At 42.3% G+C, this 115,343-nt stretch carries 98 protein-coding genes and 2 tRNA genes (2 of these 100 only partly in view); 62 read left to right on the top strand and 38 right to left on the bottom strand.

The window, feature by feature from the left end:
- Nucleotides 1–270, top strand: the end of a protein-coding gene (adhE, locus tag E2K93_RS02065; RefSeq protein ID WP_135437491.1) for a bifunctional acetaldehyde-CoA/alcohol dehydrogenase. 2,403 nt of this gene lie to the left of the window's left edge; 270 of the gene's 2,673 nt are visible here — the last part of the coding sequence; the start codon falls outside the window, past its left edge; the stop codon is at nt 268–270.
- Between the two features lie 139 nt (nt 271–409).
- Here the strand turns inward: adhE and ychF are convergent, their stop codons facing one another.
- From ychF to lolB, 6 genes are all read right to left on the bottom strand, one after another.
- Entirely contained in the window at nt 410–1,501 is a 1,092-nt protein-coding gene (gene ychF / locus E2K93_RS02060) for a redox-regulated ATPase YchF (protein ID WP_135437490.1), read from the bottom strand.
- Between the two features lie 19 nt (nt 1,502–1,520).
- Nucleotides 1,521–2,111, bottom strand: coding sequence for an aminoacyl-tRNA hydrolase (gene pth, locus E2K93_RS02055; protein ID WP_135437489.1), 591 nt, complete (start codon nt 2,109–2,111; stop codon nt 1,521–1,523).
- A 14-nt stretch (nt 2,112–2,125) separates the two neighbouring features.
- Complete coding sequence (locus E2K93_RS02050; protein ID WP_135437488.1) at nt 2,126–2,764, bottom strand: 50S ribosomal protein L25/general stress protein Ctc; 639 nt, start codon at nt 2,762–2,764, stop codon at nt 2,126–2,128.
- 223 nt (nt 2,765–2,987) lie between these two features.
- Nucleotides 2,988–3,935, bottom strand: a complete 948-nt coding sequence (locus E2K93_RS02045) for a ribose-phosphate pyrophosphokinase (protein ID WP_135437487.1) — start codon at nt 3,933–3,935, stop codon at nt 2,988–2,990.
- Between the two features lie 149 nt (nt 3,936–4,084).
- Complete coding sequence (gene ispE / locus E2K93_RS02040; protein ID WP_135437486.1) at nt 4,085–4,933, bottom strand: 4-(cytidine 5'-diphospho)-2-C-methyl-D-erythritol kinase; 849 nt, start codon at nt 4,931–4,933, stop codon at nt 4,085–4,087.
- The gene (gene lolB / locus E2K93_RS02035) at nt 4,933–5,598 is read right to left on the bottom strand and encodes a lipoprotein insertase outer membrane protein LolB (protein WP_135437485.1); all 666 of its coding nucleotides are present in this window, start codon (nt 5,596–5,598) and stop codon (nt 4,933–4,935) included. The genes ispE and lolB overlap by 1 nt, the downstream gene beginning before the upstream one ends.
- Nucleotides 5,599–5,778: 180 nt before the next feature.
- Between lolB and hemA the strand changes: the two genes are divergently transcribed.
- The 3 genes from hemA to prmC are packed head-to-tail and all read left to right on the top strand — an operon-like array spanning nt 5,779 to nt 9,102.
- Nucleotides 5,779–7,050, top strand: a complete 1,272-nt coding sequence (hemA, locus tag E2K93_RS02030; RefSeq protein WP_135437484.1) for a glutamyl-tRNA reductase — start codon at nt 5,779–5,781, stop codon at nt 7,048–7,050.
- Nucleotides 7,051–7,105: 55 nt separating this feature from the next.
- The gene (gene prfA / locus E2K93_RS02025) at nt 7,106–8,194 is read left to right on the top strand and encodes a peptide chain release factor 1 (RefSeq protein ID WP_135437483.1); all 1,089 of its coding nucleotides are present in this window, start codon (nt 7,106–7,108) and stop codon (nt 8,192–8,194) included.
- 20 nt (nt 8,195–8,214) lie between these two features.
- The gene (gene prmC / locus E2K93_RS02020; RefSeq protein ID WP_228445447.1) at nt 8,215–9,102 is read left to right on the top strand and encodes a peptide chain release factor N(5)-glutamine methyltransferase; all 888 of its coding nucleotides are present in this window, start codon (nt 8,215–8,217) and stop codon (nt 9,100–9,102) included.
- Nucleotides 9,103–9,129: 27 nt separating this feature from the next.
- On the opposite strand, the gene E2K93_RS02015 is transcribed toward prmC, so the two are convergent.
- Both E2K93_RS02015 and E2K93_RS02010 read right to left on the bottom strand, forming a co-directional pair.
- Nucleotides 9,130–9,948 (bottom strand): hypothetical protein, encoded by an 819-nt coding sequence (locus E2K93_RS02015; protein WP_135437482.1) that lies wholly within the window; start codon nt 9,946–9,948, stop codon nt 9,130–9,132.
- A 406-nt stretch (nt 9,949–10,354) separates the two neighbouring features.
- Entirely contained in the window at nt 10,355–11,095 is a 741-nt protein-coding gene (locus E2K93_RS02010) for a YciK family oxidoreductase (RefSeq protein ID WP_135437481.1), read from the bottom strand.
- A gap of 247 nt (nt 11,096–11,342) precedes the next feature.
- Between E2K93_RS02010 and E2K93_RS02005 the strand changes: the two genes are divergently transcribed.
- The 3 genes from E2K93_RS02005 to E2K93_RS01995 all read left to right on the top strand — a co-directional run bounded on the left by E2K93_RS02005 (nt 11,343) and on the right by E2K93_RS01995 (nt 15,504).
- Nucleotides 11,343–13,691: a VolA/Pla-1 family phospholipase gene (locus tag E2K93_RS02005; RefSeq protein ID WP_135437480.1), complete on the top strand. Its 2,349-nt coding sequence runs from the start codon at nt 11,343–11,345 to the stop codon at nt 13,689–13,691.
- Nucleotides 13,692–13,816: 125 nt separating this feature from the next.
- The gene (gene sohB / locus E2K93_RS02000; RefSeq protein WP_135437479.1) at nt 13,817–14,848 is read left to right on the top strand and encodes a protease SohB; all 1,032 of its coding nucleotides are present in this window, start codon (nt 13,817–13,819) and stop codon (nt 14,846–14,848) included.
- A 5-nt stretch (nt 14,849–14,853) separates the two neighbouring features.
- Nucleotides 14,854–15,504 carry a thiopurine S-methyltransferase gene (locus tag E2K93_RS01995; RefSeq protein ID WP_135437478.1) on the top strand — a complete coding sequence of 217 codons (651 nt, stop codon included), beginning with the start codon at nt 14,854–14,856 and terminating at the stop codon, nt 15,502–15,504.
- Between the two features lie 234 nt (nt 15,505–15,738).
- On the opposite strand, the gene E2K93_RS01990 is transcribed toward E2K93_RS01995, so the two are convergent.
- A complete protein-coding gene (locus E2K93_RS01990) occupies nt 15,739–17,076 on the bottom strand; it encodes a dicarboxylate/amino acid:cation symporter (RefSeq protein WP_135437477.1) in 1,338 nt (445 codons plus the stop codon).
- A 231-nt stretch (nt 17,077–17,307) separates the two neighbouring features.
- Between E2K93_RS01990 and E2K93_RS01985 the strand changes: the two genes are divergently transcribed.
- The 3 genes from E2K93_RS01985 to cysB all read left to right on the top strand — a co-directional run bounded on the left by E2K93_RS01985 (nt 17,308) and on the right by cysB (nt 24,331).
- Nucleotides 17,308–20,043, top strand: coding sequence for an Ig-like domain-containing protein (locus tag E2K93_RS01985; RefSeq protein ID WP_135437476.1), 2,736 nt, complete (start codon nt 17,308–17,310; stop codon nt 20,041–20,043).
- 394 nt (nt 20,044–20,437) lie between these two features.
- Nucleotides 20,438–23,101, top strand: a complete 2,664-nt coding sequence (topA, locus tag E2K93_RS01980; protein WP_135437475.1) for a type I DNA topoisomerase — start codon at nt 20,438–20,440, stop codon at nt 23,099–23,101.
- A gap of 255 nt (nt 23,102–23,356) precedes the next feature.
- Nucleotides 23,357–24,331: an HTH-type transcriptional regulator CysB gene (cysB, locus tag E2K93_RS01975; RefSeq protein WP_135437474.1), complete on the top strand. Its 975-nt coding sequence runs from the start codon at nt 23,357–23,359 to the stop codon at nt 24,329–24,331.
- 91 nt (nt 24,332–24,422) lie between these two features.
- On the opposite strand, the gene E2K93_RS01970 is transcribed toward cysB, so the two are convergent.
- Nucleotides 24,423–24,710 (bottom strand): hypothetical protein, encoded by a 288-nt coding sequence (locus tag E2K93_RS01970; protein WP_135437473.1) that lies wholly within the window; start codon nt 24,708–24,710, stop codon nt 24,423–24,425.
- A 218-nt stretch (nt 24,711–24,928) separates the two neighbouring features.
- On the opposite strand from E2K93_RS01970, the gene E2K93_RS01965 reads away from it, so the two are divergent.
- The 5 genes from E2K93_RS01965 to E2K93_RS17835 all read left to right on the top strand — a co-directional run bounded on the left by E2K93_RS01965 (nt 24,929) and on the right by E2K93_RS17835 (nt 33,667).
- Entirely contained in the window at nt 24,929–25,837 is a 909-nt protein-coding gene (locus E2K93_RS01965) for a transcriptional regulator GcvA (protein WP_135440382.1), read from the top strand.
- A gap of 4 nt (nt 25,838–25,841) precedes the next feature.
- Nucleotides 25,842–26,477, top strand: coding sequence for an alpha/beta family hydrolase (locus tag E2K93_RS01960; RefSeq protein WP_228445445.1), 636 nt, complete (start codon nt 25,842–25,844; stop codon nt 26,475–26,477).
- On the top strand, nt 26,474–26,839 hold the full coding sequence (locus tag E2K93_RS01955) for a DUF423 domain-containing protein (protein WP_135437472.1): 366 nt from the start codon (nt 26,474–26,476) through the stop codon (nt 26,837–26,839). Before E2K93_RS01960 ends, E2K93_RS01955 begins: the two co-directional genes overlap by 4 nt.
- Nucleotides 26,839–27,927 carry a 23S rRNA (cytidine(2498)-2'-O)-methyltransferase RlmM gene (rlmM, locus tag E2K93_RS01950; protein WP_135437471.1) on the top strand — a complete coding sequence of 363 codons (1,089 nt, stop codon included), beginning with the start codon at nt 26,839–26,841 and terminating at the stop codon, nt 27,925–27,927. Before E2K93_RS01955 ends, rlmM begins: the two co-directional genes overlap by 1 nt.
- 475 nt (nt 27,928–28,402) lie before the next feature.
- Nucleotides 28,403–33,667, top strand: coding sequence for a S8 family serine peptidase (locus E2K93_RS17835; protein ID WP_135437470.1), 5,265 nt, complete (start codon nt 28,403–28,405; stop codon nt 33,665–33,667).
- A 113-nt stretch (nt 33,668–33,780) separates the two neighbouring features.
- Here E2K93_RS17835 and E2K93_RS01940 read toward each other — a convergent pair whose 3' ends face one another.
- The 5 genes from E2K93_RS01940 to queF form a co-directional block, all read right to left on the bottom strand.
- On the bottom strand, nt 33,781–34,788 hold the full coding sequence (locus E2K93_RS01940) for an isocitrate dehydrogenase (RefSeq protein ID WP_135437469.1): 1,008 nt from the start codon (nt 34,786–34,788) through the stop codon (nt 33,781–33,783).
- Nucleotides 34,789–35,030: 242 nt separating this feature from the next.
- Entirely contained in the window at nt 35,031–35,435 is a 405-nt protein-coding gene (locus E2K93_RS01935; RefSeq protein ID WP_135437468.1) for a DUF3192 domain-containing protein, read from the bottom strand.
- Nucleotides 35,436–36,275 (bottom strand): flap endonuclease Xni, encoded by an 840-nt coding sequence (gene xni, locus E2K93_RS01930; protein WP_135437467.1) that lies wholly within the window; start codon nt 36,273–36,275, stop codon nt 35,436–35,438.
- A 21-nt stretch (nt 36,276–36,296) separates the two neighbouring features.
- Entirely contained in the window at nt 36,297–37,646 is a 1,350-nt protein-coding gene (ppnN, locus tag E2K93_RS01925; protein WP_135437466.1) for a nucleotide 5'-monophosphate nucleosidase PpnN, read from the bottom strand.
- Nucleotides 37,647–37,865: 219 nt separating this feature from the next.
- Nucleotides 37,866–38,711, bottom strand: a complete 846-nt coding sequence (gene queF, locus E2K93_RS01920) for an NADPH-dependent 7-cyano-7-deazaguanine reductase QueF (RefSeq protein WP_135437465.1) — start codon at nt 38,709–38,711, stop codon at nt 37,866–37,868.
- Between the two features lie 83 nt (nt 38,712–38,794).
- On the opposite strand from queF, the gene syd reads away from it, so the two are divergent.
- Nucleotides 38,795–39,358, top strand: coding sequence for a SecY-interacting protein (gene syd / locus E2K93_RS01915; RefSeq protein WP_135437464.1), 564 nt, complete (start codon nt 38,795–38,797; stop codon nt 39,356–39,358).
- Between the two features lie 107 nt (nt 39,359–39,465).
- Here syd and E2K93_RS01910 read toward each other — a convergent pair whose 3' ends face one another.
- Nucleotides 39,466–39,777: a hypothetical protein gene (locus E2K93_RS01910; RefSeq protein WP_135437463.1), complete on the bottom strand. Its 312-nt coding sequence runs from the start codon at nt 39,775–39,777 to the stop codon at nt 39,466–39,468.
- A 211-nt stretch (nt 39,778–39,988) separates the two neighbouring features.
- Here E2K93_RS01910 and E2K93_RS01905 point away from each other — a divergent pair, with 211 nt between their 5' ends.
- Nucleotides 39,989–40,360: a DUF3192 domain-containing protein gene (locus E2K93_RS01905; protein WP_135437462.1), complete on the top strand. Its 372-nt coding sequence runs from the start codon at nt 39,989–39,991 to the stop codon at nt 40,358–40,360.
- Between the two features lie 249 nt (nt 40,361–40,609).
- On the opposite strand, the gene E2K93_RS01900 is transcribed toward E2K93_RS01905, so the two are convergent.
- Nucleotides 40,610–40,840 carry a DUF2789 domain-containing protein gene (locus E2K93_RS01900; RefSeq protein ID WP_135437461.1) on the bottom strand — a complete coding sequence of 77 codons (231 nt, stop codon included), beginning with the start codon at nt 40,838–40,840 and terminating at the stop codon, nt 40,610–40,612.
- 236 nt (nt 40,841–41,076) lie between these two features.
- On the opposite strand from E2K93_RS01900, the gene E2K93_RS01895 reads away from it, so the two are divergent.
- Nucleotides 41,077–41,715, top strand: coding sequence for a GNAT family N-acetyltransferase (locus tag E2K93_RS01895; protein WP_135437460.1), 639 nt, complete (start codon nt 41,077–41,079; stop codon nt 41,713–41,715).
- Nucleotides 41,715–42,038: a DUF962 domain-containing protein gene (locus E2K93_RS01890; RefSeq protein ID WP_135437459.1), complete on the top strand. Its 324-nt coding sequence runs from the start codon at nt 41,715–41,717 to the stop codon at nt 42,036–42,038. Before E2K93_RS01895 ends, E2K93_RS01890 begins: the two co-directional genes overlap by 1 nt.
- A 51-nt stretch (nt 42,039–42,089) precedes the next feature.
- Here E2K93_RS01890 and E2K93_RS01885 read toward each other — a convergent pair whose 3' ends face one another.
- On the bottom strand, nt 42,090–43,580 hold the full coding sequence (locus E2K93_RS01885) for a sigma-54-dependent transcriptional regulator (RefSeq protein WP_135437458.1): 1,491 nt from the start codon (nt 43,578–43,580) through the stop codon (nt 42,090–42,092).
- Nucleotides 43,581–43,893: 313 nt separating this feature from the next.
- Here E2K93_RS01885 and E2K93_RS01880 point away from each other — a divergent pair, with 313 nt between their 5' ends.
- The 5 genes from E2K93_RS01880 (at nt 43,894) to E2K93_RS01860 (ending at nt 48,232) form a co-directional block, all read left to right on the top strand.
- Entirely contained in the window at nt 43,894–44,622 is a 729-nt protein-coding gene (locus tag E2K93_RS01880) for an outer membrane beta-barrel protein (protein WP_135437457.1), read from the top strand.
- Nucleotides 44,623–44,890: 268 nt separating this feature from the next.
- Nucleotides 44,891–45,352, top strand: coding sequence for a hypothetical protein (locus tag E2K93_RS01875; protein ID WP_135437456.1), 462 nt, complete (start codon nt 44,891–44,893; stop codon nt 45,350–45,352).
- A 2-nt stretch (nt 45,353–45,354) separates the two neighbouring features.
- Entirely contained in the window at nt 45,355–45,570 is a 216-nt protein-coding gene (locus tag E2K93_RS01870) for a helix-turn-helix transcriptional regulator (RefSeq protein WP_135437455.1), read from the top strand.
- Between the two features lie 734 nt (nt 45,571–46,304).
- Complete coding sequence (locus tag E2K93_RS01865; RefSeq protein ID WP_135437454.1) at nt 46,305–46,811, top strand: hypothetical protein; 507 nt, start codon at nt 46,305–46,307, stop codon at nt 46,809–46,811.
- A gap of 272 nt (nt 46,812–47,083) precedes the next feature.
- A complete protein-coding gene (locus E2K93_RS01860) occupies nt 47,084–48,232 on the top strand; it encodes a GGDEF domain-containing protein (RefSeq protein ID WP_135437453.1) in 1,149 nt (382 codons plus the stop codon).
- 205 nt (nt 48,233–48,437) lie between these two features.
- Here the strand turns inward: E2K93_RS01860 and E2K93_RS01855 are convergent, their stop codons facing one another.
- The 13 genes from E2K93_RS01855 to mutY form a co-directional block, all read right to left on the bottom strand.
- A complete protein-coding gene (locus E2K93_RS01855) occupies nt 48,438–49,352 on the bottom strand; it encodes a hypothetical protein (RefSeq protein ID WP_135437452.1) in 915 nt (304 codons plus the stop codon).
- A 216-nt stretch (nt 49,353–49,568) separates the two neighbouring features.
- Entirely contained in the window at nt 49,569–51,638 is a 2,070-nt protein-coding gene (locus E2K93_RS01850; protein WP_135437451.1) for a winged helix-turn-helix domain-containing protein, read from the bottom strand.
- A 357-nt stretch (nt 51,639–51,995) separates the two neighbouring features.
- Nucleotides 51,996–52,490, bottom strand: a complete 495-nt coding sequence (locus E2K93_RS01845; protein WP_135437450.1) for a nitrous oxide reductase accessory protein NosL — start codon at nt 52,488–52,490, stop codon at nt 51,996–51,998.
- Nucleotides 52,490–53,305, bottom strand: coding sequence for an ABC transporter permease (locus E2K93_RS01840; protein ID WP_135437449.1), 816 nt, complete (start codon nt 53,303–53,305; stop codon nt 52,490–52,492). The genes E2K93_RS01845 and E2K93_RS01840 overlap by 1 nt, the downstream gene beginning before the upstream one ends.
- A 1-nt stretch (nt 53,306) precedes the next feature.
- A complete protein-coding gene (locus tag E2K93_RS01835; RefSeq protein WP_135437448.1) occupies nt 53,307–54,266 on the bottom strand; it encodes an ABC transporter ATP-binding protein in 960 nt (319 codons plus the stop codon).
- 10 nt (nt 54,267–54,276) lie between these two features.
- Nucleotides 54,277–55,653, bottom strand: a complete 1,377-nt coding sequence (locus E2K93_RS01830) for a nitrous oxide reductase family maturation protein NosD (protein WP_416316100.1) — start codon at nt 55,651–55,653, stop codon at nt 54,277–54,279.
- Nucleotides 55,654–55,734: 81 nt separating this feature from the next.
- Nucleotides 55,735–57,624 carry a TAT-dependent nitrous-oxide reductase gene (nosZ, locus tag E2K93_RS01825; protein ID WP_135437447.1) on the bottom strand — a complete coding sequence of 630 codons (1,890 nt, stop codon included), beginning with the start codon at nt 57,622–57,624 and terminating at the stop codon, nt 55,735–55,737.
- 48 nt (nt 57,625–57,672) lie between these two features.
- Entirely contained in the window at nt 57,673–59,805 is a 2,133-nt protein-coding gene (nosR, locus tag E2K93_RS01820; protein WP_135437446.1) for a transcriptional regulator NosR, read from the bottom strand.
- Between the two features lie 376 nt (nt 59,806–60,181).
- The gene (locus E2K93_RS17735; RefSeq protein WP_228445443.1) at nt 60,182–60,514 is read right to left on the bottom strand and encodes a hypothetical protein; all 333 of its coding nucleotides are present in this window, start codon (nt 60,512–60,514) and stop codon (nt 60,182–60,184) included.
- A 220-nt stretch (nt 60,515–60,734) separates the two neighbouring features.
- A tRNA-Thr gene (locus E2K93_RS01810) sits at nt 60,735–60,810 on the bottom strand.
- 72 nt (nt 60,811–60,882) lie between these two features.
- Nucleotides 60,883–60,958: transfer RNA gene (locus E2K93_RS01805), tRNA-Phe, on the bottom strand.
- A 556-nt stretch (nt 60,959–61,514) separates the two neighbouring features.
- A complete protein-coding gene (locus E2K93_RS01800) occupies nt 61,515–61,787 on the bottom strand; it encodes an oxidative damage protection protein (protein ID WP_135437444.1) in 273 nt (90 codons plus the stop codon).
- Nucleotides 61,777–62,847, bottom strand: a complete 1,071-nt coding sequence (gene mutY / locus E2K93_RS01795) for an A/G-specific adenine glycosylase (protein WP_135437443.1) — start codon at nt 62,845–62,847, stop codon at nt 61,777–61,779. The genes E2K93_RS01800 and mutY overlap by 11 nt, the downstream gene beginning before the upstream one ends.
- Before the next feature lie 288 nt (nt 62,848–63,135).
- On the opposite strand from mutY, the gene E2K93_RS01790 reads away from it, so the two are divergent.
- Both E2K93_RS01790 and trmB read left to right on the top strand, forming a co-directional pair.
- Nucleotides 63,136–63,477 (top strand): YggL family protein, encoded by a 342-nt coding sequence (locus E2K93_RS01790; protein WP_135437442.1) that lies wholly within the window; start codon nt 63,136–63,138, stop codon nt 63,475–63,477.
- A 121-nt stretch (nt 63,478–63,598) separates the two neighbouring features.
- Nucleotides 63,599–64,327 (top strand): tRNA (guanosine(46)-N7)-methyltransferase TrmB, encoded by a 729-nt coding sequence (gene trmB / locus E2K93_RS01785; protein ID WP_135437441.1) that lies wholly within the window; start codon nt 63,599–63,601, stop codon nt 64,325–64,327.
- A 146-nt stretch (nt 64,328–64,473) separates the two neighbouring features.
- Here the strand turns inward: trmB and E2K93_RS01780 are convergent, their stop codons facing one another.
- Nucleotides 64,474–64,995 carry a gamma carbonic anhydrase family protein gene (locus E2K93_RS01780; protein ID WP_135437440.1) on the bottom strand — a complete coding sequence of 174 codons (522 nt, stop codon included), beginning with the start codon at nt 64,993–64,995 and terminating at the stop codon, nt 64,474–64,476.
- A gap of 223 nt (nt 64,996–65,218) precedes the next feature.
- On the opposite strand from E2K93_RS01780, the gene E2K93_RS01775 reads away from it, so the two are divergent.
- From E2K93_RS01775 to rsuA, 4 genes are all read left to right on the top strand, one after another.
- Nucleotides 65,219–65,521, top strand: coding sequence for a PilZ domain-containing protein (locus tag E2K93_RS01775; protein ID WP_135437439.1), 303 nt, complete (start codon nt 65,219–65,221; stop codon nt 65,519–65,521).
- A 62-nt stretch (nt 65,522–65,583) separates the two neighbouring features.
- The gene (locus E2K93_RS01770; protein WP_135437438.1) at nt 65,584–66,252 is read left to right on the top strand and encodes an AAA family ATPase; all 669 of its coding nucleotides are present in this window, start codon (nt 65,584–65,586) and stop codon (nt 66,250–66,252) included.
- Nucleotides 66,239–66,610: a ribbon-helix-helix domain-containing protein gene (locus E2K93_RS01765; RefSeq protein WP_135437437.1), complete on the top strand. Its 372-nt coding sequence runs from the start codon at nt 66,239–66,241 to the stop codon at nt 66,608–66,610. The genes E2K93_RS01770 and E2K93_RS01765 overlap by 14 nt, the downstream gene beginning before the upstream one ends.
- 116 nt (nt 66,611–66,726) lie before the next feature.
- A complete protein-coding gene (gene rsuA / locus E2K93_RS01760) occupies nt 66,727–67,416 on the top strand; it encodes a 16S rRNA pseudouridine(516) synthase RsuA (RefSeq protein ID WP_135437436.1) in 690 nt (229 codons plus the stop codon).
- A gap of 62 nt (nt 67,417–67,478) precedes the next feature.
- Here the strand turns inward: rsuA and E2K93_RS01755 are convergent, their stop codons facing one another.
- From E2K93_RS01755 to mfd, 4 genes are all read right to left on the bottom strand, one after another.
- Entirely contained in the window at nt 67,479–68,018 is a 540-nt protein-coding gene (locus tag E2K93_RS01755) for a hydrolase (protein ID WP_135437435.1), read from the bottom strand.
- An 85-nt stretch (nt 68,019–68,103) separates the two neighbouring features.
- Nucleotides 68,104–68,397, bottom strand: a complete 294-nt coding sequence (locus E2K93_RS01750) for a DUF1244 domain-containing protein (protein WP_135437434.1) — start codon at nt 68,395–68,397, stop codon at nt 68,104–68,106.
- A 107-nt stretch (nt 68,398–68,504) separates the two neighbouring features.
- Complete coding sequence (locus tag E2K93_RS01745) at nt 68,505–69,653, bottom strand: CsiV family protein (protein ID WP_189637832.1); 1,149 nt, start codon at nt 69,651–69,653, stop codon at nt 68,505–68,507.
- Nucleotides 69,654–69,898: 245 nt separating this feature from the next.
- Nucleotides 69,899–73,384 carry a transcription-repair coupling factor gene (gene mfd / locus E2K93_RS01740; protein WP_135437432.1) on the bottom strand — a complete coding sequence of 1,162 codons (3,486 nt, stop codon included), beginning with the start codon at nt 73,382–73,384 and terminating at the stop codon, nt 69,899–69,901.
- A gap of 228 nt (nt 73,385–73,612) precedes the next feature.
- On the opposite strand from mfd, the gene E2K93_RS01735 reads away from it, so the two are divergent.
- From E2K93_RS01735 to lolE, 3 genes are read left to right on the top strand one after another with little or no spacing between them, the layout of a single operon-like run.
- Nucleotides 73,613–74,848: a lipoprotein-releasing ABC transporter permease subunit gene (locus tag E2K93_RS01735; protein WP_135437431.1), complete on the top strand. Its 1,236-nt coding sequence runs from the start codon at nt 73,613–73,615 to the stop codon at nt 74,846–74,848.
- The gene (lolD, locus tag E2K93_RS01730; protein WP_135437430.1) at nt 74,841–75,545 is read left to right on the top strand and encodes a lipoprotein-releasing ABC transporter ATP-binding protein LolD; all 705 of its coding nucleotides are present in this window, start codon (nt 74,841–74,843) and stop codon (nt 75,543–75,545) included. The genes E2K93_RS01735 and lolD overlap by 8 nt, the downstream gene beginning before the upstream one ends.
- A 3-nt stretch (nt 75,546–75,548) precedes the next feature.
- Entirely contained in the window at nt 75,549–76,793 is a 1,245-nt protein-coding gene (lolE, locus tag E2K93_RS01725; protein ID WP_135437429.1) for a lipoprotein-releasing ABC transporter permease subunit LolE, read from the top strand.
- A 133-nt stretch (nt 76,794–76,926) separates the two neighbouring features.
- On the opposite strand, the gene E2K93_RS01720 is transcribed toward lolE, so the two are convergent.
- Both E2K93_RS01720 and E2K93_RS01715 read right to left on the bottom strand, forming a co-directional pair.
- Nucleotides 76,927–78,114, bottom strand: coding sequence for a collagen-like protein (locus tag E2K93_RS01720; protein ID WP_135437428.1), 1,188 nt, complete (start codon nt 78,112–78,114; stop codon nt 76,927–76,929).
- Between the two features lie 342 nt (nt 78,115–78,456).
- On the bottom strand, nt 78,457–78,969 hold the full coding sequence (locus tag E2K93_RS01715; protein WP_135437427.1) for a DUF2062 domain-containing protein: 513 nt from the start codon (nt 78,967–78,969) through the stop codon (nt 78,457–78,459).
- Between the two features lie 354 nt (nt 78,970–79,323).
- Here E2K93_RS01715 and E2K93_RS01710 point away from each other — a divergent pair, with 354 nt between their 5' ends.
- From E2K93_RS01710 to E2K93_RS01570, 29 genes are all read left to right on the top strand, one after another.
- Complete coding sequence (locus E2K93_RS01710) at nt 79,324–81,906, top strand: DNA internalization-related competence protein ComEC/Rec2 (RefSeq protein ID WP_189637831.1); 2,583 nt, start codon at nt 79,324–79,326, stop codon at nt 81,904–81,906.
- Nucleotides 81,907–82,046: 140 nt separating this feature from the next.
- Nucleotides 82,047–83,810 (top strand): lipid A export permease/ATP-binding protein MsbA, encoded by a 1,764-nt coding sequence (gene msbA, locus E2K93_RS01705; RefSeq protein WP_135437425.1) that lies wholly within the window; start codon nt 82,047–82,049, stop codon nt 83,808–83,810.
- An 18-nt stretch (nt 83,811–83,828) separates the two neighbouring features.
- Nucleotides 83,829–84,839, top strand: a complete 1,011-nt coding sequence (gene lpxK / locus E2K93_RS01700) for a tetraacyldisaccharide 4'-kinase (protein ID WP_135437424.1) — start codon at nt 83,829–83,831, stop codon at nt 84,837–84,839.
- Entirely contained in the window at nt 84,829–85,014 is a 186-nt protein-coding gene (locus E2K93_RS01695; protein WP_135437423.1) for a Trm112 family protein, read from the top strand. Before lpxK ends, E2K93_RS01695 begins: the two co-directional genes overlap by 11 nt.
- The gene (gene kdsB / locus E2K93_RS01690; RefSeq protein ID WP_135437422.1) at nt 85,014–85,778 is read left to right on the top strand and encodes a 3-deoxy-manno-octulosonate cytidylyltransferase; all 765 of its coding nucleotides are present in this window, start codon (nt 85,014–85,016) and stop codon (nt 85,776–85,778) included. The genes E2K93_RS01695 and kdsB overlap by 1 nt, the downstream gene beginning before the upstream one ends.
- A 191-nt stretch (nt 85,779–85,969) precedes the next feature.
- Nucleotides 85,970–86,881: a sulfate adenylyltransferase subunit CysD gene (cysD, locus tag E2K93_RS01685; protein WP_228445629.1), complete on the top strand. Its 912-nt coding sequence runs from the start codon at nt 85,970–85,972 to the stop codon at nt 86,879–86,881.
- A gap of 82 nt (nt 86,882–86,963) precedes the next feature.
- On the top strand, nt 86,964–88,376 hold the full coding sequence (cysN, locus tag E2K93_RS01680) for a sulfate adenylyltransferase subunit CysN (RefSeq protein ID WP_135437420.1): 1,413 nt from the start codon (nt 86,964–86,966) through the stop codon (nt 88,374–88,376).
- A 611-nt stretch (nt 88,377–88,987) separates the two neighbouring features.
- Entirely contained in the window at nt 88,988–90,718 is a 1,731-nt protein-coding gene (locus tag E2K93_RS01675; RefSeq protein ID WP_323368249.1) for an SLC13 family permease, read from the top strand.
- A 32-nt stretch (nt 90,719–90,750) separates the two neighbouring features.
- The gene (gene cysC, locus E2K93_RS01670) at nt 90,751–91,362 is read left to right on the top strand and encodes an adenylyl-sulfate kinase (RefSeq protein WP_135437419.1); all 612 of its coding nucleotides are present in this window, start codon (nt 90,751–90,753) and stop codon (nt 91,360–91,362) included.
- Nucleotides 91,363–92,521: 1,159 nt separating this feature from the next.
- On the top strand, nt 92,522–94,603 hold the full coding sequence (locus E2K93_RS01665; protein ID WP_135437418.1) for a M13 family metallopeptidase: 2,082 nt from the start codon (nt 92,522–92,524) through the stop codon (nt 94,601–94,603).
- Nucleotides 94,604–95,242: 639 nt separating this feature from the next.
- On the top strand, nt 95,243–95,479 hold the full coding sequence (locus E2K93_RS01660) for a hypothetical protein (protein ID WP_135437417.1): 237 nt from the start codon (nt 95,243–95,245) through the stop codon (nt 95,477–95,479).
- Nucleotides 95,480–95,655: 176 nt separating this feature from the next.
- Nucleotides 95,656–95,916: a hypothetical protein gene (locus E2K93_RS01655; protein ID WP_145988257.1), complete on the top strand. Its 261-nt coding sequence runs from the start codon at nt 95,656–95,658 to the stop codon at nt 95,914–95,916.
- 175 nt (nt 95,917–96,091) lie between these two features.
- On the top strand, nt 96,092–96,712 hold the full coding sequence (locus E2K93_RS01650) for a hypothetical protein (RefSeq protein WP_135437415.1): 621 nt from the start codon (nt 96,092–96,094) through the stop codon (nt 96,710–96,712).
- Between the two features lie 16 nt (nt 96,713–96,728).
- Entirely contained in the window at nt 96,729–98,180 is a 1,452-nt protein-coding gene (locus E2K93_RS01645) for an O-antigen ligase family protein (protein WP_135437414.1), read from the top strand.
- Nucleotides 98,181–98,474: 294 nt separating this feature from the next.
- On the top strand, nt 98,475–99,725 hold the full coding sequence (locus tag E2K93_RS01640; RefSeq protein ID WP_189637830.1) for an outer membrane beta-barrel protein: 1,251 nt from the start codon (nt 98,475–98,477) through the stop codon (nt 99,723–99,725).
- Between the two features lie 42 nt (nt 99,726–99,767).
- Nucleotides 99,768–100,298, top strand: coding sequence for a polysaccharide biosynthesis/export family protein (locus E2K93_RS01635; RefSeq protein WP_135440378.1), 531 nt, complete (start codon nt 99,768–99,770; stop codon nt 100,296–100,298).
- Nucleotides 100,299–100,310: 12 nt separating this feature from the next.
- Nucleotides 100,311–102,512 (top strand): GumC family protein, encoded by a 2,202-nt coding sequence (locus E2K93_RS01630; protein WP_135437412.1) that lies wholly within the window; start codon nt 100,311–100,313, stop codon nt 102,510–102,512.
- A gap of 668 nt (nt 102,513–103,180) precedes the next feature.
- Complete coding sequence (locus tag E2K93_RS01625) at nt 103,181–103,759, top strand: hypothetical protein (RefSeq protein ID WP_135437411.1); 579 nt, start codon at nt 103,181–103,183, stop codon at nt 103,757–103,759.
- On the top strand, nt 103,759–104,979 hold the full coding sequence (locus E2K93_RS01620) for a hypothetical protein (RefSeq protein ID WP_135437410.1): 1,221 nt from the start codon (nt 103,759–103,761) through the stop codon (nt 104,977–104,979). Before E2K93_RS01625 ends, E2K93_RS01620 begins: the two co-directional genes overlap by 1 nt.
- A complete protein-coding gene (locus tag E2K93_RS01615) occupies nt 104,967–106,130 on the top strand; it encodes a nucleotidyltransferase family protein (protein ID WP_135437409.1) in 1,164 nt (387 codons plus the stop codon). Before E2K93_RS01620 ends, E2K93_RS01615 begins: the two co-directional genes overlap by 13 nt.
- A gap of 160 nt (nt 106,131–106,290) precedes the next feature.
- The gene (locus E2K93_RS01610) at nt 106,291–106,518 is read left to right on the top strand and encodes a hypothetical protein (RefSeq protein WP_135437408.1); all 228 of its coding nucleotides are present in this window, start codon (nt 106,291–106,293) and stop codon (nt 106,516–106,518) included.
- 448 nt (nt 106,519–106,966) lie between these two features.
- Complete coding sequence (locus E2K93_RS01605) at nt 106,967–107,182, top strand: hypothetical protein (RefSeq protein ID WP_135437407.1); 216 nt, start codon at nt 106,967–106,969, stop codon at nt 107,180–107,182.
- A gap of 220 nt (nt 107,183–107,402) precedes the next feature.
- A complete protein-coding gene (locus E2K93_RS01600) occupies nt 107,403–107,768 on the top strand; it encodes a four helix bundle protein (protein WP_135437406.1) in 366 nt (121 codons plus the stop codon).
- Nucleotides 107,769–108,218: 450 nt separating this feature from the next.
- Entirely contained in the window at nt 108,219–108,740 is a 522-nt protein-coding gene (gene rfaH / locus E2K93_RS01595; protein ID WP_228445440.1) for a transcription/translation regulatory transformer protein RfaH, read from the top strand.
- Between the two features lie 318 nt (nt 108,741–109,058).
- Complete coding sequence (locus E2K93_RS01590; RefSeq protein WP_135437404.1) at nt 109,059–109,490, top strand: low molecular weight phosphotyrosine protein phosphatase; 432 nt, start codon at nt 109,059–109,061, stop codon at nt 109,488–109,490.
- Between the two features lie 153 nt (nt 109,491–109,643).
- Complete coding sequence (locus E2K93_RS01585; protein ID WP_135437403.1) at nt 109,644–110,759, top strand: polysaccharide export protein; 1,116 nt, start codon at nt 109,644–109,646, stop codon at nt 110,757–110,759.
- Between the two features lie 179 nt (nt 110,760–110,938).
- A complete protein-coding gene (locus tag E2K93_RS01580; RefSeq protein WP_135437402.1) occupies nt 110,939–113,188 on the top strand; it encodes a polysaccharide biosynthesis tyrosine autokinase in 2,250 nt (749 codons plus the stop codon).
- A gap of 194 nt (nt 113,189–113,382) precedes the next feature.
- Nucleotides 113,383–114,459: a DegT/DnrJ/EryC1/StrS family aminotransferase gene (locus E2K93_RS01575; RefSeq protein ID WP_135437401.1), complete on the top strand. Its 1,077-nt coding sequence runs from the start codon at nt 113,383–113,385 to the stop codon at nt 114,457–114,459.
- Nucleotides 114,459–115,343, top strand: partial view of a DapH/DapD/GlmU-related protein gene (locus E2K93_RS01570; RefSeq protein WP_135437400.1) — the 5' portion only. Its footprint extends 87 nt past the window's final position; the window shows 885 of its 972 coding nt (coding positions 1–885); its start codon is at nt 114,459–114,461; its stop codon lies off the right edge, out of view. The genes E2K93_RS01575 and E2K93_RS01570 overlap by 1 nt, the downstream gene beginning before the upstream one ends.

The following is a 115,343-nucleotide window of genomic DNA, read 5'->3' as shown; positions in this document are numbered from 1 at the left end:
GAGATGAAAGAGCAGCTAGATATTCCAAAATCGATTCAACTCGCTGGTGTCTCAGAGTCGGACTTTATCGGCCGCATAGATGAGTTGTCGGTTGAAGCATTTGATGATCAGTGTACCTCGGCCAACCCGCGTTATCCGTTGATCAGTGAATTAAAAGATGTGTTAATTGCTTCATTCTATGGTCACCCGTATACCGAAGTAGAAGAAGATGAACAACCCCATGATGACAAAAAAGCGAAGTCGAAAAAATCGTCTGGTAAGAAAAAGTAGTTAACAGTTACGATTTACGCGTCACGTTTTAGCTATATTCATGGCATAAAAAAAGCCCGTTTTAAACGGGCTTTTTGCTGTTTGTAAAGCAGTGACTTTTGCGTTGCTTACATGCTGTTAAACGAGTGTTAAACGCGTTTTAAACGTTGAAGCGGAAGTGAATAACGTCGCCATCTTTAACAAGGTAGTCTTTACCTTCTAAACGCCATTTACCGGCTTCTTTAGCGCCTGATTCACCATTGCAGTCAATAAAGTCGTCATAGCCAACCACTTCGGCACGGATAAAGCCACGTTCAAAGTCAGTGTGAATAACGCCCGCAGCTTGTGGTGCGGTCGAGTTGTGCTTAAACGTCCATGCACGTACTTCTTTTACACCAGCGGTAAAATACGTTTGCAGGTTTAATAAACCATAGCCTGAATTGATCACACGGTTAAGACCTGGCTCTTCTAAGCCCATCTCTTCCATAAACATCTCACGGTCATCTTCGTCCATTTCAGACAGCTCGCCTTCAATTTCAGCACACACAGCTACCACGACAGCGCCTTCTGATTCGGCGATTTCACGCACTTGATCAAGGTAAGGGTTGTCTTCAAAGCCATCGTCATTAACGTTAGCAATGTACATGGTTGGCTTGAGGGTTAAGAAGTTTAAGTATTTAACCGCAGCGATCTCTTCTTTCGTTAATTCTAACGAACGGATCATGTGGCCTTCTTCAACGTGAGCTAGTATTTTTTCGAGAATAGGCAATTCAAATTTAGCGTCTTTATCGCCGCCTTTGGCTTTTTTAGCTTGGCGCGTTAATGCTCGCTCTGCCGCTTCCATATCGGCTAATGCTAACTCAGTATTGATAACGTCAATATCTTCTTTAGGATTAACTTTACCTGATACGTGCACGATGTTTTCGTTTTCAAAACAACGAACAACATGACCAATTGCATCTGTTTCACGAATGTTACCTAAAAACTTGTTACCTAGGCCTTCACCTTTCGACGCACCAGCAACAAGACCGGCGATATCAACAAATTCCATGGTCGTGGCAATAACACGTTCTGGGCTAACAATACTGGCAATTTTGTCCAGACGTGGATCTGGTACAGGTACAACACCGGTATTTGGTTCGATGGTACAGAACGGAAAGTTTGCCGCCTCGATACCCGCTTTGGTTAATGCATTGAAAAGGGTAGATTTACCGACATTAGGTAAACCAACAATACCACACTTAAAACCCATGGTTGATAATCCTGTACTGTTATTGCGCTTTAAAGGAATGTAGACGGTTTTGCGCTTTCTTCAAGCCGTCCTGTTCCCAGATTGCAAAGCAGCGTGCTGCTTCATCTATACATTGATCGAATAGAGTCTGCTCGTTTTGTGGGGCTTTGCCCAACACATAACCACTGACTCTATCTTTGTGTCCAGGGTGACCAATGCCAACCCTAAGACGATAGAAATCTTTTTGATTCGCCATGCAAGCGATGATGTCTCTTAAACCGTTATGACCACCATGACCGCCACCTTGTTTGATTTTCACCACGCCAGGATCAAGATCCAGTTCGTCGTGAGCGACCAAAATGTTGTCAACAGGAATGCGGAAAAAGTTGGCTAAAGGCGCGACTGCCTTACCACTTCGATTCATAAATGTTGTCGGGATCAATAAGTGAACGACGTTATCGCCTATTAGGCCTTTGCCGTACATGCCATGATATTTTTTGTCGGGAGACAGGGAGATATTATATTGTCTAGCAAGTTCTTCAACAAACCAGACACCTGCATTATGGCGGGTTCTAGAGTATTCGGGGCCTGGATTACCCAGGCCCACAACCAACTGAATATTAGTCGTCAAGGTTGCCCTCGCGATTATTCTTCAGCTGCTTCTTCACCACCTTCAGCAGCAGCTTCGTCAGCTTCTTCGCTGTCTGAGCTTGCGGCTTTAGGAGCGTTCGCAGATACAACCGCTTGGTCGTGATCTTCGCCTTTAGCTAGTTCTACAGAAGTCACACCTTTAGGAAGAGTGATGTCTGACAAGTGAAGAGTTTGACCAACTTCCATGCCTGCACAATCAACTTCGATGAACTCTGGTAGGTCTGCTGGCAAACAAGCAACTTCAATGTCGTTTGCAGTGTGAGCTAGAGTAACGCCACCTTTAGTTACTTCTTCTTCGTTGATGAAGTGAAGTGGAACGTGCTGGTGAAGTTCTTTCTTAGCGTCAACACGCAAGAAGTCCAAGTGCATGATTTGCTGCTTGAACGGGTGACGTTGCATGTCTTTTAGTACGACATCAACTGACTTACCGTCAACATTTAAAGTAAGAACTTGTGAGTAAAAAGCTTCTTCTTCTTGCGCACGGTAAACTTTGTTGTGAGCTAGAGTGATAGATACTGCATCAGCACCTGTACCGTAAACGATAGCTGGAACTTTGTTCGCATGACGTAGGCGGCGGCTCGCACCTTTCCCCAAGTCTGTACGTACTTCAGCATCTAGATTTAAAATATCCATGATATTATCTCTTAAATAAAAAATTAAAATTTATTGCTTTTCGCGACCAAAAAACAATCCGTAGCTAAACCCCTTAAACATATAAATGGATTCAACTGCTATGGTAAGTACAAGTAAAACGGGCACTTACCATAAAAAGGCGCGGCATGATAACACTTTTCACACCATTAACAAACAAAAAGTGCGCCATAAGGCGCACTTTTTTGTCATTATTTGTAGCTTATTACGCTTCAAACATTGCCGAGATAGACTCTTCGTTGCTAACGCGACGAATGGCTTCTGACAACATGCCTGATAATGACAGCTGACGAACCTTGTCTATTGACTTGAATTCATCTGATAAAGGAATTGAATCGGTAACCACCATTTCATCAATAACAGAATTGCGAATGTTTTCTGCGGCATTGCCACTGAATACTGGGTGAGTTGCATAAGCAAATACACGACGAGCACCATGTTCTTTTAGTGCTTCAGCCGCTTTACAAAGCGTACCGCCAGTATCAATCATGTCATCAACGATAATACAGTCACGACCTTCAACATCACCAATGATATGCATAACTTGCGATACATTCGCTTTTGGACGACGTTTGTCGATGATGGCTAAGTCAGTATCGTCTAACAGTTTGGCAACGGCACGTGCACGTACAACACCACCAATGTCTGGAGAGACAATCACTGGGTTATCTAATTCTTTACCTAACATGTCTTCAAGCAAGATTGGCGAGCCGAATACATTATCTACTGGTACGTCGAAGAAACCTTGAATTTGTTCTGCGTGCAAATCAACTGTAAGTACACGGTCAACACCAACACTCGATAAGAAGTCAGCAACCACTTTCGCTGTAATTGGCACACGCGCACTGCGTACACGACGGTCTTGACGAGCATAACCGAAGTAAGGAATAACAGCGGTAATACGGCCTGCAGATGCACGACGTAACGCATCGACCATTACGATCAATTCCATTAGGTTATTGTTAGTTGGAGCACAAGTAGATTGGATTATAAAAACGTCAGAACCACGAACGTTCTCAGTAATTTCAACGCTGATTTCACCATCGCTGAAGCTGCCTACTTTCGCATCACCAATGCTGATGTATAAACGATCGGCGATCTTTTTAGCCAGTTCAGGGGTGGCGTTACCCGCAAAAATTTTCATGTCAGGCACTGTCAGTTCCTCAGAAACTTTGACATCATTAAACATAATACACTTAACCTTGAAGCCGCTATTGCAGTCTATCAGTCTTCAAAACCAAGGCTGCGTTGCTAACTAGCTTTAATGTTAGCATCTGTACCAACTTTGTGGTCGGTAATTCCCTACAACTGCTGTAACTCGTGCAGTGTGGGAGACTGTGTCAGACCTTGAGCAACAAAGGATTTCACCCCTTTTGGTAATTTCGCTTGTAATTGTTCCGCTGACTTTTTATCAGAAAAAGTCGAGAAAATACAAGCACCAGTACCTGTTAGTCTTGACGGCGCGTATTCTAGCAACCAAGCCATCAACTTTTCAACCTCAGGATACAGTTTTCTTACCAGTGCTTCGCAATCATTAACACACTGATCGATATCAATCTCTTCTATAGTATGTTTTGCAGTCGAGCGTGGCAAATCTTTATGCGTAAACACGCTTGCGGTTGATATTTCAACCCCAGGTATGGTGACTAAAAACCAAGGTTGATCGCAGTAAAATGGTTGCAGCTTTTCACCGATGCCTTCGGCAAAAGCAGTCACTCCTTTAATAAATACTGGGACATCAGCACCGAGTTTAACACCAATATTTATAAGGGTTTGCTGGTCAAGGCCAAGTTTCCACAAGGCATTTAATGCCAGCAAGGTGGTTGCCGCATTTGACGAGCCACCGCCCAAACCGCCACCCATCGGCAGGTTTTTCTCTAGTTTGATATCAACACCAAGGTCGGCGCTGGCGAATGGCTTTAGTGCGTTAGCCGCTTTGACAATTAAATTACTGTCATTATCGACGCCAGCAATCGGTGTTAGTAAATTTATGTTTCCAGTTTGGCTAACTTTATACTCGAGAAAATCACCAAAATTGAGGAATTGGAATACCGATTGCAATTCATGATAGCCATCCTGACGACGGCCGGTAATATGCAAAAACCGATTAATTTTAGCGACGCTGCTAAAGCGGATAAAATCATCAGACATCAAAGCAACTCCCATTCACTAATGGCTAATTTGATGCGCATGTCTTTATAATCAATGCTGAGCTTGTTGGTCAGTCGCAAGTTATTGACTAGGGTATAGCTCTGATACTCGAGCTGATATTGCTTACCATTAACTTCGGCACTGAGTTGGCTTGGTAATTGTGTGCTATCGCTGTATTGGAATTGGTCGGACTCACTGTATGGCAAACCTTTTAACCATTGACTAAGCGCTGCGACGGGCAAGGCGATACCAGAGACACTTTGTATCAAGTAATCAAGATCTTGGTCTTGATAGGTGTTGCCATCAACCGTGATGGTGTGCATACCGTCTTTAGATTCTAGACTTAATACGTTAACCCCTAAAAAGGTGGTCAATCTAAGTTGCTGATTTTCACCGATTCGGCGCCAATATAAATTAGCACTTTGTTTTTCATCCGGCGCAATAAATGCGATTTTTCCGCGAATAAGCCAGTCATTAACGTCACTAAGACTTTGTTCACGTAGCTTTTGGTTTTGATAAAGTTCGCTATCACTATATAAGGTTTGGCAACCACTAAGGGCAATGACCATAAATAGGGAAAATAACCGTAGCAATGACGCAAAAGATAGCGTCGCCTTGCGTGTTTTATTATTTTGATGTGTGTGCTGGAGCAGGGAAACTGTCATAAATCAGCTAAAAACCTCAAAAAAGTTATTGTTATCTGGGCTGGTGTCTTTTCATCTTTGCCCGAATCTCGTAAAATTAACAGCTAATTAGATTTTTTTCACTAGTTTGTTGATACAAGTGTCGCAATTTTCAACGTTTATGTTGAGAAAGACAAAACAATACAGGTTCGTTGTTATTATATGTCCATTTTTGCTGTCGGAATAAACCATAAAACCGCGCCGGTATCGGTGCGCGAAAAAGTGGCCTTTACCCCAGACAATCTGACTCATGCTTTGCAGCAGATGGTAGACGATTTAGAGTGCAAAGAAGCTGCCATCTTATCGACCTGTAATCGTACGGAATTGTATTTTGTGCAAGACCGACCGATGGATGTTGTGCAACAGCAAATCATTGACTGGTTACAACAATACCACAAGGTATCATCAAACCTGATTGCGCCTTCTTTATATTGGCACCATGACAGTCAAGCCGTTAATCATATGATGCGCGTGGCTTGTGGTTTGGATTCCCTAATCTTAGGTGAACCACAAATACTGGGCCAGATGAAACAAGCCTATTCACAGGCTAAAGCCGCAGGTTCTATGCAAGTCGTGATGGAACGCTTATTTCAACGCACGTTCGGTGTCGCAAAAGAAGTGCGCACAGAAACCGAGATAGGCTCAAGTGCGGTTTCTGTAGCGTTTGCCGCGGTAAATTTAGCCAAGCACATATTTGCCAACCTGAAAAAATCAAAAGTATTACTGATTGGTGCGGGTGAAACCATCGAATTGGTTGCTAAGCACTTGTATGACAATCAAGTCAGTAAAATCACCGTTGCCAACCGTACCGTTGCTCGCGCTGAAAACCTGGCACGGGAAATTGGCGCCGAAGTTATTACCTTAGCGCAAATCCCAGAGCACATCTGTGATGCTGATATCGTTATATCTTCAACCGGTTCGACCTTGCCAATACTCGGTAAAGGTATGATTGAACAAGCCCTCGAAAAACGTCGCCATAGACCGATATTTATGGTCGATATTGCGGTGCCTCGAGACATTGAGGAGCAAGTAGGGGAGCTAGAAGATGTTTTCCTATATACCGTTGATGATTTACAGGGTATTGTTGCACAGAATATGGAAAACCGTCGTAAGGCTGCAATTGATGCCGAAAAAATTGTCGGTAGCGGTACTGATGACTTTATGGCGTGGTTGCGTGGCTTAAACACGCAAAATTCGGTGGTTGCTTATCGTAATCAGTGCCTAGGCAGACGTGACGAGCTGTTATTAAAAGCCAAGCAACAATTAGCCAATAACAAAGATCCGCAGGCGGTAATGGCGGAGTTGGCGACCAAACTAACCAATAATTTAATGCACGCACCAACGCGTGCTATTCAACAGGCTGCACAAGGTGGTGAGCTAGACAAGCTTATCTATTTACATGACGTTTTTGATTTAGACTCGAAAGATAACTAGATTTAAACCACGCAGACATCTCACAATATTTTAATCTTTTGGTGAAAATAACTACATGAAAGAATCGGTATACCAAAAACTGGAAATTCTGGTTGAGCGCTTTGAAGAAGTTCAACACTTATTATCAGATCCAGATGTGATTGGCGATCAAGATAAGTTTCGAGCCTTGTCGCAAGAGTTTTCTCAGCTTGAAGAAGTCACAACAGTTTTTAACGATTATAAGCAGGCAGAAGACAATTTTGCCATGGCTCAAGAAATGTTAAAAGACGACGACCCTGATATGCGCGAAATGGCACAGGAAGAGTTTAAAGAGGCTAAAGAGTCGATTGAAACCTTAACCCACGACTTACAGATTCTGTTGCTACCAAAAGATCCAAACGACGATAACAACTGTTTTGTTGAAATTCGTGCCGGTGCCGGTGGCGATGAAGCGGCAATCTTCGCCGGTGACTTATATCGCATGTATAGCCGCTACGCTGAAAAGCAAGGTTGGAGCAGCGAAGTCATTAACATGAACGAAGGCGAGCATGGCGGTTACAAAGAAATCATTGTTAAATTCAATGGTGACGGCGTATACGGTCAAATGAAATACGAAAGTGGTGGACACCGTGTACAACGTGTACCAGAAACCGAATCACAAGGTCGTGTTCATACCTCTGCCTGTACTGTGGTGGTGATGCCGGAAATCCCAGAATCACAAGCGATTGAAATTAACAAAGCTGATTTGAAAGTCGATACCTTTAGAGCATCCGGTGCTGGTGGTCAGCACGTTAACAAAACGGACTCGGCGATACGTATTACCCATATGCCAACCGGTATTGTGGTTGAATGTCAGGATCAACGTTCTCAGCATAAAAACCGTGCGCAAGCGATGTCGGTACTTGCCGCGCGTTTACAGCAGGCTGAAGATGACAAACGACGTTCAGAAGAAGAGTCATCGCGTCGTTCATTGGTTGCCAGTGGTGATCGTTCAGAACGTATTCGCACATATAACTACCCACAAAGCCGAATGACAGATCATCGTATCAACTTGACTCTATATAGATTAGGTGAAGTGATGGAAGGTAACTTGCAATTGGTGCTTGAACCAATCATGCAAGAAAACCAAGCTGATCTTCTCGCCGCTCTTGCTGAGCAAAATTAAGCTCAGATTAACGGACTGATATGGCCGTGAATCCCTCGCAAAAAATGAGTATAAAGCAGTGTCTGGCATTTGCCAGAGACTGCTTTTTATCATCATCCAAAGATATAAATTCAACTGTTGATAAGCATGACGCTAAAGTCGATAGTGAAGTGTTATTGTGTGATGTGCTCGGTAAAGCAAAAAGTTATTTGTTGACCTGGCCTGACAATGTACTCAGCGAACAACAATATCAAACCTTTCTGGATTATGTAGCACGGCGCAAACGGGGCGAACCGGTCGCTTATATTCTCGGTACGCAAGAGTTTTGGTCTTTGTCGTTTAAGGTCGCGGATTGTACCTTAATTCCAAGAGCCGATACTGAAACTTTAGTCGAAGCGGTGTTAAATAATCACCCGCAACAACAGGGGACATTGCTCGACTTAGGCACAGGTACGGGTGCCATCGCCTTGGCGTTGGCACATGAAAAGCCACATTGGCGAGTTGATGCGGTAGATTACCATCACGATGCGGTCAATCTTGCTAAACAAAACCGTGAACGCTTATCACTGCAACATGTCGCTATTTATCAAAGTGATTGGTTTAGTCAGGTTGCTGTTGAAAAAAGGTTTGATGTTATCGTCTCTAACCCACCTTATATAGACGAGCACGACCCTCATTTAAGCCAAGGCGATGTGCGTTTTGAGCCGTTGTCTGCTCTGGTAGCAAAAGATAATGGCTTTCGTGATATCCAACACATTATCAATACCGCGCGCGATTACCTAAATAGCGGCGGCGCCTTGTATCTTGAACACGGATTTGAGCAACACCAGGGGGTACAAGCGTTGCTTAAAGAGCATGGATTTCAAAAAATTCATACCTATTATGATTATGGCGGAAACCCACGCATTACCATGGGTGTATATCAATAACCGTCATATGTGTTAGCGCTCTAAGATTTATTGCTTTTGCCAACGGTGTTGCAACAGATAACTTTGCGTTAATTTAAATTTGCTGCTGGCAAATGATGAATATGACGGGCGAAGTTTTTCTGTTTCTTGCTCTACAAAAAACTGTGAACCCATATAAACTATGTCTTGCGGGTTATGTGCGCAAGGCAAGTAGCTCGCTCTTGCCGTCACACTAATGGTTTGATGAGGCTGTGCATTTACGGTTCGTTTGTCTAATGCACATAAATTGCTTAACACATCATCACTTGGTGTCAGTTGCGTTGCTATGCTTTGCTCAATATCAACCTGTAATGGCAAGTTAGCTCCGACCCAGGATATATCCAGTACATCATATCGTGGATCAAAGCCGGCATACTCTGCATTATTGCTAGTGATGCGTAACGGTTGATCAAGGTAATACTTTGCGCGAAACGCGCGATTACCAATATACAGTTCAAATTCAATCTCTTCTATTGTTTCGCTAAATGGCGCAATTTCGAGTTTGTATTGGCTGAACCCAGTTAGGCTACTGGTTTGGTCAAAGTGGCTGGTTAAATCAAATGAGTGACCATTAATATCCATAAAAAATAAGTCACTGTCGCTGATCTTGATAAAGAAGCTTTGCAAGCCATTATCTTCAATTGGTTGAACCTTCATCACCATGGCGTATTCGAGCTGGCCATTTGCACCTTGCTGTTGGTGCAGATCCATAGTTACTTTTAATTCGATGTCACTGTTTTGCAAATCTACGTTATCGGATGTGGTATCACCGGATTCGCAAGCGCTCAGTGCTAAAATCATTAGTGTTGTAATCAGTAGCTTTTTCATAATGTTGTCCATTTTATTATTCGTTAAGCCAGAACAAGGTTAGACATACAAAACTGAAGTTGCTACGGGTTGTGCGAAAGTTGTACAAGATGAAGATTTTGGTATTGAAATATAATACTTTGCATCTGTTGCGAGCGGGGCGTAACGTTTTTTGGGGATGAATATTTAGAGTTCGCTAACAATAGACTGGGTGTTTGAAATACAGCGGATTTGACTTAAAAGACATGTAGATAATGTGTATGCTATATCAACAAGAATTCGTAATAATATCTACTAAAACAGTGGCTAAAACAGTGATTTAAATCCTGGTAAATAAAAAGGGCGTTTACTTATTTAGCAAACACCCTCAACATTATAATAGTCCCTAGTCCCTAGTCCCTAGTCCCTAGTCCCTAGTCCCTAGTCCCTAGCCTTGCGCATTAATACGCTGACCATTAACCGCTTTTGCAGCATCGCTCATCAAATACAGATAGGCCGGCATGATGTCGTCGGCACTGGCGATTTTTGATTTATCTTCGGCTGGAAATGCGGTTTGACGCATTCTGGTATCTGTTGCGCCAGGGTTAATGGCATTGATACGTAAGCCTGAGCCTTCGTATTCATCAGCAATAACCTGCATCATGCCTTCAGTGGCAAATTTGGATACACTGTATGGTCCCCAGAACGCTCGACCTTTATTACCAACGCCAGAAGTTGTAAACAATAACGACGCATTAGGTGCCTGTATAAGAGCCGGCACTAAGGCCTGCGCTAGGTACATTTGCGCTGTGACGTTTACTTGCATCACATCGTCCCAAATTTGGCTGTTAATTTGCGTAAATGGCGTCAATTCACCCAATATTGAGGCATTTAATAACGCGCCATCAAGGTGTTTAAACTGATCGACGATGGTATTAACCATATCTTTATAATGTTGTGCGGTAGCACCTTTCATATCCAAAGGCACGATAGCGGGCTCTGGCAGACCTGCGGCAACAATGTCATCGTAAACCGCTTCCAGTTTTTCAACGGTTTTTCCTAATAAAATCACCGTTGCACCATATTTTGCGTAGGTCATAGCGGCCGTTTTGCCAATGCCATCACCGGCACCGGTTACTAATATTGTTTTATTTTCCAGACAGTTATCTGTCACAATGAATTCAGTCATTAATGTATGCTTCCATTTTGTGCTTGTCCGTATTCTACCTGCTGTTGCTAACGGATTCGACACTAATTTTACAATAAGCTGATTATCAGTTGTTACAATGTGTAAAAAAAAGTAGCAAAATGATCTTTGTTGCGGTAATTTAACTATCTATATAAAGAACTGGTCTTACTAGTTAACAAGTTTCTAACAAATCGCTATAAAAACAATAACATTTGGCGGTAAATAGTTGTTCCTTTGGGGAGAAAAAATGAAAAAACTGATGATAGGCCTTGCGATTGCAAGTGCTCTTGGCTTAACTGCTTGTGATGATGAAACCATCAGCGATGTTGAAAAAGACAATGAGCAACAGGTCGGTAACGGCCAAACTGGTACGCCAGTTGCGAGTCGCATTGTCTTTGATCCAGCCAACGGCGTTCTGTCAGTTCCAAACGACTTATTGTTCCAAGGAACAACGGACGGCACGTTAAACTTTCCTGTACCTGATGCAAACGATTTCTCAGATCCATTAGTTGCTGCCAATACCCTTGACGGTTGGTCAACGCATCAGCCATTCGTGCTTGATGTTGATATGGCCGACGGTATTAGCCTTGACAGCGTTGCCGTGTTTAACACCAATGCCATTACCATTTTTGAAGCGGTAATGGGCGGTGACTTAAATCACGCTGAGTGTGCGCAAGTTCCAGTCAGTATCGCTTGTAAAGGCGGTGACAAACTTGTGTTAGGTGAAGATTATGTCGTACAGGCTGATGGCAGCAGTTTAGTGGTTGTTCCATTAAAACCACTAAAACCAAAAACTACTTACATCATGGCGTTGACTGACAAGTTACTTGATTCTGAAGGTAACCCGGTTTTAGGTTCTGAAACCTATGATCTAGTCGGTCAAGATCCGAGCGTAGCACCGATTACTGACCCATCATTAAGTGGTTTACAAGCGATTTTAAACAGTTTTGAAACGCTAACCGAGCAACAAGGTGTACCACGTGACAGCATCACGTATACTGCGGCAATGACTACTCAGTCTGTGACCGACAGCTTAGGTGTTACCAAGCAATTACTTGCCGCCTCGTTAAACCCGCAAACAGCAATGTTCCCAACCCCAGCGGTTATGGTTGCTGATGCAGGCTTTACAGCTGCCGATGCGTTAATTGCTGCCGGTCGTCTTGACCCTGCTGACCCGGAATTAGTACCACTTTACAAAAGTGCGAAAGTTTACGGTGGCCAGGTAACGGTACCTTATTATTTGAAAACACCTATGACTGGTGAGCTATCAGAAACCACTTCGTGGAGCGCATTGTGTGATTCAGGCGCTATGTTGGCGTTTGCGACTGACTTACCGGCAGAACCACAAAGTCCAACTGATGCAGCATGTATGAGCTTTGGTCTACGTGATTTAGGTATTGATACTGAGCGCAACTTAACAAAATTCAATCCAATTCCAGCGCTACAATCACTGGAAACCCTTGATGTACAAATGACTGTGCCTGACCCAGTTGTTGCCAACATCGTCCGTGCGGCGCTTGGTATGCCAGGTCAAATCGCTGAGCCAGAAAGTGGCTGGCCTGTGGTTATGTTGCAACACGGTATCACTTCTCGTAAAGAAGACATGATGGCGTTAACTGGTATTCTTGCTGCCAATGGTTTTGCAACGATTGCAATCGATCACCCATTGCATAACTCTCGTGGTTATGACCTGGATGATGACGGCGTTGCTGAAGTTGAAGCCGCTGCGAATCCATTCTACTACATCAATATCGCTAACTTAGTGAGTGGTCGTGATAACTTCAGACAAAGTGCGGCAGATGCCATGGCACTTCGTATGGGTATTAACTTCTTGCAAGGTGCGAACATCGATAGCAGCGAAGTGTTCTATGTGGGTCACTCATTAGGTGCATTAACGGGCGTAAACTTCCTAGCAATGACCAACACACCAATGGATCCTATGGTTGATGGTTTGTTCAATGTAAAAGCTGCATCATTAGCATCAGCGGCAGGCGGTGTACCTAACTTTGGTATGGCGTCACCAACATTTGGTCCTTTGATCAAGTACAACTTAGCTATCAGCTTATCGGCTGATTTTGCAGAAGCTGCAGCCTCTGTTGGTGGTGCAAGTGCGTCTCCAGATGCGATGGTTGCGTTTTGGAATGCATTCGAGCAAAACGGCATGGTAACACCTGAAGTTGCTGGTGCTTTTGCTCAATGGACGTTTGCAGCGCAAGCTATTGTTGATTCAGCGGATATGATTAACTACGCCGGTCCACTTCGTGCAAATGGTACACCATTGCACTTAGTTGAGATGGTTGGTAATGGCATGGATGTTCCAGCCGATACCGTTATTCCTCTAGAGGTTGCTACATCACCATTGTCGGGTTCAACGCCACTTATCGGTTTGTTAGGTGTGCCTCAAGTATCGCAAACGACCTTATCAGAAACACCAATCTCAGGTGCGGTTAAGTTTGTTGCCGGTGATCATGGTTCATTGCTTGACCCAACCGCAAGTGCAGCAGCGACATTTGAAATTCAACAGCAAATAGCCGCTTACTTCCTTACCAAAGGAACGGCGATTGTGGTAACCGACGAAAGCGTCGTGTTGCAATAATTATTTACAACATATCGAATAAAAAGGAGGCTTAGGCCTCCTTTTCTTTTGCCCAGTGGTTTTTCATAGAAAATCAATGGTGTACAATCAAACTGATTAACTAAAGCATCAAGTAGGAGAGAGGCTTGGAATTTTTATATGAATACGGCTTGTTTTTCGCCAAAGTCGTAACTTTTGTTATTGCTGTCATCGCGATTATTGCCGCGATAGCTGGCGCAGCGCAAAAACAAAAGCATAAGAAAGGTGAGCTAGAAATATCGGATTTATCGGAACGCTATGAAGATATTGAGCATCACATGTTGGAAAGCTTATTGAGCAAAGACGAGCTTAAACAACGAGAAAAAGAGCTTAAGAAGCAACATAAAGAACAACAGAAAAAACAAAAAGACGGCGAACAAGAATCCGCTGCCCGTTTGTTTGTTATTGACTTTAAAGGCAGCATTGATGCTCGAGAAGTTGATAGTTTACGTGAAGAAATCAGCGCCGTATTGAGTGTCGCCAAACCAAGCGATGAAGTGTTAGTGCGCGTAGAAAGTGGTGGTGGCATGGTCCATGGTTATGGCTTAGCATCGTCGCAACTTGATCGTATTCGTCAACAGCAAATACCGTTAACCATTGCCGTTGATAAGGTTGCTGCCAGTGGCGGTTATATGATGGCGTGTGTTGCCGATAAAATCATTTCTGCACCATTTGCCATCCTTGGTTCAATAGGTGTGCTAGCGCAGATCCCAAATTTCCACAAAGTGTTGAAGAAGAACGACGTCGACTTTGAACAACTTACCGCCGGTGAGTACAAACGCACTTTGACAATGTTTGGTGAAAATACCGAAAAAGGCCGTGAAAAGTTCTTAGAAGAGTTGGAAGATACCCATCAACTGTTTAAACAGTTTGTGAGCGAACACCGTCCATCATTAGATATGGCTCAGGTCGCAACTGGCGAACATTGGTTTGGTTTGCGAGCAAAAGAATTAGGTTTGGTTGATGACATTCAAACCAGCGATGATTATCTGCAAAGCGCGGCAAAAGATAAGAAAATCATTCAAATTAAATTTGAAACCAAAAAAGGTATCGCCGAAAAACTATCAAAAGCCGCATCAATGTCGGTTGAGCGCGTTGTCGGTAAGCTATGGCAGAATAACCGTATATTTCCGAGTTAAGCTATATGAAGCAAGAATTTTGGCATAACTGCTGGGATAAAACACAAATAGGCTTTCACCAAGACGAACTACAACCCTTATTAGTGGAGTACTTTCCGTCTTTGCTTAGTGCGGGTGATAGCCGCATATTTGTGCCTCTTTGTGGTAAATCCACGGATTTATTGTTCTTTGCAGACCGTTTTAAAGTGATAGGCAGTGAATTGAGTGCTATCGCTTGCAAAGATTTCTTTCGAGAAAACCAACTCGATGCGCAAATCACTCCAGCACTTGGCTTTAATGTCTACAAAGCCAATAACGTGGAAATATATCAGGGCGATTTCTTCGCTCTTGATGCCAACTTGTTTCAACCGTTTGATTGGGTGTATGACCGAGCGGCTTTAATTGCTTTACCTGAGGCGATGCGTGCGGATTATGCTTACCACTTGCGCAGCTTTATTAAAGATAAGACTCGCGTCTTTTTGTTGACATTGGAGTTTGACCAAAGCGAAATGGACGGTCCGCCGTTCTCGGTGTCAGAGTCAGATGTGAGACAGTTGTTTGATGGCTTTAAGGTAAGCAAAAAGGCAGAGCGAGATCTGGTAGGGCAAAAGTTTGCGCGCCGCAATTTACCGCTAAGTCATCTAAAAGAGTGTTTGTATATTATCTCTAAGGGCTAAGGGCTAAGGGCTAAGGGCTAGGAGCTAGGAGCTAAGGACTAAGGACTAAGGACTAAGGGCTATTGGCTAAGAACTAAGGGCTAAGAACTAAGGGCTAAGAACTAAGGGCTAAGAACTAAGTACTAAGGCTAAGAGCGAAACATTAAGAGCAAAAATATGTATACATAAAAAAGGCTGGTATTAACCAGCCTTTTTTGTTTTTCAAAAGTAGAGCTTTTACATAACGCTGCTTTACTATTTGTCTTTTAAGTGATGAAAGTCGATGCGATCACCACGGGTATCATCAACACTGTTGTATACATCTTGGTTAAATTGACCTTCAGCTTTACCAACCACAACGGTAACCATAGAATCACCGGTCACGTTAACAGCGGTACGTACCATATCAAGCAGACGGTCAACACCAATAATCAAGCCAATGCCTTCAACAGGTAAGCCAACTTGTGCCAATACCATGGCAAGCATGATAAGACCAACACCCGGTACACCCGCTGTACCAATCGACGCTAAGGTTGCAGTAACAATTACCATAAGGAAATCGGTAACAGTAAGGTCTACGTTAAATACTTGAGCAATAAAGACCGTTGCCACACCTTGCATAATCGCCGTACCATCCATGTTGATGGTGGCGCCCATAGGTACTGTAAACGAGGCAATAGAGTTACCAACACCGAGCTTCTTCGTCGTGGTATTTAATGTTGACGGTATGGTTGCGTTAGAGCTTGCGGTTGAGAACGCGAACATTGCTGTGGTACGCATTTTCTTAATGAAAATTATCGGATTTAGGCCGGTAAGTACTTTCAATAAGGTTGGGTAGGTTAGCAGGGCATGCAAAATTAATACCCCCAACACGGTAAAGAAGTACGCCGCCAGATTAGCAAATGCACTTGGGTCGAGCTTAACGAATAAGGTGGTCATCAAACAGAACACACCGTAAGGTGCTAGGTTCATCAAAATAACAACAAGACGCATGATAACTTCATTTAGGTCTTCAAATTGCTTTGAAATGCGCTCACCTGCTTCACCGGCTAAAGCAACCGCAATACCAAACAACAATGCAAATACGATGACTTGCAGCATGTTGCCTTTGGCAAAGGCATCAAATGGGTTTGATGGGAACATGCCAATAATCACTTGTGCTAAAGTCGGTGCCTCAGCGGCAGCGAAGGTGACCTCAGAGGTCATGTTGACCCCTTCACCTGGTGCAACCAGCAAGCCAGCGAAAATGGCGATGGTGATGGCGATCGCAGTGGTGATTAAATATAAACCAATAGCTCGTCCACCTATGCTACCTATTTTTGAGGTATCTGTAAGTGAGCACGTACCGCACACTAATGAGACAAAGACCAGTGGCACCACCAACATTTTTAAACTGGTGACGAATATTTGCCCGCCAATTTCAAATATGCCATCAACGAAAAATCCTCGGACGTAAAAATCAAAAAGGCCGAGAGGAATAATTAGATCGCCATCTTTTGGCAGCATGGCCTTGAATAACAAACCCAGACCAATACCGGCGATCATGCCAATAACAATGCGGGCCGTTAAACTATTTGCGCTTTCTTTGTTCATATAACAACTCTTGTTGAATTTCTATTGTATTCAGACAATTCTACGTCATTTTCGTTTTAATTGTTAAGTCTTTGTTAATTCTATTGCCTGACTTTTTATTACGCACATCATGTTGCCTAACAGCCTCGTTAACGACAATAAAAATTTTGTATTTAAAGGTAACTATTTTGTTTCTAATCGGTTAAGATGATTGCTGACAAAATAACAATAAATTCAGGGAGAGAGCTTTTTATGAAGCCGCTTAAGCATCTTTTTTACCTGTTCGCGCTAGTGTTTCTTACAGCTTGTGATGGTGATTCGTTTACTGGTAAGGACGAGGAAGGTACCGACCCGACTCAACCGACAACAACCATTGAAGTCGAAATCGATAATACAAGTCTTAGTGCAACATCCCCAGCTACTGTTACCGCAACCGTTAAATCTAACGGTGAAGCACAACAAGGCGTGGTAGTCAGTTTCGATTCTGATATTGCCCTTTTTGACGTTGAATCTGCAACCGCATTAACCAATAGTAACGGTATTGCAATTATTGGCTTAATCGCCGGCGATGTGCAAGGCGCAGGTAGTGTCACCGCCAGTATTGACACTGGTGAAAGTGCCACGGTTGGTTTTGAATCTGCCGGTGATGGTGCCAGTACTGACCCATCTAATGAGGGCAGTGATAATTACGCTGTCACCGTACTTTTAGACATTGACCGTGTTTCCATTGATAAACTTAATCCGGCAACATTAACCGCTACGGTACTAGATGGCAGCGAACCACTTGTTGGCGATGTCGTTACCTTTAGCTCAACCTTGGGTAATCTCGATCCTGCCAGTGGTACGGCACTGACTGATGCAAATGGTGTCGCCACAATTATGCTAACAGCCGGTGATGTCAAAGGCGCTGGTACAGTGACAGCAACAAGTTCCAGCGGTCAATTCAATACCATTGGTTTTGCTACTGAAGGCGATCAGGTTTCGGCGGTAACTGTCGATGTGATCATGGTTGAACCTGGCACAATGAATGAAATATCCGTCATTAACGCCACTACACCTGGTCAATTGATTGCGACTGTAATAGGCATTTCAGATGATGTGATCGTTACTTTTTCAAGTGATTTAGGTGAAATTCCAATTCCGACCGCCATTACCGATGAAAATAACCAAGCCATTGTTGATATTTACGCGGGTAACGCTTTAGGTGCTGATACTGTATCGGCCAGCCTAAAAGACGGTGAAACAGGCGAGAAATTGATTGTTATTGGTGCTACCGACCTGCAAATGGGTAGTGGTGACCCGTTCACTGAAGGGGTTGCTGAGCTTTCTCTAGCAACGGTGTCTGCTGGTGGTACAACGGTTGTCACGGTTGATATCAAAGACGATATGGGCAATGTTTACAACTTACCCGTTGACGTTGAATTCAGCTCAAATTGTGCCATTGCGGGTACCGCAGCTCTTGGCTCGCCGGTTACTACGTCAAATGGTAGTGCAAGCAGTACTTATTTAGCACAAGGCTGTATTGGTGATGATCCAATCAACGTTTCTGCTAATGCCGGCGGTGTTAACTTAACAGCCACGGTTAATGTAAACGTATTAGCCGCAGATGCGGGTAGTATAGAGTTTGTTAGTGCATCACCTGAAAACATTTCCCTAAGAGGTGTTGGTGGTACGGAAAGCTCTACGGTTAAATTCCGCGTATTAGATGTTAACGGTAACCCGGTGCCAAATACATTGGTAGATTTTGGTTTAAATACCGACCTTGGTGGTGTTGCTCTTGACCCTATCCAGGCAACAACAGACAGCAATGGTGTGGTGCAAACCGTGGTTAATTCTGGAACGGTTTCGACATCAGTGCGTGTGACCGCGACCATCAATGGTTTGGTACCGGCGATTTCATCGCAATCTAGCTTGTTGGTTATTTCAACGGGTATTCCTGATCAAGACAGCTTCACTCTATCTGCTGAAACACTTAACCCGGAAGGCTGGGACGTTGATGGCACCGAAGTGGCGATTACTGCACGTCTTGCCGATGCGTTTAACAACCCGGCACCAGATGGCACGGCGGTCTCATTTACCACTGAGGGTGGTTCTATTGAACCGTCGTGTGTGATAATGGCAGGTGCATGTACAGTGGTTTGGACCAGTCAAGCTCCTCACCCGACAGGACCGGAAGATGCAACCCCAGCGGTTATTAACCCAATTGATTTAACCTTAGGTAACCGTGTCGGTGGTCGTGCGACGATATTGGCGCATGCTATTGGTGAAGAGTCTTTTGTTGATTTGAACGGTAACGGTCGCTTTGATGGCAGCACGGTTCTTGCCGGTCATGCGCAAACAGAGTTACAAGCTTTCCAAAACAACAATGACATATCAGGTAATCCATATGATTTACCAGAAGCATTTGTTGATCACAACGAAGACGGTGTTTTCGACCGTGCGGTTGCTGGTGCTGAAAATGAAACCTATATTGATTTCGACAACTCAGGCACCTATGAAGCCGCCGATACTATATACAATGGTAGTTTATGTGCAGAAGGTCTTGGCGAAGCAGAAGGCTGTGCTGATCAAACATCATTGACCGTACGTGGTGAAATTAGATTAGTTATGTCCGGTAGCGAGGCATTATGGACACAAAATGGTGACGGTGATGCTGATGCCGATCCTGTCAATGGTGTTGATAACGACGGTGTGGTTAACATTCAAGGTGAAAACTCAGCTTGGGCAAGTGTGGTAATTGCTGATTTACATAATCAGCCAATGCCACAAGGTACGGTTGTTGAATTTACGGCAACGGCTGGTTCGATAGTCGGTCCTGATAGCTTTGTATGGCCAAACGAAAACCGTAATGGTGGCCGTGCTTTTCAGGTTACTATTGAAGGTGAAGACGAGCCAAAAACTGGATCATTGTTGGTGGAAGTGACCACGCCTTCGGGACATTCAACTGTTTTTACTGCTTACCCAATTGTGATATCAGCGGTGCCATAAAAAAGACTAAAAGACTAAAAAGCCTCTTCGGAGGCTTTTTTTATATCTGAGAATTAATTTTAATAAGTAAGGCGAATTGTTGGCAAACTGCTTTTTATTTAAGCGAATAGCCATCAAATTGATATTTTTCACATTTTTTTCTTTATTATGCCGTAAAGTTTTGATTATTATGGCGCCTTGAAAAATGTAATTTTGAACCTATCTAATAATCAAATTTCCACTTTTTAAAAAAATTAGTGCTTGTCACTGGGAAATTTTACATATATACCTAATAACAATCGCTTGTATATGTATCTATATATAAGCAGAGTAATTTACGACTCACTGTTAATTTTATATCTTGCATATTAGATGTACCGGCAATTGAAACCGGCATAAAGGAAAGTACAAATTTATGGCTAAATCTCTGGTAATTGTGGAGTCGCCAGCCAAAGCGAAAACAATTAACAAGTACTTGGGCAAAGACTACGTGGTGAAATCCAGCGTTGGTCATATTCGCGATCTTCCAACTTCGGGTGGCAAGAAAGCAGCAACCAAATCTCCTGCGGAAGTTCGCAAGATGACGCCTGCGCAAAAGGAGCGCTATAAAAAGAAACGTGAAAAAGTTGCTTTGTTTAATCGTATGGGTATCAACCCGGAAAAAGATTGGCAAGCGACTTACGCGGTATTGCCTGGCAAAGAAAAGGTTGTTGATGACCTTAAAAAGCTGGCAGAGAAAGCCGACACCATTTATCTCGCGACGGATTTGGATCGCGAGGGAGAAGCGATTGCCTGGCATTTAAAAGAAGTTATTGGTGGTGATGACGAACGTTTTCGTCGTGTGGTGTTTAATGAGATCACGCAAAGTGCCATTAAAGATGCCTTCGAACAACCAAGTGAATTAAATATGAACGGCGTAAATGCACAGCAGGCGCGCCGTTTCCTAGACCGTATTGTTGGCTTTATGGTAAGCCCACTATTATGGAAGAAAGTTGCTCGTGGCTTGTCTGCGGGACGCGTACAGTCTGTCGCCGTAAAACTGGTTGTTGAGCGTGAGCGTGACATCAAAGCGTTTGTACCACAAGAATATTGGGATATTGATGCCAATACCACGACAGCAGCTGGTGACGCGTTAAAACTGGCGGTAAGTAAACACGCCGGTAATACCTTTAAAGTTGATAATGAAAAAGACGCGATGGACGCGGTAGCGACGTTGCAAGACGCCAGTTATGCGGTCACTAAACGCGAAGATAAGCCATCTAAGAGCACACCGTCTGCACCATATATCACATCAACCCTGCAACAAGCGGCAAGTACCCGACTTGGTTTTGGGGTGAAGAAAACCATGATGTTGGCGCAACGTTTATACGAAGCAGGCCATATTACTTATATGCGTACCGATTCAACCAATTTATCAAAAGAAGCGGTTGAAAATTGTCGTCAGTACATCAACGACAATTTTGGTGCAAATTATTTGCCTGACAGTGCTAAAACCTATGGCGCTAAAGCTAATGCACAAGAGGCGCATGAGGCGATTCGACCTTCAAATGTGACTAAAGAAGCGGCATTGCTTGGCGAAATGGAAGTTGATGCGCGTAAATTGTACGACTTAATATGGCGTCAGTTTGTGGCCTGTCAAATGACCGCCGCTCGCTATGATTTAACCACCTTAACCATAACCGCAGCAGACTATCAGTTGCGTGCCAAAGGTAAAGTCTTGCGTTTTGACGGTTGGACGAAAGTACACAGCCGTTCAACAGGTAAGAGTGCTAGCGATAAAGACGTAAACCTACCAGACTTGCAAGTTGGCGATAAGCTGACCTTGGTCGACTTAGATCCTGAACAGCACTTTACTAAGCCGCCATCAAGATTTGGTGAAGCGTCATTGGTTAAAGAGCTAGAGAAACGTAGCATTGGTCGTCCATCAACCTATGCGGCGATTATTTCGACCATTCAAGATCGCGGTTATGTGCGCCTTGAAAGCAAACGTTTTTATGCCGAAAAAATGGGTGAAATTGTCACCGATGCATTATCGGGCAGCTTTGAACACCTGATGAATTATGACTTTACCGCCAATATGGAAAGTCAACTTGATGAAATCGCCGAAGACAAAAGCTATTGGAAAGATGTTTTAAACCTGTTTTATAGCGACTTTACCGGTCAGCTTGAGCAAGCAGACAAAGACATGGATGAAGGTGGCATGCAGCAAAACTTGCCAGTTTTAACCAATATCGAATGTCCTGAGTGTGGCCGTGAAATGGGTATACGTACCGCATCTACCGGTGTTTTCTTAGGTTGTACTGGCTACAACTTACCACCTAAGGAACGTTGTACCAAAACCATGAACTTAACGCCTGGTGAAGAAGCGGTGAGCGTGTTGTCAGAAGACCGTGAAACCGAAGCGCTTATGGCGATGAAGCGTTGTGACAAGTGTGGCACAGCGATGGACAGCTATTTGATCGACGAATCTCGTAAGCTGCATGTGTGCGGTAATAATCCGGTTTGTGATGGTTACAAGCTTGAGAAAGGCGAGTTTAAGATCAAAGGCTATGATGGTCCGGTATTAGAGTGTGATCGCTGTAGCAGCGATATGGAACTTAAAAACGGCCGATTTGGTAAGTACTTTGACTGTACTAACTCAGAATGTAAAAACACCCGTAAACTTTTGGCGAACGGTGAAGCTGCGCCGCCAAAAGAAGATCCAGTTGATTTACCTGAGTTGAAATGTGAAAAGTCAGATGCGTTCTTTAAGTTGCGCGACGGAGCGTCAGGTATTTTCCTTGCCGCCAGTACATTCCCTAAATCAAGGGAAACCAGAGCGCCAAAAGTAGCTGAGTTACATCGTTTTCGCGATAGAATTTCACCTAAGTTCTATTACTTAGCTGATGCGCCGCAACAAGATGGTGATGGCAACGATTATATTGTTCGTTATTCAAGAAAGAATAAAGAGCAATACGTTATGACCGAAATCGATGGTAAAGCCACCGGTTGGGTTGCCAAATTTGTTGATGGCAAGTGGGTTGAAGAGCAGACGAAAAAGTCAAAAGCGAGCAAAACCAGCAAAGCCAAGAAAAAATAGACGTAATCAATGACTCAAAAACCGGCCTTATGGCCGGTTTTTTTATGGGCGTTAGCCTGTGCTGAATTCTATGGTGCGCGGCGAATAGCGGCTGATTACGGATGAAATCACGGCATATTGTTGGATCTGTGTGCAAATTTAGATGTAAGAGTTATATAAATAAACATTCTTATAACAAAAAGTATACAAAAGGCTAGATCCGTATCGATGATTGTTATATATTTTAATTCTAAGAAATGGAGTGTTTATTACAATATGAAACTGCAGCAACTCAGATACATCGTCGAAGTCTTAAATAACAACCTTAATGTTTCCGCAACCGCAGAGAGTCTTTACACCTCGCAACCTGGTATTAGTAAACAGGTTCGTATGTTGGAAGATGAGTTAGGGGTGCAAATCTTTGGTCGCTCAGGTAAACACCTGACACATGTTACTCAGGCTGGTCATGAAATTATTCGTATCGCCTCGGACATCCTTTCTAAAGTTGAAGGTATAAAAGCGGTTTCTCGTGAATACACCCAACCTGATGAAGGCAGATTGCGTATTGCGACGACGCACACCCAAGCTCGTTATGCGTTGCCGGAAGTGATAAAGGGCTTTGTTAAGAAATACGACAAAGTATCTTTGCATATGTATCAAGGTACACCTGCGCAAATCAGTGATGCCGCTGCCAAAGGCGATGCCGATTTTGCCATTGCAACTGAGTCTTTGCATTTGTATAACGATTTGATCATGTTGCCATGTTACCACTGGAATCGCAGTATCATTGTTACTAAAGACCACCCGTTGGCGCAAGTTAGCAAACTCACCATGCAAGATGTTGCAGCGTATCCATTGGTTACTTATGTATTCGGCTTTACCGGTCGTAGCGTGCTTGATAAAGCGTTTCAAAGTGCTCAACTTGACCCTAAAATCGTCTTTACTGCAACCGATGCCGATGTGATCAAAACCTATGTTCGTCTTGGTGTTGGTATTGGTGTGGTGGCAACAATGGCCATTGACCCGGTTCAAGACAGTGATTTAGTGGTTCTTGATGCCAGCCATTTATTTGAGCCAAGCACAACCAAGATTGGATTTAGACGCGGAACCTTCTTACGCAGCTATATGTTTGATTTTATCGAGCGTTTTGCACCGCATTTAAATCGAGACATTGTTACTAAAGCTATGTTGCTGAAAAATAATGAAGAAATTGAACGCTTGATTGGCGATGTTGAATTGCCATTAAAGTAACGGCTTTAAAAACATAGGTAATTACGCATTAAAAAAGGCGCCTTAGGGCGCCTTTTTTATGAATTCTATATGCTATATGGTGTTGTGATGATTAGTCAGCAACAAGTTCTTGATACTCTTCGTTGTTCTCAAGATCTTCTTCAACTTCCATATCCATGTATTCAACATTTAGTTGTGTCATGGCAGTCACTTCAACCGCTTCTTCTTCGGCTTTGATGTCGGTGCGCATTTGCTCAAGAGATTGTTCTACGCTGATAGCAGCAACACGAATTTGCTGTGCTTCTTGCTGAGTAACAGCTGAATCTTCAGCAGCAGCATTAAATGCGAAGAATGGTAGTACCGTTGCAATTGCAATTAAAGTCTTTTTAATGTTTCTCATTTGAATAACCCTCGTTTCTTAACTGCGGCTATTAAACCAGTGCAACATTAATTTAACAAGTAACGGTTTGATCCGCTTTGTAATGCTTTGTAATAGTGCACAAAAGCCGGTTACAAACTGGCTGAAACCACCATATTTTGTAAACAAAGCGTAGATGTCGATCACAAACGCACGTATAATTCGCATTAGAAATAGTAATGGAACCATGCATCATACACATGTCGACTCGGTTACCCCCATTAAATGCCTTAAAATCTTTTGAAGCGTCAGCAAGACACCTTAGCTTTACCAAGGCTGCCAATGAGCTGTTTGTTACTCAAGCAGCGGTATCGCATCAAATCAAGGCGTTGGAAAGCTTTTTGGGTATTAAACTGTTCAAACGCAAGAATAGAGCTTTGCTGCTAACCGAAGAAGGGCAGTCGTATTTTCTCGACATTAAAGATATTTTTATCGCGTTGCAGGATGCGACGCAAAAATTATTGGCGCAAGGCGAGAAGGGCGCCATCACGGTGAGTATTCAGCCGAGCTTAGCGATTTTATGGTTGGTGCCAAAATTAAGTGAGTTTCATAAACTCTATCCTGATATTGATGTGCGTATCAAAGCCGATGATGACGAAGACGATACCTTAGTCGACAGTGTCGATATTGCTTTTTACTACGGCCGGGGCCCTTGGCCTAATGTTCATGCACAAAAAATATTTACCGAGTATTTGATTCCAGTATGCTCGCCGATGTTATTAACGTCAGAGCAGCCGATCATCAATGTAGATGATTTACAGCATCATACTTTACTGCATGATAGCTCAAGAAAAGACTGGAAACGCTGGTACAAGTCCTGCGCACTGAGTTCAAAAAAAGTGGAACAAGGCCCTATTTTTAGCCATTCGGCATTGGTACTGCAAGCGGCGATTCATGGTCAAGGCGTCGCTTTGGTAAATAATACCTTAGCCAAACCAGAACTTGATGCCGGCAGGTTAGTGATGCCGTTTGAACAGGTATTAGTAAACAAAGACGCTTATTATGTGGTCTGCCGTGATGAGCATTTGGATACGCCGCGGATAGCACAGTTCATTGAATGGGTGATACAAGCCGCAGAGCAAGAACAATTTAACCCGGAGGCTGGTTAGTCCAATGAGTGTTGTTGACGATTTAACATGGCATTTAGATAAAGCCGACAACGCCATAGCGTCGATTATTTTCGCCCATGGTGCTGGCGCTGCTTTTGACAGCGAGTTTATGCAGATTGTGACCGATGGCCTCGTCGCCAAAGGCATTAATGTATATCGCTTCAATTTTCCTTATATGCAGCAACGGGCGCTCGATGGCAAACGCCGACCGCCAAACCGTATGCCTGCGCTCGAACAAAGTTTTGCTGAACGGTTGGCAAAATATAATGATGATTTACCCTTGTTTGTCGCAGGTAAGTCGATGGGCTCTAGAGTGGCGGCATTAGTCAGCGACCATGAAAAAGTACTTGGGGTTGTTGCCTTAGGTTACCCGTTTCATCCGCCAAAGAAGCTTGAAAAAACCAGATTGGAGCCGTTACTGCAGGCGACTAAGCCAGTACTTATACTGCAGGGTGAGAGAGATGCGTTGGGTAATAAGCAGGATATTGACGGCTATCAGTTACCCAAGACAATTGAATTGCAATTTTTCGCCGATGGCGATCATGATTTGAAACCAAGAGTTCGTTCAGGTCATAGTCATCAGCAACATTTGGCACAGGCGATTGCATCTATGGTGCAATTTATGGAGCAACACTCATGATCCGAGCTAGCTTAGCCGCATTTGTCGGCGTCAGCGGTGCAAGTCTGGTATTATTCAGCGCGTGGTTGTCTCATGGGGCCAATGATTTGCCGCCGCAAACATTGAAAAACCTGATCATTGCCGTCAGTTTTGGTTTTGTTCATATATTGGCGTTAGTGTCGTCAATCAGCTTATTTGAGCAACATATATCGGCAAAAGTCGCCAGTTATGGGTTTGTGACTGGCATAATATTGTTTTGTGGCTCTATCATTACAAAAAGCTTTTTACATATCGGCTTTTTGGCTAATGTCGCTCCAGTCGGTGGTATGGCTTTTGTTTTAGGCTGGTTATGCTTGGCTATTTCTATAGGAAAAAAACATTAATGAATGTCATTTATTTATATTGTCGTCCCGGTTTTGAAAACGAGTGTGCGGCAGAAATACAAGAAAAAGCCGGTTGGAATGATATCTACGGGTTTATCAAACTGAAGAAAAATGAAGGTTTGGTGGAATTTCATGTTTATGAAAAAAGTCAGGTAGACGTGCTTATTCAGAAGCTACCATTAACCCGCCTGATTTTTGCTCGCCAATGGTTCGCGGCGTTAGGTGAACCATTAGAGTTACCTGAATACAACCGTGTTGAAGCGATTGCCGAGCAACTTGGCGATGACTTTCGTTATGAAGACTTGCGGATTGAAACCTTAGATACCAATGATGGCAAAGCATTAAGCAAATTTTCTCGTAAATTGTCTGTGCCATTGCGTCAGCATTTGCGAAAGTCTGGCGTTCTCGCTGAAAAAGAGCAGGGCGAACAAGGCCGCGGAGCAACCAATTTGCATGCTTTATTCTTCTCTGGTCAGTTAGTGCAATTGGGCTATTCGTATGTCGCAAACAGTTCGCCATTAGCTATGGGCATTCCAAGGCTAAAATTCCCGTCTCAAGCACCAAGCCGTTCAACTTTAAAACTTGATGAAGCGTTTTTGTATTTCGTTCCGCGCAGCGAATGGGATACCCGCTTAACGTCAGGCCTTAATGCCGTTGATTTAGGATCAGCACCCGGAGGTTGGACTTATCAATTGGTTCGCAGAGGCATGATGGTCAAAGCGGTTGATAACGGACCTATGGCAGATAGTTTGATGGATACCGGACAAGTGAAACACTATCAACAAGACGGTTTTAAGTTTCGTCCATCGAAGAAGAACAACTACTGGTTGGTTTGCGATATGATCGAAAACTCAACTCGCGTTGCAAAATTGATGGCCAGTTGGATTGTCGATGGTGATTGTAAAGAGGCTATGTTTAATTTGAAATTGCAGCCAGGAAAAACTCGTTACCAACAAGTGATGAAAAATTTACAGCAAATCAAAGATACTATGTCCGAACATGATATTTGGTACGAAATGTACGCCAAACACCTTTACTACGATCGTGAAGAGGTGACCGTACACGTACGTGTATTGGGCAATAAATAATCGTTATTGCCAATATGCATTAAAAGGTCGACAAATGTCGGCCTTTTTTTATGTTAACGCTTTATTGAAAATGTCCGCTTTTACACAGGCGGTGAGCAATAAGTAACCATTATTGTCTTATTTGACAGGCCAACATCTAGTTAACCTCTAGCTAACCTCAATTTAACATCAATTATGCTAAACCCCAATTAACATAGGGCCTTTAACCGCCTAGTATCAATTTTGTCGTTGGATAAAAAGAATAAATATCAGGCTACATTGTTAAGACACTTGTCTGGCAATCTGTCTTTTTGAAACTTAAGGCGGCAAGCTTTTAGTTTATGGACAAACGAAAAATTCAGAGTCTACACTCCCTTACTGAATCGTAGCCCACAATCTAACGTTTGCTGCCTTACCCAACCATTCGATTGCAACAAGAGTGCAATCATTGATTCTTGTTGCTTATAAAAATAATAACGAAATTCTAGGTAGTTATATGAATTCAAAGCAATCTCACAGACGGTTTAAGCGCACCACGCTTGCCCTCGCGACGTCTTTGTATGTCGGTGCTACGGGTGTTGTCGCGTCGGAAGGTACGACCTCGACAAGCGATGCCAGTACACGAAATCATACATTCCATCAGCCTACATTTACCGCTGAGCAAGTACGTCAATACAATGAAGACAGAGTACAAGCGCTAGCCGATGTGCAGCAGTTACTTGGTCATAATCAATTAGGCGAAGCCAATCGCATCTATAAAAAGCGAACCCCGCGCGATATCTATAATCCAGATATGGATACCGATAACGTCGACTCGTACATAGTGCAATTAGACGACCAGGCCGTGTCTGTATATGACGGTCACATCCATGGTTTGGCTGCCACACGCAGTGTTAACCGCGGCAGTGTCGTGGCGGATGCAAAACTCAACGTCAATACCAGCAAAGTTCAGCAATACAGTGATTTTCTAATCAATAAACAAAATGACTTTGCTAAACAAGCGCAAAAGCAAGGTATTGGTCTGCGTGTTGAAAAGCAATTTACCTTAGCGACCAATGCGATGGTCGTAAAAATGGACAAAGCGGATGCCGTAGCTATGTCTAAGTTGCAAGGTGTTTATAAAATCACACCTAACCGCTTGTTAGAATTGAACTCTGATCGTGGTCCACAATTTGTCGGTGCAGACAAAGCATGGAGTGGCGAGGTAACACCAGATGGTGTTGGTGTTCAAGGTGAAGGTATGGTCGTTGGTATCATCGATACCGGTGTTAATACCGATCATGAAGCGTTTGCCTCAGATGAAGATTATAGCGCTATCCGTGGTGATGAAGCCGGCATGTATTACGGTGATTGTGCCACCGACTACCCTGAGCTTTGTAACGATAAATTAATCGGTGTTTATTCATACCCAGAAGTTACTGTTGCTAATAATTACCCTGCCTCTGGCAGCTGGCGTGACCGCAAACCTGAAAATGGTGAAGATTACAATGGTCACGGTTCTCACGTAGCAGGTACTACGGCAGGTAATGTCATCAAAGATGTGCCTCTTAAAGTCAGCGCTGGCGAGTCTGTTAGTGATGGTATCGACGTACCATTTACCTTTGCACAGACAAGCGGTGTGGCGCCGAGAGCACATATCATTTCTTACCAAGTGTGTATGCCAGGAAACGGCAATGATGAGTATGCAGGTTGTCCTACATCAGCGATTTTATCCGCCTATGAAGACGCGATAAAAGATGGTGTCGACGTGATAAACATGTCGGTTGGTGGCGGTGAACGCTTCTCTTGGGACGATCCTATCGAACTAGCCTTGCTATCGGCACGTGAAGCCGGTATTTCAGTTGCGGTAGCAGCAGGTAACTCTGGCCCTTACTATTACAGTGTCGGCCATGCTTCACCTTGGGTTACAACCGTTGGTGCATCAACCCATGACCGTGTTATGGACACGGGCTCGAAAACTATGGGCGACTTCCAAGCAGGTGGTTTGCCGTCTTACCGTGTGCCACAAACCATTAATGGTAAGAGTTACAGTGGTGCAATTACTGGTAAATTAGTATTAGCGGAAGATTATCCAGATCCGAACCCAAGTGATGGTTTTGATGCTGGTCTTTGTGTTGCGCCATTCCCTGCAGACACATTCGCAAGTGACGAAATTGTATTGTGTAATCGCGGCGAGAACGCGCGTGTTGAAAAAGCACAGAACGTAGCTGACGGCGGTGCAGGCGGTTTTGTATTGCTAAATGCCAGACAACAATTTGGCGCGCCACCGGTGGCAACCAATGTTGTTGCTGATGTTTATGCCATCCCTGGTATTCACATTGCATACAGTTACAGCAATGACACAAAACTAAAATATTGGGCTCGTAATTCAAGTGAGCCAATCGTTACCATTAGCGATTATGAAAACACCTATGAGTTTGTTGAAGAGGCGGGTAATAACCTAGCGATATTCAGCTCTATGGGCCCATCACGTTTCCATGATACGTTAACGCCGGATGTGACGGCACCGGGTGTGGCAATTTACGCACCATATGCCGATGAGCAACCATTTACACAATACCCAGATGCTCGTGACTGGAACTTCTTGCAAGGTACATCGATGGCATCGCCACATGTTGCCGGTGCGATGACCTTGTTAGAGCAAATGCACCCTGAGTGGACGCCAGCGCAAGTACAATCCGCGTTGATGATGACGGCAAATGACGTCATGTTAGAAACCTACTCTGGTCGTGTTGAAGCCTTCTATAACTTTATGGCAGGTGCTGGTGCAATTGATGTCGCTAAAGCGGCACAAGCGGGCTTAGTACTTGATGAAACCATCGAAAACTACCGCAATGCTAACCCTGAAAATGGTGGTGTTGCCAATTGGTTGAATCTGCCATCTATGGTTGATATGGATTGTGAAAACTCTTGTAGCTTTATGCGTAAAGTAACCGCGACTATCGATGGTAGCTGGACAGCAGAAGGCATTACCAATGGTCATATGGCCGATGCTGGGCATGAGCTAACGGTAACACCTGCGCAATTTTCTCTTAAAGCCGGTGAGTCGCAAGACATTATTGTTAAAGTAACCGTACCAGGTTTGATTGAAAACTTTATCGAGCCGGAAGATCCAGGGCAAAGCTGGAAGCTTGATAACAACAATATGTTGTTAAATGGTCAGGTGATCTTAACTGAGGTGAATAACAACGCACCGGTATCAAGAATGCCTGTTGTGGTTGCGTCTGTGCGTGATCAATTGCCATCAAGCTTAGATTTAGATATTCACCGCGATCAAGGCGCTGAAACCATTTGGGTTAATACCGATAACTACAGCGAGTTCACTGCACGCAGTTTTGGTATGGCTAAGCCTGAAATGACTGACTTTAGTATGTCGGGTATTCGCTCAGCGTATCTTTCTCACAACAACGTGACAGGATCTGGTTGGTATACCTACACCATTGAAGTACCAGAAGGCACGAAAGCGTTAATGGTTGAGTCAATGTCAGTAGAAAGCGACGATGTAATGGTTGACGCCAATGACAAGTTTGCTCGCTTTAGACCGTGGCTATTAGTTGGTAAAGACAACAATGAAAATGGCGGATTCGTGCCATCAACAATTTCACAAGAAATTGCTGCTGAATTGTATGATGAGCGAATTTGTGACTCTACCAGTTCATCATTGCATAACCATTGTTACATCATGAACCCAGAGCCAGGTACCTATTGGGTTAGTGCCTTTGGTTACACCCGCCGTATGGACTTTGCTGATGCAAACTATCAAGTATCTGTTGGTCATGCGTTTATCACTGACGACAGCGATATGGGCAACCTAACGGTAACAGGCCCTGAGTCACACGATGGCAATGGTCATTACCCATTAGAGCTAAGCTGGAATTTAGCGGATGCTGAACAAGGTGATGTATTCTTTGGTGGTTTTGATATGGGTAACATGCCAGGTGCTGAAGGCACATTAGGCTTTACTGCATTAAAACTAGCCCGTGGTAAAGATACCTTTAACCTGAATGTTAGCCAAGATAAAGCCCGTAACATGGACATCATTGACGTTAGCGTTGAATTGATGGCAAATATGGAATCTGATGATCGTAACTATGACATCACCCTGACCATGCCAGAAGGTATGCGTATTGCACCGATGACATTCAAAGGTAATAACAATGCCATTGAAGAAGCGGTGATGATCGATGAAAACACCATGCAGTTATCCGGTACGCAATTGGCTACTCGCAATGTTGAAGCTCGATATGAAATGACCACCAATCTGACTTCAGAGCAGTGTCATACACCTATCATTGATGAGTATTCAGACGGTGGTTATATCGATTTTGCAGACTTTAGAATCCCACCTAACCAAACGTGGTTCGAAGGTAACTATCGTGATGATTTTGCTATCCCTATGTGGTGGTTAACGCAAGGCATGCAAAACGATGATTTCGATATCTATAACGAGAAATCTGCCGGTTTGATGAAATTCAACCCAAGTGGAGCGTTCCAGTTAGTCGATTCTTACTGGCCTATGCGCAACCCAACCAACTTAGGTAACTTGATTCATGCGATTGCTCCTATGTGGGTTGGTAGCATGGAAGCCGAGTACTACAAGCGTATCGTTGGCAATGTTAAAGACTATCGTGGTTTGACAATCGCTGGTCAGTACGCAAGTGAGCGTCCTGATATTGGTGATGTGTTGTTCCTAGAGTTTGATGACATGCGTGATGCCAATACTGGTGAAACTTTCGATTATGAAATGATCCTGCGCGCTGGTGTTGATGATCATGACGGTATGCACGAAGTGATCTTCGCTTACGACAACCTTGGTACATTACCTGAAGGTACTCTTGGCTTAAGTGGCTTTAAATCGCCGTTCTTGACCAATGTTGGTCCAACAGATGGTTTCTTAAAAGAGCAGCCTGTGTTTGGTGACTTGGGTGAGTTTTTGCAAGACGATTTGGTGGTTTGTTTTGACTACCAAGGTCCAGAGCAATCTCAAATCAAAGTTAACTTTAAAGCGGTTATTCAGCCTGAAGCGGTTGGCAAAACTGTTGATATCGTGGTTGATTACGATTTAGATGGTCAAGACTCAGCACAAGTTGTGCACTCTATTATGGTGAACAGCAACATTAAAGTAGCTGATATGTCTGATATGACGGTTGCAGAAGACGGTCGCATTGATGGTATCGAAGTGATGCACATTGATACCAATGCGGTTGACAATGCATTGCAAGTTAGCGGTGAGCACATCAGTGCTGAAATCGACGGCATGAGCTTCAATCTTATTCCTGATGCCGATTTCTTCGGTGAAACTGAAGTAACAGTTTCGGTATACGATATGGAGCACAACAGTGACTCAGCTAGCGCTACCTTTATGTTAACGGTAACGCCAGAAGACGATATGCCTTCGGTATCATTTGCAACCGAGAGTATTGAAATCGAAACTGGTGATTCAGTAACTCTGTCGGCAATGGCAATTGATGTAGACGGTGATGCGTTAACCTATAGCTGGTCAGGTCCGGGCACCATGACCGATGCTGATACCGCAACACCAACTATCAGCGACCTTGATGAAGGCAACCACACGTATGAAGTGACTGTTTCGGACGGTAAGCACGACGTTACTGCATCAATTGATGTAAGTGTTGTTAAGAAAATCAAAGAAAAATCAGCTGATGAAGAAGAAGAGGACGACGATTCTTCTAGCGGTAGCTTGTTCTACTTATTGCTTTTCTTACCATTATTAGCGCGTCGCGCGGTATGGAAAAAGTAACACGGTAAAAGACGTATTTGTCTAAATAACAAAAAGCCGACACTCAGGTGTCGGCTTTTTTATGTGTTAAGCAGCATTAACGAGCGTTAATGCTAATCGTCTAACCAGGGCGATTACAAACGTTCTAACAAGGCGTCTGTAAAGTCTGTGGTGCCGTGCTCGCCACCTAAATCACGGGTGGTGCGATCACCGGATTCAATAACCTCTTTTAAGGCATTGCGGATCTTCGTTGCTTGCTCAGCCATACCAAGGTAATCAAGCATTTGAATAGACGCTAGTATTACCGATGATGGGTTGGCAAGGTTTTTACCAGCGATATCAGGGGCGCTACCATGAACCGCTTCAAAAATGGCACAGTCTTTACCAATATTGGCACCTGGGGCCATACCTAAGCCGCCGACAAGACCTGCACAAAGATCAGAGATGATATCACCAAATAAGTTGGTGGTTACAATCACATCAAATTGCTCAGGGTTCATCACCAATTGCATACAACAGTTATCAACGATCATTTCCGCTGACTCAATATCAGGATAACGCTCGCCGACTTCTCGTGCTACTTTTAAGAACAAACCTGAAGTTGATTTTAGAATGTTGGCTTTATGTACCGCAGTTACTTTTTTGCGGCCTTCTTTGCGCGCTGTTTGGTAAGCAAATTCAACGATGCGCTCGGCACCTTCGCGGGTAATTTGACTCATCGCTTCAGCGGTTTCACCATCGTCTGATACAACTTGGCCCAAACCAGAGTACATACCTTCGGTATTTTCACGAATGGTTAAAATATCGATGTTTTGATAACGAGCACGGGTGCCTTTGAAAGACAATACTGGGCGTAGGTTGGCATACAACTGAAACTTCTTACGCAAGGTGACGTTAATCGACGTGAAGCCTTCACCGACAGGTGTCGTCAACGGGCCTTTAAGGGTAATTTTGTTTTTTTCAATTAACTCTAATGTTTGCTCAGGAACCAGCTCGCCATGCTTTTCTAATGCGGTAAGGCCGGCATCGGCAAATTCGTATTCAAAATTACACCCGGCTTTGTCCAATACTTTTATACACGCATCGATGATGCTTGGACCGATACCGTCACCTGGGATCACTGTGATTGTTTGTTTTGTCATGGGTCTTGCCTTAAATCGAGAGAGGGATATCGGTTTATTGAAAATCGTGGCGCGAGCAACAGATATAAAAAAACCGCCTATATTTAATGGCGGTTTTATATCAAAAATGACGTAATATTTCTAGTTAGAATGGCAAATGGCGATGAATTAGGCGGTTTTATCGTCAATATAGTGCCTTTTTGTAGTAAAATGACAAATATCGTCCGAGTTACGTAAACTCACGCACATTGATTATTTTGTCGTTATTGATTGTCAAAAGTGGCGACATAGCTCTTATAATCGTTGTAGGCGCTTTCACCTATGCCAATTAAACTGCCATTTTTAAATAATAACGCCGTACACTCATCTTGCGTTGTTTTACCATCTGAGTGGCGATGCTGAGTACGATAAAAGGTGATCTGATAGTTATCGCTTTCAACTTTTTTCGCTTCGGTAATATCGGGGCTACCAATATCCAAAAGGATGGTGTCTAAATCAACCTTTTCGAGTTGCAATTTAGCGATGTATTGGCGGTTATAACCTTCTTTTTCATCCCATTGCATTTGAGCGGATTGATCATCGTCTTCATAATAATGTATTAGACCATAGGCAAAGGCTCCGTAGAGTCCCATTGCCAAGGCTATCCACATGACAACTTTACTGTTCATTTAAGCTTCCTGATTAGCTACTACATCGTTTGCATTATTGTTTACTGGCAAACGAATATCTTTCAGATTAAACCCTAAAGGTATATCTTTCTTCAATGTTAACAACTGCTGATAAAGTTTGATCTGCATTTCGTGTTCTTGCAAATTTTTACGCATCGAAATCTTAAGATCCGTTGCCGCCAAAATGCCACTTAATGAATGATACTTACCAAGCAGTTCAACTGCGGTAACAGGACCAATGCCCGGAACACCTGGTATTTTATTTGTGGTGTCACCGGTTAGAGTCCAATAGTCGATTAATTGTTCCGTGTTTACGGCAAATTTAGTTTTGACATAGTCATCATCAAAGTCACGCTTATTAAAATAATCATACACTTTAATATGATGGCCAAGCAGCGGTAAAAAGCCTTTATCGGTGGAGATAATCGTAGTGTTTTGGCCTTTTATCGCCATTTTTACCGCCAATGTGGCGATTAAGTCATCCGCTTCATCACTTTCAGACTCGAGTGAATCGACACCATGGGTTAAAAAACTGTCTTGCATATCAGCAAGAGAGTTGGCCAGGTGCTCTGGCATTTTCTTGCGACCTTTTTTATAGTCCGCGAATAATTTATGACGCCAACATTGCCCTTGACCGTCAAACACCGCCAACGCATGAGTGGGTTGGTGTTGACTGAGTATTTTTTGTAAAGCGCTGTTGGTATGTACCTTAGTATTATGAATTATTTGCGCTAACGTCTTATCTGACAATTGATCTAGCATCGCATAAGGACGCTCCTGAGCCGCGTAAATACGGCGGATCAGGTTCATTGCATCGATAAGAACTAAATGAGCTTGCATTGTTGCTATTTAATATCCGTGTTATTGAGAAACTATTTTATAGCACGGCGTATATTCGCCTTGCAGTTTCATCCGTTGTTGTTTAACAAATGATGATAACAGGTTATCCATGTGTGTCATAATTTCTTTGTCACCGGATATTTCATAGGGGCCATGTTGGCGAATATTTCGCACCCATTGCGGTTTTACATTACCCGCCACTATGCCTGAAAACACTCTGCGTAAGTTCGCTGCCAACTCATTTACCGGCATATCTTTGTTGATGCGCAAATCCGCCATATTGTCATGACTTGGTTCAAATGGTTGTTGAAATTGCGCTTCAATTTCTAAGGTCCAGTTATAGTGATAAGAATCACCGACTGCTTTGCGGTAACTGATCACCGAATTAACCTGATCTTTTAGGTATTGGGCAACCTGCTCAGGATCATCAATAATAATGCTGTACAGGTTTTGCGCTTCAGCGCCTAACACCTCGCCAATAAATTTGTCTAAATCGGCAAAATATTGCGCCGCTTCTTTAGGGCCGGTTAATACAATCGGTAATTTTTGTAACTTGTTTTCTGGGTGCAATAAAATGCCTAGCACATAAAGCAACTCTTCGGCGGTACCGGCACCACCTGGGAATATAATCAAGCCATGGCTTAAACGCACAAAAGCTTCCAAACGTTTTTCAATGTCCGGCATGATCACCAGTTCATTGACTATGGTATTAGGCGGCTCGGCAGCGATAATGCTTGGCTCAGTTAAACCGACATATCGACCGGAGTCATTACGTTGTTTAGCATGACCAAATGTCGCACCTTTCATTGGCCCTTTCATTGCCCCAGGGCCACAACCGGTACATATATTGATGTGTCGTAAGCCCAGTTCATAACCGACTTCTTTGCAGTATTTGTATTCCACATGGTTAATCGAGTGACCACCCCAACAAGTGATAAGCGACGGGTCTGCTTCAAGCTTTATCGCATCGGCATTGCGGATAATGTCAAAAACAATATGGGTGATCAGGCTTTGCGGCCTAGGTTTAGGTTGTGATAAATAGCGACTGGAGATAAATAAGATATCGCGTAACACCGCCGACAACTGTTCTTGAATACCTTTGATGATTTTACCGTCTACAAAGGCATGGCTTGGTGGGTTAATTAAACGTAGTTTAACGCCACGCTCTCGTTTAAGTACTTGAATATCAAAATCTTTGTATGTTTCGTAAATGGCTTCAGCATCGTCGGTAGTACTGCCAACGTTTAACACCGCGAGCGAGCAGTTGCGATAAAGCTGATAAAGTTCTGAATTGGCAGAATGCTGGAGAAGATCCACTTCAAGTGGCGAAAGAAGACACATGTTGCCGACTGGGTTCAATTCGATTTGCATAGGCACCCCTTAAAATACGACTGGCGCAAAATAGTAGCTATTGTTATATAGCGCGAAAAGCCAAGCTAATTATGACGTTATGATAAGTTTTAACTTGGTCTATTTATCAGTTTAGTGCAAATTAAAATTGTAACAAGCAATGACTCGTTAAGTCATTGCTTGCAAACATAAAATTTATCAATTTTAGGGGTGGCAGGGCGCTTAAAAAAGCTTTTGATGCTATTGTCGTAAGGTGCGGTTTTGTGGCGCTATGGCGAACTCACTTGAGCGAAACGGATTGATATCTAGGCCGCCACGACGAGTATAGCGCGCAAATACCGTTAATGATTCCGGTTGGCAAAACTCCATTATATCGGTGTAGATTCGCTCAACACATTGCTCATGAAACTCATTGTGTTGTCTAAATGAAATCAAATAACGTAACAATTGTTCTTTGTCGATTTGCTTGCCGCGATAACTGATATATACGCTGCCCCAGTCCGGTTGATTGGTGATCAAGCAATTGGATTTCAACAGATGGGAAATTAATTGTTCACTAACCACTGCGCCTTTGTCACTGGCATTTGCCAATAATGTGCGGTCAAATTGATAATCATTGATGTCGATATCCAAATCATCAATGCAAACCGCATCAATATCGCTAATGGCCAACGCAGGGCAGTCGTCCACTGCAAACAAAGTCACACTTACCTCGGCATTTGCGGTTTTACTTAGGTCTTTGCCAAGTGTTTGCTCAACGTCTTGCCAACGGGCAAAGCGGCTTTGATTAAAGCTGTTTAAATACAACTTAAATGATTTTGATTCGATCAAATTATCACTGGTACACGGGATGCGAAATTCGGCAACCGCAACCACGGGTTTACCTTTGTTATTTAGCCAAGACAGTTCGTAGCCATACCAAACATCCTCACCTTTAAATGGCAGTTCACCGCTCAGGTTCAAATCATCTCGATTTAACGAACGAGGAACGGCTTGCAATAAATGTGGCGCATAGTCACTGGTGTAGTCGGTGGTTTTACCAAGGACCAATGATTTGAGTTCATCACGATTTGAATATTTTGACATAAGTTAACTTTTTGATGGCAATAAAAACAATGGGTTCGCTATAATACGACTAACAATGTCGTAACCAAAGCTTATTTTAACTCATGAGTCCATTACAAAAAAGCCTTGCCCAGTTCGCCAAGGGCTACGCAGAGTTCCATCAACAAAAAACCGCTAAATTGCCAATCATCGAACATGATGACGATTGGCCGTCTCCATGTGAGCTAGGTGCCATTGATGGTGATGGCTTTATTAGCTGGCAAGCTGTTGATATAGAAGATGAATTAAGCTTTGATAATGTTGAAAAAGCGCTAGAACTAACGCTGCATAACGATATCAAAGAATATTTTATGGCAGTGTATTCAGAAGCGATTCCTTGTCGCTGTGAGCAAGGGGAATTAGAGTTATTGCTGGCCTGGAATGGCAAAGATTTTGAACGACTGCAACAAAATTTGATTGGTCATGTACTAATGAAACGTCGTTTACAACAAGCAGAAACGCTGTTTTTTGCGGTAACCGATCAAGAAGAAATTAACTTGGTAATAAAAAACGATAATGGTGAAGTATGGGCCGAACCTGTCGGCTTAGAGCCGAGCAAGTTCGTTGCGAAAAACCTACAAGAGTTTATTGCTAGCCTGAGCTACAGTCAGCAAGAAGCCGAGCAATAGACTCTTTGCCGAGTCTTGGTTGTTGAGGCCTGAGCATTGAATCTATTGTTCTGAGTCTATAGCCTTGAGAACTTAGCCCTTAGCTCTTAGCTCTTCGCCCTTAGCCCTTAGCTCTTCGCCTTTAACTCGGCAATTTGCTGCTTTAAATCATCAATTTGTTGTTGCAATGGTTGGATGGCACTAGCAATACGTTGCTCAATATCATCGCCCATTGGTTTGGCTTTTGCTGGCGCGGATTGTGGCGTTGCTGACGTTGACTCGCCAAGTTTTGGATTTTTCTGCCAAGTCTGTAAGCCTTTGATAATTAATGCTAATGGCGTACCCGCGGCTACTCGAGCTTTGATTAAGGCAATCGAAGGAGTCTTACCTTGTTTGGCAATCTCGGTACAGGCTTGATATATGTGTTGTTGATTATCCATAGGTCACTGTCTGATGATAAATTCAATAAAGTTGTCAAATTGACAAAATAATAGCGAAATAGACTAACGTTGTCACCTGTAAATTATTTGTTAAAACAACAAAACCTTTTAAAAACAACGGTTTAAAAAGTTGGCAACCTATTTGCTTTGTAATAACTAAATCAAAAAATAATTTTCGACTTAAAAACGAAACATTCAAGAGAGAAATAAAATGAAAAAATCGTTAGCTGCTTTATTACTTGTTGCACCACTGTCTTTAGGTTTATCTGGTTGTATCGTTGTTGCAACCGACGGCGAAGGTGATTTTAGCCACTTGGCGGATCATGAAGAGCGTGAATACGAAAACCGTAAAAAGATTGCTCGCTTACAAGTAGGCATGGAATATAGCGCGACTCAAGATTTACTTGGTGTACCGGATTTCACTGAATTGTATGAAAAAGATGGCGAAAATATTCAAGTATTATTTTATCGCACCAATCGCAAGCATTCAGACAGCATGACTACCAAAGATGAATGTACACCATTGGTGTTTAAAGATGGCAAATTAGCAGCGTGGGGGGAAAGCGCTTATTCAGAAATCTAACGCTGTGTAAATATTCTAAGCGCTTTGACGGGGCCAATGCTGGTAGTAATAGCATTGGCCTTTTCACATCTATCACCTCGAAGTATTAATCTTTAAGTCATTACCTCTAAGTAATTACCTTTAAGTAATAACATCTAAGTAAGCACCTCTAAGTAAGCACCTCGAAGTAAGCATCATCCGAACAGCCTATAAATCATGACTTGGTTAATGGCATTGCATGAATGCGCTTAATTTTATGCCTTTGAGTTATCAACGCAACATACTGTCGAGTACATCGACAATTTCGCTCCAATCTGAATCTTGCTCAATGGCCTGCTCAATAAATCGTGATTGAGACGGCTTCCAAAATGGGGCCTGCGATAGATGCATGTGCTCTGGTACGCCTTTATGACGCTCAATAAATATCTTCATTGACGCATCACTGCTATCCAAACCTAATTGTGCAAACAGGTTTTTTAAATTATGTTGTGATAAATCCATAGCGATCCCCTCAAGGTTCTTACAGCCTATCGCCAAATAAACTGGCAACTATTAGCAGTATAGATAATGTAGAAAAACTGACCAATATTTTGTTTGACTTGCTTTCACCTGACTTGATATGGTGATTTTTCCAACGTTATAAAACGCATGTATCGCACCAAGGTAATCGATAATAAAAATATAATAAGCGCATTACCCAGCTAATACATTGCCAATAATGAAACTATGGGGTAGTCATGAACGACGTACAAGTGAAAACGGATTCTGATGTTAGGGCAGCTTATTTGTCCGCACCAGAGCTTAAGTTAGCCGCTTCTTTGATATATCAGGCATATCACGATGATCCTGTCTTTATCGAGTTGTTTGATACCGGCAGTGGCGATTACGAACAAAAACTACGAGCAGCGATTCGTGAAGAACTGGCGGCGTTTTGGCAGGCCAATCAACCTATCTTGGGGATCTATAAGGGTGAAGCCTTAGTTGGCGTTGCCTGTTTGCATAGCCCAACCGACGGCTTTGGATCCGAGAGATTCTGGCATTGGCGGTTAAAAATGATGCTGTCAGCAGGTTATGTATCGACTAAGCAAATGATCCAAAAAGAGCAACAGATCATTGATGCTGTGCCATTTCAACGTTTTCATATCCTTTCGTTTGCGGCAATTCACCCATTACATCAGCACCACGGCTTTGGCCATTATTTGATGGCGGCGGTTAATGCCACCTTAGAAGACGATAGCAGCAGTGAAGGTGTGGTGATTTACGTTACATCCGATAAATACAAAGCGTTCTTTAAAGAGTGTGATTATAAAACGCTAACGGAAATAACCGTTGGACAAGTTACCGGACCTTTGATGGTGCATTATCGAGAATCCTAATGGCAACCGAACCCAAACAGTACCAAAGCTTTAAAGAGTTTTATCCTTTTTATTTGTCGCAGCATAAAAACCGCACCTGCCGGAAATTACATGTTGCTGGCAGTGCTTTGGTGTTGTTTACCTTAGCTTATGCACTTTTGACCAGCCAATATAAATTGCTGTGGTTGTTGCCAGTCATAGGCTATGGTTTTGCTTGGGTAGGGCATTTCTTTTTTGAGAAGAACAGACCTGCGACCTTCACCTACCCACTTTATAGCTTGATGGGGGATTGGGTCATGTTTTATCAAGAAATAAAATATTACCTAACAGGCCGCAGCCGCTAACCCCTGACTTTTAAGCCTTGATCCTAATTCTAATAGTTAGTCCCTAGTCCCTCATGATTCAGCGTTTAATTGATCGACATATTTTTTGACTGTGCGCCTGTCTATTTGTGTGTGAGTTGCAACCGCATCATAGGTGCCAAGTTGTTGATACAACATCTGACAATAGCGAGCATTTAAGCTCTTCAAATCATGACCGGTATCAGCGAGTTGCGCTAACAAGGTTTCGGTCGGATCTTGTGTATTTAAGCGTATGCGATCGCCATGGTAACTGCCGCGAAGAATAATGCGTCGAATTGCCTGCTCTAGCTCCCGTACATTGCCAGGCCAAGTGTAATTGGGCTTGATGTGTTTGCTCAGTGCATCAAGCACTGTCTGTTCAATACCTTGGTTAGGCTCATGACAAATACGTTTAACCAAGGCTTTGGTTAACAATTGCAGCTCTTTTGGGTGTTCTTGTAATCGCCGCCTAAGTGGCGGAATTTCGATGATGTCAGAGCATAAACGATAGTAAAAATCGTCACGGATTTTACCATCGTATCGCAATTGCGCCAGTGGCTGGTTAGCAGCGGCAATAATGCGACCATGAAACTCTTCTGCTTGTCGGCAACCTACAGGGGTAAAGGTACGTTCTTGCAGCACTTTCAATAATTTGATTTGAATGCTTTCGCTGATATCGCCAATCTCATCTAAAAACAGTAAGCCATTTAATTTGCAACGACTAAACAGTCCTTGGTAATTGTCAAAAGCACCAGTAAATGCACCTTTTTTATGGCCAAACAATTCCGACTCGATCAGATTTTCGGCGTATTGAGATAAGTTGGATTCGACATAAATATCTTGGTAATGATCGCGAAACGACTGACTTTGTTGGTCGTAATGAATATGCCCGGATAGACCTATAGCTTTTGCCGCAGAACCTTTACCTGTGCCGGTTTCGCCAACTAAAAACAGTGAGAAGTCTTCCATTTGGTTCCACAAACTCTGATGATAATTTAAAACATCAAAGGTAAATAGGTTATTCCATAGATTTGCGCGCAGCTTGATCATACAAGGGCTTTGACCAACTAGGCCGTGCAAGATAAATAAGTAGCCGCGTCGGAACTGATATAACAACTCCAGCAATCGCACTGATTCTTTTGGACAAAAACCGCGTTGTTTTAACTGTTCGAGGATTTCTGCACCTTTGCTAAAAGACAAACTGTTTTGTGTCTTTTGTGATTGCACCTCGATATAGGCGTCAAAGTCATCAACAAACTGCAGGTAAATGGTGATAATGAAGGCAAAATACATGACTCGATTTTCCATACCTTCAAAATGCTCGAGCCGTGTCAATTGACGTTGCTCAAGCTTTGCTAAGTGGTCGTTAAGCAGAGGTTGTAGCTTTTTAAAGAAGTGGATTTTGGCGTTTTTTTCCGATTCAGACAGGTATTTTTTCGACACGACGCCATAAAGGATATCACGGTCATCAGAGAACGGATTCGATAACACCGCGCGAATAAGCTTTGAAAAAAACAAATACTCCTGATTGGTTAAATGTTGCATTTAACCTCCTTTTATTGCATTAAAGTGCAATTCCTGATGGGTGAAAGTGTAGTGTACTTAACTGATTTTTACCGCATGGGAGAATTTAAAAAGCCAACATTTACCGACCAATTTTGTATGTGCAATGTGCAAAATTGTTCTGTGCAATACATTTGTAGAATTTCATTAGTGCCTAAAAATGAAATTAAATGGTTAAAAATCAATAGTTTAAATTTTTGGTCAACTATTTGCAATGACTCTAGAACCACACCAAGACAGATCTTAATTCGACATAACCAATGTGTTGAGCAGCGTGAGATCTTTAGGAGGAGTCATGAATAGTTGGCAGGTTTTTAACGTTTGTTTATTGCAATGGCACATAGTAACCCAGTTAGGTTTTAAATATTTCCGCGTCATTGTCAGTGATAAAAATTACGGTAAACCGCAAGCCTACCTGCGATTGCTGGTGTTGATTTTGTTATTTTCTATCGGCTGCTTTATTGAAACTTGTCAAGCTGCACAAGAACAACAAACAGAACCTCAAAACACTGAACAACTAGGCGAGCAATTTAGAAGATGGCAACCTTACGTTGGCTTGAGTATTGGTGAGTGGCAGGTCGACGCAAAAAATTTTGATGAAGATTATGCCATCGAGTATTACTTTGGCATTAAAATCACTAAGCTATTTTCGGTGGAATTAGGCGGTTTCGGCGGTGTTGCGGAAGTTGTCGATGACAATGAATTGTTACTTTATTCGTATACCTTGGCTGGCGCCATCCAATTGCCTGTTTATGAAAATGTCGAATTAGTCGCCAAGGTAGGGGTACATTACTGGGACACAGAACTTAAATTACCGGACTCTTGCCACGATTCGGTATTGTGTATTGATGGTGAAACCATAGAAGAAAACAGTGGTAACGACTCATTCTATAACATCGGTATTAATTGGCGTTATGGTGATGGAAGTAGCATTGGTTTGGCATACAGTCGATATAAATTTGAATATCAAAATGAAGAGATATCTTCGGGTTATACCTCAATACAATTTATGTTTCGATTTTAATGACTTGATTTGTCCGTATCTGCTTTGACGGTTAACAATGTCAGTAGTTACGGAGCATAGGGAAATGTTTGTTATCTTTACCGGGATAAATGGTAAGCGACTAGCGCATCGACATTGACCCAATATACTCCCCATTTAATAAAACAGACTATCGATTAAAAGTCGGATAAAGCTTACATCATGTTAAATATATTTGACATTGATCTCGAGTCCAACTATTCTTACATGGTGTTAAATATATTTGACATCGATTGAAGGGGAAAGAGATATGTCATTTGTTCATAAAAGTGTTTGGGTCCAGTTCCTGATAACCGTGTTTATTGTTTATTTTTACTGTAGTGAATTTGCTAACTTATATTCAACAGAGCAACTTAATGATGACAGCTTTATTTCATTATTATTTTCGACAGCTCTACAGCTGATTATTCTGAATATCGCTGTACATACCATAGTGGCTGCGCTCAGTAATAAGGGCGAAGTTGAACAAGAAAGTGATGAACGAGATGTGTTGATTAGTTTAAAAGGCGGCAATGCTGCTTACAACATGCTAAGTACTTGGGTTGTCATCGTATTAGTTAGTTTATGGGCAACATCATTAGAAAATGCTCGTTATTACTTTGATACCCTAAGTACAGGGTTTAATGTGTTGAATGTATTACTTGTCGGTTTTCTTGTATCAGAAACATTAAAGTTTTCTTACCAGCTATATTACTACCAAAAAGGTGTTTAAGTATGGCTAAAGTATTAACCAACAATATTCGCGTGTTGCGCTTTCATCACAATGAGATGACGCAGCAAGAGTTAGCTAAAGCGGTTAATGTCTCTAGGCAAACCATTGTCGCCATAGAAAAGAGCAAGTATTCGCCGTCTTTAGAGGTGGCTTTTAAAATTGCAGATGTGTTTAGTGTGTCAATTGCCGATGTATTTAGTTATCAAGTGCAAAGTTAAAGAGCAGTCTTCGCTGCTAGTTGCTAGATTGAAAAAATAATTGAGGTTCAAATTTGCCAGACATGAAGGTTTTTGCCTTATGCAGCGATTTTCACAACTCTGCTAATTGCCTTTGCAGCTGTAAGACATATCTTACGTGAGTGTGCGAGAACTCGGCAATTAAACCTTGATTAAGCTTACTTGTAACTCTGAAGCCGTTGTTTTTATTGGGCTTGTTGCTAATAAGCCGTTGGTGAATTTTTAAAAGCTGAGAAAAACACGGGCTAACGCCTTTTGTGATGTAAATGAATTGTTAATATAGACACCTCAAGGACGTAATTTCAGGTTCAAGGTGAACCGGCAAGGATGCATGTTTCAAGTTGTTACCAGTGACGGTGACGAACGGGAAAGTCTATGCCCCAGTGCCAGTTAACTTGTTCACTCGCAAGTGAATGGCCTGACTTTCCGAAAAGGAATTCTGCACGGATGAAATCAAGGAAGTTACATCAAGGATTTGATGTTATGGAATGGGATTTACTCATCACAGGACGTGAAGAATTAACAGGATGTTCGCTGGACGCATAACTTGAAGGAGCACCAATACGGTTGCTCCTTTTTTTTCGACAAATTTTTTACTACTTAGCAATAAAGTCATCAGCAATGTTGGCGTTTTCTGTTCTGCTAAATTTGACAAATGTACAAAGTCTTATCTACGCTTAAATGTTACACGGCTTATATTGTTAAGACAGGATGTTATGCAAAGATACTATTTTGCCTGTGATGACAGGAAATCAATACAATTTGCCATTAAAGAGCTAAAGCAATCAGGCTTTGATCGCAGTCAACTTCATATTGTTTCGAATGATGAAAATCGAGACTTTATGGAATCCTTTATGCCGGCTACCGGTAGCTTTTACAGTACCTTACTGTTTGGCTCTCATTTTCTTTGGTTTGCTATTTTTACCGCTATCGCCATTGCGATATTGGCATTTAGTTTTGGTTTTAAGCTATTTACTTTGTTTTGGTGTATGGCGATACCAATGATCGGTTTTAGCCTATTGAATAGGCAAACGGATTCTTCGTTATTGGAACAACTCAGTGTCAATATTGACTCGGATTTTATTCATCAAAAGTTGGATGACGGCAGCTTTATTTTGCTTATTGAAATGCAACATGTGCAAAAAGAGTCTTTAGATTACGTGTTAAATCGTCACCCAGAACTAAAGTGGGGCGGCTTTCACGAATATATTTATCGCCCTTAATCAAGACTTACACTGTTACTGAAGCCATTACTTAAAGCGTTACTTAAAGCGTTAGTTAAACCTCTACTTTATGTTTTTTCTCACCCCAGCCATAGTAAAAACTCAATGCCGATTTATCTTCAGCATTGACTAACACGCTTGCTTCTGTTTTAAATGGTGGAAAATACAGCTCGGTTATCTGTATTGTTGTATTGCATTGGGCAACGATTTTGATTACTCATTATCAATAGCAAACGAGACCGACATATCGATAAATAGAAAAATAATACGACATGAATTCTGTTTTGCTCATCCAAATTACCGTACTTATCGCTTGTCTAACCTTGGCCATTATATTTTTTATGGCCTGGCGTACTATGGGCAGACAAAAGCATATTTTGTTATTTGCACTCGCCTTTGTGGTGTTATTGCTGCAACGCGCTTTTAATATTTTTCAATTTGTCTTTGATTCTCATACTGTCTATTGGATGATTGTTTGTACCTTATCAGTACAAAGTGTGATTTTAGGCAGCTGGGGGCACATACTGCGTACTCGCTCACGCTTGAATATTCGTTATTTGTTTTATATTTCGTTGGTAGTATTAGCGGCAACGTATCTATTTACCGATGTATTTCCTCATGCCGGTTTAAGTAAATCTTTATACCTTTATTTTAACGTCAGCTTATTGTTTGCCATTGGTGTTGTTATTCTTAAACATCGTGCAAAGCCGCTACCCGCAGAAAAAGGTGCGGCAATTTCTTATTTTCTTATGGCGTTATCGCAAGTTGCCGCTGCTAGCATGGCATTGATGCAAGGTCGCTACACCGATGCCTTTTATTGGAACTGGTATAACATCATAAACTTGGTCACTATGCCGGCGGCGTTTATTGCCATGGGATTGTTTGTGGTATTTATTCTCGCCTCAGATTTATCCGCAAAGATGCGTTTACTGGCAATGACCGATTCATTAGTTGATTGCTATAACCGACGTGGCTTTTACGAGCAGGCGCAGCAAGATTTAATAGCAACAAACGAGCAACAGCAAGTATGTTTATTGTATTTAGATATTGATAATTTTAAAGCCATTAACGATACCCATGGTCACGAAGCGGGTGATATGGTGCTGGTGGATACCATAAAGTTGGTGAAGAAAAACATCAAAGGCAGCGATATTATTGGTCGCCTTGGTGGCGAAGAATTTGTCATATTATTAAAACGCGCCGATAGAGCAAGTGCCCAAGGGGTTGCTGAGCGTCTTAGAGCGGTAATTGCAAGTCAAATGGTTGACTATCACGGTATCATGATAAATGTCACCGCCAGTTTCGGTGTGTTTAATTTTGAACATCAGCCTGAATCCATTGAAACCGCCATCAATCAGGCCGACAAGGCGTTGTATCAAGCCAAAGCAATGGGGCGCAATAAAGTGGTGTTTGCAAGTTGAGGTTAAGCTATTAATCTCGAGCCGCTATTAATATCTTAAGGCGATTAACAATGTATTGGGAAAACCAAGCCCGTTAGGTGAAGCACTAAATGTAAGGGAGAACTACACTAGCCGGGCTTGGCTTAAACTGCTACCGACAGTTCGTCGAACTGTTCGGTTTAATTTGTTTATGATTCTTGAGCAATGAGTCTTGAGCAATGAGTCTTTAGTCATCTGACAGCCACTGTGAGCGGCCAAAATCTGGATTACAGCCATGGCGCAATGGGTAACGTTGCACCAGCATACGTGCGTTATCATGCTTATCTGCGCGGGTTGTTACTACCCATGGTAAATGGAGTGGCGGGTTTCCTTCAGACCGGAAAGTAAAATAACCATGCAGTTCATTTGGTTTTACTGCTGACTCGCGACCGGCTGTAAGCAACGCTTCAGTATCAATTACTGAGCACTGTGATAGCGCGGTTTGGCTGATGTTCATAACCACGTTGATTGCAACCGAGGCGTTTGCTGGGATAGATACCGAGCTCGGGTGCTCAAAACTGAATGCGCTCTTTACATCGTCTGTGGTATGTAATTGATGGCCCACTTGATAGGTTTGCGCTGAGTCGGATAAATTGCGCAAAACGATGCGTTTAGGCAGATGCCCTTGGTTACTCACGTCTTCAAAAGCAAACTGAATAAATGGTTGCTTGCTAGCTAGTTCCATAACCAACAGTGGCGAGGCAATCGCCGCGTTGACATTTTCAACACCTTGGCCATTTGCTAATGCTTTTAGAGGATCCGGTTTGCCTGTACTCAGGGCTTGAGTGGTTGCCGCAGTATTAACAATAAGCGCATTAATTTCCAACGGTTCTAAGTCTGGGTATGTCTGCTTAACAATGTTGGCAGCGACACTCAGTTTATTCAGTTCATTGTTGTTTTCGTTTAGGCTGTTTTTATCTAGGCTTTTTTGAGCTAGGTTATTTTCGGCTAGACTATTCTTTGCTAGATCATTCTTGGCTAGATTATTGTCGGCTAGATTGTTATTTGCGCGCTCAAGCTCAAAATGATCAGCATAGATGACCGAGCCTGTAGAGAATGCAGCGGCAACACAAATTGCTATGGCACTCTTTTTCATTTTCATATCGCTTTCCTTGAGTACATCAACGGCCCCTATATTTTTATTATTATTGCAAGGGGCAATAGGGTTGTACTGCATTAAGGACTAGCGAGGCAAGGCTCTATTCGACAAATTAACATCAAATTAACTGCAATTGCATCATTGAACATTGTCATATTTTGTCAATTTATTTAATAAACAATAACTTATAATGTTTATTTGAATAGCTTGTGGTAACGATTATTGCAATGCAACTGAGACAATATCAGACTCATTGGTGATCTTAAGCGTCGCGACGATGGTATCGTCTTTCGCCGCTGAGATACCAAAGTGCTTACGAATACTGTCCGCAGGGAAGGTCATTAAGATTTCTTCGCGGCCATCTAAATGACGCTTTTTGATCTGATCAGAATCCCAGGTTCGATTAACGTAATAGACGCCGTTATCCTGATAAAAATAGGATGAATGATCATATTGCGCTAACTCATCTGTAAATAAGGTGAATTCTTTAGTCGTTGGTTCATATAGCCATAAACCATCACGGTTAATACGAGAAACGAATAATTGGCCATTGTCGCCTTCTATGGCGTACTGCTCACCGCTATTGGTAATTTGCTCAATATCGCCGGTGCTTAAGGTCAGTTTGTAAATACCAACGTTATCGTTTTTATTGGAGACAAAATATATGGCACTGTCATCTCTTGACCAACTTAAGTTATCAACTTTAAGACCTTTGGTATCAACAGGGTTAAGCTTGTAAGTGTTGGTATCGCCTAAGTAAAGCGCTGGCGTACTGTCTTTTTTAACGATAACGGCAAATTGCTCACCATTGTGAGACACCGCGGGGACTAAACTGTTACCCATACTCTTGGTTACGTTAACGCTACCGGCGTTGCTTTTCTTCCATAAAGACCAATAGCCGCTGCGATTTGACAGAAATAGAATATCTTTTTTGTGAGCAACATAGCGCGCGTACATATCACGAGATGATGACGAGATGCGTTTAATGGTTTTTTGTGACTTCAGATCAATAAGCGCAACATACTCTTTAGAAATATGACTTGAAAAGAGCAGTTTTTTACTGGCCTGATTAAATGATAAATTACTGCCTAAACCAAGGTTACTGATTGCTTTTTGCTCACCAGTCTCAAGATCAATACTCAAATTTGTCAGTCGGCCATCTTCTGAGGTACTGACATATAAGGTGTTTTCTGTCAGATCCCAATCGACATCAATGATGCTGATTTTATTCGACAGAATAACTTGCTCTTGTTGGTTCTCATCTATCAAAATCAAATCACTTAAGCGCACCGCACCTTTGTCACGAATAAACACCATTTGCTTGTTATCAGCAGACCAGTGCGGTGCGTAATCGACCTCATTGGTTTGTGGATTGGTGATTTGTGTGCTCTTCTTTGTTTTTAATTCTAAACTGTGGATCGCCACTTTGGTGCCGTGGTTTTTCGAATAACTGACAAAGTCATTGTTGCCATTACTCCAAGTCAAAACACGTCGATATGGAAAGTAATAACAATCATCAACTAATGCGGTATCTGCATTGGTTAAGAATTTGCGCAAGCGGATTTCACATTGATTATCGCCAGGCGTGCGCACATAGGCTAATAACTGGTCGTCACTGGCCCAAGCCGGTGATGCTTCGTTTACCTGTTGATGGGTGATCAAATTGAGTGGGCTGTCGTCATTGGTCAGATCTTTGACATAGAGCTCACCACCGGAGCCTTCACGACGCCATTGAAATGCCAGATATTGGCCAGTATTTGAAACAGCAGGATGCTCTTCCGTTCCTTCAAAATTAGTAATGCTGTCGTAACTGGTGTAATTGTTAACCGCGACAGTTTGCTCTTTTTGCTCTGACGGCCATAGCACCAATACCACAACCAAGGCGATAAGCGCTAAGCCATTTAAGGCATACAAGCCTTTATTGGTGCTTTTAGGTGCAGCTGGGGCTGCAATAGGTTCGTCGTCAACTTGGCTAACCGGCAGCATTAGCTGATAACCGACTTTTGATAACGTTTGGAAGATGTCTTGCTCGATACCTAAATCTTTAAATGACTTTCGTAACATCCAAGTGGCATTGCGAAATCCGCGCTTACCTACGCCTTCGTTATTATTCCATACCTGTTCAATTGCCAGCTCTGTGCTAACAATATGATTTTCACTTTCTATAAAGAGAATAAGTAATTCATATACTTTGGCGGACAATTTGATTTGTTTATCAGCTAAGCTCAACAACATAGTGTGGCTTTCTAATTTACAATCACCGATAAAGTAAGTCTGGTTTGCACTCATAAGAAAACTGCTAGGCACTTTTTGCTAATTCAAAATTCGGCATCAAATTAACATAAATTAACAAATATTACAGCAGCATAGTCAAATTCTGTGGCTGATCAGAGGAGACTGTTACAAATTCGTTAAGTTTTATCATTGAGCTCTTTAATGAACTTTAACATTGCTTATAAGTAGGTTAGCTCATTGTAAAATGTCAGAGAATTTCTGGTGCTCTATGTCCGTTACTATGAAAAGTATTGTCATTGCGCCAGTTTTATCGCATTAGGTATGCCTGCGTGTCACTTTTGCGTCGTTTAAACTGGCATGAAAGTAGTGATCATTCTCTGTAGCGATAAAACAACGTTTCAACACAGCGCTTTAACGTAATGCGTTGAAATCAATAGCATTAAAGTCAATCACCTCACCGCCGAATTTGTCGCTAAAGGCGATGGCATCTTGTTTTTGACTGAAGCTTGCCAAGGTTTTCCCCATAGCACCTTGTTGACTAGAACCAGCAACATACCATGCCGATTTGGCATCAATAAAGTAACTATCATTTGGTTCATCCCAAGGTACTTTACTCATATCATGAACAAAGATGGCAGTGATGTTGCGGGTGTTTTCTGGGTCGAGATAAAAGCTGAATAGATCGCGAGTAGAGCAAAATTTATGCACCGTTTCTCCTTGGTCACTGCGGTATAATTGACCTTTAGGTCCAGAGTAATCGCTGATTAACATGCCGCATAAGTGACATTCATCACCGCTTTCAATAGCTTGGGCAGTGAGTAACATTTTTTGTTGGTTAGTGTTATCACAAGCGACCAACAGCGAACAGGCTATGAACATGAATAAAGTTAAATATAGTGTTTTCATTACAATGTTTTCTTCTTTAACAGCCAAATAGATAAACTCAGAGGCAAAATAATCCATGCGGCGAGCACCGAAAATAATGATGTTTGTGACATGGTGGAGTTAACCGCCAAAGCGACACTGCCATGTACGTCAGCGCTGTCTAAGCCCGCAAGATTGACCAATCTGAAAATATCCGCTGGATTGAGCATCATCAATTTTGTTAAACCTTGTTGACTGATACCGTGTTCAACACCGACTAAAAATGCCAATAGTGCTAAATCAAAGACTAATGCAAATAAAAACCAAGTAATCAAAGCTAAGCCTGCAGCTTTTGATTTTTCATTGACCGACAAGCTAATCAAATAAGCGATTGCGGTAAAACTCAAGCCAAGTAATACGGCACTGGCAATAAAGATAGCAAAACTATAAAGGATACTGATGTCGCTATGTTGGCTATATAAAATAAATGCACAGCTACCAAAACCAACAAAAATTGCTAGCGCGATTATCGCGCCTTGACCGATGAATTTGCCCAGTAATAATTGTGGCTTGCTCAGCGGATAGGTGAGCAATAGCAACAAAGTGCCGCTTTCTTGTTCGCCTACGAAACTATCGTAGCTTACTAATAACGCTATTAGAGGTACTAAAAACACGGTTAGACTTGCTAAGCTGGCGATGGTTGTTGACAGGGACGCGACTTCAAGGGTTCCTGATACAGCAGAGCCAAAGTAGGTTAAACCAATGGATAAGATGGTGAAAATTGCTGTGATTGAAATCAACCAACGGTTTCTCAATCCATCTTTGAACTCTTTGCTAGCAACCGTAAACATCGACATATTATTTGTGCTCCTGATTGCTTTGATTCGCTAGAGCCGAATAGTGTTGGTATAACTGATCCAGGCTTGCAGATTGCAACGACAAATCGTGCAAGTCGTTATTAGCTAATAGACGTTTCAATACCTCGATCTTTTTATCTTCAGGCACCAGCAGTGTAGCCTCACCATTTTTATTTGTGACTTTGTTTTTGCTGTTATTGTCCCTATGGCATTGCACGTATTGCGCTAATTCAGGGTGGTTATTTAATTGTTGTTGCAAACCAACGGGTTTAATCGTCACCGGTAAATTTGCTTGCTGACGTAATGTTGTTAAGCTGCCAACCGCCTGTACTTTGCCAGCTGATAGTATCATTGCTCTATCGATATGTTGCTCGACGCCTCGTAATACATGTGAGCATAAAATAATACTACTACCTTGTGTTTTCAATTGTTCGACTGTTTGGTAAAACTCGGCTGTGGCAATAGGATCTAAGCCAACTGTTGGTTCATCAAGCAGGAGTAGTTTTGGCTTGCCAATAAACGCTTGAGCTAACCCTAAGCGTTGGCGCATACCTTTTGAATAGGTTTTTACTTTCCGATTCATCGCATGGCTGATGCCAACTTGCTCTAATAAATTTATCGCCATGGATTTATCATAGCCTTTTAATTTGGAGAAGTAGGTGAGTACTTCTAAGCCAGACAATTGCTCATAAAAGCTGACATTTTCTGGCAAATAACCTATTTGTGCTCGAATTGGCCAAGCATCACTTCTATCGGGTTGATTAGACAACACCTTAACTTGACCCTGACAAGGGGAGATAATACCCAAAATAAGCTTCATCATTGTGGTTTTACCAGCGCCATTGTGGCCAAACAAGCCAAGGATTTCGCCTTGATTGAGGATCATGCTAACGTCATCTAAGGCGACTACGCCTTGATAACGTTTAATTATGTTTTTAAGTGAAATCAGTGGCTCATTCATAGTTGTTCTTCTAAGGCTTTGCTGTCAGTTGAGGCTCTGCAGGTGAGCGAGGTGATTGTTCAGGTTTGCTATTAAGTATTCGTTGTGGTTGATGCTTTGAGTGCATTAGTGGGAAGCTGTCTTTAACTCCCGGCGGTTTTAGTACCGGAAATTGTTTTTGTACCCAGCGCAAAATAACAACTGCCGGGCTGTCCATCAACATTTTCATCTCAGGGTATTGCCATACCAATTTATCAATACCGTCATTTGGCTCAAAAATAACATCGCCAATGTTGTCATTATTAATATCCCAACCAAGGTAGTTGCTCCAGTAATTGCCTTGCCCGTCTTTGCTCCATTCTTGTTTTTTGTTCGATACGTATTTCACCTGTGTCGGATTATTAATAAAGCTGTTGCTGTACACCTCGGTGTGCTCAGAGCCGGCGGTAAGATGTATGCCTATTTCAGTGGTGTCTATTAGGTTGTCAGCAATAGTGTTATAGGCTGAGTTATAGACAAAAAGACCTTTGCCATCTCGACCTAGTACTTTGTTTTCAGGCTTGGTCCAGACGTTGACGATTTGGTTGTCGGAGATGGTAGAGTAGGTGATGAAATTTAATAAAAAGCCGTAATCTTCGCTATCTTGGGTGCGGTTACCCATAACGGTTAAGTGACGTGAACTCATCAGCGCATATCCTGCACGGGTATTGAAGGCAAAGTTATTGAGTACTTTATTGCTATGCGAATACATATAATGGATACCATAACGCAGATTGTGCATGGTGTTGTGTTCTAGGACATTATCTTGACTGGAGATAATATATAACCCATCTCGTGTTTTGGAGATATTGTTTCCCTTCACGCGAGCTTTTTTTACATTGGACAGTTGTATACCGTTGCCTCTATCAGCCGAACGCAATGTGTCGTTACCTATAACCGTATTATCTTCGACCGTTATCTGCTCAATGTTTTGCAGCCACATGCCAAAACCATCACCTTGTAAGTAATTATTCTTAATCGTGATAGTGTGATTTTTTTGATCTGCGTAAATGCCTGCATTTTGCTCGGTTAAATCATCGCCCCAGTTAATGATCCTGAGATTTTCAAGATGAATATTACTATGTTGTAAGTGCAGAGCGTGCCCTTGTCCTCTGGCATCGATGACGCTGCCACTTACAGTCCTAGTACTATTAGCATCAGGGGCGCCTATAAGGGTAATGGCCTTATTAATAATAAAATTACCGCTATAAGTCGCTTTGCTCAATAAGACAATATCGCCATCCTTAGTTTGATCAAGGATGCTTTGTAGATTATCTTTTGGCAGCACATGCCATTGCTGAGCCCACACGTCAGTGACAGCGAGACCAGTAATGATAATCAGCAAAAGAATGCGACAACAGTAAAGCAAAGAATTCTCTCTTTATTTATTATTATTTAAACAAGTATAACCCCTATGCGGCTCATATTGTCGAGCCGCATGAGGGGATGATTACGCTTGAACCAACATACGACCGCGCATTTCCATATGCAACGCATGACAGAACCAGTTACAGTAGTACCACTGCACGCCAGGCTTGTCGGCGACAAATGTGATAGAGGCTGTCGCTTGCGGACCAATCTCCATTTGTACGCCGTGATTGGTCATACAAAACCCATGGGTAACATCTTCTACTTGATCCAAGTTGGTGACGACAACGGTGACTTCATCCCCCAATTTTACTTTAAATTCGGTCATACCAAAGTTAGGAGCTACGGAGGTCATATAGACTCGAACTTTTTTACCATCACGAATGACTTTATTATCGGTCATCACATTAACGCCGTCTTTTTCTGCCATGGCTATAGTATCGGCAAAAATTGGATCATCGCGGGTCCACAGTTTCTTCGGCTTCAATTTACTGCGGTGGACAATGATACAGTCATGGGGCTCAGCGTATGTTGGGCCATCGTGCACCAGCTTCATTTCATCGCCAGAGATATCAATCAATTGATCGTTTTCAGCGCGCAATGGACCGACCGGTAAAAATCTGTCTTTAGAGAATTTACAAAGCGACACCAACCATTTGCCATCTGCGTCACGAGTTTCACCCTGTGAGGTATGGTTATGACCTGGTTGGTAATGAACATCGAGTTTTTGGCGAATATAATTTACTTTCTCACCGTTGTGGGCAGCAATCGCGTCATCAACATTCCATTTGGCGATTTGGCTATCGAGGAATAACGTCGTATAGGCATTGCCTTTGTTATCAAAGGCGGTATGCAATGGACCTAGGCCTAATTCTGGTTCGGCAATTATGGCATCACGAGGTTTGATTTTGTCGGCAAATAAATCATCTAGTTTTGCTATAGCAATAACCGATACGGTAGGGGATAGCTTACCGTTGGCGACAAAATACTTACCATCTGACGAGGTGTTTAGGCCATGCGGTGATTTTGGAACTGGAATATATCGCGTTAAGTCAGAGCCTTTGCGGCCATCAAGAACCGGTACATCGTTGCCGTTATAGGTTTTAAAGTTGCCGGCTTTAACGGCCGCTTCACAACGGGCTAAATTGAAGATCACCACATGATCACGTTCAGCGGTGATCATCTCACCTAAGTTCATACCCATTTCTGAGTTATAACAGGTTGAAGCGAAATATTTACCATCGTAATCGGCATCGGTGTTATCTAGATTGCCGTCTACCATTACTTGAAAGGCTACTTCCATTTTTTCCGCATCAACGACATTAAATAAAGAGCGATAGGTACTGACATCTTCTAACGATTCCTTACCGTCATTATTCATCGGTATTTCATATTCGCCATTACAAATAACGTATTTTGTGTAAGGTACTTTTTGCACGCGCAAACCGTGAATGGCATGAGCGTTAGGAATCGACAACATTTTGTCGGTTTTCATCACATCACAACGGATACGAGCAACACGAGTATTGGCTTTGTCATTTATAAACACATATTTACCGTCGTAGCTACCGTCTTGCATACTCATATGCGGATGATGCGAATCACCTGCCATAATATGTGCACTGTCACCCTTTATGCGTTTACTTTCATTGGTCGTACCCCAACCGGTTGCACTGTCGGTATTGAATACTGGGATGCGCATTAACTCGCGCATTGAAGGAATACCTAGAATTCTTACTTCACCTGAATGCCCACCACTCCAGAAACCATAATACTCATCCAGATCACCAGGGTGAACAAAAGGACTGTTTTTTGCTTCGGCTGCTTGCGCTGTTGCCATATTGGCGAACATTGCCGCTGTCATCGGTGCAGCCAGAGCGCCTGCGCCTATCGCCGCGGTTTTACCAAAAAACTTACGTCTGTCTTTGCTTTCTATTGCGTCACTTTTGAGGTCTTTTTCGTTATTGCTCATAGTCTTCTCCATTAAGGATTATGAATTTGTTTGTACTGCGTCATGGTTTTAGCTCACTTCAACCGCCGCTATTGGCTTGCCGAAATCTTTTTGTTTTTTTCGGGCCATTTTCTTAAGTGGCGGGCATTTTTGTTCATTAAAATAGGTTACTTGGCAATCGAGACAATAATGGCATTCGCGCATATTGATATGGCCGTCAGGGTGGATGGCTTGGATTTCACATTCCTTGGCGCACGTTTTACAAGGTTGGCCACATTCCTTGCGGCGTTTTAACCAATCGAATAACCTCAGGCTATTACCTGTAGAAAGGGCTGCACCAAGTGGGCATAGGTATCGGCAAAACATTTTCCGAGAAAATACGTTGACCAATAACAGAAACAACGCCCACAGTATAAAAGGCAGTTCGCGATCAAACTTTAATAAAAAGGTGGTTTTAAAGGGCTCTATTTCGGCAAATTGCTCGGCTAGTCCTAGCGAGTCAAAGGACAGGCCAAATAAGCCAAGCAAGATCAAATATTTGATTGCCCATAAGCGCTCATGCACTGCAAATGGCAATTCATACTGCGGTACTTTAAAGTAACGAGCACAAACATTGATTAATTCCTGTAAGGCGCCAAATGGGCACAGCCAACCGCAATAAACGGCACGCCCCCATAACAACACCGTAACCGCGGCGGCGCTCCAAAGAATAAAGATTACCGGGTCTAATAAAAATAAGTCCCATGAGAAGTCACTCATAAACGCTTGCAAGAAGGTAAAGACATTGACGACCGATAGTTGGCCACCCCATGACCAGCCGATGAACACTACAGTGACGACTAAAAAACCGTGTCGGAAGTTATGCATGAATGTTGGATGTCGCACCAAAATATCTTGAAAAAATAGGGTTGCCAATAAAATCAGCATTAAAACCAGTAAGGCGATGACTTCAACATTTTTCTCGTACCATACTTGTTCTATTAAAGTCCGTTCTGGCTCTGGTTCAATAACCGGAGGTCTTTCAACGTATTGATCTAAGGTATGGTAATCCCCTTTAAAACTGGTAAATAAGCTGTCGACTGCACCCAGTTGCCGGCGCACTAGCAACTCTAACTGCCAATCGACTCCAGGGTTAAATTCAAAATGCTCGCGAACAATGAACAGGTCCATTTCTTTAAACTGCGGTGCACCTGAAATGTAAATGTCGGTGATGCGATGATGATCAAGGTCGCGAAAAGAAATAGCATTGTCGTTTTGTAAAATTTGAATGCGGTCAAAGATACCACCACGTACATAGCCAGAACCTTTAAAAGAATAGCCGTTACCTAATAAAATAATGGCGTGCTCACTAGGCTTTAGCGTTGACATAAGCCAAGTGTATTCACTTTCGCCCAGTAAGTTTTTACCAACATTTGGCAAGTTTGCTTGAGCGAAAAAAATCTGCGTGAACATATCGCCTTTTTGTTCAGCGCTTGCCTCGTCTATATGTTCGGCCTCGGTGCCAGCAAACGCTTTATCAACGGTTGCTCGGTCTAAATACAAAGAGCGAATCGAACCGTCACCGACCAAGGTTTGCCAGTCAGATTGTTGATATACGTCGTCTAAAATGGTTGCCATCGGCACTATGACTTGAGAGCTGGCACTGATGATGCCTAAGTGTCGAGTCAGTTTGGTTGCCGAGCGAGTTATAGCGACATTCATCACCATTACTGTGACCGTTGCCCCAGATAGGCCATCGAGATGAATCATATTTTCGCTTTGGTTACCGCCAACTTTGAGGCGATCAGTGACTTTTAGGCCGCTGTATTGATCCACAAAGGAATGCAGTTTACTTTCCGGGATACCGGCGAGAATGATCGGTTCGTGATGCTCGAGTACTTTAGTCGCCAGATAGTTACCGTCTTTATCGATGGCTACCAACATATTCACCGGCTCGCCAGAATAGGCTGGTATTTTATTGATGTCATTAGTTTCAAAAGCGTAGCCAATGATTTCCCCATTATCTTCAATAACCCAATGAGGGACCTCTCCTGATTTACCTTTGATGGTGGCGGTCTCTGGAAATATTTGCTGGATTAGAGGCAGCGGTTCTTTTGGCGGGCTAACAAAAACGGCATAGCTAGGGGTAAAAACTACAAAAGTTAGCAAACAAGCTATGAATAGTTGTGCAAACAGGTATTTCGCATGCCTCAAAGTGACCATTACATATAACCCCAATTTGTTGGTGTTTATATATGGTTAATGCGTAAATGGCCCTGTTAACCATATATTAACAATTTATATTAGTCGCTTATTTGGAAAACGGCTTGATTTAAATCAACATTAATTGAAAAGAAGTACTTAAAAATAAACAAGATTTGTACTAATGACGGGCTTTGGTTTAGTTAAACCTTAACCTAATTAAAGATAAGGCAAGAAAACAACGCAAGCTTGCTATATAGAGTGTTAGGACGCTTTATCATATAAATAAATAGTGTTTGATGTCAGAATTGAACTGCCAGATGACTTTGCTTCTGATTACAATCAGTAGGGCAGTTGTTAATCTTTCAGATCAAAAAAGCCCAGCTAATGCTGGGCTTTATCGTATAAATGGTGCCGACTCGATTCGGGCATCCTGCTTCATTCTACCTCCTGCATCCATGCAGTCGTCGATTCGGGCATCCTGCTTCATTCTACCTCCTGCATCCATGCAGTCGTCGATTCGGGCATCCTGCTTCATTCTACCTCCTGCATCCATGCAGTCGTCGATTCGGGCATCCTGCTTCATTCTACCTCCTGCATCCATGCAGTCGTCGGTTCGGGCATCCTGCTTCATTCTACCTCCAGCATCCATGCAGTCGTCGATTCGGGCATCCTGCTTCATTCTACCTCCTGCATCCATGCAGTCGTCGATTCGGGCATCCTGCTTCATTCTACCTCCAGCATCCATGCAGTCGTACCGGAGCAAGTTCCGTTGTCAAACGCTCAAATACAAAAAAGCCCTAACATTTCTGCTAGGGCTTTATCGTATAAATGGTGCTTGATGTCAGAGTTGAACTGCCAGATGACTTAGCTACTGATTACAATCAGTAGGGCAGTTATGAATCTTTAAGATAAAAAAAGCCCCAGCTAATGCTGAGGCTTAGTATGAATGGTGCCGACTGCCGGAGTCGAACTGGCGACCTACTGATTACAAGTCAGTTGCTCTACCAACTGAGCTAAGTCGGCACACAAAACTGTGTGCGATACATAATTGTATCTTGGCACCGAATTAACAAACTTAATCATTAACTCAAAATATGGTGCCCAGAGGCGGAATCGAACCACCGACACGGGGATTTTCAATCCCCTGCTCTACCGACTGAGCTATCTGGGCAAATCTCGGTTTTAACTTTAAATCCCTGAGGATTTTCAATGCAACTCCAAACTGCTCTACCGACTGAGCTATCTGGGCAAATCTCGGTTTTAACTTTAAATCCCTGAGGATTTTCAATGCAACTCCAAACTGCTCTACCGACTGAGCTATCTGGGCAAATCTCGGTTTTAACTTTAAATCCCTGAGGATTTTCAATGCAACTCCAAACTGCTCTACCGACTGAGCTATCTGGGCAAATCTCGGTTTTAACTTTAAATCCCAGAGGATTTTCAATGCAACTCCAAATTGCTCTACCGACTGAGCTATCTGGATGTGTCTTGAAGACGGGCGCTATTAAACTGTTTTTCTTTTCTCTCGTCAACCATTTTTTTGCAAAAAAATTTCAATTGCAGAAAAATAGCGCAAATATTACATTTTATCGCCAATTCGCGACGTAAAATTACCGGAATAAGCGGTTGAGGTAGTAAATATGAGTCAAAGATAAAAATATTGAGCAAATCAATAAGGCAATAAAAAAGGCCGCCATTGCGACCTTTATTGATTTATCAGCGACAAATTATTTGCTTTGCGGCACATAACCTTCAATTTTTGGTTCTTTGCCTTCAAATAAAAACTCTACCATGGTTTTTTCTAAGAAGGTGCGATCTTCGGCATTCATCATAGATAACTTATGTTCGTTAATCAGCATGGTTTGCTTTTTCTGCCAAATTCCCCAGGCTTCTTTACCAATGTTATCGAAAATACGTTTTCCTATGTCACCTGGATAAAATTGAAAATCCAGGCCATCATCTTCTTTTTTAAAGTGCTGACAAAATACTTTACGACTCATTATGATCTCTACTCATTGGCTGTTTTTGCAAGCTTTCAATCAACACTTTTGATGGTGCTGCCAAGCCTACACTCATTGGTTGGCGCAAATGGTACCAAAGCTGGCTATTATTTTCATTAATATTTGCGTTGCTTGGCTTGATCTCTACCTCAACTAATACCGGTTTGATGTCTAAATGGAAATGAGAAAAGGTGTGGCGAAATTCATCCAATACCTGTTTATCCGTAGACAATAAACCAAGTTCATCGAGTTTATCGTTAATACTTGCGGCGTTGTCGACTTCATAGAAACTAAATAATCCACCCCAGATACCCGATGACGGACGCTTGTACATCAACAGTTCATCTTGATTTTTTAACAACAACATCACCGTCGATTTAACCGGTTTATCTTTCTTTGGCTTTTTACCGGGAAAGTTTTGCTGTTGTTCATGGTAAAAACCTTGGCACTTTTGTTTTAACGGGCATACCACACAGGTGGGCTTTGAGCGGGTACAAACCATAGCGCCAAGGTCCATCATCGCTTGATTAAAGTTATCAACGCGTTGAATTGGCGTGACATCTTCGCTGACTTGCCAAAGCTGTTTTTCAAAACTGGCTAAACCTGGATAGCCTGCGACCATGTTATAACGGGCAAGAACGCGTTTAACATTACCGTCTAATATAGGGTGATGTTGACCTAAGCTTAACGACAAAATAGCACCCGCGGTGCTTTTGCCAATACCTGGTAAGGCGATCACTTGTTCAATATCAGTTGGAAACTGCCCCTGATAATCATCTCGAATGGTTTTCGCTGCCTTATGTAAATTTCGAGCGCGGGCGTAATAACCAAGCCCAGTCCAATGATGCAATACGCTATCTTCATCGGCATTGGCCAAAGCGATGATATCCGGAAACGATTGCATAAAACGGGTGTAATAGGGGATAACCGTGGCGACCTGAGTTTGCTGTAGCATGATTTCAGAAATCCAGACGCGATATGGTGTTTTATTTTGTTGCCAAGGCAGGTCTTTGCGGCCTTGTTCGTCGTACCAACTAAGGACTTTGTCACTAAACGACATAATTAGAGATGTACCTAGTATTTAAGCTATTTATATGTTGGCTTTGCATGCTTGATGTTTATTTTTATTAACAATGTAATACCAAAAGAAAAAACAAACAGCATAGCGCAACACTCATAAGCAAGCAGTGTATCGAAATCATCATAGTTAAAAAAGCCTTATTCTATGAATCTAACGTTAGCCATGCCATCAGAGCGACCAGCGCTTGCTTGAAAACATCACCAATGATCTCAAAGCTTGACTAAACTATGCAGTACAATACTCACCACCCATTTCATTGAGGTCAGCATGATCATATTAGATAAAGCCAAAAATCGTAGTCGACGTCAGCGCAAAAAATTGCGAGTCGATGAATTTCAAGAGCTTGGCTTTGATGTGGCTTGGTCGTTTGCTGAAGGTACCAGCAATGATGAGATTGACCAATTTATTGATAAGTTCTTTAAAGAAGCCATAGAGCCCAATGGCCTAGGTTATGGCGGTGAAGGGGATTTATTATGGCATGGTCTAGTGTGTACCCAAAAACTTGGTAAATGCACAGACGAGCATCGTAAGATTGTAGAAACTTGGCTCAGTGATAATGGCGCGAAATCGGTGGCCGTATCAGAGTTGTACGATGTTTGGTGGTCGTGATTGGCCGACCTTTAGGTGGATGATCAGCGACTAAAGTTGAGTTTAGCCTGTAAGGCTTTATAATACGCGCCGTTTCAGATTTTTATTTCCAATTTCACTTAAATTAGAGAGTAATGCTTTTATGAGCGAAGAACGTGGTCACAAAACCATAGAGCAAGCCGAATCGGAAGGTAAATACATTCGTAAAGTGCGTAGCTATGTTAAACGCGAAGGTCGCCTTACCAAAGGTCAAGCGCGTGCCCTTGAAACCTTATGGGATAGCATGGGACTTAATCATAGTGATGGTATGCTGACGATGAGTGCGGTTTTTGGTAACGACAACCCAGTTACTCTAGAAGTTGGTTTTGGCATGGGTAAGTCATTGGTAGAAATGGCAAAAAATGACCCTGAACGCAATTTTATTGGTATCGAAGTACACCGTCCTGGCGTTGGTGCGTGTTTGGCTCTGGCAGAAGAGCAGGGCGTAACGAATCTTCGAGTTTATGAGCATGATGCCATTGAAATCATCGCGGATTGTATTCCAAATGGCAGTATCGATACGATGCAGCTGTTCTTCCCTGATCCATGGCATAAAGCCCGTCATCATAAACGCCGTATTGTAAAACCTGAGTTTATCGAAAGTATTCGTCAGTTGTTAAGAGTCGGTGGAGTGTTCCATATGGCAACTGATTGGGAAAACTATGCTGAATGTATGTTAGATGATATGAGCGGTGCGCCGGGTTTTAAAAACTTATCAGAAAACGGTGATTATGTTCCTCGTCCTGACTCTCGTCCGTTGACTAAATTTGAAAACCGTGGCCAAAACCTAGGTCATGGTGTTTGGGATCTGCAATTTGAAAAAATTGACTAGATTGCCATAAAGCAATATTTGCTGAGCACATTAAAAAAGGGCTGGTAGAAATACCAGCCCTTTTTTGTTGATGATGTTTTTAGTGTTTATACAGCAGGCTAAAATAAGAGCCTATATAAGAGCTTGTATAGAACCGCAACTTAAGGTTAACCGATCACTTTACCGTGCAGGTTGTATCGTTCGCCGTTAGCAACATAATGATCAGCGGCAAATTTTAACATCTCGATGTGTTTGTCTTGCAACTGTTTTACCACCTTGCCTGGACTGCCTAGAACCATAGAACCATCCGCTATTTCCATTCCTTCTGGTACTAATGCATTAGCACCTATAATGCAGTTTTTACCGATTTTGGCACCATTTAATACCACCGCGTTCATGCCAATTAGGCTGTTATCACCAATTGTGCAGCCATGTAACATGACTTTATGACCAACGGTAACATTGTCACCTATGAGCATTGGGTGACCCGGGTCAACGTGTAAAATACTGCCATCTTGAATGTTAGAATTCTCACCAATAACGATTTTGTCATTATCGGCACGAATTACTACGTTAAACCAGATGCTGGCGTTCTTCTCAATAATGGCGTCACCAATAACAACGGCATTAGGGGCAATAAAATTATTGCCTGAAAAGCTCGGTTTTTTGTCTTCGATTTGGTAAATCATGAATGTTTTTCATCCCCATAAAAGCCGCTTTAGCCAAGATTTTTACTGGCTTAGCAGGTCTTTTTTTATCATTTTTATGGCGTTCATAATGACCAGAGCCTAAAAAAATTGCAATGATTAAAAATTTGTAATTGTTAAAATATTGCTGTTATAGTGTGATTAGGACAGCGATGTCCTACTTGCCCCCACGCTAAAAGTAATTGAATCTATAGGAAAAATAAGAATGTCAGAAACCAATATAGAGCCAATCGAGCGTCGTCAATTTTTTCGTATTGATATGGAAGGTGAGCTCGTTAATGTGACCTGGCGAGATGCTGACGGTCAAGCTCATAAAGTCAAATGTATTTGCGCAGATTTCTCTAAAGGCGGATTACGCATTGAATACGATTACCCCATTGCCGTTGGCACTGTGGTTGATTTTAAATTTCAAGAAGATCATCCTGAAAGTCGTACGCTGCAAGCAAAGGTTATCCGTTGTATCGAAACCAAAGATGCCATTTACAGCATCGGTTTTCAGATGACTTGAATGTCACGTTTGGCGACTATTCTGAAGCATATCCAAGAAAAAAAATTTAAAGGAAATTGACCATGATTTTGTTAGTAGGTGGCGAGAAAGGCGGCAGTGGCAAGAGCTGCCTGGCACAAAATATTGCCGTATATCTTGCCAATGATAAAAAAGCGTCGGTATTAATTGCCGATTGCGACCCGCAACGTACCACGTCTGATTGGATTCAGGCACGTAATAATGATCCATCATTAGCGACCATCAATTGTATTCAACTTTACGGTAAAATTCGTAATGACCTGCTTAGTCTTAATGAACATTATGACTATGTGATTGTTGACTGTGGTGGTCAGGATAATCTAGCGCTACGTGCATCCATGTCTGTGGCCGACCATGTACTTATCCCAATGCGACCTAAGCGTCGGGATTTAAAAACCGCACCGCATATGGAAGATATGTTGAGCACCTGTAAGATGGTAAACCCAAAATTGATCGCATCGTTCGTGATAACGCAATGTCCATCATTACCAAATCAGGCGCCTCGTATTCTTGAGGCGAAAGAAGTGTGTGCTTCCTTTGGCATTAATGTGCTTGAGGCCATCACCTATTCTCGTAATGTCTACGATGATAGTGAAGAGAAAGGCACATCGGTACTTGAAGTGGAGCCTAAAGGTAAGGCTGCTAGTGAAATCCGCTCAATTGCCGAAGAGATGCTGGCAATTAAGCAGGAGCTAAGTTATGAGTTTGGCTGATCTAAAGAAAAAGTCACAAACTAGAGTTGAACGTACTTTTACCGTCGATGAATTTATTGATGACGCGACTAACTACGCCGTTGGCCAGCCACAAATCGTGAGTGCCGATATTCAGGCGCAGGCGCAGCTGATCAATGATCATATTGCGCGCACGTTGTCTTGTGATAACAATGCTCAAACTACCGAAGAATGCTGTTTTAAACATGCAACCTTCACTTTGAGCGAAGATATTATTGAGCAGTTAAATGAGTTGTCGGAAAATACTAAGATCGCGAAATCGCGTATTTTAAGAATTTTAGTCAGTAATTTTTTCTTTAAAGATAATCCGGCCAAACTGCAATTATCCAATATAAAGTAGCGAGCGCTGACATACTCACCAATAGTTGAGCGTCACAACCGTTAAGATTGTTTAAAGCCGATAACAGCTTATGCTATTATCGGTTTTTTATTTTCTAGCCTGTTTTATTGGTGCCCATGAGACTTGATAAATATATATGCCGTTGTACTGAATTAAGCCGCAGTGAAGCGAAAAAGCTGCTTAAACAAGGTTTGATCAAGGTTAATGGTGAGATAGAGAAAGACCCAGGCGCCCAAGTCTATGAAGAATCTGACGTGCGATTAGATGGCAGGCAGCTGTCGTTTGCCAAAGCGCGTTATATTATGTTGCACAAACCGATGGATTGTATTTGCTCTAACGTCGATGAATTATACCCGTCAGTGTTACACCTGCTAGAAATTGATCGAGCCTTTGATTTGCACATCGCTGGTCGCCTTGATGCGGATACCACAGGGCTAGTTTTAGTCACCGATGATGGTCAATGGTCGCACCGTATTACCTCACCGAAAAAATCGTGTGCTAAACGCTATCGTGTACAAACATCGAAACCAATCCCAGAGAGTGCGATAGAGAGCTTTAAAGATGGCGTGCAGTTGCAAAATGAAAAGAACCTAACCAAACCGGCAATTCTTGAAATATTAGCGGAAAAAGAAGCACTGCTGACCATCACCGAAGGCAAATACCATCAGGTGAAACGTATGTTTGCTGCCATAGGCAATCGTGTGGTCGGCTTACATCGGGAGCAAATAGGCGAGATAGAGTTAGATCCAGATATGAGCCTAGGCGAATGGCGTTACTTAACGGAAAAGGAAATAGCCTCGGTCTAGTTCAGTTGAGCCCATGCTAGCTCAACCTAGCTCAGTATTAATAACGGTCATTAAGTTAACCGCTATTTAATTATCTTGATGATCTGTTTGAATGCTTTGCTTTCGGCATTACCCATTAATTCAAACAGCGCCATTTCAGTACTGCTTAATTTAAGGCCATATTGCTGCATCTTAGTTAAGGCAATATGCTTGTTGGCACTTGAGCGCGATGATACTGCGTCTGCGATTACTTCGACATCAAAACCATTATCAAATAAATCTGTGGCGGTTTGATAGACACAAACATGCGCTTCGATTCCTGCCACTAAAATACTTTTAGCGCCGCTGGCCTTAACGGCATCAACAAATTCATTATTGGCCCAGGCGCTAAAGCTGCTTTTAACGATCGGTTGTTGTTTAGGCAACAACGAGGCGAGAACCATCGACGTTGTGCCAATTGCTTGTGGCATTTGTTCTAGCCAAATAATCGGCACACCTAAAATTTGCAGGCTTTTGATCAGCTTTTGCAAATTTGAGAATAAACTTTGTTTGTCGTGCATCAAAGTCGCCAAGCGTCCTTGAACATCCACCAATACAAAGGCTGTATTATTAGGCTTTAACATAGTGCAGATACCTGTAGATATAGTTATGCCAATTGATTAGGTAATAATTGGCATAACCTCTTAAACTCTAAGCGGCTTACACTGCTTATTTTTTGTTGAGTTGTTCGTATTGCTCAAGTTGCTCTTTGGTCGCTGGCGTTTGGTATTTATCTTTCCATTCAGCATATGGCATACCGTACACTTGTTCGCGCGCGGTATCTATATCCATTTCTAGACCTAGATTTTCGGCTTCTTGCACCGTCCATTTCGAAAAACAATTTCGGCAAAAACCCGCCAAAATCATTAACTCAATGTTTTGTACATCTTTACGAGTGTCCAAATGCTTTAATAAGCGGCGAAATACGGCTGCTTCAACTTCTGTTTGTTGCTGTTTAGTCATGGTATCTGTCCCGTTGATTAGTTAAAACACAGTTAAGCCTGTTAATACACAGTTAAACACAGTTAAGCACAGTAACGACTTAAGTAAGCTCAGTTGAGGCTAGCGCCTTACTCTGAACCTTGTGCAGACTCTGCTTCAGTTTTAGGTTTAGTAAAGCGACGAATTTGTACGATCATGCCCATATAAGGGTGGTCAAAATAGTGTACTTCACCACTGATCACTCGACGGTTTTGCTTAAACGGTATGCTGATGGTTTCACCTTTATCATTTTCATCTAACACGTCGAAGTGGGCATTAATAAATAGGTAATGATCCAAATGCACTCTAAATAAACCATCGATTTTAAACACTTGTTGATCTTTATTGTCATCACCAAAATCGATGCTATCGATACCTAAATCAACATCCACTATTTGCGCTTCTTCAATCAACGGCTCTAAAGTGTTGTCACGCACGTGTCGCACTTCAGCGCTTGTATCATTGCTGCTGCGTGCCGCTGTAATGGCTTGTTGAATATGATTTTGAATCAACTGTTGGGCTTGCGAAGCGGTAAGCTTTTCAGCTTCAACTGTTTGATTGCCTTCACTGTCGATCAATTGGCTGTTTTCACCAGCGATAATGCGCACTGGTGTGGCTTGATTAACCGGTTCACCAATTTGTCGCCAGCCCATATGCAATAGTGGGCGGAAGTTTTTCGAACGCGCCATGGCTTTGCGAATATGGCTTAACTTTAAACTGCTTTGATCAAGCAAATAAGGCACATTGGCATAAACATCTTCTTTGGCGGTGACAATGTGCGGAATTTCGTAATATTCCGATTCAAGGTGGGCTTCTTCACTAAAGGCAAAGCCACAACCGTTATCGGTTAAACTTGTTGCACTATCACCAGTCAACAAGTCATCGTTAAATAATGGTTCGGCGGCTTTTGCTTGCTCGTTATTGGTAATTGCTGAGGCATCGCCTTGTTCAGTTACTGGCTCGTATTCGGTATCCATAAACTCATCTTCAGGCATGCCGCCTATGGTCGAAAAGTCTATGGTGTTTTTACAATCAGATAATTGATTTTTGTAATTAACTACTTGATTTAATTGGTCTGCGACTAAATCTAAATGCGCCTTGCGCGTTAAGGCTTGGTTATTCAAACTCAATACATCAAAATTCTCATTGATACGTGACTTGTCTTGTAACTGCTCTAGTAATATAACTTCAATTTCAAACCAACGGGCATTGTCTTTAGTGTCGTTGGTTTGTGCCATAGCATGGCTTGAGGCGAACAATACAGGCGCCAAGACAGTCAAAGCTGTGCATTTAGCTTGCGTATTAATCGCCTGTGATTTATCAGAGATGAATCGTTTAACAAATGTTCGAATCGTGTTTAACCGCATGTATTACAAACCTGTGTTTATTGTTATCTTTGCTGTTTTGACAACGTCTTTGGCGACGCTGTCTTTTATATAGTTTAGCGAAACGGCGAGCGTATAGCTTAACCTAATGCTGCCTATTAGGCAGCAACCGTCTGACCAAGTTCCGTTAATAATTGATTAACGGCGCTAATTCGTTTGCCACCGTCTTCCGCATCCAAGGCGAATTTTAACTTATTGGCACCATCCATTCTATATACCGCAGGTTGGCGCTGCATCAAACCGATAATATGCATCGGATCGACCTTGGTATCGTTACTAAATTCAATACTACCAGTCTTGGCGCTGGCATCAACTCGCTTAATACCTAAACGTTGTGCTTGGATTTTTAACTTAGCGGTATGAAATAGATTTTTTGCATGCGCCGGTAATAAGCCAAAGCGATCGATCAGTTCGACTTGAATATCATCTAAATCATCGTTGTTATTGGCGCTGGCAATACGCTTGTATAGTGACAAGCGCATATTCACATCACCAATATAATCATCTGGCAATATCGCCGGTAGCTTTAAATCCACTTCGGTTTGTTTCGTCGTTAGATCCTCTAAAGACGGCGTTTTGCCATCTTTTAATGCGGCAACTGCCTGATCGAGCATTTCCATATACAAACTAAAACCAACACTGGCCATTTGCCCTGATTGATCTTCACCTAACAGTTCACCGGCACCACGAATTTCCAAATCGTGGGTCGCAAGGGCAAAACCTGCGCCCAAGTCTTCTAACTGAGCAATGGCGTCCAAGCGTTTAAGCGCGTCTTTGGTCATGCGTTTAGGATTCGGTGTCAGTAGGTAAGCATAAGCCTGATGATGTGAGCGGCCAACGCGGCCACGCAATTGGTGCAATTGCGCCAAACCTAAATGATCGGCTCTGTCCATGATGATGGTGTTGGCAGTTGGTACATCAATACCGGTTTCAATAATGGTGGTACACACCAATACATTATAACGTTGGTGATAAAAGTCACTCATGATCTGTTCTAGATCGCGCTCACGCATTTGCCCGTGAGCGACAACGATTTTCGCTTCGGGCAGTAACTCTTGTAACTCGGCCGCGGTTTTTTCGATGGTTTTTACGTTGTTGTGTAAAAAGTATACCTGACCACCACGTAATATTTCACGCAGCACCGACTCTCGAATGAGGCCATTATCGCGCTCACGGACAAAGGTTTTTACCGCCAAACGTTTCGCTGGTGGCGTAGCAATAATCGATAGATCACGCATACCACCCATCGCCATATTCAAGGTTCTTGGGATTGGCGTTGCGGTTAGGGTGAGAATATCCACATTAGCTCTAAGGCGTTTGATTTTCTCTTTTTGTTTGACACCAAAGCGATGCTCTTCATCTACCACCAATAAGCCCAAATCATGGTACTTAATGTCATCAGATAACAACTTGTGAGTACCTATAAGAATATCGATTTGGCCACTGGCGACTTGCTCAATGACTTGTTTTTGTTGCTTTGCCGTTTTAAAACGAGACAGTACTTCAATGTTCATCGGCCAGTTGGCAAAACGGTCTTTAAAGTTTTCGTAATGTTGTTGCGCCAATAAGGTGGTTGGCACCAAAACCACCACTTGTTTGCCATCGTTAGCGGCGACAAACGCTGCGCGCATAGCCACCTCGGTTTTACCAAAACCAACGTCACCACACACTAAGCGGTCCATCGGCTTGTGATCGAGCATGTCAGCGACGACATTGATGATGGCGTTTTGTTGATCGTCGGTTTCTTCAAAACCAAAGCTTTCACTAAAGGCGCGATAATCGTTTTTGTCGCGTTTAAACTGATAGCCGTGGCTGCTTTCGCGCTTGGCGTAAATGTCGAGTAATTCTGCAGCGACATCTTGTACTCTTTCGGCAGCTTTTTTCTTAGCTTTTTGCCACGCGTCAGTACCTAATTTATGCAGCGGTGTACTGTCGCTGTCGGCACCACTGTAGCGCGAAATTAAGTGCAGTGATGATACCGGCACATACAACTTAGCGTCATTGGCATAGGTTAATGTTAAAAACTCGGTGGTGATACCTTGGTTCTCAAAGCTTTGCAGCCCTTGATAGCGGCCAATACCATGTTCAATGTGAACCACAGGTTGACCAATAGACAGTTCCGTCAGGTTTTTGAAAATCGCTTCGGAATTGGTTTCTTGGGCCTTGCTTGAGCGACGTCGTTGTTTGACGCGGTCAGTGAACAGGTCGTCTTCGGTTATTATCGCAAATTGATGCGCGCCTTGATGAATAAAACCATGGGCTAGGGCGTTTACCGTGACCGCTTGGCTTAAGCCAGATTCAACAAAGGCATCGATATTGGCCACTTGTTCGGGGTTTATTTGCTCTCGTGCCAAAAGCTCTAATAAAGTTTCACGTCGGCCTTCGGATTCGGCGATAAATAACACTGGCAATTGTTGCTCTGCGCATTGCGCGAGAAACTCTAACAAACTGGCAAGGGGTTGCTTGAGTTGGTGGTTAACCGCAACCGATGGCAATGCCGATGTGGCAAATTCTAGTTTGCCACCGCTTTCAGTCGCCGCTTTACCAAGTTCAATACGGTTGTATTGTTTAAACTGCGCAAATAATTGGTCTTTGGCTAAAAACAATGACGCTGGCGGTAATAACGGTCGCAATGGATCGTAGCGACGATCTTCATAACGATAGGCGGTGTCATGCACAAACTGGTCGATGTGCAATTCAATATCGCCGTAAGACATCAGCAAAGTATTGTCTGGCAAATAATCAAACAAGGTTTGTGTTTGCTCAAAAAATAACGGCAAGTAGTATTCAATACCCGCCGGCATTATGCCTTTGGATACTTGATAATAAATGGAGTCTTTGTCGTTACTGACTTTCAGCTGTTCACGATATTGGCCACGAAAACGGTTGATGGCGTCTTGATCGGTTGGGAACTCATGCGCCGGTAATAATTCTATCGACTTGATGCTATCAATTGAGCGTTGCGTATCCACATCAAAGGTACGTATGGTTTCAATTTCATCATCAAAAAAGTCAAGGCGGTACGGCTGTTTGCTGCCCATAGGAAACAAATCAACAATCGAGCCCCGTGCTGAAAACTCGCCGTGCTCAAGCACCTGATCGACGGCGCGATAACCACTTTGTTCAAGCTCTAAGCGCAGTTTGCCAATATCTTTGTTATCACCGGTTTTGATCATCAAACTGTTGGCGTCAATGTAGCTTTTCGGCGCGATGCGATGACTCAAGGTATGCGCTGGAACGATAACGATGCCCATACTCATGCGGCTCAACTGATACAAGGTCAGTAAGCGCTGCGAAATAATATCTTGGTGCGGTGAAAAGTTATCGTATGGTAAGGTTTCCCAATCAGGAAACAGACAAATCGGCAAATCGGCGGTGTTAATGCTTAGCAATTCGTGCTCAAGACGCAGGGCACAAGCGGTATCTTGTGTCACCAATAGCGTTAAGCCTTTATGGTTCACGGCACCATGATAGACCGCAAGAGTATCACTAGAGCCGGCCAAATTTAGCCATTGTTTCTTATCTTTGTGTGCTTGTTTGCCAGCAGCTAATGCCGGTGTAAATAAATCAGCAGCGGATGTCATAGAATAAAGATTGACCTGTATTTTGTGTCAGGACGGAATAGAACAATTTTAGTGCACAGCGATGAAGTTGCCTATGCGATCGCCCAATCGTTAGTGTCTGACACAATTGTTTGCAAAAAACTGGGACGTAATGGGCTAATGATATCATTAGGATCTGTTCATCCCAAGCGATAAAGTGCTATCATGAAGACAATTCTACTCATAATCATAAGCTTTATAAAAATTTAGATGTTTCAGCCGGTTAGCTTATTTATCGGATACCGATACAGTCGCAGCCAAAGCCGCTCAGGTTTTGTCTCTTTCATCACCTTTTTTTCCATTGCCGGCATTCTGTTGGGCGTTGCCTCATTGATCACCGTTGTCTCTGTAATGAATGGCTTTGAAGGCCAACTTAAACAGCGCATTTTAGGGCTGGTTCCACATGTGGTTATCAATAAACAGCAACAAGCGTTTACCAACGTAGATTTGCTGATTAGTCAGTACAGTAAAGATCCCAGAGTAAAAGGCGCAACCCCATACCTTGAAAGCGAAGCATTTATTCAAGCCCCAGGCAAATTGCAAGGTGTACTGGTACAAGGGGTATATCCTGAATTTGAAAAACAACACGCGTTAGTCGCACAAAAGATGCAAGTTGGTAATCTAGATACCCTACAAAGCGGTCAATATAATTTGATTGTCGGTATGGCGTTAGCACGCAAACTTGGCGTTAAAATTGGTGATAAATTACGCATCGCTTTACCAAACAAAACCATTTTTACCCCTATGGGTAGGGTGCCTGTACAACGCACATTTACCTTATCTGGAGTGTTTCAAGTCAGCTCGCAGGTTGATGAGCACATGGTGCTTATTCATGCGCAAGATGCTGCAAGATTGATGCGCAAGCCAAAAGATTATGTCGATAATATTCGCTTGTATTTATACGATGCGTTTGATGCCGATGCGGTCAAAGCCGGCCTGGTAAATAATGCCAATGGTAAATTTGATATCACCACCTGGAATGCCAGCCAAGGTAACTTGTTTGCCGCGGTGCAGATTGAAAAGAACATGATGTGGTTGATGTTAAGTCTGATTGTTGCTGTCGCGGCGTTTAATATTGTCTCGGCCCTGGTGATGGTGGTAATTGATAAGCAAGGCGAAATAGGTATCTTGCAAACCTTAGGCATGAAACGACATCAAATTTTGCATATTTTTATTACCCAAGGCATGGTGAATGGCTTGTGGGGTACGATATTAGGCGCCATTGCCGGGGTATTGTTGACCTTGAATATCAACAGCATTTTGTCGTTCTTTGGCGTGAACATTTTAGGCTCAGGGTTTGTTGCGCAAACCCTACCAATTGATTTGAAAGCAGAGCAGGTGGTTGTGATCGTTGCGTCGGCCATATTAATGAGTTTGACCGCAACTTTATATCCAGCTTATCGGGCGTCAAAAACCCAACCTGCAGAGGTATTACGAAATGAATAATGTGTTGGTTTGTGAGCAGTTGGTAAAACATTATCAACAGGGGCCACAAAAATCAGAAATCCTTCGAGGACTCGATTTAACCGTAAGCAACAATGAGCTGGTGGCCATTGTCGGCAGTTCTGGCTGTGGTAAGAGTACCTTTTTGCATCTTGCCGGTGCGCTTGATACGCCAACATCGGGCAAGGTGTTGATTGACGGTACCGATATATATCAGTTGAATGATAAGAAACGCGCTGATTTTCGTAATAAGCATTTAGGTTTTATTTATCAATTTCATCATTTGATGATGGAATTTAGTGCCGAAGAAAACGTCGCGATGCCGTTGTTGATTCGAGGTGATAAACCTAAAGCTGCGTTGGCACAAGCCAGAGAAATGTTAGAAAAAGTCGGTTTAGCTCACCGACTTACACATCGACCATCAGAGCTTAGTGGTGGTGAACGACAACGTGTGGCGATAGCCAGAGCGTTAGTTACCAAACCGTCGATTGTCTTAGCGGATGAACCAACCGGTAACCTTGATTATGATACCGCAGAGCAAATTTTCGCCCTGATTAAAGAATTAAACCAGTCAATTGGCACCAGTTTTGTTGTGGTGACCCATGATTTGGCGCTGGCGGCGCGAATGGATCGGCAGCTGAAATTAGATCATGGCACCCTATGCCAGATAGAAGAGACCGCTTCGGTAATGCAAGGCTAATTCATGTTTAGACCATTAAGCGCCTACATTGGCCTGCGCTACGTGCGCTCGAGACAAAACAAAGGCTTTGCGTCGTTTATTTCAGCATCGTCGACCATAGGTATTGGCCTTGGCGTCATGGTACTGATTTTAGTGCTCTCGGCAATGAATGGTTTCGAACGAGAATTAGCAAAACGCTTGTTATCTGTTGTACCACATGGCGAGTTTATCGCCGTTACTAAGCCAATCGATAACTGGCAACAACAAGTGGAAACGTTAGAGCAATTTGACACCGTAACCCATGCCGCACCTGTGGTTAAGTTAGGTGGCTTGCTGCAAAAAGGCGAACGATTAAAAGCACTAGAGTTAAGAGCGGTTGTGCCCGATTATGAAATTCGCGTATCCCGTATCGAAGACTTTATCACCGAAGGCAGCTTTTCGGCTCTTACTGGCAACAGCATGGTGGTGGGTAAAGGCATCGCCAAGAAACTCAAGGTAGGTGCGGGTGATACGGTGCAATTATTATTGCCGCGCAACAGTTCGGGGAACGGCCAATTTGCCGCGCCGATTAAACGCAACATGAACATTGTTGCGGTATTTGATTTTGGTGGTTCAATCGATGAGACCTTGGCGTATATTCCACTGGAGTTGGGGCAAAGCATTGCAGAAATAGGCGATAAGGTGCACGGTCTTCGTATTGCTACCGACGATGTTTTTGCCGCTCCTAAAATTGTTCGCGAAATCGGCATGAAGCTTGATTCGTATGTTTATATGAATGATTGGACCCGTACCCAAGGTCACGTGTTTAACGACATTCAATTGGTGCGCACGGTGATGTTTGTGGTCATGTTACTGGTTATTGCGGTAGCCAGCTTTAATATCGTATCTAGCTTATTTATGGCGGTGAACGACAAAAAGAGCGATATCGCAATATTGAAAACCATGGGTGCAAAACCGTCGACTTTAATGTTTAGTTTTGTCTTTCAAGGGCTGACTAATGGTGTGCTTGGCGCATTGATAGGTGCGTTACTCGGCGCGTATTTAGCCAATAATTTAACCGACATCGTGCTGTTTGTTGAACAAAGCTTTGGCGTTAAGTTTTTATCTGGCGATATCTACTTTATTGACTTTATCCCGACTGAATTAGATATGCGCGATGTGGTCTTTACCGTTATATCGGCGCTGGTATTAAGCTTGCTGGCAACCATTTACCCGGCATGGCGCGCGAGCAAAATTGATCCCGCAAAAGTGCTAGGCCAAGGCGGCTAATGCTACATGCTAATCCCAAGGTGTCAGGCTAGTTGCTTTGCCATTGTTAAACAAAAATTGCCAAAAGAGCATTGTTTAGCGCTCTTTTGGCTGAGAGATAGGCGGTGATGAAATTAATTGCTGTATCCACATATTAATTTATTGGGGAATTCGTACGAAGATCCCAACCAAATTTATCTCCAGAGGCAAACGAGTAAATAACTTGCTCGTAGGCGATGTAGGCTTCGGCCTGAATACCATTAGAGTCTAGACTTAAGGTGTATTCAGTCAATGTTGCTCGTGTGTATTCGACAGATGGTTGATATTCCTTTTCGACAATTGGTAGATCCGCCAATATAGCGATATTTATTGATGATTGGGATGTGATTTTGGTTAGCAAACATTCAAATTCAGAATTTAAATCATCACTAATGAGTAGTTCGGAGAGTTGGTGTTGTGACGGTGCTCGACTCGGATCAATAGCGCCGTCCCAAACCAATACCGATTCAACTTCAAAATCTTTTAGTGGGGTATAAGTACCAATAGGGTTAGCGGGTTCTCCATCTCCATAGACAATGAAATTGAATTCATTACCACAGCCAAAACTGTTAGGGTTTTCCCATGGTGATGAATAGGTACGGGCGAACGTGAGGAGTTTGCCATTAAAGTCAATGTCTATTTTTTCGAAAGCAAAGGTAATACTGGTGCCTTGCTTGGTTGGTTGAATGCTGGTGAACAATATATTGGAAAAAGAAAGTGTCAGGTCACTACCATTGTTCAATGTTATGGTTGCATCGCCTAAGGTTTGCCGGAATAGCTCAGTGAATAGATCTTCATATAAACCTTGATTGGTTAAAGAAATGGTTACTTGGTCTATAGACATTCGAGCGTTAGTACTACCGTCAGGTAAGGGTTGACTCCATCTTAACTTAGCGTCACTCAAATCGTAGCGACTATTTATGTGGGGAAAATTAATGCTGCCAATGGCTGTACTGACAGGCGACGTAACCTGATGATATGAATAGAGTTCAGTTATTTGCTCGTTAATGACCGCTAATTCTTCGGCGCCCGCGCCATCCTGACCGTCTTTACCATCTTGTCCGTCGATGCCGTTAACTCCGTTCGTACCATTATTGCCTGGAACACCTTGCTCTCCTTGAGGGCCAGGTACGCCAGAATCGCCTTTATCACCTTTGGGGCCAGGGATTAATTGGATATTGTCGACATCTGTTTTTAAATGTCTAACGTCTGATTCTAATTGGTTGACTCGAGTTTTTATATTGTCTTTAGCTATTAACGGAAAAGACAAGGGGATTACCAGTAACAAAGTAGCCAGTTTCATTAGGAGTTTCCTTGAAGTTAATTCCCTGTACTACTTATTCAGGTGGGTTTATTTGTGCAAAAGTGAACGTACAGACGATTGAGTGTAGTTGTTGCTAATAGAATGGCAACATTTTCAATAGAAATGAGTAGGAAGATAACCTTTTTGGTCATTGCTACACCCATATATTTTACGAAAACTTACTCTGTCGCTGATAACTACTCCATGCATTTTCGGCATTCGCTGCATCTAAGTAGCTTTGCTGGGCTTCAATATAGAATCTAAGATCCCGATTTTTATCGGGATGACAATAGGAGAAGTAGAGGTGTTACAGGCTGAGTTACTCGGCTTATCTACAGGGGTTTAATTACGGTGTAAGCGCTTTTTCCAGCTGCGGGTCACTTGATAACGCCATAAGAAGTTTATGGTGAAATAGCCTAGAGTAGAGAAAAACACTGAACAAGCTGCACAGCCCAATAAGAATGGCCCACCAACGGTGGATAAACTACTAACAAACCAATCCCAACTTAACTCGAAGGCAAATTCCTGCTCAGGCACGCCCATCAGTATGGTACCGATGAAATAACAGAAGTAAAAAATCGGTGGAATAGTGATTGGATTGGAAATCCACACTAAGGCGATAGACAAGGGCAAGTTACCTTTGAATAAAATCGCTAAGCCGGCAGCAAACACCATCTGAAATGGCACAGGTACAAAGGCCATAAATAGACCAATGGCAAAGGCTTTTGATACCGAACGACGATTCAAACTCCATAAATTAGCGTCGTGCAATACGTCACCAAATATTTGTAAATGTTTGTTGGACTTTATGGTTTGATGGTCCGGTAAATAACGTTTTATCAGTTTTTTGGGCATAACTTTCTTATCATGCGGACCGCGAGTTTGCCCTTATCGGCGCCGAGATATCGCGGTGGATGCGTGGTCTATACTTAATATTCTAGTCAAAAACGACGTTTCAAACACCGAAACGAACACAGAGAAAATGGATAATTCACTATGGAACGGTGGTTACTGTGCTTTTTGGCGGGCAGCATTGTTGCCTGCTGCTTACCTATAAATTTGTCTATATTCTACTTGCTTGGCGTGCCTTTGTCTTGCCTTGTCATACTGTTTTTATTAGCAAAATGGCTATTTAAGCAAACTAAACAAAGTATAACAGCATACTGCATAGCTTTTTGCTGCGGCTACAGTTATTTATTGATGTCGGCAATGTCATATCAATTTAAGCTCAGCCATGATCAAGTAAATCAAGTCAATATCAGCCGCTGGTATCTGTTAGAGCAAGTAAACCAAAACCCGTACCCTAGGCCGATTACGGTAAAGGCTAAGGTATTGTCTTTGTTGCCTATTATCGATTTATCGAATGCTGAGCCTGTCAATAAAAACAAACACATCAATGACAAGGTATCGCATAAGATCAATCTCAGAATTGAGCAAATTGATGGTGAGCAATTAACGCATCCATTTGTCGCTCGGGTCAGCATCAGTAATGTGCACTTACCTATGCACTTACCTTTGCGCTTAGCTATGCACTTACCTTTGCATGCAGTTGGACACCTTGGTTCTGATTCAAATGCAACAGATAATAAACGAGTATTGTCGCAAGGCGATAGCGTACAACTTAAGTTAAAGTTAAAACCAGCCCATGGCTTTGCCAATCTTGGCAGCTTTTCCTATGTGCGTTGGCTAAAAAGCAATGGCATTCATTTTAATGGCTATGTAAAACCTGACGCAAACAATCAAATTTTGCTGCAACAACCAAGCATGCGACAGAGTGTACAGCGGCGACTGCAGTATCTGATACAAAACAGTCCGGTAAAAAACAGATCAGCACAAAAAGCGAAGCAATATTTAGCTTTTATCTTAGCGCTATCAATCGGCGATAAAAGTCAGCTTACACAACAACATTGGCAATTATTACAAAACACCGGCACCCAACATTTAATGGCTATTTCGGGGCTGCATTTATCGATTATCGCTGGGCTTGGTTATCTATTGGGGCGGTTGTTGCTAATGCTTGTGCCTGGGGCGATATTCGGCAGAAGCTGGATAAACGCCTACGGCTACCTTTTACCAATCGCAATGAGCTTAATACTGGCAAGCTTTTATGCTTATTTAGCAGGTTTTGCGATGCCAACTATTCGAGCACTAGTGATGCTTTGGCTGTTTTTTATGTTTCGATTTTTAAAGCTGCCCTTTAAACCGTTTCGATATTTGCTGAGCAGTGCCTTTGTTATCGTCTTGATCGAACCCTTTGCCATATTCGATATCAGTTTTTATTTGTCTTTATTGGCAGTGATGATCATTATTTATGGCGTCTATGTGTTCAAACATCACTTGGCAAACCGCTCATGGCTGTTGCGATTTATCGCGTCAATACTATTGGTGCAAGTGGTGGTTTCTTTGATGGTATTGCCATTGTCATTGTGGTTTTTTAACAACATGTCGTTACTGTCGCCCATTGCCAATATTATCGTGGTGCCAATCATGTCTATCAGTGCGATACCGCTGAGTTTACTGACCACCATCAGTACTATCTTTTTATCAACAGATTATTTCTCTGCATCGTTTACCTCAACGGGCATGTCATCACAATTAGCGCAGGATATGACGATGTTGTTGCTGCAACTTACCGCTGTGTCCTTGGATTTTTGCATCGAGTATTTACATTGGCTAGATCAATTTCATATTGAATTACCAAACATGAGTAGCCTATTTAAAAGCACGTGTTTATTTGCAGCACTGTGTGGCGCATTTAGTTGGGTTTTACCGGCCACCAAAAAGCAAAAAGCACTGTTTGTCGCGCTGCCAACGACACTGTTGCTGTTAATGAATCTGGCAATGAATGTGGCTATTACGCGGATATCGACAAATGATCAGCATGCCTGGCGAGTGGTGGTGTTCGATGTCGGCCATGGTTTAGCGGTTTTAATTGAGAAGAATGGTCATGCAATGCTGTATGATACTGGCGCAAAGTTTAAAAGTGGTTTTAATTTTATTGAAGCCAGTGTCATGCCATATTTGCAACTCTCTTCAATTTTAAAGCCATCAATACTGTCTCTAGCACAGCAATCTCAATTACAGTCTTTTCCAAGGAAACCGCACCTAGGTGGCAGGCCACAAAATCTTGCTAGCTCTAGCCCGTTGGATATGGTCATCATCAGTCATAGCGATAATGACCATGCAGGCGCTATAAATGAAATCGTTAAACATGGCTTAAGCACACATGTCATCAGTAATGCCGACAATGTCATTAACCGTGTAAGGTCGGCTAACCAAGCAGAAAACAAAATACACCATACACCTTGTGTTAAAGGGCAAAGCATCAACTGGCAGGGACTTACTATTGAAATGCTTTGGCCAGAAGACATTAAGGGCGAAGAAAATGATGACTCTTGTGTGTTATTGATTTTTGATGGTAAGCACAGACTATTATTACCAGGTGATATATCCAAACGGGTCGAGGCAAAGCTGTTATCAACATTAAGCCATGATATTGACTTAGTGATTGCACCACATCATGGTTCAAAAAGCTCATCCAGTTTAGCCTTTGTTGAAAAGCTCGCGCCAGATTATATTGTTTACAGCAGCGGTTACTTAAATCGCTGGCATATGCCGGTGCAAGCGGTGCAACAGCGTTATCGACAAATGGGCAGTAAGGCGTTTAATACTGCCGAGCAAGGCATGTTGGTATTTGATATCAACAGCAACACCAACATCAACACTAGCATCAACACCATAACGGCGCGCAGTTATCGACATGACTTGTGGCGACCTTGGCCTTTTAATTAGCCTTGATATTTAAACCAAGCGAACCAATATTGACTATTATTAAGGCAACCAACAAAAGCTGGCTGTTAACACTATGATTTGCGTCTATTTCTTGTAAAATAGGCGTAATAGAATAATAACAGCCTCGATTTGAGACTTATATGCAAAAAAACGTGCAAAAACGTGCGCAAAAAGAAGCGAGCACATGGCAACAATTTCGTCGCTTGTTTCGTTATACTCGTGGCCTAAGAACAGGCTTCGCGTTTTCCATTCTCGGTATGCTGTGTTATGCCGGCATCGACACCTTATTTTTCTCGCAACTTCAGCCATTAATCGATGACGGCTTGACCAATGCGAATCCGGATATTCTAAAATACGCCCCTATTTTTGTTATCGTCGCGTTTGTTTTGCGCGGCGTTGCCCACTTTATAGCCACCTATGGGTTGGCTTGGATGGGTAATCATGTGGTGATGCGCTTACGACAACAACTGTTTGAACATATTGTTGCCATGCCGGTACCATTTCACGATAAAGAATCTACCGGTACACTAATTTCAAAAATCACCTACGACACTGAACAACTGCTTAAAGCGGTCTCAAAAGCCTTACTAACGCTGATACGCGAGGGCGCTTTTGTTATCGGCTTGTTGGGTTTGATGTTTTATAACAGCTGGCAATTATCGTCTATTTTCTTGTTAATCGTGCCTGTTGTCGCGGTCATCGTTGTCGTGGTATCGAAACGTTTTCGCTCGGTTAGTAAACGTATTCAAAAAATGATGGGTATCGTTACCAGTGCGACAGAACAAACCTTTAACGGTCACAAAGTGGTGCTGACTTTTGGCGGACAAGAGCGTGAATTTAAGCGCTTTGCCAAAATCAATAATCAAAATCGTCAGCAGCGCATGAAAATGGTTGCCGCCAAGGCCACCAGTGTGCCTATTATTCAAATCATTGCTTCTATTGCCTTGGCTTTTGTGTTGTATATGGCAGGACAAGACGGTCTTATTGAAAACCTAACACCAGGTGTATTCACCACTGTGGTGACTTGTATGATCATGATGCTACGCCCACTTAAATTACTGACTACGGTAAACAGTGAGTTTCAACGTGGTATGGCAGCGGCAGGCAGCATCTTTGAGGTGCTAGATAAACCAATTGAACAAGATACCGGCACCATTGATTTGCCACGTGCGCAAGGTCGAATCGCTTTTGAACAGGTCGGCTTTAGTTATGATGGCGCTGAAAAAGCCGCATTAAAAGATATTAACTTTAGCCTTGATACAGGCAAAACCTTGGCTTTGGTTGGCCGCTCTGGCTCTGGTAAATCAACCATCAGTTCATTGCTACTGCGCTTTTACAATGCCGAAACCGGTGAAGTGAAAATCGATGGCGAAAACATCCGCGACTACAAGCTAAAAGATTTACGCAGACAGTTTGCCTATGTGTCACAGCAAGTGGTGTTATTTAACGATTCTTTGGCCAATAACATTGCCTACGGTAAACCGGATGCCAGCCGTGAAGAGATTGAAAACGCCGCAAAAGCTGCGCATGTAATCGAATTTGCTGAAAATCTACCACAAGGGCTTGATACCAATATTGGTGAAAATGGCTCAATGCTAAGTGGCGGTCAACGTCAACGTGTGGCTATCGCTCGCGCTTTATTGTGTGATGCGCCATTCTTGATTTTAGATGAGGCGACGAGCGCCCTTGATACTGAATCTGAGCGTCATATTCAAGAAGCTCTGGTTGAGCTGCAAAAAAATCGTACCAGCGTGGTTATCGCCCACCGATTATCCACCATCGAAAATGCCGATAGCATTATTGTTATGGATCAAGGTGAGCTGATAGAGCAGGGCAATCACAGCGAATTGCTGGCGAAAAACGGCGCGTATGCACAATTGCACGCGTTTCAGTTTGGCGACTAACGGACTAAGGCGGCGACTGTGCGATTGATTGAACAAGCTTGGTATCAAAACCACCCCGTACGCTGGTTATTGCTGCCGCTTAATGTGTTGTTTTGGGCATTGAGTGCGCTGCGCCGCAGTTTGTATCGCTATCATATTTTAATGCAACCTAAGCTTGATGTGCCGGTTGTTATCGTCGGTAATATTGGCGTTGGTGGTAATGGCAAAACGCCGTTGGTTGTGTTTTTAGTTGAGCAATTGCAACAACGAGGCGTTAAGGTTGGCGTTATAAGTCGCGGCTATGGCGGAGAAAAACGACAAACTCCTTTGCTGGTCACCGATGGAGTTACGGCCGAGCAAGCAGGCGATGAGCCGGTGCTTATATATCAGCGCACCAAAGCGCCTGTGGCGATAAGTCCTGATCGTATTGCCAATGTTGAATTGCTAATGCAGCAAGGTTGCAACATGATCATCAGTGACGATGGCTTGCAGCACTATCGCTTAAAGCGTGATGTTGAACTGGTGGTCGTCGATGGTAAGCGTCGCTTTGGCAATGGTTGGCTGTTACCGGCAGGTCCTTTGCGCGAAGGGGTATGGCGCTTAAATTATGTTGATCAAGTTATTGTTAACGGTGGCCTTGCCAATGTCGATGAAATGGCGATGAACTTAGCTGCCGATTCGGTGGTTAATGTCAAAAGTGGTAAGCGTTTGCCACTAGCGCAATTTATGACTGACGTTGTTGCAAATAACCCAGTCAATGCATTGGCTGGTATTGGCGATCCGGAGCGTTTTTTTAATACCTTGCGCAGCCTTGGTTTTTCGCTAGCCAATCATGTTGGCTTTGTCGATCATCATAAATTTAACGATAACGACTTTGCTCAATTTTCTGAGAATCAGCCGTTGCTAATGACCGAGAAAGACGCAGTAAAATGTGCGCACTTGGTAAATGACAACAGTTGGTATTTGCCAGTTGATGCCAGTTTTAATGAGCAAAACGGTGCACAATTAATCGAATTAATCATGACGAGATGTAAACACTATGGCCTTTGATATTAAATTGATGGAAATTCTTGCCTGCCCAGTATGTAAAGGCAAATTAAGCATTAACAGCGACAAAAGCGAACTGCTTTGCAAGTTTGATCATGTGGCTTACCCAATTGAGCACGACATTCCGGTGTTGCTGGAAAGTGAAGCGAGAAAGTTAACCGAAGAAGAGCGTAGCTAATGACATTTACTGTGGTTATTCCTGCCCGTTTTCAGTCAAGTCGACTGCCGGGCAAAGTATTGGCCGACATTAATGGCAAGCCAATGATTCAGTGGGTGGCGGAAAAAGCCATGGCCTCAGGTGCCGAAAAAGTGATCATTGCCACCGACAATGATGAAGTTGAAAAAGCCGTACTTGGCTTTGGTGGTGAAGTGTGTAAAACCCGCGCCGATCATCAATCGGGCACCGAACGTTTAGCCGAAGTGGTCGAAAAATACGGTTTTGATGATGATGACATCATTGTAAATGTGCAAGGTGATGAACCGTTTATCCCCAGTGAAAACATCAGCCAGGTAGCTAAAAACTTAGGCCAACAAAGCAAAGCCCGAATGGCAACATTAGCGGTGAACATTCACTCGGTAGAAGAAGCGCTGAACCCAAATGCAGTAAAAGTGCTTTGTGATAAAGACGGTTATGCCTTGTATTTTTCTCGCGCAACTATCCCATACGATCGCGAACGTTTTCTTAATCAAGAGAGCATTGAAGAGATAGGCGATTTTTACTTACGCCATATTGGTATTTACGCCTACCGCGCTGGTTTTATTAAAGACTATGTGTCTTGGCCGGCAAGTGCTTTAGAGCACATTGAAGCGCTAGAGCAGTTAAGAGTGCTGTGGCAAGGTGAAAAAATCCATGTTGAAGTTGCCGCCAATCGTATGCCAGTTGAGGGCGTTGATACGCAACAAGATTTAGATAAAGCTAGAGCCTTTGCTAAACAATTATAAATTATCATTCTTATATCATATTAGTTATATAAAATAGCTTTTTAGAACCAATTTAGATATTGGTCTAATATAGTAAGACATGTAATTTTGTGACATAATTTTGCTTCCTCTTATTTGCTCGCTCATATTTAAGGGGCTTAGCAAGGACGTAAAACGACTAAGAGTCCATTTTTAATTTTAAAAATAATGAAATCAGATCATCTATGAATTTAACACACTTAAAACAGCTTGAAGCTGAATCTATCCATATCATTAGGGAAGTTGCCGCCGAGTTTGATAACCCGGTTATGCTGTACTCTGTCGGTAAAGACTCTGCAGTTATGCTGCACTTAGCAATGAAAGCTTTCTATCCGGCGAAACCGCCGTTCCCATTAATGCATGTTGATACCACGTTTAAATTCAGACAGATGATCGAGTATCGTGATCAAGTTGCTGAAAAGTTTGGTCTTGATCTGATTGTTCATACCAACCAAGAAGGCGTTGAAGCCGGTATGAACCCATTTGATCACGGCAGTGCTAAATTTACCGACGTGATGAAAACCCAAGCGCTAAAACAAGCGCTTAACAAACATCAATTTGATGCAGCTTTTGGTGGCGCGCGCCGTGATGAAGAAAAATCTCGTGCCAAAGAGCGTGTGTATTCTTTCCGTGATAAAAATCACCGTTGGGATCCAAAAAGCCAGCGTCCAGAGCTTTGGAACGTGTATAACGGCAAGGTTAATCAAGGTGAAAGCATTCGTGTGTTCCCATTATCAAACTGGACCGAGCTTGATATCTGGCAATACATTCACCTAGAAAACATCGAATTGCCACCATTGTACTTGGCGGCTAAGCGTCCGGTTGTTGAACGCAATGGCACGCTTATTATGGTTGATGATGACCGTATGCCACTTGAAGACGGTGAAGAGCCTGAAATGAAGATGGTTCGCTTTAGAACCTTGGGTGATTACCCATTAACTGGTGCGGTTGAGTCTGAAGCGACCACGCTACCAGAAGTTATTCAGGAAATGTTGTTAACCAAAACCTCCGAGCGCCAAGGTCGTGTGATTGATCATGACAGTTCAGGCTCGATGGAGAAGAAAAAAATGGAAGGCTATTTCTAAGCCAACACCAATATTTTCACTCAGTTAATAACATAAGGTTTTAAAGGTGCTGGCTAGATAGTGGGCACAAAGGATAACAACAATGAATCAAGAACAAGCTTTAATTGAAAACGATATCGAAGAATATCTACGTGTTCATGAAAACAAAGACATGCTGCGTTTTCTAACTTGCGGTAACGTCGACGACGGTAAATCAACACTGATTGGCCGCTTATTGCACGACAGCAAGTTGATCTTTGAAGATCACATGGATGCGATTAAAAGCGACTCAAAAAAATTCAATACCACCGATGGCGAGTTTGACTTAGCGTTGTTGGTAGATGGTTTGCAATCTGAACGTGAGCAAGGCATCACCATTGATGTGGCTTACCGTTACTTTGCGACTGAAAAGCGCAAGTTTATTATTGCCGACTGTCCAGGCCATGAGCAATACACGCGTAACATGGCAACAGGCGCATCAAACTGTGATTTAGCAATTGTGATGATTGATGCTCGTTACGGCGTACAAACACAAACCAAACGCCACTCTTACATTGCCTCTTTGCTTGGCATTAAGCACGTTATCGTTGCCGTAAATAAAATGGATTTGGTGAATTACTCACAAGACGAGTATCGCAAAATCAAAGACGAGTATCGCGAGTTTTCAAGTCAGTTGGACATTCCTGACGTGCGTTTTGTACCTATTTCAGCGTTAAAAGGCGACAACGTTGTTAATCGCTCTGAAGAAATGGATTGGTACCCAGGTGCCACCCTTATGGGATTGTTAGAAACCGTTAAGGTTAACAGTGACAAAAACCTAGATGATTTTCGCTTACCAGTACAGTATGTGACTCGTCCAAATCTAGATTTTCGTGGCTTTTGTGGCACCATCAGTGGTGGCACGATCAACGTTGGTGATGTGGTAACGGCGCTACCGTCAGGTAAGTCATCTTCAGTTAAGGCGATTGTTACCGCTGATGGCGAGTTGCAATCGGCTAGCGTTGATCAAGCGATCACGTTAACGCTTAATGATGAAATTGATGTTTCTCGTGGTGATGTCATTGTTCGTTCTAATAAATTAGCATCGGTTACCGATAATTTCGAAGCGACCATTGTTTGGATGAGTGAAGCGGCTTTACAACCAGGTAAAGAGTACGAGCTTAAAATTGGTACCAAGAACGTTTTTGGTCGTGTTGATAACATCAATTACCGTATTGATGTAAATACCCTTGAGCACAGCCAAGAAGATGAGATGAAGTTGAATGAAATCTCATCGTGTAACATTACCACCAATGGTCCTGTGGTTGTTGATGCCTACTCGCAAGTTGAAGGCACAGGTTCGTTCGTTATTATTGACCGCCTGAGCAATATCACCGTAGGTGCTGGCATGATCAGCAAAACCTTTGTTGAAGGTGAAGCAGAGTCTGATGTGAAACGTGAATATTCACAATCTGATGTGGCGTTGAACGAATTTATTCGTACACAGTTCCCAGAATGGGGCTGTAAGCCAATTTAAGATAGTTATAACGACTAAAAATACGATTGAAAGGCGGTGTATGCCGCCTTTTTTGTTGCTGTATTGATTTGCCTTAACTTTTGTACGTCACCAAAAACTGCTCCTTGCGTTTTTGGCATTCCCTACATCCATGTAGGTCACCAAAAAGTTGCTCCATGCATTTTTGGCATTTCGTACATCCATGTACGTCACCAAAAAGTTGCTCCATGCATTTTTGGCATTTCGTACATCCATGTACGTCACCAAAAACTGCTCCTTGCGTTTTTGGCATTTCGTACATCCATGTACGTCATTCCGTGCTACGACACGGAATATTAGGAACAGAGTATAAGATCCCGTTTTTCAACGGGATGACGGTACGGGGTTAGGATGACGGTACGGGGTTAGGATGACAAGGTCAAAGAAATGGTTTGGCAATGACAAAGCAGATAAATGCAAACACTGGTAATTTTAGACGTTAAACTTGAAAACACTAAAGCAACATACAAACGACAATATATCTTGCCGACATTAATTGGCTGATATATGTTACTACTATAACGATAATAAGGTGTCGGTGTGATGAGTGATGTTTACTTGTACACAGCCGACACTGCAGAAAAGGTTGTTTAATGCTGAGCATTGATCAATGGCTGATGTTAACGATTTTCGCGGGTACCTTTATTGGGCTGGTGAAGTATCAAAATGCCCCAGAAAAAGTATTCGCCGCCGCAACTATGGCGTGTTTGATATTGGGCTTTGTTAACACCAACGATATTTTCCAAAATGCCATTAACCCCGGCCTGCTAACGCTGATGTTACTGATCAGTTGTTCGTTTGCGTTTGAACGCACCAGCTTTTTGCGGGTGTTGTCAAGCCACCTTATCGGTAAAAATACCTTTTTATCCTATATTAAAACGTTGTTTACCACGGCTATTGCTTCGGCGATTTTAAATAATACCGCGGTGGTTGCGACATTAATATCACCTATCAAAAACAACAAATACATTAATCCTGGTCGCTTGTTATTACCGCTGTCTTATGCAGCGATTCTTGGCGGTACATTAACGCTTGTTGGTACCTCGACCAACCTTATCGTTAACTCGATGCTGATAGAACGCGGATTGCCTAGCTTAAAGTTTTTCGACTTTACCATGGTAGGCCTGGCGGCATTAGGCGCGTGTATGTTTGTGCTGCTTATCCGTATACGCGCTTTACCAAAAATTGCCACAGATCCTAAAGATGATAAACACTATTTTGTTGAAGCTCAGGTAACTCGCGGCTCTAAATTAATTGGCCGTTCAATCGAAGAAAACGGTTTGCGAAGCATGGACTCGTTGTTCTTGGTTGAGCTTATTCGTGATGACCACCTTATTTCTCCAGTAACACCCGATGAATACATTCGTCGGGGCGATAAACTTATTTTTACCGGCGACATTTCAAAAGTATTCGTATTGCAGCAATTTGACGGTTTGCAGTTGTTTGCAGAGCAAGATGGCTTATTGCGTGACAACCTTACCGAAGTACTTATCAAGCCCGGCTCATCCATTATTGGCATGACTTTAAAACAAGCGGGATTTAGAGCGCGCTTTGATGCTGCGGTGGTGGCTATTCGACGAGAAGGCTCTACTTTGTCCGGCAAGTTGGGTGATATTATTTTGCAATCCGGCGACTTTTTGGTGCTAGCGGTTGGTAATGACTTTGTTACCCGTACCAATATCACCAAAAACTTTTACGTATTGTCTGGTGTGAACCCCGAAGATATGTTGTCAGGTTGGCGAGATCAATTTACCTTGCTCGGCTTTTTATCGGCAATCGGTGCCTCGGTTGTATTCGGTTTCCCGTTATTGAAATGCTTGATTTTCTATTTGGCGTTTTTGTTTGCCTTTAATTGTTTATCACTCAATGAAATCAAGCGCCGTTTCCCATTGGAAATATGGCTGATTGTGGTCAGTGCATTAACCTTAGCGACCGCATTAGAAAATACCGGCGTCAGCTTTATAATTGCCGATAAAGTGCATGAATTTGTGCAAGGACAAACGGTGATGATAGCCTTCGTTGCGGTGTTTGTAATTACCTTGATACTGACAGAGATTATTACCAATAATGCCGCCGCGGCATTGATATTCCCGATCGCTTATAATATCGCCTTAGGTTTAGATGCCAATCCATTACCGTTTATTATGGCGGTTGCCTTTGGAGCCAGTGGCAGCTTTATCAGCCCTTATGGTTACCAAACCAATGTAATGGTATTTAACGCCGGTAATTACCGATTAAAGCACTTTATAAAGGTTGGTGTACCTGTGTCACTGACCTACAGCGCGGTTGTGCTGTATATGATCCCTAAGTTTTTTCCATTTTAGCGAAGACAATTTATTCTAATAGAGCCAAAAACATGACGATGAAAACAGAAAATACCGTATGGCACGAGCACAATGTAAGCAAAGCCGAACGAGCTAAGCAAAAACACCAGCAGCCATGTTTATTATGGTACACCGGGTTAAGTGGCTCGGGTAAATCTACCGTTGCTAATGCGGTTGATGCCATGCTGTATGCTCGCGGATGCCATTCGTATCTTCTCGATGGTGACAATGTGCGTCATGGTCTAAACGGTGATTTGGGTTTTTCTGACGAGGATCGCGTTGAAAATATACGTCGTATCTCACAAGTCGCTAAGTTGTTTGTTGACTCTGGATTGATCGTTACCACCGCGTTTATCTCACCGTTTCAATCAGACCGTGACATGGCAAGAGCACTGCTGGAAGGTGGCGAGTTCTTAGAAGTGTTTATTGATACACCAATTGAAATTTGTGAACAACGCGACCCGAAAGGCTTGTATAAAAAAGCCAGAGCAGGGGAGATCAAAGACTTTACCGGTATCGACTCTGGCTATGATATTCCACAAACACCAGAAATCCACGTTGAAACCGCAAACAAAAGCATTGAACAATGCGCCTTGCAGATTGTGAATCACCTAGAACAAAAAGGCTATATTCCAAGCAAGTAATATAGGTGTTGATTGGGTAAGGTTGGCTGTTGCGACAGCTTAACCGATACTTGCTTTTAGCAATACAGCATTATCTTTAAACTGGGCACCAAACTGGTCACCGTCATCCCGATGAAAATCGGGATCTTTGTTTCTATTTCTAAGAATCCGTGTCGTTGGCCGGAAAAGCTACATGGATGTAGTGAATGCCAAAACACACGGAGCAACTTTTTGTCGACGTTGTACCCGTTTTCACCTGAAACAACACCCCGTCAACCAAACCTTTAAAACATCATCCCAAACCTTAAACTCGTCATCCCAATTCTCTATCGTCATCCCGATGAAAATCGGGATCTTTATTTCAGCTTCTAAGATTCCGTGTCGTAGCACGGAAAGACGGTTCTCTTTTTTGGTGACCTACATGTATGTAGGGAATGCCAAAAACACACGGAGCAAATTTCTGGCGACGATGTACTGACTACCACCTATAGTCTATATCCGCCAAACTGAAACTAAAACCCGTATTCCGAAACTACAACCCCGTCATCCCGAACTTGATTCGGGATCTTCAAAACTAAATTTTCTGTAATCCCTATTTGCATCAAATCTAGACTTCAAAGCGTCAAAAATATTGGTTTTTAAAATAGTAATTAATCGAAAGCCTTTATTTATAAGGGGTGCGGAGAAGTGAGTAAGTGCGAAAAACTGTAGGTTTTTTTTACACTCACTTTTTTATAGAAATAGCCAAATCAGCCAACTTATTGAAAAGTAAAAAGTTAGAACAGTTGGCGCGATATATGCTTTATATACACCGCTAACATTTAGAGATATTAAATGCTCGCTACACTGTTGTAATGACAGTTTTATAGCACTTCATAAAACGTTTAGCATCCTGGCGCTTACCCGGCGCCTTTTTTTTGCCTGTAATTTTCCTAAACACCAATTCCTCGCACGCCTTTGTCAATAATACTTACAGCTAGCACGATCAGTTAATCGCGAGAATAGTTGCTCTCGTCGGCGCTGTTTTGATCCCTTTACACACAAAGTTGTAACAAATCATAAATGTTTACCATGAGCACTGGATTTTAAAAGTAATAATTCGTAGTATGCTGACGACAATAATTATATCCATGCTCGTAATACAACAATTCCAGATACGAGCCAAACAAGGGATGAGATCATGAAACACGTAATTGCGGGCGCACTTTGCTCGTCACTTCTATTATTAGCCGGTTGTAATGAAACGACAACTGCCGCTGAAACGTCTACTGAACAACCAAAAGCTGAAATGAAAACGCAAAAAACTGCGTTAGCTTCTGGTATTGACCAAGCCAATATGGATAACAACGTTCGTCCACAAGACGACTTTTATCTATACGTAAACGGTGGCTGGTTAGCAAGCAACCCTATTCCTGGTGATAAAACCGCTATCGGCTCGTTCTACGACTTGCGCGATAAGTCTGATGAAGACGTAAAAGTCATCATCGAAGAGCTAGCTGCATCGAAAGACCTTAAAAAAGGCACTGACGAGCAAAAAGTTGCGGACCTATTTAATTCATTTATGGATGAAGCAAAAATCAACGAGCTAGGTGTTAAGCCAATCGAACCGATTCTTGCTGAAATTTCTGCACTTGAAAATAAAGATGACCTTTCTGTATTTTTTGCCAAGTCGCAAAAAATGGGTCTAGATTCGCCAATCTACTTCTACGTAAGTGTTGATGCGAAAAACTCAAGCCGTTATGCGGGCCACGTATGGCACTCTGGCTTAGGTCTTCCAGATCGTGATTACTACTTCAAAGAAGAAGAACGTTTTGTACAAATGCGTGCTGATTACGTTGCACACGTTGCGAAAATGTTTGAACTAGCGGGTCAAGAAAATCCACAGCAAGCAGCAGAAAGCATCATGGCATTAGAAACCAAGATGGCTAAGTTGCACTGGACTCGAGTACAAACTCGTGACAGTGAAGCGCGTTACAATCTGAAGAAAACAGCAGAATTGAACGAGTTGACAGACGCAGTTAACTGGTCAGCATGGTTGAAAGAACTTGGTGCAGACAACCAAGCTGATATTATCATTAACCAACCAGATTTCGTTGAAGGTTTTGGTAAGATTGTTGCTGAAACAGACATGGCTACTTGGAAAACATTCCTTAACTGGCAAGTTATTGGTGGTTTCGCGTCGTACTTAAACGATGAACTAGCAAAGCAAAACTTTGAGTTTTACGGTAAAAACATCAACGGTCAGCAAGAGCAAAAGCCACGCTGGAAGCGCGGTGTTAGCCTTATCAACGGTAACTTAGGTGAAATCATCTCTAAGGTATACGTTGCTCGTCACTTCACCCCTGAAGCGAAAGACCGTATGACCACATTGGTTGAAAACTTACGTGACGCTTACGGTGAGTCTATCGATTCACTAGAGTGGATGAGTGATGACACCAAAAAAGCGGCTCGTGTAAAACTAGCTGCTTTCACGCCTAAGATTGGTTACCCAGACAAGTGGGAAGACTACTCAGCGATTGATATCAATGGCGAAACCTTAGTTACTAACCTAATTAGCGCCGACCAAGTAGGTCACGCTAAAGCGATTGAAAAACTTAATGGTCCAATCCGTGATTGGGAATGGCACATGACGCCACAAACCGTTAACGCATACTACAACCCAACGGTTAACGAAATCGTATTCCCTGCGGCAATTTTGCAACCGCCATTCTTTAACATGGCTGCAGATGACGCAGTAAACTACGGTGGTATTGGTGCGGTTATTGGTCACGAAATGGGCCACGGTTTTGATGACCAAGGTTCTAAGTACGATGCCGATGGTAATCTGAAAAACTGGTGGACTGAGCAAGACTTAGCAGAGTTTAAAGTACGTTCTGAGCAACTTGTTGCCCAATACGATGGTTACCAAGTATTTGACGACTTAAACGTAAACGGTAAGCTTACTTTAGGTGAGAATATCGGTGACTTGTCTGGTTTGACTATCGCATACCGTGCTTACAAAAACTCACTGAACGGTGAAGAAGCACCAGTGATTGATGGTTTAACAGGTGATCAACGTTTCTTCATGGGTTACGCACAAATCTGGCGTGGTAAGCGCACAGAAAAAGCAATGCGTGAGCGTGTAGCAACTGACCCTCATTCACCAGGTCACTTCCGTGCAATTGGTTCATTATCTAACATGAACGAGTTTTACGAAGCATACGGCATCAAAGAAGGCGATGCGATGTACATCGCTCCTGAGAAGCGCGTAAAAATCTGGTAATAGATTATTAATTAATGTGAAAAGGCGCCTTAGGGCGCCTTTTTTATGCGCGGGAATTGGTTGTCTGAATACATCCCTCATACTCATTATTGTCATCCCGACGAAAGTCGGGATCTTAATTAAGAATCTGGAATAGAAAAGATTCCGATTTACATCGGAATGACGGTTGTAGAGTGTCGGCATTAGCACATCCTTGCACGTCATCAATATCGCAGTCGTCATCCCGTTGAAAAACGGGACCTTCCATACAACATTTGAATAGATTCCAATTTGCATCGGAATGACGGTTGTTGATTAAAGCAATTAAATTCAAATTCTAAAAAATAAACCTTGCATACACCGTACACCCAAATACAATCTTGCTAGCCCTTAGCCCTTAGCCCTTAGCCCTTAGCCCTTAGCCCTTAGCCCTTAGCCCTTAGCCCTTAGCCCTTAGCCCTTAGCCCTTAGCCCTTAGCCCTTAGCCCTTAGCCCTTAGCCCTTAGCCCTTAGCCCTTAGCCCGTAGCCCCTAGCCCCTAGCCCCTAGTCCCTATAACCATCAGAAATAACATATAACCCTTTTTAATTACTGCAAAAGATTCCTAGTTGGTATGATCTCGGCTAGCTATATTCATTGAACGCCAGAGAAAAGCAGTAACGTGGCAGACAATAATAAAACCCAAGAAGATGCTTTAAAAAAAGCATCACAAACGCGGCGCGAGTTTATTCGAAAGTTCGGAAAGCTTGCCGCGGTAACACCTGTTGCCTTAACCACGTTGATGTCACCAGAAACATCGGCGGCGCCAAAATCGAATGATTTTTTCTGTGATAAACGGCCAAATCACCCTAAATGCAACAACAATAGCAACAGCAATAAACGAAACGGTTTTAAGTAATTGAGATAGGGCAGTGCGTTAATATGTTTTTGTAAAATTCCTCTGCAAATTCTTAAAGTTAATAAAAAAACAGTTAAATTTTAATGACATATCACATCAAAATTTTACAAATACGCATATCGGGGTTATTATCAAACGTAAGCATTATCTACTAATAAAAACAGGCGAGTAGTATTATGGCTGGCAACGACAATATAACTGAGCAAAATAAAGACTCAAAAATGGACAAAAATTCAGGTGAAAAAACAGCGTCACAAACACGACGTGAGTTTATTAAAAAGTACGGAAAGCTTGCTGCAGTAACGCCTGTAGCATTAACTACGCTTATGTCACCAGAAACGTCAGCTGCACCAAAGTCCTGTAAACCTAATCAGCAAAATAAATTTTGTCCTCCACAAAATCAAGCGAATGATGGTAAAAAATCAAACGGCTTTTAGGACGTTTGTTAGTTAGTAGCTACATAAGTAGTTAGAATAAACAGAAAGATATAAGCAGTTAGCTATGAGTTAATAGAAAAGGCTCGCTTGTTATTGAACGCTTATTTGTTACACTAAAATTAAAGAAAATTCAGACACAAGACTGAATAATAAACAACAAAATCGCGGTAACGTTATGAATCGTAAATATATTGCTCTTACAGTTTCGTTATTCTTCGCCTCATCCGGAGCGGCATTAACTGCCGTAGACAGTGATGAGCTTTCGTCGTATTCCGACAGTGCGGTTTTGTTTGATTTGTACGATCAAGAGTACAATGAAGATGAGCAAAATGAATACATCAAAGAGCAAGAGCAAAAAAAGGCAGAGCGAGATGCTGCTTTAGCTGGTGCGGCTAATTACTCCACTGATTCAGATGTGATCATACTGGAAACAAAAGAAGATAAACGTAAGCTTGAAGAGCAGCGCAAAGTGTTAATTCGCGAAGAGCAAAGCCGCTTAACACAAAATCTAAATGAAGATGCACGTCGCAAGTTAGAAGAGCAAATGGCTCAAACCGGCGAACCGGCAAAATCACAAGCAACCTCAGGTGCTGCTGCAGCGGTTGCCGCAAGTCAAACCTTACCAGAATCCGATACAACCGATGCACAACAAGAGGTGGTTGCACAAAACCAACCAAAAACCTTTGATGAGCTTAGAGCACTGGATCTTGAACCGCCTATTCCACCGGGTACGTTAGGTGGTGGTAATGGCAACGGGGGACCAGGCGGCGGAGCAATTACCCCTTCAGTAAACTAATCTAGAGACTGTTGCAATGACCATAGAAAAGTCTAATGCTACAGTTTTTTCTTTTGAAAACGGCAATATATTACAAGCCTGTTTCTATACCCTTTTAGCATTGATTGTTTGGCTACCTATTCCATTGGGCTCAAATCGTCCGTGGGCGTGGAGCATCATGGAGTTTGTCAGCTTTGTGATATTAGCGGTGGTTGTTGCGCGCATGCCGGCAAAAACATTTGCCGAACAACTGAAAACCTATTGGCCATTAGCGCTCGGTATGCTGCTATTTCTGTTATACCAAGTACTACAGCTTGTACCGTTACCCGTCAATGTTGTTCAAGCATTAAGCCCAAATACCGTATTAGTGCAAAACCACGGCTCACTGCATTCCGATTGGCTGAGTATTGCCGTTGATCCTAATCAAGCGATGATAGCGACCTTAAAAGCCTGTAGCTATTTTGCCATTATGTTAAGTGTCTTATTGTTGGTAACCGATTTTAAGCGATTAAAGTTGTTGCTCGTTGCCATTGTTATTGCCTGCACATGGCAAGCGTTTTACGGCTCAATAATGGCGCTTAGTGGTCAAGAGCAAAGCTTTTTTTGGAGTATGAATAACAGCTCGACAGCCAACGGCAGTTTTGTCTACCGTAATCATTTTGCCAATTTTTTAATTATGGGCTTGGCAATAGGCTTGGGGTATTTGGTGGCAACGCTCGATAAAAATTCAGAAGATAAAGAAAGTCGAAAAGATAAAGCTACTCGTTGGTTAACCTCAATGGTGTCAGGCAAAGCTGCCTTACGCGTTGCTTTGGCCATTATGGTTATAGCATTGGTGCTGTCGCGTTCTCGCATGGGCAATACCGCATTTTTTGCTGCATTAACTGTCACTGGCATTCTAGCGTTCTTTTTATTGCGACATAAAAGCAAAAGTTTAGGTTTTTTACTGATCAGTGTGCTGATCATCGACACCTTTATATTGGGAGCTTATTTTGGTATCGATAAAGTCAAGACTCGAATTGAACAAACGTCTATCTCCAGCGAAGCAAGAGTCGACTTTAATCAGTACTCCTGGCAGTTAGTAAAACTATTCCCGCGGGTAGGTACCGGTGGCGGTGGTTATTATACTGTGTTTCCGCTGGTGCAAGGGGATGACATTAACGCCTTTTTAGATCACGCCCATAACGACTATTTACAGTTCGCCATTGAATACGGCATTCCCGCGACCTTGTGGTTAGGGATTGTGGTATTAGTCAGTTTAGGGCAAGGAGTAGTCGCTATGCGACGACGGCGCAGCAAATTATTACAAGGTGTTGGTTTTGCTACGACGTTGGCGATTATCGGTATGTTGTTGCACATAAGCGTTGATTTTAATTTGCAGGCGCCGGCAAATGCAGCGTATTTTCATATTGTTTTAGCGCTCGCCTGGATTGCCAATAACGGTTTGAAGTCTAAAAACAGCTTAAAACCTAATCGGAATGTACTGTAATAAATAACGATTCGCCAAATTTGTCACCAGTAAAACAAAGCGGTCATTAAAAAGTAAAAATTTGACGAAAAATATTTAGATTTTATCAAGAATTGCGCTATAGTTGCTTATAGATTTGCGAAAAAAATGCAATAAAAACACATATGTACAAGAAAGTGCTTGATTAAGAAGTGGGTATTAAGCGCTTAATGGAATGAGTTAAAATAACAATAACGCCTAGACTGGTTTTCGCATTCATTAGCATGAATTTGCATAAAATGGGTTACTGGTAGGGCTTTCAGGGGTTATGGAAAAGTGAAGCGCTTAACGACTTCGATAACAATTCTAGCGTCATTGCAGACATTAACGGTCGGCAGTGCGTTTGCCTATGAGCAAAGTCCAATCCAATTTGCCGGCTTTAATGTTGTGCCTAAGGTTACCTTGACAGAATCTTACACCGATAACTTACTGCAAGATGCCGACAACGAGATCAATACTTGGCTTACCCACTTAAAGCCCGAAGTGTTGTTGGATAAACAATATGGCCTAGATCGTTACAGCTTAAGCTATGGCTTATCCCATAAAAATTACTCCGCCAAAGGCCGTGATACCATTACCGATCACAAGTTTGGCGCAGGTGCAACCTTTGATTTAGGTACTCGTCATCGCATCGCAACCTATGCAAAGTATGCTTTATTACATGAAGAGCGTGGTCGAGACTTCTCGATTGGTTATGGTGACCAGTTAAAAGAGCCTACCCCATACGACACATTAAATGCCTCGTTAAAATACACTTTTGGTGCGCGCACCGCTCAGGCTAATTTAGATTTCTTCACCAGTTATTACGATATTGAATACGACAGTGTTTACTTTGATGAGCTAAATATTGATGAAGACGATAATATTCCGCCGCCGGACGAAAACTTTGATGTGACGGCAGATCGTAATCATGACAAGATTAAATTTGGTAGTACACTGCGCTACAAACTTGGCGCATTTACCGATGTATCGGTAACCCTCGCGTTTGCCAATACCGCATACGAAACAAACCGTATGTTTGAACCGTCGTTAGATAACGATGAGTTTTCTGTATCGAGCCGTTTTGCTTGGCAAGGTACGGCGATGACCACAGGTTATGTTGATTTAGGTTACAGCGAAAAATCATTTGATGCCGACGAACGTGATAATGGCGACGGTATTCGTTGGAAAGTTGGTGTTATTTGGAAACCATTAACCTATTCTAATTTTGATTTTTCTACCGCACGTGATGTCACAGAGCCAGAAGGTCAGGGTAGTTATATTGAAAACACCAATGTTAACTTATCGTGGCATCATAATTGGTTAGAGCGTTTAGGTACGCGTTTAAAAGCGTCGTATAGTGAAGACGAATACGGTGATACCGATCGCGAAGACGATAATAATATATACAGTGCCAGTGTGTTGTATGAAATGCGTAGAAATTTAAACTTTACTCTGTCATTATCTAATTATGAGCGGGACAGCAATTATAATAATTTAGATTATACGGAAAATAGAGCGTCCTTGTCTGTTAGCTACCATTTGTAATTGAGTGCTATGAAAGTATTATGCAGTTCTCTTAACCAGAATATGGTTAAGATAGTAACATCTCTTGCCCTGTGCCTATCCTTTTTCTCTGTATCAAGTCATGCTGATTCGTTAAGCCATTACCGATTAGGTGTTGGTGATAAAATCGAAATCAACGTGTTTGGTGAATCTGACTTATCAAAGCAATTCAAAATCAACGAACGTGGCACCATTAATTACCCATTTCTAGGGGAAGTTAGCGTAAAAGATCTAACCTTAGCGGAAGTAGAGCAAGCGGTGGTTAATGGCTTAAAACCCGATTATTTGATTAACCCAAGTGTGTCCGCTGCCATTGTAGAATATCGGCCGTTTTTTATTGAAGGGCAAATTAAAAAGTCCGGTGCCTATTCATATCAACCTGGCTTAACGGTAGCAAAAGCGGTGGTATTAGCCGGCGGTTTTACCGAGCGTGCATCAAAAGATAAAATTTACATTCAACGCTCTAGTGATCCTGAAAACAAAACCGAGCTCGCCATGCTCGACAGTAAAGTATCACCTGGTGATATCATCACCATCAAACAAAGCTTTTTTTAAAAGGAATTATTGATGAAATCTGTGCAGCAACAATCAATACATTCTAATCAAGGCAATCATTCACACCAAAACGATGATGAGCATTTTGACGATATCGACTTTAAACAATTGTTTAATGTGTTATTGCGCAATAAGTGGCAAATCATCGCATTAACCGTGGCGGTTGGTTTGTTTGCTGGCATATACGCTTATTCGATTACGCCTATTTATCAAGCCACCGCGACCATGCATTTAGAATCGGCACAGGCGAAAGTCGATGATTTAAACGATGTGTATAGTGATACATCAGCAAGTGAAGAGTATTATTACACGCAACTTGAAATTATCCGCTCTAAGCCAGTAGCCAAAAAGGTAGTTGAAAACCTTAACCTTGACAAAAGCCCATTATTTCAGATTGATAAAGCCAAACTATTGGAATTAAGCCCTGAATTATTAACACTTTCTGAAGCAAAGCTTGACGAACATATAAAGCAAATACGTTATGCAAGTGCGCTTGGTTATGTACAAAGCGGTCTGTCGGCAAGCCCGATTAAACAAACCCAGTTAATCAATATCAGCTTTACCTCACAGCACCCCGAAATGACACCGCTAATCGCCAATGCGGTGAGTCAGGCATATATTGACAATCACATACAGGTAAGCCTTGAGCGCATTGAAAAATCAGCGACTTGGTTAAATTCGTCTCTATCCGGTTTGAAAACCAAATTAACGACATCGCAAGAAGCTTTGCAAGCGTTTCGAGAGCAAGAGTCTTTAGTCGATATCGGCGGTATTAAGTCCCTTGCAGCCAAAGAAGTGGAGAAATTATCAGCGCAGCTTTTGGATGCAAGACAAGCATTGAAAACGACGGAGCTGGTCTACAGTTTAGTGCGCCAACAAACCAGTGTCGATGAGCTCGCGTCACTGCCCGATGTGCTAAATCACCCAGCAATAAAAGCGGCGACCGAACAAAAACGTAGTGCTGAAACAACACTGGAAACCTTATCGCTTACTTACGGACAAAAACACCCGAAGATCATTGCCGCCAAAGCTGATGTGGCACGTGAGCAAGCGAATATTAATAAAAACATTCAAAGTTTAGAAAAGACCATAGGTAATGACTTTAAAAAGTCACAACAGAATGTTGCGCAACTGCAAAATGCTTTGCAAGAGGCGAAACGCCAATATCAAAAGTTGACGCGCCTTGATAATCAACACCGTGATTTACTGCAAGAAGTTGAAACCAATAAAGAATTGTATGCGGCATTTTTTAATCGCTTAAAAGAAACCGCAGAGTTAGAAGGGTTTGAAGCCAATGTAGGCCGTATCATTGAAGAAGCAACGACGCCATATAGCCCCATAAAACCAAACAAAAAGCTGATCATTGTTATTGCAATGATCACCGCGGCTGCAGCCGCGGTTGGCATTGTTTTATTGCTCGAAGCGATGAACAGTACCATTCGCAGTGTTGATGATGTGGAAGCTAAGTTAAGTAAAAGCTTGCTGGGTATTGTGCCCTTGATCAAAGACAAAGATGACAGTGCCCAGTTTGATGTCAGCTATTTTAACGAAGGCAACGATCACAGTTTTTCTGAATCGATTCGCACCTTACGTACTAGCTTGTTGTTACTAAACTTAGAAGATAATTCTAAGGTTTTTAGTGTTACTTCAACCATTCCGGGTGAAGGGAAAACAGCAGTATCAACCAACTTAGCCTTTGCCTTAGCGCAACTCGATAAGACTTTGTTAATCGATACCGATATGAGACGCCCATCACTAGCTAAAAACTTCGACATGGACATGAACACGCCAGGTTTAAGTAATGTGATTGCGAAGACACATGCACTTGATGAGTGTATCCACCGAGATGAAAAATCCGGATTAGACTTGTTGCCTGCGGGGCAATTACCACCAAACCCACAAGAGCTATTGGCATCGAATCAATTTAAACAAATGTTGAACGAGCTGAAAGAGAAATACGATCGCATCATTATTGATACCGCACCAGTACAAGCAGTGAGTGATGCCATGATTGTAGCCCGTTTAGCAGACAGCCATTTGTATGTTGTAAAAGCCGAATCTACCAAAGAAAGTATGATCAAAAGAGGCATGAAACGCATGACCATGGCCGGTATTAACATAGATGGTGTGGTACTTAATCAAGTCGATTTGGCCAAAGCTCGACAGTACCAAGACTTTACTGGTTACTATGATCAATACGGCTATGCAACTTAAAAAGGCCGTCACCGAATACAGGTAGCGGTCAGAACATAAACAAAACGTCACCGAAAAAATGCATCCGTGCATTTTCGGCATTCCCTACATCCGTGTAGGTCACCGAAAAGCAAAACCGTCATTCCGTGCTACGACACGGAATCTAAAACATAGAATAGTTTAACGTCATTCCGTGCCACGACACGGAATCATGGAAAAGTAGGACGGACGTAGTAACCGTCACCGAATACAGGTAGTCGGCAGAAAAACAAAACGTCACCAAAAAACAAAACCGTCATTCCGTGCTACGACACGGAATCTTGGAAAAGTAGGGCAGACGAGACAACTGTCACCGAAAAAATGCATCCGTGCATTTTCGGCATTCGCTACATCCATGTACGTCATTCCGTGCTACGACACGGAATCTTGGAAAAGTAGGACAGACGTAATAACCGTCACCGAATACAGTTAGTAGACAGGAAAAACAAAACGTCACCGAAAAAATGCATCCGTGCATTATCGGCATTCCCTACATCCATGTAGGTCACCAAAAACTGCTCCGTGCGTTTTTGGCATTTCGTACATCCATGTACGTCATTCCGTGCTACGACACGGAATCTTAAAAACGAAAAACAAGAACCCGTTAACATCGGGCAGTTAACAAAACCAAACAACCAAAGGAGTACACGATGAAAGTCATAAAAACAATCGTCATCATCACGTTACTCTTTGGTGCATTCACCGCAGGCCGTTACGGCATTGCCAATGCGATGTTTAAATCCACTGAACAGCAAATTGAAATTTGGCATCGCATAAATCCTGAATCGTATCAATCTATTGAGCCACAGTACCAAGAACAATTAAGCAATATGCAAACGGTATTAATGCTACATCGCAATCCTCAGTATTTAGAAACTAAAGCGCAACTATTAGAGTGGGGCGTACGTTTACAGCTTGCTGACAAGATGGATAACCTAAACCAGGCCAACGCCTTGTATCTTGAATCAACCAAGCTCCGCCCAAGCTGGCCTGTAACCTGGGCTTCGTTAGCATTAAACAAGTGGCATATGGCTGAATTTGATAAAGACTTTGTCGTTTACCTTCTTAATGCCTACCGTTATGGTAAAAACCACCCTCAGGTTGCGCAAGTATGGCAATATGTGTCAACAGCTGTGAAGCAAAACAAACAATCCAAGCTAAGCGAGTTATTAACACCTTATGTGTCCATCATCGACTATTACGATAAAACTCTACTGACCGAACGCTAATGGCTTTTCAATCGATCCCCCTCAATCATCAAAATCAATTTTCATTGTGGGTAAATAACAATGAAGCTCTATTATTTAGTGAGCAAGAACGATCACTTGCAGCGCTAGAACCTTTGAATGTCTCGTTATTTTTAGCTATTGATGAAGGTCTGAGCAAACAACAAATCATCACACAGATAGTTCAAGACAGTGGTTTGAACGCCGATGTCATAAATGACAGTTATCAGAGTATTGCCGATATGTTCGATAACCGAAATTATCAAAGTAACGCAAACGGGCAATCGAAAACGATCACATATAGCGATGGTCGATATCCAGAATTAGACAAGCCTGCGAACACAAACGTGTCTGACGCAATTCATATTAGAGTCGCGACTTCGTATTTTGATATTGAGTGTGATGATATCGATTTGTACCGTGCCATAAATGCTTTATTTCAACCTGTGATGGCAAAAGGGGAAGATAAAGCGAATTTTGCGTTAACTATAAATAGTTCAGAGCATGAGTATCGCTTGTTGGCAAACGGCGTGTTGGTTGAACAAGTCCCTAGCGCAAGTCATATGCTGCCGGTATTAATCGACAGATTACAGATACTGGCTTATCAAAATACTGTGTACAAACTGGTGTTTCACGGTGCAGCGCTTTCTCGCTGTATTGAAGGTAAAACAACAACGGTATTATTACCGGGGGTTTCCGGAGCTGGCAAAACGACACTTGCAGCAGAGTTGAGCAGTAAAGGCTTTTACTTGCATTCCGACGAAATAATCGCTTTTGACCAAGACTTTAACATCCCGACTATTGACTTGCCGATGGCGATAAAGTCGGGAAGTTGGCCGCATTTGCATTCGCAATACACAGAACTAGCGCAAGCTCAAGAATGGTTGCGTATTGATGGCCGTCGCATAAAATACGTTTGGCCCGCTCAATTCGCGAATAAAGAATTTGCTAGTAAGAAACTTAGAAAAACTGACAGTGAACATCATCGCATATATATTTTATGTCCTGAGTTTACGCCTAAAGCAGCCGGTCGCGTCGAGCAACTCACATTGAGTCAAAGTCTGGCTTTAATGACTCATGGGGGGTATCAGCTAGGTCACGAACTGTCTAGAGAGTCAGCCGCAGAACTAATCTATTTTTTCGAAAACCTCTCGAGTTTTAAGCTCACCTATGGAACAAGCTCTGATGCTTTGCAATTGGTAGAAGACCTATGTCAGAGATAGATATCCAAATCACACCACAGCTATTGAAAGACATGGGGGTATGGCTAGGCAATGAACAAGTCATTCCTCAAGAGCTACTTGATAGACTTGATGATGAACAGCAACGCCTTAACCTTATATCGTTGTTAAATACACATTGGCTCACCGGTGCATTCACCATAAAGCTAAAACAGCATAACGCCTTTGAGGCTCTCGATGTTGAGATTAAAGCTTACCTTGAACACCTAGACTTGTTTTACCTGCAGCGTAATCAAAATATTAAAAAAGAAGTCATTTACGCCTGCAGAGTTCTAACTAAGGCCGATATACCTGTGATGGTTATAAAAGGCGCAACAGGACTTTTTAATGGTACTTTTAAGCCTTTGTCGACACGGTTTATGACGGATGTTGATTTATTGGTGCCAGAGCATTTGCAAACTAAGGCTATACAGGCACTGCTAAATAATGGCTATTGGCTTGAACAAGACGAGATGGACGTTGCGGCAGTAAATCATCACCACGCACCGCCTTTAGCGCGGGATAATCAAGGCTTGTGTTGTATTGAAGTGCATCAATGGCCAATAAAAAAACATCATCAAGCTATTTTATCAACCAAAAACACATGGCTACACGCGCAAAAATTAACACTTACCGATGAGCTTGAAGTGCTGCAAATGTCTGCAACGGACCAGGTGATATTATCGGTAGCACATTGTGAGTTATCTCATCGAGCATTTGAACACAAGCAGCTCGATTGGCGTCAATTACTTAATACCATGAGCCTAATCAATCGATATAATCAATCGATAAATTGGCACGATGTAGAATCTTCATTTGCATGTGCTGGACAAAAACACGTTCTTGACGCTCACCTTCATATTATTGAACATTTTTTTGCGACAACAACGCCAATTAATTCCAACACAAAACACGCTCAAGAGCATATTCAATCGAGTATCGATTTACTTTGTGATAAGCAGGGCAGAATTAGCCCATGGCAAACATTAGCAACAGTGCTCAAAGGTTACAGCAAAGAAAGCATTGATGTAATATACGGCGCTGACTCTTATTGGTCGCTCACCAAAGGAAGATTGCGGCACGCGGCACGCCACTTAAAAATGCTCTCCAAACCACAATATTTAACCGACTTCATCAACAGACTTCGTAATTAAATCAACGCCTTGTACACCCGTACAAAGTTGACATCAAATATATTTCAACCACACTTAAGTTGAATGCAAAAGGAATTGCACACATCAAAACGCTATTCCTAAATCATTCTTTTCATCTATTTTAAACGAAACAAATTTAACGCAACAAAAGGAGATTGATATGCGTGAATTAACTATCGAAGAATGCCAAACTATTTCAGGTGCTGGTAATTTAGACGGTTGTGAAACAGGAAGTTACTCAGAGGGTATTGCTGCTGGTACTGCTATTGGTGCTGCTACTGGCGGAGGCTTTGGTGCGGTTGTTGGTGCAGCTTTAGGTGCTTCATTCGTAGTTGGTTGGAACACTGGTGTGTACGTTAACAACCTTATCGGTCAATGCGATAGCTAGAAACTATATACGCCGTTTTCAGAACATGAAAACGGCGCTTTCTATAATGGGGAAGAAAATGATTTCAATAATAACGTCAATCACATTTATATTAAGCTTACTTTTTCTTGGGGCTGGTATTCATCGGCTAGACCTAAAAAAACTCAATAGTTTAAATTATGGTAAAGAGTTTAATTCGTCTTTAACAGACAGAGATAAAAAGGCACTAATGATAGGCTCTGTATTATTCCTCTTTTCAGTGACTATTGGTTCACCAATTGTCATATGAAATTCGAACGACTCACTGTAGGTAATCTCTATCGAATGTGGTCTCAGTTGACATCAATTATATTTCAACCACACTTAAGTTGAATGCAAACGGAATTGCACACTTCAAAACGCCATTCCTAAATCATTCTTTTCATCTATTTAAAACGAAACAAATTTAACGCAACAAAAGGAGATTGATATGCGTGAATTAACATTTTCTGAAATTGAAATGGTAAGCGGTGCTTACTCTACTGAAGAGCTTGGAGCTGCGGTTTTTGCTGGAGCAGTTGGTGGTGCTTTAGCCGGTTCTATTGCCGGTGGTGTTGGAGCTGGTCCAGGGGCCTTTTCTGGTGCTGTAATTGGTGGACTGACCTACTTAGCGCACGAAGCTTATATCGAATATTTCTCGGAATAAACATAATGGGCAGCGAAAGCTGCCCAACCAGGAGTTTATATGAATACTAAGAACGTAAATTTTTTTATTATTGCTTTAATTGGGATTGTTGTTGGAATACTAGCGACCAAGATAAACGTAATACCGCTAATTATCGTCGCTATTGTGTTAGGCGTTCTAGGGAGGTTTTTAAGCTCTTATCTAATTAAAAACTTGCCCAAAAGTAATAGTTAAAGTTTCAATGAAATTCGAACAGCTAACAGTATGGCAAAGAGCATCGAAGTTAACCTGTGATGCATACGCGGTGCTCGCTAACTGCAAAGACTTCGGTTTCAAAGATCAAATAACTCGCTCTGCTTTATCGATCCCGAGTAATATAGCAGAAGGGGAAGAACGAGAAACACATAAAGAATCTATCCGGTTTCTTTATTACGCCAAAGGCTCTGCAGGAGAGCTCGTCACCCAATTGTATATCGGCATAAAATTAAAACTCATTGAACCTACTATCGGCCTGGCGATGGTTAAGGAAACCAAAGAACTCGCAGCGATGTTAGCTAAGCTCATTAAAATTCGAAAACAAAGCCGTGATAAAGAAGTATTAATTTAATTTTTTATGAAACAGTTGACATACTCAACGAAAAAATCAAACTTGCTAGTCCCTAGTCCCTAGTCCCTAGTCCCTAGTCCCTAGTCCCTAGTCTAGTCCCTAGTCCCTAGTCCCTAGTCCCTAGTCCTAGTCCCTAGTCCCTAGTCCCTAGTCCCTAGTCCGTAACAAAATTACAAAACCTTTAAAATATCCCCAAAAACCCATAGAAAACCAAGCACAATTTCATTATACTCAAACAACTATTGTGCGCATTAAACGTGGTCTGAGCAATAAATGTTCAACGTAGTGCGACAATGATATTTAACGGCAAAAATGGTTCGTATTTGTGTCACTTTTTGCCAATAAAATAACACCGACTTTAATAATAATTTTAATACTCTGTTTGTTTCGCATTTTTATTAAAGCGATAAATCGTAGTTTCTCTTTAAACAAACAGAAAAGGGCAGTATTATGAGCACCGATTTTCAGGGTAACTGGTATGTTTTGACAAGCAAACCAAGGGACGAACAACGCGCCCATGATAATCTAGTATCTCAAGGATTTGAGGTTTTTCTGCCAAAAGTTTCAACCGTGAAAAAAAGACAAGGAATTAAGTCAGTATCTCTTGAGCCACTATTCCCCAATTATTTGTTTATTCAACTCGACCCTAAGAGCTCGAATTTCAATGCTATTCGTTCGACGCGTGGCGTTGGGAGCTTTGTGAGGTTTGGAGCGAATCATGCGGTGATTGCTAAGGACATGATTGAACAAATGAAACAAAATCAAGAGTCGGATAATTCTGCTAAAACGTTAAATGATATGTTACGTTTTCAACGCGGTGATAAGGTCGCGATTAATCATGGACCATTCGCTGGCCTTGAAGCCATATATAAAGCAAAAGATGGCCTAGAACGCAGTGTTTTAATGGTTAAAATGTTAGGACAAGAAAACGACGTATGCGTTGATAATCAACATTTTGATAAAACTGGTTAGTTAATAAACGTCACCGAAAACTGCATCCGTGCGTTTTCGGCATTCCCTACATCCGTGTAGGTCATTCCGTGCTACAACACGGAATCTTTAAAAAATATATAAAAGCACACTGAATTTACTCAGTGATAATAATAAAAACAACCGCTTTTTGGAGCCAGACCAATGGGCGGAAGCGTGTCTAAAACGATTTTTACGACTAAACTTTCAATATATTTGAATTACTCATTTACTATAAGAATAATATGCTAGTCCCTAGTCCCTAGTCCCTAGTCCCTAGTCCCTAGTCCCTAGTCCCTAGTCCCTAGTCCCTTTAAAACTATGTTCAATAAAATTCTCATTGTTTGCGTTGGTAACATTTGTCGAAGCCCAAGTGCGGAGCGATTGTTGCAGCAGCATTTGCCCAATAAAAATATTACCAGCGCAGGACTTGGTGCTTTGGTCGGGCACGGTATTGAAACGCATATGGCAGCGATACTAGAGCAACACGGGGTTAAAAGCGATGGGCATAGTGCCAAGCAGATTGGTTTAGAGTTGGTCAATGAGGTCGACCTAATCTTAGTCATGGAGAAAAAGCATCAACAATCGTTAATGCAAAAATACCCATCAGCGTCCGGTAAAATTATGCTGTTGGGTAAATGGCACAATGATGAAGAAGTCCCTGATCCGTACAGAAAAAGCCAAGACGTATTTGAACACGCCTATGCACTCATACATAAACACTGCAGCGCCTGGGCAAGCAAAATTCGCTAAGTGTTGTTTTGCGCTAAACTTTAGTGCAATTGAGTACTTGCAAGATGAATTACTCACGAATTAATGATATTAATTTAAACAGAAAAATAATTTTAGACATTACACAATCCAGTGCTTAGTACTTAGTACTTAGTTCTTGGGTTCAAGAACCTTATGAACAAACTATCAACCTTTACCGCCTCACTAATGTTATTAAGTCTTGGCGCTTGTACTATCCCAGGCGGTCACATCGAAGGCGTGCATGCCGATGACCAAGAAGAGCTTAGCGAACAAGAGCAATTTGATATCACGCAACAAGTCAATACCATTTTGATCACCCCGCAAGTTTTAAACGGCATCAAAGAGGCCGAGCCTACGGCAAGTCAAAACCCACTACTTGAAAAAGAGTTGCAAAATTATGCGTACAGTGTCGGTATCGGCGATATTTTAACCATAACGGTATACGATCACCCTGAGCTAACGACACCAGCCGGTCAATTTCGCGATCCAGAGGATGCGGGTAATTTGGTTGATGCTTCTGGAAGCATTTTCTACCCATATATAGGTCGTGTGTATGTGGCACAAAAAAGTGTGGCGCAAATACGTGAAGAGCTGACACAAAAGTTAAGCCGTTACATTGAAAACCCACAAATTGATGTAAAAGTTGCAGCGTATCGTTCGAAAAGAACCTACGTGACCGGCGCGGTTCATCAACCAAATGTCATGCCCATTGGCAATATACCTGTAACCCTATTGGATGCCATCAACAACGCTGGCGGCATTAAAGAAGATGCGGATTGGCGTAGCGTGATTTTAACCCGTGATTCAAACGATGAACGTTTGGATCTATACGCTTTGTATCAAAAAGGCGATATGAGTCAAAACCGTCTATTGCGTCATAATGATATCATTCATGTACCGCGCAACGACGCGACCAAAGTGTTCGTGATGGGGGAAGTAAAAAAAGCCGCAACCTTACCGATTCATCGCTCAGGGTTAACCTTGGCTGAAGCCTTGGGTAATGTCGGGGGTTTTGATGAAATGACCGCCGATGCCAGTGGCATCTTTGTTCTTCGCGCAAGCGATGACGCAGATAAAGTGGCCGATGTCTATCAATTGGATGCATCCAATGCTGCGGCCTTAATTTTGGCCACTCAATTTCATTTAAAGCCGATGGATTTGGTGTATGTCACCAGTGCCCCCATCGCTCGATGGAACAAAGTCATTTCCTTGCTGTTACCGACGGTTCGTGGATTGGATGACTTAAACGATTTAGAAAACGATCTGTAAGCTGAACCGCATTAGGCGTCATGAGTGATGATTTGCATTATCAATCGATTGACATAGTAAACACACATCGTCATAAACATTGTTAAGAGATTTAGCACTCAACAATAATAATAAAAATATTACGATTTTCGACCTTTCTATAAAACAAAACTATAGGGAAGTCATTTTGGACAACACTGATGAGTCAAGAGCAACTGAAACACCCAAAAAAAAGCCCTGCAACCGAGCAAGAACACGCCGATGATATCGATTTTGCGCGTTATTTTAACTTATTGCTAGAAAACAAAATGTTGATTGTGTCGGTCACGGCGGTGTTTGCGGTTATTGGCATCGTCTTTGCCTTATTGCAAACCCCGATATACAAAGCCGATGCGTTAGTGCAAATCGAACAAAAAGCCAGTGGTGTTCCAGGATTAGGTGACATGGAAGAGCTGTTTGGCGCAGAATCGAAGGCAATCACTGAAATCGAGTTGTTAAAATCTCGTAAAGTGCTGGGTGATGCCGTCGATAATTTAAAACTGGATATTGTTGCTAGACCAAAACACTTAGGTCGTTTAGGACAATACTTTGCCCGCACGTATTTAGGCAAAGATCCTGGGAACGTTTTTAACCAACCATTCATCGGTAATTTTTTCTCGAATACCTATGCGTGGGGCGGTGAGCACATCCATGTGACGCAAATGAGTGTCTCTGATAGTTATTTGGGTAAAACCTTTGAGTTGATCGCGACCGGCCCAAATTCTTTTGATTTAACCTTGAACGAAACCATTGTCTTGCGCGGTAAAACCAATTCAGTTGCCAGCAATGACGATGGCAGTGTGCAATTGTTGGTAACTGATATAAAAGCCGAATTTGGCACCGCGTTTGTGATCACCAAATTGTATCGTGCGGATGCGATTGCGCAATTGCAACGAAGCTTACAAGTGGCGGAAAAAGGTAAACAATCGGGCATTTTAACCTTGGCTTTGGAAGCCGCGGATCGAAAAAAAGCGAAGAAAACTCTAAACGCCATTGCCGATGCGTTTTTATTGCAGAACGTTAAACGCATGAGCCAAGAAGTGGAAAAGTCCATTGAGTTCTTAAACGAAGAACTGCCAAAAATTGATTCGAAACAAATCGCCGCGGAGGAGACTCTAAATCAATTTCGATTAAAAAATGATTCAGTGGATTTGACGCTGGAGACGGAATCGGTATTGGATCAATTGGTCGAGATCGACACCAAAATACATGAGCTGAGTTTCTTGGAAGTGGATATCGCGCAAAAATACACGCAAGAGCATCCGAAATACCTGTCTTTATTGGCGAAAAAAAGCGATCTTGCCGCACAAAAAGCGCGCTTAAATGCCTCAATTAAAGATTTACCAAAAGCGCAACAACAAATTTTACGTATGGCTCGCGATGTTGAGGTGAATCAGCAAATTTATCTGGCCTTACTCAATAAAGTGCAAGAGTTGAATGTAGTTAAAGCCTCGACAGTGGGGAATATCAACATTGTAGATTACGCGCAAGTTGGTCGCTTTCCTATAAAGCCTAGAAAACCATTGATTGTGGTGATTATCACTATGGTCGGCGGTTTATTGGCGGTGGCTTTTGTGATCTTAAAAGCGGCGTTTCATCGCGGTGTCACTAACCCACAAGAATTTGAAGATGTAGGGCTGACCATTTACGCCACTATTCCATTATCGGAAGAGCATATTAAACGCACACAATTGGCGAAACTGCGAGAGCGTGTCAAACGCAACAAACGCAAACAACAACGTCATGAATTACTCGCTGAAGTTAACCCGAGTGATATGGCTATTGAAGCGATCCGAAGCCTTCGCACTTCACTGCACTTTGCGATGATGGAAGCGAAAAACAATGTGGTGATGATTGCGGGTGCGAGTCCTGAAGTAGGCAAGTCATTTATAGCCACCAATTTGGCAACCGTTATTGCACAAACAGGGCAAAAAGTTTTACTTATTGATGGCGACATGCGAAAAGGCTACATGCATAAAATTTTGCAAATTCCCGCCAAACCGGGTCTATCGGACCATTTAATTGGCCAATTGACACTTGATGAGACAATCATGTCATCAGGAATTGAAAATCTAGATTTTATTACCCGCGGTGAGATACCTCCCAACCCGAGTGAACTACTGATGAGTGAACGATTTAGCAAGGTAATCTTGCACGCCTCAACAGAATATGACTTGGTTATTATAGATACTCCTCCTATTTTAGCCGTTACTGATGCTGCTATTATTGGCAATCATGCTGGTACTTCATTGATGTTGGCGCGTTACGATCAAAGCCCACTGAAAGAAATCATCACTGCTACCAACCGATTTGACTTAAATGGCGTGGAGATTAAAGGGGTGATATTTAATGCGGTGGAAAAACGTAATTCCAATTACGGCTATTATAATTATGGCTATGAGTATAAATAGGGTGCATTAGGATCTAATACTCAAACCACTTTTTAAATGCAACACTCGCAACGCGCATAAAAGCACATTCAATACAGCGACCGCCGCAACATAATGAAACGAGAATGAGCTTGGAAAAAACTGCTTAATCTAAGAAAAAGCTGTCAAATTGAAAATGTAACGGGTAAGCACTAAATCTAATATGGACACTAACTATGATCGCTCTAAATAGTCCTCTAACACCTGACTTGAAAAAACTTCAAAAATATCTTGAAAAAATAAATGATAACGGGTGGTATACCAACTTCGGGCCTTTACATGATGAATTAACAGAAAAACTTGAAGATTACTTGGGCGTTAAGAACTTATTGTTAGTTAATAACGGTACTTCTGCATTGCAAGTCGCGGCAAAAACACTTGGCTCCGAGTCTATACTATCGACACCATTTAGTTTTGTGGCTACGGTGAGTGCCTTTGAATGGCAAGACAATAAGGTGTCCTTTAGCGATATCGATAGGCGCAGTTATAACCTTTGCCCTAAATCTGTCGAGGAAGCTTTTTACAAAGGCTGCAACGTTGATACTGTTGTCGCCACACACGTTTACGGTAACCCATGTGATGTAGATGCCTTTGAAAACATAAAATCACAACGCAATGTCAAAGTCATTTATGATGCGGCGCATGCATTTGGCATCAAAGTTAGAGGACAATCCGTTTTAAATTACGGTGACGCAAGTACGCTTAGTTTTCATGCGACAAAAGTTTTTCATACGGTAGAAGGCGGCGCTATCGTCTTTAAAGAGAAAGAAAATTTTGAAAAAGCGAAAGAACTGATTAATTTTGGTATAAAGCCTGGGCGAGGAATTGTTGAAACAGGAATTAACGCAAAATTGAATGAATATCAAGCAGCAGTTGGATTAGTTAACCTCGAAGAAATAGATAATGTTATAGAAAATAGAGCACATTTGTTTCATACCTACTGCGCAGGCTTGAAAGATTTTGTTGAAATACTTAAATGGCATCCAGAAGCAAATGCAAATGGTGCATATATGCCGATTAGACTAGAAAGTCAGGCACAACTGAAAAGAGTAAGTGAGGCATTAACTGAGTGTAATATTCAACACCGCCAATATTTCTCGCCTTCATTAGATACTGTTTTTCATCAAAACGTTAATTACGGTTGTTCAAACAGTAAATTCATTTCAGACCGAATGTTGTGTTTGCCTTTGCACGCTTATGTAACGAAACAAGATATATCTACAATAATTGAAACTGCTAAAAAAGGACTGTAATGACGGATTTTAAAATGAAAGACGCTTTTCAGCCCCAAACATTCACTTTATCGAATATATTGAATGCTTTGCAGGATTTAAACATTCATTTCGAAGTATCTAACAAAGAAGATACTCAATTACGCTCTCTTGCTTTTAAAAGCCTAATGAATGTTGACAAATCAGGAATCTATTTTGTCGAAAACGTTTCGTATTTATCAAAGTTTGATGATTACGATTTTAATGGTTCGACTTTCATAACAAATGCTGCTGTTGAGCTAGAACATGTAACTTCAATAGTGGTATCTTCACCTCAAGCTGTTTATTACCAATTGATGAATGAGTTAGTTGCTACGCAAAGTGATTATGGTATTCACCCAACAGCAATCATATCTAAAGAAGCAGTAATCCACCCTCAGTCTTACATAGGCCCTTTTTGTGTCATTGGACATGCGATAATTGAGAAAGATGTTCGGTTAGAATCTCATGTTGTTGTAAATGATAAAGCTTACATTGGCGAAAGAGTGGTTATTGAATCGCATTCAACTATTGGTGCAACAGGCGTAGCCTGGGTGCGAGATCCAATTACTAATGAAAAAATAAGGCAACCTCAAATAGGTGGTGTGATCATTGAAAACGATTGCTTCTTAGGGTCTGACATTTCGGTTGTGAGAGGATCCGTTAATGAAAATACAACAATTGGTCGCTACAGTGTTATCGCTCATGGCAGCAAAATTGGCCATGGTGTATCGATAGGTGTAAATGTACATTTTGCAAATAATGTTTCTATTGCAGGTAATGCGGTTATAGGTGATGACGCGTTTCTTGGTTCTTCTGCAGTGGTAAGACCTAAAGCATTTATTGCTGAAGGTACTGTCGTTGGAGCAGGTGCTGTTGTTACTAAA

Source organism: Thalassotalea sp. HSM 43, from assembly GCF_004752005.1.
Lineage (GTDB): Bacteria > Pseudomonadota > Gammaproteobacteria > Enterobacterales > Alteromonadaceae > Thalassotalea_A.
Note: the sequence above shows the minus strand (reverse complement) of the source record. Positions and strands in the feature narration are given on the sequence as shown.

What these genes read in the sequence shown, in the direction of transcription:
- ychF (WP_135437490.1), bottom strand. Translation starts at nt 1,501, where the DNA reads ATGGGTTTTAAGTGTGGTATTGTTGGTTTACCTAATGTCGGTAAATCT.
- E2K93_RS02050 (WP_135437488.1), bottom strand. Translation starts at nt 2,764, where the DNA reads ATGGATATTTTAAATCTAGATGCTGAAGTACGTACAGACTTGGGGAAA.
- ispE (WP_135437486.1), bottom strand. Translation starts at nt 4,933, where the DNA reads ATGTCTGATGATTTTATCCGCTTTAGCAGCGTCGCTAAAATTAATCGG.
- lolB (WP_135437485.1), bottom strand. Translation starts at nt 5,598, where the DNA reads ATGACAGTTTCCCTGCTCCAGCACACACATCAAAATAATAAAACACGC.
- hemA (WP_135437484.1), top strand. Translation starts at nt 5,779, where the DNA reads ATGTCCATTTTTGCTGTCGGAATAAACCATAAAACCGCGCCGGTATCG.
- prfA (WP_135437483.1), top strand. Translation starts at nt 7,106, where the DNA reads ATGAAAGAATCGGTATACCAAAAACTGGAAATTCTGGTTGAGCGCTTT.
- prmC (WP_228445447.1), top strand. Translation starts at nt 8,215, where the DNA reads ATGGCCGTGAATCCCTCGCAAAAAATGAGTATAAAGCAGTGTCTGGCA.
- E2K93_RS02015 (WP_135437482.1), bottom strand. Translation starts at nt 9,948, where the DNA reads ATGAAAAAGCTACTGATTACAACACTAATGATTTTAGCACTGAGCGCT.
- E2K93_RS02010 (WP_135437481.1), bottom strand. Translation starts at nt 11,095, where the DNA reads ATGACTGAATTCATTGTGACAGATAACTGTCTGGAAAATAAAACAATA.
- E2K93_RS02005 (WP_135437480.1), top strand. Translation starts at nt 11,343, where the DNA reads ATGAAAAAACTGATGATAGGCCTTGCGATTGCAAGTGCTCTTGGCTTA.
- E2K93_RS01995 (WP_135437478.1), top strand. Translation starts at nt 14,854, where the DNA reads ATGAAGCAAGAATTTTGGCATAACTGCTGGGATAAAACACAAATAGGC.
- E2K93_RS01990 (WP_135437477.1), bottom strand. Translation starts at nt 17,076, where the DNA reads ATGAACAAAGAAAGCGCAAATAGTTTAACGGCCCGCATTGTTATTGGC.
- E2K93_RS01985 (WP_135437476.1), top strand. Translation starts at nt 17,308, where the DNA reads ATGAAGCCGCTTAAGCATCTTTTTTACCTGTTCGCGCTAGTGTTTCTT.
- topA (WP_135437475.1), top strand. Translation starts at nt 20,438, where the DNA reads ATGGCTAAATCTCTGGTAATTGTGGAGTCGCCAGCCAAAGCGAAAACA.
- cysB (WP_135437474.1), top strand. Translation starts at nt 23,357, where the DNA reads ATGAAACTGCAGCAACTCAGATACATCGTCGAAGTCTTAAATAACAAC.
- E2K93_RS01970 (WP_135437473.1), bottom strand. Translation starts at nt 24,710, where the DNA reads ATGAGAAACATTAAAAAGACTTTAATTGCAATTGCAACGGTACTACCA.
- E2K93_RS01965 (WP_135440382.1), top strand. Translation starts at nt 24,929, where the DNA reads ATGTCGACTCGGTTACCCCCATTAAATGCCTTAAAATCTTTTGAAGCG.
- E2K93_RS01960 (WP_228445445.1), top strand. Translation starts at nt 25,842, where the DNA reads ATGAGTGTTGTTGACGATTTAACATGGCATTTAGATAAAGCCGACAAC.
- E2K93_RS01955 (WP_135437472.1), top strand. Translation starts at nt 26,474, where the DNA reads ATGATCCGAGCTAGCTTAGCCGCATTTGTCGGCGTCAGCGGTGCAAGT.
- rlmM (WP_135437471.1), top strand. Translation starts at nt 26,839, where the DNA reads ATGAATGTCATTTATTTATATTGTCGTCCCGGTTTTGAAAACGAGTGT.
- E2K93_RS17835 (WP_135437470.1), top strand. Translation starts at nt 28,403, where the DNA reads ATGAATTCAAAGCAATCTCACAGACGGTTTAAGCGCACCACGCTTGCC.
- E2K93_RS01940 (WP_135437469.1), bottom strand. Translation starts at nt 34,788, where the DNA reads ATGACAAAACAAACAATCACAGTGATCCCAGGTGACGGTATCGGTCCA.
- E2K93_RS01935 (WP_135437468.1), bottom strand. Translation starts at nt 35,435, where the DNA reads ATGAACAGTAAAGTTGTCATGTGGATAGCCTTGGCAATGGGACTCTAC.
- xni (WP_135437467.1), bottom strand. Translation starts at nt 36,275, where the DNA reads ATGCAAGCTCATTTAGTTCTTATCGATGCAATGAACCTGATCCGCCGT.
- ppnN (WP_135437466.1), bottom strand. Translation starts at nt 37,646, where the DNA reads ATGCAAATCGAATTGAACCCAGTCGGCAACATGTGTCTTCTTTCGCCA.
- queF (WP_135437465.1), bottom strand. Translation starts at nt 38,711, where the DNA reads ATGTCAAAATATTCAAATCGTGATGAACTCAAATCATTGGTCCTTGGT.
- syd (WP_135437464.1), top strand. Translation starts at nt 38,795, where the DNA reads ATGAGTCCATTACAAAAAAGCCTTGCCCAGTTCGCCAAGGGCTACGCA.
- E2K93_RS01910 (WP_135437463.1), bottom strand. Translation starts at nt 39,777, where the DNA reads ATGGATAATCAACAACACATATATCAAGCCTGTACCGAGATTGCCAAA.
- E2K93_RS01905 (WP_135437462.1), top strand. Translation starts at nt 39,989, where the DNA reads ATGAAAAAATCGTTAGCTGCTTTATTACTTGTTGCACCACTGTCTTTA.
- E2K93_RS01900 (WP_135437461.1), bottom strand. Translation starts at nt 40,840, where the DNA reads ATGGATTTATCACAACATAATTTAAAAAACCTGTTTGCACAATTAGGT.
- E2K93_RS01895 (WP_135437460.1), top strand. Translation starts at nt 41,077, where the DNA reads ATGAACGACGTACAAGTGAAAACGGATTCTGATGTTAGGGCAGCTTAT.
- E2K93_RS01890 (WP_135437459.1), top strand. Translation starts at nt 41,715, where the DNA reads ATGGCAACCGAACCCAAACAGTACCAAAGCTTTAAAGAGTTTTATCCT.
- E2K93_RS01885 (WP_135437458.1), bottom strand. Translation starts at nt 43,580, where the DNA reads ATGCAACATTTAACCAATCAGGAGTATTTGTTTTTTTCAAAGCTTATT.
- E2K93_RS01880 (WP_135437457.1), top strand. Translation starts at nt 43,894, where the DNA reads ATGAATAGTTGGCAGGTTTTTAACGTTTGTTTATTGCAATGGCACATA.
- E2K93_RS01875 (WP_135437456.1), top strand. Translation starts at nt 44,891, where the DNA reads ATGTCATTTGTTCATAAAAGTGTTTGGGTCCAGTTCCTGATAACCGTG.
- E2K93_RS01870 (WP_135437455.1), top strand. Translation starts at nt 45,355, where the DNA reads ATGGCTAAAGTATTAACCAACAATATTCGCGTGTTGCGCTTTCATCAC.
- E2K93_RS01865 (WP_135437454.1), top strand. Translation starts at nt 46,305, where the DNA reads ATGCAAAGATACTATTTTGCCTGTGATGACAGGAAATCAATACAATTT.
- E2K93_RS01860 (WP_135437453.1), top strand. Translation starts at nt 47,084, where the DNA reads ATGAATTCTGTTTTGCTCATCCAAATTACCGTACTTATCGCTTGTCTA.
- E2K93_RS01855 (WP_135437452.1), bottom strand. Translation starts at nt 49,352, where the DNA reads ATGAAAATGAAAAAGAGTGCCATAGCAATTTGTGTTGCCGCTGCATTC.
- E2K93_RS01850 (WP_135437451.1), bottom strand. Translation starts at nt 51,638, where the DNA reads ATGAGTGCAAACCAGACTTACTTTATCGGTGATTGTAAATTAGAAAGC.
- E2K93_RS01845 (WP_135437450.1), bottom strand. Translation starts at nt 52,490, where the DNA reads ATGAAAACACTATATTTAACTTTATTCATGTTCATAGCCTGTTCGCTG.
- E2K93_RS01840 (WP_135437449.1), bottom strand. Translation starts at nt 53,305, where the DNA reads ATGTCGATGTTTACGGTTGCTAGCAAAGAGTTCAAAGATGGATTGAGA.
- E2K93_RS01835 (WP_135437448.1), bottom strand. Translation starts at nt 54,266, where the DNA reads ATGAATGAGCCACTGATTTCACTTAAAAACATAATTAAACGTTATCAA.
- nosZ (WP_135437447.1), bottom strand. Translation starts at nt 57,624, where the DNA reads ATGAGCAATAACGAAAAAGACCTCAAAAGTGACGCAATAGAAAGCAAA.
- nosR (WP_135437446.1), bottom strand. Translation starts at nt 59,805, where the DNA reads ATGGTCACTTTGAGGCATGCGAAATACCTGTTTGCACAACTATTCATA.
- E2K93_RS17735 (WP_228445443.1), bottom strand. Translation starts at nt 60,514, where the DNA reads ATGAAGCAGGATGCCCGAATCGACGACTGCATGGATGCAGGAGGTAGA.
- E2K93_RS01800 (WP_135437444.1), bottom strand. Translation starts at nt 61,787, where the DNA reads ATGAGTCGTAAAGTATTTTGTCAGCACTTTAAAAAAGAAGATGATGGC.
- mutY (WP_135437443.1), bottom strand. Translation starts at nt 62,847, where the DNA reads ATGTCGTTTAGTGACAAAGTCCTTAGTTGGTACGACGAACAAGGCCGC.
- E2K93_RS01790 (WP_135437442.1), top strand. Translation starts at nt 63,136, where the DNA reads ATGATCATATTAGATAAAGCCAAAAATCGTAGTCGACGTCAGCGCAAA.
- trmB (WP_135437441.1), top strand. Translation starts at nt 63,599, where the DNA reads ATGAGCGAAGAACGTGGTCACAAAACCATAGAGCAAGCCGAATCGGAA.
- E2K93_RS01780 (WP_135437440.1), bottom strand. Translation starts at nt 64,995, where the DNA reads ATGATTTACCAAATCGAAGACAAAAAACCGAGCTTTTCAGGCAATAAT.
- E2K93_RS01775 (WP_135437439.1), top strand. Translation starts at nt 65,219, where the DNA reads ATGTCAGAAACCAATATAGAGCCAATCGAGCGTCGTCAATTTTTTCGT.
- E2K93_RS01770 (WP_135437438.1), top strand. Translation starts at nt 65,584, where the DNA reads ATGATTTTGTTAGTAGGTGGCGAGAAAGGCGGCAGTGGCAAGAGCTGC.
- E2K93_RS01765 (WP_135437437.1), top strand. Translation starts at nt 66,239, where the DNA reads ATGAGTTTGGCTGATCTAAAGAAAAAGTCACAAACTAGAGTTGAACGT.
- rsuA (WP_135437436.1), top strand. Translation starts at nt 66,727, where the DNA reads ATGAGACTTGATAAATATATATGCCGTTGTACTGAATTAAGCCGCAGT.
- E2K93_RS01755 (WP_135437435.1), bottom strand. Translation starts at nt 68,018, where the DNA reads ATGTTAAAGCCTAATAATACAGCCTTTGTATTGGTGGATGTTCAAGGA.
- E2K93_RS01750 (WP_135437434.1), bottom strand. Translation starts at nt 68,397, where the DNA reads ATGACTAAACAGCAACAAACAGAAGTTGAAGCAGCCGTATTTCGCCGC.
- E2K93_RS01745 (WP_189637832.1), bottom strand. Translation starts at nt 69,653, where the DNA reads ATGGCACAAACCAACGACACTAAAGACAATGCCCGTTGGTTTGAAATT.
- mfd (WP_135437432.1), bottom strand. Translation starts at nt 73,384, where the DNA reads ATGACATCCGCTGCTGATTTATTTACACCGGCATTAGCTGCTGGCAAA.
- E2K93_RS01735 (WP_135437431.1), top strand. Translation starts at nt 73,613, where the DNA reads ATGTTTCAGCCGGTTAGCTTATTTATCGGATACCGATACAGTCGCAGC.
- lolD (WP_135437430.1), top strand. Translation starts at nt 74,841, where the DNA reads ATGAATAATGTGTTGGTTTGTGAGCAGTTGGTAAAACATTATCAACAG.
- lolE (WP_135437429.1), top strand. Translation starts at nt 75,549, where the DNA reads ATGTTTAGACCATTAAGCGCCTACATTGGCCTGCGCTACGTGCGCTCG.
- E2K93_RS01720 (WP_135437428.1), bottom strand. Translation starts at nt 78,114, where the DNA reads ATGAAACTGGCTACTTTGTTACTGGTAATCCCCTTGTCTTTTCCGTTA.
- E2K93_RS01715 (WP_135437427.1), bottom strand. Translation starts at nt 78,969, where the DNA reads ATGCCCAAAAAACTGATAAAACGTTATTTACCGGACCATCAAACCATA.
- E2K93_RS01710 (WP_189637831.1), top strand. Translation starts at nt 79,324, where the DNA reads ATGTCATATCAATTTAAGCTCAGCCATGATCAAGTAAATCAAGTCAAT.
- msbA (WP_135437425.1), top strand. Translation starts at nt 82,047, where the DNA reads ATGCAAAAAAACGTGCAAAAACGTGCGCAAAAAGAAGCGAGCACATGG.
- E2K93_RS01695 (WP_135437423.1), top strand. Translation starts at nt 84,829, where the DNA reads ATGGCCTTTGATATTAAATTGATGGAAATTCTTGCCTGCCCAGTATGT.
- kdsB (WP_135437422.1), top strand. Translation starts at nt 85,014, where the DNA reads ATGACATTTACTGTGGTTATTCCTGCCCGTTTTCAGTCAAGTCGACTG.
- cysN (WP_135437420.1), top strand. Translation starts at nt 86,964, where the DNA reads ATGAATCAAGAACAAGCTTTAATTGAAAACGATATCGAAGAATATCTA.
- E2K93_RS01675 (WP_323368249.1), top strand. Translation starts at nt 88,988, where the DNA reads ATGCTGAGCATTGATCAATGGCTGATGTTAACGATTTTCGCGGGTACC.
- cysC (WP_135437419.1), top strand. Translation starts at nt 90,751, where the DNA reads ATGACGATGAAAACAGAAAATACCGTATGGCACGAGCACAATGTAAGC.
- E2K93_RS01665 (WP_135437418.1), top strand. Translation starts at nt 92,522, where the DNA reads ATGAAACACGTAATTGCGGGCGCACTTTGCTCGTCACTTCTATTATTA.
- E2K93_RS01655 (WP_145988257.1), top strand. Translation starts at nt 95,656, where the DNA reads ATGGCTGGCAACGACAATATAACTGAGCAAAATAAAGACTCAAAAATG.
- E2K93_RS01650 (WP_135437415.1), top strand. Translation starts at nt 96,092, where the DNA reads ATGAATCGTAAATATATTGCTCTTACAGTTTCGTTATTCTTCGCCTCA.
- E2K93_RS01645 (WP_135437414.1), top strand. Translation starts at nt 96,729, where the DNA reads ATGACCATAGAAAAGTCTAATGCTACAGTTTTTTCTTTTGAAAACGGC.
- E2K93_RS01635 (WP_135440378.1), top strand. Translation starts at nt 99,768, where the DNA reads ATGGTTAAGATAGTAACATCTCTTGCCCTGTGCCTATCCTTTTTCTCT.
- E2K93_RS01630 (WP_135437412.1), top strand. Translation starts at nt 100,311, where the DNA reads ATGAAATCTGTGCAGCAACAATCAATACATTCTAATCAAGGCAATCAT.
- E2K93_RS01625 (WP_135437411.1), top strand. Translation starts at nt 103,181, where the DNA reads ATGAAAGTCATAAAAACAATCGTCATCATCACGTTACTCTTTGGTGCA.
- E2K93_RS01620 (WP_135437410.1), top strand. Translation starts at nt 103,759, where the DNA reads ATGGCTTTTCAATCGATCCCCCTCAATCATCAAAATCAATTTTCATTG.
- E2K93_RS01615 (WP_135437409.1), top strand. Translation starts at nt 104,967, where the DNA reads ATGTCAGAGATAGATATCCAAATCACACCACAGCTATTGAAAGACATG.
- E2K93_RS01610 (WP_135437408.1), top strand. Translation starts at nt 106,291, where the DNA reads ATGCGTGAATTAACTATCGAAGAATGCCAAACTATTTCAGGTGCTGGT.
- E2K93_RS01605 (WP_135437407.1), top strand. Translation starts at nt 106,967, where the DNA reads ATGCGTGAATTAACATTTTCTGAAATTGAAATGGTAAGCGGTGCTTAC.
- E2K93_RS01600 (WP_135437406.1), top strand. Translation starts at nt 107,403, where the DNA reads ATGAAATTCGAACAGCTAACAGTATGGCAAAGAGCATCGAAGTTAACC.
- rfaH (WP_228445440.1), top strand. Translation starts at nt 108,219, where the DNA reads ATGAGCACCGATTTTCAGGGTAACTGGTATGTTTTGACAAGCAAACCA.
- E2K93_RS01590 (WP_135437404.1), top strand. Translation starts at nt 109,059, where the DNA reads ATGTTCAATAAAATTCTCATTGTTTGCGTTGGTAACATTTGTCGAAGC.
- E2K93_RS01585 (WP_135437403.1), top strand. Translation starts at nt 109,644, where the DNA reads ATGAACAAACTATCAACCTTTACCGCCTCACTAATGTTATTAAGTCTT.
- E2K93_RS01580 (WP_135437402.1), top strand. Translation starts at nt 110,939, where the DNA reads ATGAGTCAAGAGCAACTGAAACACCCAAAAAAAAGCCCTGCAACCGAG.
- E2K93_RS01575 (WP_135437401.1), top strand. Translation starts at nt 113,383, where the DNA reads ATGATCGCTCTAAATAGTCCTCTAACACCTGACTTGAAAAAACTTCAA.